Origin of the sequence: Sporosarcina sp. NPDC096371, from assembly GCF_044762865.1 — a bacterium.
In the GTDB taxonomy this organism is placed as follows: Bacteria; Bacillota; Bacilli; order Bacillales_A; family Planococcaceae; genus Sporosarcina.
Genome location: NZ_JBIWFE010000009.1, coordinates 1 through 115,343, shown reverse-complemented (window position 1 = coordinate 115,343; position 115,343 = coordinate 1). Strand labels below are relative to the sequence as shown.

Genomic DNA, 115,343 nt, shown 5'->3' with positions numbered 1-115,343 from the left:
CTTCACTGCAGGCGACTTGATGGCCATCTTATTTGTAGCTGTCATTATCGGCATGGCCATTTCCATGATGAAATTCTCCTCGGATAAACAGACGATGGAATATGGAGCTATGTTGGACAAGATGTTTACTGCACTCAATATCATGTTCTACAAAATTTTGAGTGGTGTATTGTTATACGCACCCATCGGTATCTTCGCTATCAGCGCCACTACATTCGGCAGTCAAGGCGTAGAAACCTTTAAAGCACTGCTGACATTTACTGCGGTTTTCTATTTAGGACTCATCATTCTGTGGGTATTCGTCTATGCCGGATTTTTAAAATTCTCTGGTACGCCCGTTCTCAATTTCTTCAAACAAACAAAAGATGCGTATTCGACTGCTTTCTTTACTTCCAGCAGTATCGCCTCGCTTCCCATTGCAATTGAAGCGGCAAAGAAAGCCGGTGTTTCAGACAAGACGGCAAAATTCGCTCTTCCTTTGGGTGCCGTGTTCAACTCTGACGGGGGCGCACTTCGAATGGGTGTGTCGATTGTCTTTGCTGCCAACATTACAAATCTAAACCTGTCTGTTTCAGATTTTGTCATGATCATTGTAATTGGTACACTCTTATCTATAGGAACATCAGGTGTTCCAGCTGCCGGCTTGGTAACCTTATCAGCCGTACTGACGATGTTTGGATTACCTCTTGAAATTGTTGCATTAATTGCAGGAGTGGATGCCATTATCGGCATGGGGGGAACTGCCTCCAATGTTGTCGGGGATATTGTCGGTGCCGTAGTAGTAGATCGTACAGAAGAAAAGAAACCTGCCTAGAGCATACATTAATAGAGAACGTAAGCGCAATCAAATAACGCATATCCAAACGCGGCATCTCCTTGGTACGATCAATGTATCAATTTTAGGAGGTGCTGTTTCATTCATGTCTCAAAAAAATTAAGGATTGTCCCGGTCACACTCCAACCTGATAGCAAAGATGGATTCACACATGCCCCTCGATTACCTCCGGTATGTGCACAATCAAAACCGGTACCACTGAAATCTTCTTCAGTGATGACTATAAACAACAAACTAGTTCGCGATCGCATTCCAGAGATCATCGAAAAGTCCCACAAAAAATTCACGTCTCGCCTATTAACTGATGTTGATAAAAAACAAAAAGCACTGAACTTTTGAGGTTCGGTGCTTTGAATGTTATATACTATTTATCAAAAAACGAGAAAACTCCGGACACTTTATTATTTCAAATCCGAAAATTCTTGCTCACTTCCATCCGTTTCCAGAAGAAATATTAAGCAGGTATAAGTAAGGGAGCCATTCTGGACTAAGATTTGGCATCCCTATTATATATAAGGGCCTTTTAATTGAGAATAGTTATCACTTGTTGTATATTAGATTAATAACAGATAAATATAAATGAGTAAGGAGAATATATAATGCAAATATACTGGACTAAAATAAATAAGATTATTGAAGAAACGCCGGAGGTTAAAACGTACCTGCTTGAATGTCCAAAAGACTTTACATGGGAAGAAGGTTCCCACACCCACTTCGCACTGGAAGGTTTTAATGTCGGAGATAAACCAAACCGTGGCCTGATTCGTCACATGTCAATCTCCACTTTACCGCACGAAAATTCAATTGGTATCACAACACGCATCAGAGAGCAGTGCTCTGAATTTAAAGCGATTTTAAGAAATCTTGAGATTGGCAATGAAGTTGCAATATTTAAAACTCATTCGAATATACCACTTAAAAGAGAAGGCAAAAATGTTTACCTGCTGTCATCAGGTGTCGGCCTGGCAACTTTCAGACCGCTTGTACTCGATTATTTCGAACGTGCTGACAACGTCAGTCAAATTCATTCCCTGAACATCGACTCTTCAAAAGATTTCTTATTCACTAATATTTTCGAATCCGCACCTGACAAGAAGTTCACATCACAGTTCGTCGATAATCGTAAAGACTATTATGAAGAAGTGAAGAATCTTGCTACAGACAAGGATGGACTCTTCTATGTTGTCGGCAGCGATGAGTTCCTCGTGCAGAACATTAAAGTACTGCGTGAGCAGGGCATCAAGCCGGAACAGTTTATGCTCGACAAGCGTGAACGGACACTGCCTGAGTTTTTATCATTTGATTTGTCAATTTAAGCGAGACAATATTTTTTCTTGGTAAATACTAAATAGATGTTCCATTACCGGTGCGATTATTTAAGTTTAAGATCATAAGCCTAATTACTCGTTCAAGATAAGGCGGGGTTAGGCTTTTTTCTCTTTCAAAATCCTTAACGTTGTAAATTTGCACATTCTTGACGTTATCCCATTGGTAAAAAACATGACAGAAGTGGTACATTCTTATGGCTGTAATCAATATAGCCCTCTTTTTCAATTATGTAACTTTCCGCTCCACTCTAGAGAACATATACTCTCAACCATATTCTATCATAGACTAGATTGTTTATATCAATAAATCGAAACAATTTTTCAATTAGCCCGATTATTAAAACCCAGCATCCATTTCTGAATACCGGGGCCTTAAACTATTCTTATATCTCTCTTCCACCAACCATCAACTCCGCCTGCCTCACCACCGTATCCATGGCTAACTTCTTCAAATCAGGTGGATAGCCATACTTCTTCAGCAATCTCCGAACAGTAATCCTCATCTTAGCTCGCGCGGAATCATGCAAATTCCAGTCTATGTTCATATACTCTTTAATCGCTTTCGTGAGCTCATGCGCGATCACTTTCAAGATGTCGTAACCTATCCTTTAACCGCCTTGCTAACATTAATCTTCTTCCCTTTAATCGTAGTTTCTTTCATCGCTTGCAAAACCAATAAACCCTTTCCATTCAGCATCTCAATATAAGTCAAACTATCCTCTATGGTAATCATACCAATATCATCTGCTGTAACTCCAGGAATTTTCGCTATCGTTCCAACAAAATCTACAGCTCGAAGCTTCTTCTTTTTTCCACCGTTGAAATGGAGCTTCATCATATTATTGTTCTTGACTCCCCGACGACCAGCTAGTTTTTCCTCGAAAGCATTTTTTCCAACAGCTATTTTCTGCTGCGCTGGTGCTTCCCGTACAGGTATTTCAAAGCCGATGTATATTTCAATTGTTGTAAGGAGCTTGCTGTCAGCAGGCGTTGCAAACGTAATCGCCTTTCCTTTTTTACCCGCACGACCGGTTCTGCCTGTTCGGTGGACATAGCTCTCCTTTTCCGTTGGAACGTCATAGTTGATGACAAGTGAAATATGCTCTACATCGATTCCCCTTGCCGCCACATCGGTTGCAACGAGATAACGAAAATTACCCATTTTGAAGCCATCCATAACCGCAAATCGAACTTCTTGTGCAATTCCACCGTGGATTTTCTCGCAAGAATAGTTGGATTTTTCCAACTCTGCAAACACAGTGTCAACTTGTCTTTTAGTTCTGCAGAAGATGATACAGATATCAGGGTTTTCACTAACAGTAACATTTTTCAGCAATGCCATTTTCCCTGCTTCTTTCACTTTAATCACGCTATGTTCAATCGCACTCGTAGTGACTTCCGTAGAAGCAATTTGGATAGTTTCGGGATTCTCCATATATTTACGGCAAAGATTTTCAACAGTTGTAGGCCATGTAGCGGAAAAGACCATCGTTACTCGAGTGGAAGGAAGTTTTTCAATAATCGCTTCTACTAGGGTAGCAAAACCCATGCTAAGCATTTCATCTGCTTCATCTATAATCAAATACTTTATGTCATCTACAATGACTGTTTCTTTGTCAATATGATCCCTCACACGACCGGGTGTACCGACAACAATATGCGTTTTCCTTTCCAATTCTTCCTGTTGTTGTGCAAAAGATTCTTTGCCGTAAACCGCCATGGTTTTAATTCCTTTAACTCGCCCGATAGCTGCTACATCGTCTCGCACTTGAACAGCAAGCTCCCGAGTAGGTGTCAGAATCAATGCTTGGGGATTGTCCCCCTCCCAATCAATCATTTCGCAAAGAGGGATACCAAATGCCGCCGTCTTGCCACTGCCTGTCTGAGATTTCACTATGAGATCCTGTTTATCTAAGGCACGTGGTATGACTTCACTTTGAACCTCCGTCGGCGTTTTATATTTCAATAAAGCAAGGGCTCTTGTTATTTCACTGCTTAACTGATAGTCTTCAAAACTTCTTTCATTCATGTAATTAACCTCATTTTTTATTAGATGATGTTGATTTTTCTATACCAATAAGTATAGCCTATCCAGTGACCTTGCACCCGTGAGAACAGCACTTTTAATTCATCCCCCAGCAAAAGGTGCCGCAGCAACCCGGGCAGCTTTCGCGCAATCAATCGCTACAACGAGTGCCACGAGAAGTGGTTCCATTTCATTATCCGCAATTTTCAACTGGTAGCAATCGCCCCATTTGAACCACTTTTTGCTGACAGTGCCAATCAATTTTCTGTTTTGGTACTCTTGGAAATCCATATCCCTCAAGTTCCCCCGTACTTCAATCCTCGCCGCGTCGATTGTATAACGTGCTTTCAAAAACGTAAGTTCCCTTTTAATCGTCATCTTTTTTTGGCCATGCACGTCCACGAAGAAAGTTGGTAGGAAACTAAATACTTTTTGCCTAATCATCGCTACTTCCTGCCTAGCTGTATTCGTAATGGAAAACGTCTTCGGTATTTTCATGAAGCTCCCTTCCACAAAATACACTTTGTTCTCTAGCTCATCCTTCACTGAAAACTTGCCGCTCAGGCTCAATGCCTTTTGCTTGATATACAGCTGCCTCATGCGAATCCCTCCCGTACTAGAAAGCCCGTTATCTCTACAACGAAATGGATGATAAAACGTTTCACTTTCTTCTAAGTGGACAACATGATGATATTTCTTTTTTTGATGCTGGGAATGAAGACCATTATATAAAGGGGCATTTTGTTCTAAAAAATTATGCCATTTTAATTACATCGAAAGATTTACGGGAGTTGACTACTGATACTTTAAGTGATGGATGGATGTTTAGAAAAGTGTATATTCTTTTGAAAAGTTAAGAATAATCTAAACGTGATCAAAAGAAAAACAAATAAACTCTACGGAGCGTTTGTTGCTGCAAATCATATAAACCTCTAAGATGAAAATAGAGCGGGAGGAGACAATCATGGATAATCGTAAAGTTGGAGAGTTAATTTATAATTTCCGAAAAGAAAAAGGGCTGACACAGAAACAATTAGCTGATCAAATGAACATTTCTGATCGTACGATTTCAAAATGGGAGCGTGGATATGGCTGCCCAGATGTCACGCTATTACCTAGCTTATCTACCCTATTGGGCATAAATATAGAAAATATTTTAGATGGCGAAATATCGTCGAATGAATTGATAGGAGGAAATATGAAGAAATCGCATTATTTTGTTTGTCCGTCATGTAATAATATTGGATTAGCAACCGGAGACATAACTGTATCGTGCTGTGGGAGAAAGTTAGCACTATTAGAAGCAAAGAAAGCAACAGAGGAAAACAAGTTATCCATTACAGAAATTGATCATGAATGGTTTGTATCAAGCGACCATCCGATGACAAAAGAGCATTATATATCTTTTATTGCTGTCGCTACAGGTGATCAAGTTCAGATTATTAAACAGTATCCTGAGTGGGGATTACAAACACGTATCCCGAAACGTAAGCATAGCAAACTGCTATGGTTTGATACTCAATTTGGTTTATATTATCAGATTTTATGATAATTTGTTATATAAAAATACACAAGTGATGGCTTAAATGTTTATAGCCAATAACCGTCCCCCACTTTGTTCATAATCTTAATCCAAACTCTTTGCTCAATCTGCTTATCACCATTTTGGGGGATATGAATTCATTACAACTACTAAAAAAAGAGGCTATTTTCCTACTTTACAAATAGCCTCCTTTTTCTATTTCCCCTCTAAACTTTCCCGTGGAAATAAAGATACAGGCTGTCCTTTGACAGCCTTCCCCCAGCAAAGTGATTGTTTAATTTGTAGTGCCTTGTTCAAAATAAAGTCTGAATAATAATAGAATCAGGCACCTTTCTTGCTCGCTAATCATATAAAAAGTGCCTAGCATCCATACCAATCAAAATTGGTGGATGCTAGGCACTTTTCTCTTTACGTTCAATGATGATAAATGGTCCGGTAAATAGCGTGGCACTATAACCTTCAGTCTAATTTTAAAGCTCTTCCTGCTCTTCCCCATTCAAAACCAATTTAAACTGAACATCAGCTTTTAAAGAATCCGACACAGAACAGTATTTCTCTTTTCCAAGGCGAATAGCCCTCCAAATTTTCTTACTATCGATGTCACCCTCGATGATAAATGTCACCTCAATAGCGATAAAGCCTTTAGGGGGTTCTTCTTTTCTCGTTCCGTCCGTTACAATTTCAATCTTGCTGATCTTTTCCAGATGAGGTCTTAAGATCATCGTCACATCGATGCCAATGCAACCTGCCACGGCGCCGAGTAGCATTTCGGTAGGCGTAGCCCCTTTCCCTAAACCTCCGTACAATTCCGTTGCATCCATATTAATGTCATATCCTGAATCGCCGACTGCTGTAAAAGCACGTCCGCCTGTCCATGTAGTCATAACTTTCATATCTATCCACCCTTTCTTAGTAGTTTAAATTAGTTCCGGGTCCGACCGGAATACCGAGTACATACCAAATGATAAAGAAGATTGTCCAACTAATGAGAATGATAATGGAATAGGGCAGCATAAGCGAGATGACTGTCCCCACGCCGTTTTCCTTCCCATAGCGCTGCGCAAATGCTACCACAAGTGGAAAGAACGGCATCAAGGGTGAAATAATATTCGTCGCAGAATCACCAACCCGATAAGCCACTTGAGTCACTTCTGGCGCAATGCCCATCTGCATGAACATCGGCACAAAAACAGGAGCCATAATCGCCCACTTCGCCGAATCCGCGGCGATAAATAAGTTAATAATCGTCGTAATAAAAATCAACGCGACAAGCAACGGTGCGCCATCAAGATTGATGGACTGTAAAAAGTCCGCGCCTTTCACCGCAATGATTGTCCCTAAATTTGTATAATTGAATAACGCCACAAATTGTGCGGCAAAAAAGATCAATACGATGAATCCGGACATCGTTTCCAATGAGGATGTCATTAAATTGGCGATATCTTTATCATTCTTGACCGACTTTGTCACGAATCCATAGACGACACCTGGCACTAAAAAGACCAGCATCATGATGAAAATAATACTGCTCATAAATGGCGACTTGATAATGCTTCCACCCTCGCCTCTCAAGATCCCGTTTTCCGGAAGGATAAGAAGAGCAATTGCGATAACAGTAATGAGGATAGAAAGATTCGCCCAAAACAGTCCTTTTTTCTCCAGGGCAGAAATCTTGTTTTGCTGTTGCACCGCTCCATCCGGTACGTATGTCCCCAATTTAGGCTCGATTATTTTATCCGTTACAAGCGTTCCGATAATCACAATGAGGAACGTTGACACGAACATAAAAAACCAATTGTCTGTCGGATTGACAACATAACCGATATCCAATATGTGCGCCGCTTCGGTTGTAATCCCGCTTAACAGTGGATCGTTCGTCCCTAAAAACAAATTGGCCGAATACCCTCCCGCAACACCGGCAAATGCAGCAGATAATCCTGCCAACGGGTGCCGTTTAAACCCTAAAAAGATGATGGCGCCGAGTGGTACGAGCACAACATAACCGACTGAGGCGGCGACATTGGACAATACACCCATCAGCACGACGATCGGTGTCACGAATCTCCTAGGCGCTTTTGTCACCGTATTAGTCATTAACGCACTGATATAGCCGCTTTTCTCAGCAACTCCAACCCCAAGCATAGCCACAAGTACTGGCCCTAGTGCCACAAAAGAGGTAAAGTTTCCAACAACATTTGAAAACATATACGCAATGCCTTCGGGAACAAGCAAACTTACCGCTTTGACCGTCAGCATTTCAATTTGTCCTGTTTCATTGTTTACCCCTTCAAAGCTAACGCCTGTCCCCATCACATAAAAAATATGCGATAAGGCAATAACTATGAGAGTGAAAATCATGAAAATTGTAACAGGATGCGGCAATTTGTTTCCTTTTTCTTCAATATAATTCAACATTCGAATCGATTTGGATTTTTTTAAATGACCCATCCGCATCCTCCTTTATGTAAGACGTGGTTACAAGTATACCCGCTTGTCGCATGCGGAAACAAGATTCTAGCCTCGCTTTGAATACCTTCACTAAAACTTATCATCATCGGACGCTGAAATTATAATTTCCCACATAATATACGCCGAACAAAGAGAATTCTTAACGACTGAATTTCAGTTAAATCTCGAAAGAGATGAACCAAACGAACCTCAAAAAGGACATTCCCTTGAGCCATTTACGCTCCATGAGAATGCCCTTTTTCCCGTTTTATTGTCGCCAGAAAACCCGCCTCTAAAGAACAGGCGTTCCTAATATTCACTCTATGTCTAAAACACCCTTCACCCGCTCCACAAACGGCTTCTTATCATAGTGATGATACAACTGTCCCGCCAGCCTCACAGGATCACCAAAGAAAAACCGTTCATACAGCGTTTCACGCGTGCCAAATGCACTCATCGTCAAATCCCATGCCAATCGAAAAATCTTCACTCGGTCCTCTGCGTTGTTAGCTTTAGATTGCAAATATTGATCCAAATCTTTTCGAATATCGGATTGGAATGCATTTTCTGTTGGAATAGCCATCAATCCACTTGCACCGAGCTGTTGGATGATTTCTGTAAAGCGTGGGTAGACACGTGGAAAGGTATGGACAGCGATTTGTAAGGTTCGCTGATCAGGTCGCATCCATCCAGATTCATCTTTTTCGGCTTCCACTTCTGATTTAATCACTAACGCTTTCATCGTTTCCAATGCGACGATAATTTCAGAAGCCTTTTCTTGAACATGCTGGTATGCGCCTATGTTAATCGTATCGATAATGGACTGGACGATGCCTAACACGAATTCCGTTTTGATAATTTGCCTGGAAACTACTTGGTGCAATGTAAAGGGCAGAAATGAGCTACAAGCCATAAAACTGTTGGCGACTGCAATGTTGTCATAATAAAACACGCGCTCCCACGGAACCAAGACATTGTCGAATACAACAATCGAATCCATTTCCTCATAGCGTGAACTTAATGGATAGTTAAAGGTAGAATCTCCGCCGACAAATGATTCCCTGCACACAAATTTGACTCCTTCACTATTGCTAGGAATCGCGAAGGCAAATCCATTTGCGTTATCATTCCCCCCGCCTGTTGACATCACGAGAATTTCATCTGTAATGCCGCCCTGTGTTGCGAGTAGCCGTGCACCTTTAACGATGATACCTGTTTCGTTCCTCTCTACCACTTTGGCAGCGATTGGCTCGCCTTCCTCCTCAAAATAGAATTGAGCCCGATTGACTTGCGGATCGATGAACGTATGTGTCAACGATAAATCATTTTCACGTGCATATTCATAAAACGCTAGTACGTTTTCAGGAAAGCAGTTCTCTTTTCCTTCCAATAAATCAACAGATGATGCCAGCGCCATTAATACGGTGTTCATATAATCCGGACTTCTCCCCATCATGCCATTGTTCAATAGCGCCCATTGTTGAACCATGGTTCTCCTGTTCACTAGATCCCCTATCGTAGTCGGCTGTAAAAAGGACATGCCTACCCGCCTGCCAGTTGTTGGCGACGGGTACGTCATGACGTCTTGTAAGGACAAGTCATGCTGTAAATCGTATAAGGCGGATTGGCTCTTCATAATGCCTTTAAAGGCGAGGTGCTCGGAAATCTTACCTATTACTGGTTGACCATCTACCCAAACATTCGTCTGCATCTCGTCGATTCGATTGATATAATCCCTTCCCGTAATAGCTGGCATATTCAGCCTCCCAACGATTGGTTTGTAGGTAAACTTTACCTACTTATACTATTAGTATTTCTAACCGCATGTGACCGTTTGGGTGCAAAGTAGTCCCTATAAAGTCTCTTTAATCATGATGAATTCATATACAAGTGCACGAAACTTGCCTGTTTCACCCTAGCATTGGATGCATGCCCAAAATATCCCGTAATTTTTACGGACGTGTCATGAATCTGTAATCGAACTAGCGTTGTATTACGATGCCTCGTTGCCTACTATTAGAGTTATAGTCATTGACTCATCAATGATTAATAGAAAAGGTGGCTGAATTACATAATGAAAAAAATAGCATATTCACTAATCATAGCAGGTTCTTTAGCATTCGGAATCACAACTACTAATGCAGAAGCAAGCACACATACTGTCCAAAACGGAGAGTCGTTATGGGACATTTCAAAATCAACCAATGTATCCATAACTAATCTTAAAAAATGGAATGACTTAAAGTCAGATACCATCTATCCAAAACAAGTCTTACAAACATCGACAAAGACTAGTAATTCGACAAGTGCAAACAAATCCACTGCTAAGCCATCAACGGCTTCTAAAAGCATTGTTAATCAGGCGATGAAGCTGACAGGGATACCTTATGTATTTGGTGGGACTACAATTAACGGATTTGACTGTAGCGGATTCGTCCAATATGCTTTCAAAAAATCTGGTAAAAACATCTCACGCACCACGCTTAGCCAATTTGCACAATCGAAGAAAGTAACCTCTCCCCAGCCTGGTGATTTGGTGTTTTTCCAAAATACATATCGTAAAGGTATTTCACACGTTGGCATTTACATTGGCGACAATAAATTCGTCCATGCTGGTGGCAAGAAATCACAAGTCACAAGCTTAAGTAACAGTTATTGGAAATCAAAATTTCATAGTTTTAAACGACTGTAAACAGAATCCCTCCCCCTTCATGATTGAATGGGGGAGGGATTCTCTTTTGGCCAAATATAGGGTACATACTACCTATTTTCCTTCCCTTCTCCCCTACACGCACTACTTATGCTATTATTAACAAGGTTCAAAAAAAGAGGTTCGCAAACTCCCTCTCTAAAAAACTAAGGAGCTGTTTATGATGAAAAATGAAAAAGCGGTTGTCGTCTTTAGTGGCGGCCAAGACAGTACGACATGCCTATTTTGGGCATTAAAAAATTTCAGTGAAGTCGCGACGGTGACGTTTGACTATGGTCAACGCCATTCAGCTGAAATTGAATGTGCAAAGGAAATCGCCAAGGAACTTGGGGTTTCATTCAAAGTACTGGATATGAACCTGATTAACCAGTTATCTGCAAACGCCTTAACGCGGGATGACATTGACGTGAAGGAAGTAGAAGGTGAATTGCCGTCAACTTTTGTTCCCGGTAGGAATCATCTATTCCTGTCATTTGCGGCTGTCTATGCAGATGCGATTGGGGCTCGGCACTTAATCACAGGTGTGAGCGAAACGGATTTTAGCGGTTATCCTGATTGCCGTGATAATTTCATCAAGTCACTGAATGTAACATTGAATTTAGCAATGGACGGACGATTTGTCCTCCACACGCCGCTTATGTGGCTCGATAAGTCCGAAGTATGGGCAATGGCCGACGAACTGGATGTGCTCGATTTCGTCCAAGAGAAAACCCTTACTTGCTACAACGGTGTTCCGAGCTCAGGTTGCGGGGACTGCCCTGCCTGTGTGTTACGGAATGAAGGGCTCACTGCTTACTTATCTAGAAAGTCAGTAGGTGCTACTAAATGATGCAGCAATTTTACCCGTCTGTGCAGCATGCCTATCGATTTGAATTAAACAAAGACATGCATTTTTCAGCAGCGCATTTCATTCCGAATGAAGAAGCCGGGAAATGCCAGGTGATGCATGGTCATACGTACCATATTAATATAACCATCGGAGGAAATGAGTTGGATGCACTCGGTTTTCTAATCGATTTCAAACAACTAAAAAACCTCATTCACGATAAATATGATCACTCCGTATTGAATGATCATCCAGAATTCAAGAATGTCTTTCCGACGACTGAACGATTGGCGGAACAGATTGGGACATCGATTCATCAGGTCCTTCAAATGCGTGACAATAAACCGGTCTGCCTTCAAGTCATTGTTCGAGAAACACCGACAAGTTACGTCGTCTATCGGCCAGAACAGGAGGAGATCCTATGAAAATCCCTGTGATGGAAATATTCGGTCCTACGATTCAAGGGGAAGGCATGGTCATTGGGCAAAAAACGATGTTTGTCCGGACAGCCGGTTGCGATTATTCTTGTTCGTGGTGCGATTCTAGTTTTACATGGGACGGTTCGGGACACAGTACTTCGAAACAACCAAGTGAAATTATAGAGGAACTTCTGTCAATCGGCGGGAAATCCTTTTCCCATGTAACGATATCAGGCGGGAATCCCGCCCTTCATAAAGGCATTGGCGAACTCGTCGACCTGTGCCATGCAAAAGGTTGGAAAGTCGCCGTTGAAACGCAAGCTTCTTTCTGGCAAGACTGGTTATTAAATATAGATGATATCACGCTGTCCCCGAAACCACCGAGCTCTGGTATGACTACAGATTTCGGCAAACTGGATACGTTTATGGACAAGTTAACAGATGCAAACGCCAGCCTGAAAATCGTCATTTTTGACGAAGTAGATTTCAAGTTTGCCGAAGAGATTCATCTTCGCTATCCGTCATTCCCTTTCTTTTTACAGAACGGGAACGATGATACGTCAACGACCGATGACGCAGTTCTTGTGTCGGCCTTACTGAAACGGTATGAGTGGCTGATTGATCTAGCAGTGCGCTCGCCAATCATGAATGATGCCAAAGTGCTGCCTCAGCTACACGCCCTTGTATGGGGGAATAAACGCGGGGTTTAATTAAACAAGTAGAAGGAACCAGGCACTGAAACGGTCTAGAATCGTTTCGGTGCCTGGTACTTTTCATTTATAGGGAACATTGTATATCCACTCACTTACGCCACGATGTATTTGCTCCCTGCTCTGCCACAGTCACCGCCCCCTTATGCCAATGAAACCTTTTCATACAGATAAGTTTGAACAATTCCAGTATGTATTCTCACCTAATAGCGCATAATGGAGAGCGTTAACCTCGATTGACTAGTTTGTTTTACGGAATTTCAAAAGGAGGATTTTTAGTATATGTATGATGTTGTTATTATCGGTGGTGGTCCGTGTGGTCTTTCGACGGGTCTAGCTCTACAAGAAAAAGGACTTTCTTATGTAATTATTGAAAAAGAGGCGATTGTCAATTCCATTGTCAACTGTCCGTTTCAGATGACTTTCTATAGTACTTCCGATCGTTTGGAGATCGGTAACATTCCTTTCCTGACACAAGATGCACGTCCTACTCGAACAGAGTTATTAAAATATTATCGACTTGTAACTGAAAGGCAAGAAATTAATATTAAGTGCTATCAAAAAGTAACAACTATATCGAAAAACGCCGAATCATTTACCGTCCACGCGGAAGATCGGCATCAAAATAGTATTTCTTACGAAGCGAAAATGATTGTACTTGCAACCGGCATTTTCGACACACCGAGACAGCTAGATGTTAGTGGAGAAAATCTTACGAAGGTTTCGCATTATTATAAAGAAGGTCATCACTATTACGGCCAACATGTTACAGTTGTAGGCGGCAAAAACTCAGCGATTGAGGCTGCCATCGACCTTTATCGTAATGGAGCACATGTTACGCTTGTGCACCGAGGTGAGACAGTCTTAGAAGGCATTAAACCATCCTTGCTCCTCGATATGCGTAATCTTCTCAAAAAAGGGCAGATTGATTTCTACCCCAATTCCAGTATTGCTTCTATCGAAGAAACAACGATTAGCATCCAATCTCCAAATGGCTTGTTTACGATTCAAAATGACTATGTCCTTTCCCTGATCGGGTACCAACCGAATACTTCAATGCTTCAGAGCATTGGAATCCAAATAGATGCAAGCACTTTAGTTCCGTTCTTTGATCCAGAAAGCTTTGAATCCAATGTCAAAAACGTCTTTCTTTCAGGAGTTGTAACAGGCGGAATTACCAATCGTGTTTACATTGAAGACGGGCGATTTCACGGCTTGAAAATCGCAGAGGAGATTGCAAGCCGACTAGCGTTAGTTGCCAATAACAACAGCCCTTCCGTTTGAAACCAACTAGAAAAAGGCCCTTAACCGATTTTTTCGATTAAGGGCCTACTTTTGTGATGGCCTGCTCACTACATTTAACTATCAGAGAAAATGGAAAAATAACTACTTCCAGAAATCATTCCTCAATTAATGGTGTTTTTTTAATCAAATTGGAACCGTCACCATAATCCTTAATCGGACCTCCGGAACCACTGCCAGCACCTGTTCCATTATAGGTGATAGATCCTCCGCCTGTTCCAATAAATGAATCGGCGATAACCGATCCCTTGATTTTACCACCATTGGCTAAAGTGAATTTAGCATTTGGCACCAGAAAAAGTTGAGTATTTACACTAGCTCCCCCGTCTACTGTAACTTCAGTTCCTCCTGAAAAAATATTCCCATGAAATCCTCCGCCAGCACCTATTTTAATAGTTGCACTTTCAGCATAGAGGGATCCAAAAACCTTTTGATCCCCACCTAAATTAATAAGGTTCGAACCTTTTTGATAAACTTGCAACTTATCTACATTTCGAGTATTGCTGTTGATTGTACTTCCAGATCCCATCGTTATATTATTTTTCACATATATCGTAAGCTTTCCTGTACCGTTTATTTTAATATGGCCATTTGTGACATTTAGATGATCTACAACAATTTCTTTATCAGAATCACCCACATCGATTGTTAGTGTATTATTTTCATTTAGATAAATCTCCTTAAACGCCAAATTGTTGCTCATATTCATTATATATCCATTTGTAATATAGTTTCCTATTAATAATTTTCCTTTTTTTACTAAATCAGTCTTATTTCCATTATTATTCGTAATTACCTGATCCACAGGTATCGTATAGCTTGGATAGCTCGGAAACAAGGGTAATTCTATAAAATTTTCAACTCCCCGAACGACCTCACCAGTAATACTCGCACCCCCACTGATTTTCAAATCACTTGGATTAGTAGACTTCATATAAGCATTCCCATGTATTGTTATGCCTTCCTCTAATCGTATCGTTTTATTAACATACAAAGCCGCGTTCCCAAACACCCCAGGCCCCTCAACCACACTCGGCTCTAAAGATACAGTGAGTTCCTGTTTAACTGTACGTGTTTTATTCCCTATCGTTCCTATAGATTCAATTTCATATATAACTGGGTCTGCTCTTTTTTGTGTCACGGTTATCGAGGCAACGGGCACATTACCTAAGTTTGCTTCAAATGTTGGGCTAGTTGGTGCTAAATTTACTTTCGCTCTAACTCTCGAATAGAATTCCCCTACAAAATCATATTTCTGCTGTTCTTTTGTCGTCAATTTATCATATGTATTTTTAACTTCTTCAAATGCTTCTGACACATCTTCATTGATATCATAAGCTGTCTCAACTACACCCGCCTCCGCAATATAAAATACCGCCTGATCATCCCGCTCCCCCGCAGATATCCTCACAGAATTCGACGTAATCATCATGATACTTAATCCAAGGACAGATAAAACAACAAGTACCATTAATACACCAAGGAGGGTGAATCCCCTATCGTTGGCATGATGGTGATTTTTCACATCAATCACCCTTTCTGAGTATTATTTTAGTTTCCACTTTCTCGCCGGTTTCACTGATGATTTTGAGGTTTACTTGGCTACCTGTCCGCTTAGCCTCAAACTTGCTAATATCTTTCACTACAATCGTTTTATCTTTATTCTCTATCCATTTCTCTGCACGGTTGTATTTGTACTCAATACGATCAGTCAATTTGATATGATCGCCCTTCTCATCAACATTTACGATGCCCCGCTCATCTGCTTTCCGAATCTCCTTCGTAATCACTTTCGCCGCGTACGTCACATCAGATAAATGCCTAGATTTTTCTGATTGACTGTTATATTGTTTCTGACCAAATACATGTACATTCGAAATAAGCAGTAGAATAATGGAGCCGATGATGATGACTGCGAGTACTTCCACTAATGTGAGCCCTTTTTCATTCCTCAGATACTTTTTCATTATGACTCAGGCCTCCACACTACTACATTCTCCATCTGAGCTTGCAGCTTATCGTCGGGTATACCACGTACTTCTACTAGTACACGATCCATACTTTTCTCTTTGTTTTTTAATTTAATTTTCAATAAGATCTCGGGATTGTACACCTTTGTAAAGACCGTCCAATCATTTTCATCTGGTTTCTCTATATACCCTAAAGCTATAATCTCTTTTATCTTTGCACTCTCTTTAATCGAAGTACTTAACGCATAGAGATTTTCCATCTCTTTCTGCGCAATATATGTCGCATCAATCACATGTTCAGACGCCTTATGTACTTTCGCCGATTGCAGAAACATCATTAAAAAGGTTGTTAGTAAAAGAGTTAAAATAACGATAGAGGCTAGTACTTCTACCAGCGATAACCCACTTTCTTTTCCATCTTGTTCCACTCCAAATCCCCCCGCATCCATCACTCTTTAAACCTATGTATGTAATAAAACACAAAAATCCATATACTCGTATAAACCTATACTACCACAATTAGCGATTTGTAATCAAAAAATCATGACCATCGTCATGATTACTTAAACCTATAAATTTATCATTTCAAACACAACAAAACCCAATTGCATTCCTCTGCAATTGGGTTTTGTCGTTTTGTATTAGATTTCTTTCAATTCTTGCATACGACGTTCAACCGCCGCGTACTTTTCAAGATAGTCCTTTTCTTTGGCGCGTTCTTCTGCAACGACTGCCTCAGGTGCTTTTGACATAAAGCGTTCGTTGGAAAGTTTACCTTGAACACGTTTCACTTCACCTTGCCATTTAGCAAGTTCTTTTGTTAGGCGGGCAATTTCCTCGTCAATGTTCAGCAAACCTTCAAGTGGCAAGAACAATTCCGCCCCTGTCACAACCGCTGACATCGATTTTCCTGGTGCCGAAATCCCATTGCCGAGTGTTAACGTCTCAGGGTTACAGAACCGTTCGATGTAGCTACGATTCGCTTCCAAGACTGCAACTGTTGCATCTTCTTTTGCGGAAATATAAAGTGGTACTTTTTTGCTCATTGGTGTATTCACTTCTGCACGGATCGTTCGAACCGCACGAATGATATCCATCAATAATTTCATATCTGTCGCACGAGATTTATCTGTAAGAGTCGCATCTGCAACCGGCCAAGCCGCCACTGTAATGGACTCCCCTTCGTGGGGCAAGTTCTGCCAGATCTCTTCTGTGATGAACGGCATGAATGGGTGTAGCAAACGCATTGTATTATCGAGAACGTAAGCGAGAACAGAGCGTGTCATTTTCTTCGCTGTTTCATCTTCCCCATACAACGGCAGTTTCGCCATTTCAATATACCAGTCACAGAAATCATCCCAGATGAAGTTATACAAAGCACGGCCAACTTCACCAAACTCGTAGCGGTCCGCTAACTTCGTTACTTGCTCGATCGTTTCATTCAAACGCGTTAAAATCCACGCATCTGCAGCTGATTTTTCACCTGATAGATCAATTTCTTCATACGTCATGCCATCCATATTCATTAACGCAAAGCGTGACGCATTCCAGATTTTATTGGCAAAGTTCCAGATGGATTCCACTTTCTCTGTTGAGTAGCGAAGATCCTGCCCTGGTGATGAACCGGTAGATAGGAAGTAGCGAAGTGCATCTGCACCGTATTTGTCGATGACGTCCATTGGGTCAATCCCATTACCAAGCGATTTGGACATTTTACGGCCGTCTTCTGCACGTACCAGTCCGTGAATCAATACATCTTTAAATGGACGCTCATTTGTAAATTCGAGACCTTGGAAAATCATGCGTGACACCCAGAAGAATATGATGTCATAGCCTGTTACAAGAGCATCTGTTGGGTAATAGCGTTTGAATTCCGCGTTGTCCACATCCGGCCAACCCATCGTCGAGAACGGCCATAGGGCAGATGAGAACCACGTATCCAGTACGTCATTGTCCTGCGTCCAGTTTTCAATGTCAGCAGGTGCTTCTTGGCCAACATACACTTCGCCTGTTTCGTTATGATACCAAGCTGGAATGCGGTGGCCCCACCATAGTTGACGAGAGATACACCAGTCATGAACGTTTTCCATCCATTGCAAGTACGTATGCTCAAAACGGTCAGGGACGAAATTGACTTTGTCTTCGGTTTGTTGAAGCTTGATGGCTTCAGCTGATAGTGGCTCCATTCTTACGAACCATTGTGTCGATAAATACGGTTCAACAACAGCACCGCTTCGCTCCGAGTGGCCGACAGAGTGAAGGTGATCTTCGATTTCGAATAACACTCCCATGTCCTGTAGGTCTTTCACAATTGCTTTACGGCATTCGAAACGATCCATACCTTCATACTTGCCTGCAAGCTTATTCATAGAACCATCTTCGTTCATAACGAGAACACGCTGAAGATTGTGACGGTTACCGATTTCAAAGTCGTTTGGATCATGGGCTGGTGTGATTTTCACTGCGCCACTTCCGAATTCCATGTCGACATAATCATCTGCCACGATTGGAATTTCTCGGCCGACGATTGGCAATTTCACCGTTTTCCCAATCAAGTGCTTATAGCGCTCATCTTCAGGGTGAACTGCAACTGCTGTATCACCAAGCATTGTTTCTGGGCGTGTTGTTGCAATTTCGATAGTACCCGTGCCATCTGTTAGTGGATAGCGCATATGATAGAAGGCACCCTGCACGTCTTTGTGAATAACTTCGATATCAGAAATGGCTGTCTTCGTTGCCGGATCCCAGTTGATGATATATTCACCGCGGTAGATGAGATCTTTTTCATACAGTTTAACGAATACTTCCTGTACGGCTTTCGATAGACCTTTATCCAATGTGAAACGTTCGCGAGAATAATCCAATCCAAGGCCAAGTTTGCCCCATTGTGCACGGATATGATCAGCATATTCTTCTTTCCATTTCCAGGTTTCTTCTACAAACTTTTCACGACCAAGGTCATAGCGTGTCTTGCCTTCTTCACGTAGTTTCGCTTCAACACGTGCCTGCGTTGCAATACCCGCATGGTCCATTCCTGGCAGCCACAATGCGTCATAGCCTTGCATACGCTTCATGCGCGTCATGATATCTTGTAATGTCGTATCCCATGCATGCCCAAGGTGAAGTTTCCCTGTCACGTTTGGTGGTGGAATAACAATGGTATAAGGCTCTTTATCACTTTCAGGTTGCGCTTCGAAAAATTTCCCTTTTAGCCACCATTCATAGCGACCTGATTCAATGGACTGCGGATCATATTTTGTCGGCATCGACAAGTTTTCATTTGACATACTAGTTCCTCCTCAATTTTTGAATACTATGAAATGTGTAGGGCACCACTTAGGGCTGGCGCCTAAAACTGGACACAAAAAAACTCCTATCGCCTTAAAGGACGAAGGAGCTGTTCGCGGTACCACCTTTATTCGTGCACAACAAAAAACTGTGCACCTCACACTTCGATAACGGCTTCAAACCGGTTTCTACTACTAAAGGATGTTTTCGAAACGAAAACAACTTATTCACAGAAACTGCTCATGGGTGACATTCGGTCAATCGATTACAGGGCCTCTCACCACCGGCTCCCTCTCTTGAGTAATCATATTCACTTACTATCCCAATCATCGCATCCATATATAGTTGCCACTATTGTATCGGAATAGTAGGTCGCCCGTCAAGTAAATTACGAAAGGATTGTGTGATGAAAAAATGTTATAATCCCTATCTACTGCCCCCTTGGCTTCGGAGATGCAGATTTTATTGTAAAGGGATCATTATTCCCATTTGTATTTTCCAACTACTACGGCTATTATTAGTGCCGACAACTGGTGATTTCCTGCTATTTTGCCTGCTGTGCGGGTTAGCTTTCGTGTTTTATAAAAACATCATTTGAACGGAATGACGTTGTGGAAATCCCATCTTCTAGCCCTGCAATGAATGCCAGCGCTTCGTCCATATCTTCATTTGGAGTGCTGGTATACGTTGCAACTACATTCGTATCTGGCACAGCCACTGCAATCACTTCTTCAGCTTCATAGATTTCATACGCATCTGCTGAAGCTGTAGCTGTAGCTACTTCTGTTGCTTCTGCCACTTCCTCTAACTCTTCTGCCAACACAATCGTTGCTGGTTCCTCTACTTCTTCTACCAACACGACAATTGCTGGTTCCTCTACTAGAGCAACTAGTTCTTCTTGAGCAACCGCATTTTCGTACGAGCACTCGACATCCCATACAACACTAAATGAGCCTTGTCCGTCCGATTCAACTGCTGTGGCCGCTGTGACAACCTCTAGCGGGCTGGCAACTTCTGATGGCAAATCGATATGAAGTGGCACTGCGTACTCAAAATACCCCGCCATTCCTTGTAATTCCACATCGTCAATCAGAATCGCTGAATCTAAAAATTCATCTGCTCTCTGCCCTTCATCAAACACCACATTTGCTGCGATATGATAAATACCTGTCAACCGCACTGCATCTTCTGTCCGTTCTTCTGTATATATCGGTGTCACTTGTAGCAATTCCGCCCCCGCCGGCACGCCCGCTTCTACCGGGAAAATAAAATCCTCTTGCATCGTCCACTGCTTTTTCTCCATTATCGTTCCCTCCTTATTCCTTCACAAACAATTGTATGCACAGTCCAGCTGTGATAGAAGGACAAATTAATACGAACGCAAAAATCCTCCAATCAAATAATTGATTGGAGGACGTTTTAGTAGTTAAAAGCTTGGGGTGCCAATCACCCTCGAAGTTTTGCAAACACTGTATGGAACGCTTCGACCGTTTTCGCTATATGCTCTTCCGTATGCGCAGTTGAAAGGAACATACCTTCAAACTGTGAAGGTGGTAAGAAGATGCCTTCTTCCGCCATCAAGCGGTAGTATTCTGCAAACATATTAAGATCGGATGTTTTCGCTTTATCGTAATCCGTTACTTTGTCATTCGTGAAGAAGAATCCAATCATCGAGCCCGCGCGATTCACGGTATGTGGAATGTCATACTTCTCTGCTGCCGCACGGAAACCGGCTTCAAGCTGATCGCCAAGTTTCATGAAATGATCATATGATGCAGGCGTTAACTTTTTCAACGTTTCAATCCCTGCCGTCATAGCAAGCGGATTCCCAGACAGCGTTCCTGCCTGATATACCGTGCCCGCAGGTGCGATATTTTCCATAATTTCACGCTTACCACCATATGCGCCAACTGGTAGTCCGCCGCCAATCACTTTGCCGAGGCAAGTTAAATCAGGCGTCACACCGAAATGACCTTGTGCACACTGATAACCAACGCGGAAGCCCGTCATTACTTCATCAAAAATCAACAGGGTGCCGTTGTTCTCTGTCAGCTCACGTAGGCCTTCCAGGAAACCAGGTTCCGGAGGGACAACCCCCATGTTGCCTGCTACTGGTTCAACAATAACAGCCGCTAAGTCTTCACCGAATTCGTTGAACACTGCTTGGACGCTTTCTAAGTCATTGTAGGCAACTGTAATCGTGTTTTTCGCAACCGATTCAGGTACACCCGGACTATCAGGAAGACCAAGTGTCGCAACGCCAGAACCCGCTTTAATGAGTAGCGAGTCACCGTGTCCATGGTAGCAACCTTCGAATTTCAAGATTTTATCGCGTCCCGTAAAGCCACGTGCTAAACGTAGCGCACTCATCGTTGCTTCAGTTCCTGATGAAACCATGCGCACCATCTCAATGGATGGTACACGGTCAATGACAAGTTTCGCCAAGTCATTTTCCGCTACAGTTGGTGCACCAAAGCTTGTGCCGGTTTCTGCGACGCGCTTGATACCTGCAACGACGTCTGGATCTGAATGACCGAGAATCAGGGGTCCCCATGATAGTACGTAGTCAATGTATTCATTGCCATCGATATCTTTAATGATGGCACCTTTTCCACTTTCCATGAAAATCGGGTCCATATTGACGGACTTGAAAGCACGAACTGGAGAGTTCACCCCACCCGGTAACAAATCTACCGCTTCTGCAAATGCTTGTTTAGATAACTCATAATTTCTACCCATTTAGTTCTCCTCCAACCAGCGCGCCGCGTCTTTGGCATGGTACGTCATAATCAGATCTGCACCTGCACGCTTCATACTTGTCAACGTTTCAAGAACAACCTTTTTTTCGTCAATCCAATCGTTTTGAGCAGCCGCCTTGACCATCGCGTATTCACCGCTCACGTTATAAGCCACAATCGGTAATACAAAATTATTTTTCACATCACGAATGATGTCCAGATAAGACAACGCCGGTTTGACGATTAAGAAATCTGCGCCTTCATCCACATCAGATTCTGCTTCGCGCATGGCTTCCATACGATTGGCAGGATCCATTTGATAGGTTTTGCGATCCCCAAACTGTGGAGCAGAACCCGCTGCTTCACGGAATGGACCGTAATAAGCAGAAGCATACTTCACCGCATAAGACATAATCGGAATATCGATAAATCCAGCTGCATCAAGCGCTTGGCGGATAGCAATTACAAATCCGTCCATCATATTTGACGGTGCAATAATATCAGCACCCGCTTGCGCCTGGCTTACTGCTGTACGCGCCAATAAGTCTAGTGATGGATCATTTAAAACTTTGTCGCCTTCTACAACGCCACAATGTCCATGATCGGTATACTCACATAAGCATGTATCGGCAATGACAATCAGTTCCGGATGACGCTCTTTCACAAAGCGAATCCCTTGCTGAACGATACCATGATCATGATAAGCGCCTGTACCAGTCGCATCTTTATCTTCAGGAACGCCGAACAAAATAACCGACGGAATCCCAAGTGCAACGACTTCATCGATTTCAATCGCCAGTTGATCCAACGAAAATTGAAAAACACCTGGCATTGAAGACACTGGATTTTTCACATTTTCCCCTTCAACAACAAATAGCGGATAGATGAAATCTTCTTTCCGTAATACCGTTTCTCTCACCATTGCGCGTAATGTAGTCGAATTGCGTAAGCGTCTGTTACGCTTGAAATGTAAGTTTTCCAAAGTTACCCTTCCTTTCGCCCCGCCAATTTCTCGACGAGATCCATCAATGTGTATGTATCCGGCTTAACATGAACGGTTGCGCCAACTTCCAACAGCGCTTTTTCCGTCACATGGCCGATTGCGGCAATCGTATAACCATCCCAACCGATCTGTGAAGCCACTTCTTCGGCAAACACCCTGACCGCAGAAGGACTTGCGAACAACACATTCAGTTGCTTGTCCTGTTGCAATAAATCGACGAGTGAGCCGATTGAATCACTAACTTGTTCCGTTTTATAAACCGTCCATTCATCCACCTCAAAAGGTAGTTCCTCTTTGATGGTAACACCTGCAATGGATCCCCGCAGGAATAGGATACGTCGAATATCCATTTCACTCGGCCTGAATTCAGTAACGAATACATCGGCACTAAACACCGTGGGGATAAAATCAACGGTAAAGCCAAGCTTTTCAAGCGCCTCTGCAGTTCGTGTACCCACTGCTGCTATTTTTGAAGGGATAGATGCTGACGAAACATCGTGACGGGCTAACTTTGCCCCAAATGCAGCCACTGCGCTTTGACTCGTAAAAATGAGCCAGTCATATGTCGGACAGGCATTCAATCGTAGCTCATCCATCGGTTCCACCAACTCAGCCACTTGAATAAGTGGCAATGAAACCGGCATACCTCCGTACTGTTTTACCCGTTCAAAGACGTCTTGTGACTTTGGTGTTCCCGTAAAAATGACCGTCTCCCCTTGCAATGGTTGACCGTTATGCATCCATTTCCGCCTTCACTTTCTCAATCACTTCAGAAGCCCCTTGTGCCCGCAAAATCTTCGCGACTTCCTTGCCCGCTTCAACAGGATCTGCACTGACGAAGGACTGTTTAAAGATTTGTGTTGCATCCGGAGAAGCAATGAAGCCAGTCAATTCAAGATTCGTACCGTCAAACTCTGCAAAACCTGCGATTGGAACTTGGCAAGAACCGTCCATTTCTGACAGGAATGTACGCTCTGCTTCAACTTCTTTCCAAGTTTTATCGTCGGATATCTTCGCAAGTTCAGCCAGTAACTCCTGATCGTCTGCGCGACATTCAATCGCCAAAGCACCTTGCCCAACTGCCGGAATACAATCTTCAACAGACATCAATTCCGTTGCAACATCATCATTCCACCCGAGTCGTTTCATACCAGCGGCCGCAAGAAGAATGGCATCATATTCACCATCATGCAATTTTTTCAAGCGTGTATCGATATTTCCGCGAATCCATTTGATTTCAAGATCCGGGCGAAGAAGTAACAACTGAGAACTACGGCGTAAACTAGACGTCCCCACAACAGCCCCCACTGGTAAATCCATAAACTTCACATGACCGTTCGAAATGAAGGCATCACGTGCATCTTCACGCGGTGGAATACAGCCTATCACAAGGCCCTCAGGAAGGACTGCCGGCATATCTTTCATACTGTGAACAGCGAAATCGATTTCTTTATTGTAAAGCGCTTGTTCAATCTCTTTAACGAACAGCCCTTTCCCGCCAACTTTCGAAAGCATGACATCTAGAATCTGGTCACCCTTCGTCACAATTTCCTTTACTTCAAATTCAAACGGCGCACCCGCAGCTTTCATTTGGTCAATAAACCAGTTCGTTTGTGTTAATGCCAGCTTACTTCTTCTTGAACCTACAATGATTTTTCTCATAAACTTTCCATCCAACCTTTCGTATTGACTGCTGTTCCGCTTTTCTTGTTGTCTAGCTTCAGGCACCAGCCGCTCGAGTCGCTTAGGCCTACAGGATGTAGGTCATGCAGTCGTTGCCACAGGAAGTGGCGACTTTAGACTGCCTTCCACTTTGGTGATAAAGGCAAAGGACGCCTTTATCTTCAAGTCCTCCAGCAGGGAAGGATTGAACTCTATCCTTCCTACTTTTCGCGTCTAGCAGGTGCCTTCCGCTTTTCTTATTAAATCCAGAAATGGAATGCGGACAACTTACTTGCAAGGAAAAAATTAATAATGACAAAAAGAAATGCGAATATATTTGCCCATGCAAAGTCGTTTCCTGTCAGCTTGCCACTCCGCTGCAAAAATAATACAAGTCCGTAGATCGCAAGAAGGAAAAACGAACCAATAATTTTCATATCAAAAAACGACCATACATCCAGTGCAACTTGTGCCCATTGCACACCAAGAATTAGACTCACAAGTAACAATGGGATACCCGTGTAAATGGACGCTATCATACCAGTCGACGTTTGATAAAGTGACGGCAGCCTATTAAATTGCTTGGACCACTTCTTTTTCTTCAAAATCTTGTAAACCAGTAGATAGAGAATCGCAAAAACAAAGGACATCGAAAATGCCGCGTAGGACAAAATCGCAAATGTGATATGTATAAATAGCAACTCTGAAACAAGTGATTCTCCAATCGGCGACTGTGCGATTTGCATAGGAGCAAATGTATGAATCGTCATGAAACAAAAGCCAATGACATTTAAGAAAAACACCACATGATCTATTTTGTAAAAAAGATGTAGGATAATCGATAACGTAATGAGCAACCACGCGTAAAAGTAAATGCCCTCAAACAACGATAGGATCGGAAATCTTTTCGCCTCAATCATAAACGACACTAGAAAAATCGTCTGTAAAACGTAGACGACAGATAACACCCAAAATGCACTTCGATGTGCAATTGCATCTTTATTCAAATAATCTATAAAATAAAAGACGAGGCTCACGGCATATAAAATGACCATCACTTCATGCAGCCTCGCCATCGTCATATCAGCCATATTTTCTCTGCCTTTCTAATCAAAAAAGCATTTCGGCACCCATTATACATATTGAGATGCAGAAATGCTCTTTCAGACCTTCATTCAAAATGATACATCCGGTTGTACAGCAATATTATTTCGCGCTTTAGCAGTTAAACGCTCTTTTGCCTGCTTTTCCAGCATTTCTTTTTCTTTTAGAACTTCTTCGTCAATCCCAAAAATTTGTTGGAATAATGCCAATTTCTCAGTGGATTTCTTATCCATGACTAATTCTTTAGCCTGTAAAATAGGATCTTTTAGTAATTGATTGACGATTGATTTTGTATGTTTACTCAATAATTTCTTTTCACGGTCTGTTAAATTTGGCATCTTATTTTCGATGCTGGCCATTGTTTCGGTTTGAATACGGTTTGCCTTTTGACGTAGTGCCGAAATAACTGGAACAACGCCAAGGGTCGCTACCCATTCGTTGAATACAACAATTTCCTGCTCAATCATCAGACCAATTTCTTCAGCCGCATTTTTTCTTTCCGCAAGGTTCGCTTCGACAATCCCTTGCAAATCATCGATGTCGTATAAGAAAACGTTCGGTAAATCGCCGATGCGCGGATCTAAGTCACGCGGTACTGCAATATCAACCATGAAAATCGGTTTCCCTTTACGTAGCCGCACTGCGAACTGCATAAGTTCGTAGTCGATGACAAAATCCGTCGCACCTGTTGAGCTAATCAGAACATCAGCTTCAAGAAGCGCACATTGTAATTCTTTCATCGATTTTGCTTCCCCACCGAATTTCTCAGCGAGCTCTTCTGCTTTGGACAATGTTCGGTTAATGACCGTCATTTTTCCCGCGCCACTGCCATATAGGTTTTTAGCAGCTAGTTCACCCATTTTTCCGGCTCCGAGGATTGCAATATGTTTACGGTCCAATGAACCAAATATTTTTTTCCCAAGTTCGACAGCCGCGTACGATACCGATACGGCGTTTTCACCAATTGCCGTTTCCGTATGTGCTTTTTTCGCAAATGTGATGGCTTGTTTAAAGAGTTCGTTGTAAACAGTCCCCGTCGTTCCAATTTCTTGACCTTTCAAGAAGCTGTCACGCACTTGACCTAGAATTTGTGTTTCACCGAGCACCATAGAATCAATACCTGCTGACACGCGTAGTAAATGTTCGATGGCCCCATCGCTTTCATGAACAATCAAATGCGATGAAAAAGATTCCAGTGGTAAATCGAACCACTCCGCCAAAAAATTCTTTACATAGTAGCGCCCTGTGTGCAGCTGATCCACAACCGCGTAAATTTCCGTCCGATTACATGTCGAAATAATGATGTTTTCTAATATGCTTTTTTGTTGTTGCAATGTTTGCATTGCTTGTGGCAGTTCCGCTTCAACAAAAGACAATTTCTCCCTTATTTCGACAGGCGCCGTCCGGTGATTAACACCAACCATGATTGTATACACCAGGTGTTCACACCTTTCACGTTCTATTTCACGCTTATAGTATAACATACGACAATATTTTCTTCTCAATAATTTGTGAACAACGTATGACTATGAACGGTTCAAAGAAGTTATTTATAATGATTATAATCTAATATTAGTTGGTATCCAATAATAATGCAATTGAAATGAACTCGAGAAACTGGATCGGATCCATTTGCCGCAAAAAAAGCCTAAACCCACATGGTCGTTCGAAAAACTTCCAGAAAAAAATCCGAAGATGAACAATCATCTACCGGATTTTCATAAGTAAGCAGGCTTACCTTAGTGTAGTGCCTAGGCACACAGCAAAGAAGGATGAACTACATCCCTCCTACTTGTCGCGTCTAGCAGGCGCCCTGCGCTTCTCTTCATTACATTCTGCTTTCGATTTCTCTCCACGCTTCATCCATACCAATTCCCTTTTCAGATGAAAACATAATAAGGGAGTCGAAGCTTCTCATCTGAAGCGTATCTCGCACAATTTTCAGGTGCTTATCCCATTTACCCTTTGGAATCTTGTCGGCTTTTGTCGCAACGATAATGGCAGGGATATTATAATTCACCAGAAAATCGTACATTGCACAGTCATCCTTACTTGGCGGATGACGTAAATCGACAATCTGAATAACCGCACGAAGATGTTCGCGTTCCACCATGTATTGTTGGATAAATTTCCCCCATGTTTCACGAGATGACTTCGACACTTTTGCGTAGCCATATCCTGGAACATCGACGAAAAATAGTTGCTCTTCGATTTTATAAAAATTCAGCGTTTGTGTCTTTCCAGGCTTGGAAGACGTACGTGCTAAACTTTTCCGACCAATCATTTTATTGATAAACGACGATTTCCCGACATTTGATCGGCCTGCAAGCGCAAACTCTGGGTATCCTTCTTTCGGATATTGTTCTGGCCTCACGGCACTCATAATCATTTCAACGTTATGGACTTTCATTTTGAAGACTCCTCCAATGCAATTTCGAGGACTTCTTCTGCGTCTGAAACGAGTTTAAAGGTCAACTCTTTCCGAACACTTTCTGGAATATCTTCGATGTCGCGCTCATTATCGCTTGGCAAGATAATAGTCGTCAAGCCTGCACGATGAGCACTTAATGTTTTCTCTTTCACGCCGCCAATTGGTAATACTCGACCGCGTAGTGTTATTTCACCCGTCATTCCCACTTCTCGTCGCACAGCACGATTCGTCAATGCAGATACAAGTGCAGTAGCAATCGTTACGCCTGCTGATGGGCCATCTTTAGGAATCGCACCTTCTGGCACGTGGATATGAATATCATACGATTCATGGAAGTCTGGGTCAATCCCAAATTCCTCCGTTTTCGAACGAACATACGATAATGCTGTCTGTGCGGATTCTTTCATGACGTCTCCGAGTTTCCCTGTCAAGATTAGTTTCCCCTTTCCAGGAGATAACGAAACTTCAATTTGCAGTGTATCGCCACCGACTTGCGTGTAGGCAAGTCCCGTCGCAACACCAATCTGATTAACCGTTTCCGCTTGACCGTAGCGCACTTTCTTTTTACCGATTAATGACTCCAGCGTTTTCGGACTCACTGTCATAGTTTTCTTCTCACCCGTGACAATCTGTTTCGCTGCTTTACGGCAAATCCTCGCGATTTCACGCTCTAAACCGCGCACACCAGCTTCTCGCGTGTAATATCGAACGATATCTAAAATAGCTGGATCACTAATACGCACTTGTGACTTCGTCAAACCATGTTCTTTCAATTGTTTCGGAACTAGATGATTTTTCGCAATCAAACACTTCTCAATTTCCGTATAACCGGCAATTGATATAATTTCCATACGATCCCGAAGTGGTCCTGGAATCGCACTTAAATCATTTGCAGTCGCAATAAATAACACGTTCGATAAATCATAAGGCTCTTCAATATAATGATCACTAAATGTGCTATTCTGTTCAGGGTCTAGCACTTCAAGCATCGCGGATGATGGATCTCCACGGAAGTCGTTTGACATCTTGTCAATTTCATCGAGAAGGAACACTGGATTCGTTTTCCCCGCTTTTTTCATTCCTTGAATAATTCGACCAGGCATTGCCCCTACATACGTCCGTCTATGTCCACGTATTTCGGACTCATCACGCACGCCACCAAGCGATATACGCACAAACTTCCTGCCCAACGATTCCGCGATTGACCGAGCTAGGGACGTTTTCCCAACCCCCGGAGGACCACCCAAACATAAAATCGGTCCACGCAATGAGTTGGTCAATTGGCGAACGGCTAAATATTCAAGAATCCGTTCTTTGACTGTTTCAAGCCCATCATGATCACGATTTAAAATCTTTTCAGAACGACTAATATCAAGCTGGTCTTTTGACGCATCTGACCACGGCAACGCAACCAACCAATCAATGTAATTTCTGATAATACCACTTTCAGCTGCTGCTGACGGTATTTTTTCATACCTGTCAAGTTCGCGGAGGGCCGCTTCCTTGACTCCTTCCGGCATGTTAGCCTCTTCAATTCGTTCGGTTAGCTCTGCAACTTCCAAACCTTTGCCGTCTTTATCGCCAAGTTCCGTCTGGATAGCTTTCATCTGCTCGCGCAAATAAAATTCTTTTTGCGTTCTTTCCATCGCTTCTTTGACGCGTTCATTAATTTTCCGCTCAAGTTGCAGTACTTCTTGCTCATTGTAAAGCCTTGTAATAAGCCATTCCATTCGTTCATTCACATTCGTTAGTTCAAGAATTTCCTGCTTTGCAGCGATTTTGAGCGGCAAATGTGAAGCAACCATATCGGCAAATCTTCCCGGTTCCATAATTGCAGCGACCGAATCATAGGTTTCTTTCGTTACCTTTTTCGAAACTTTGGAATACTTTTTGAAGTATGTAAGCAGTGTTCTCATAAGTGCTTCCGATTCCGCATCTCTTTCTTCATCATCCGGATAACTTATTACCTCAACAACCGGATAAAGATCGGCCTCTTCGTAATTCAACCACTCCGCACGCTCAATTCCTTCGATTAACACACGATACGTGCCATTCGGTAACTGCGTCAACGATTTTACTAACGCTAGCGTACCGATTTCGTGTAAATCCTCCGCTTCAGGGTTTTCCATACTCATATCCCGCTGTGTGGCTAGGAAAATGAGATTATCTTGTGCAATTGCATGTTCGATCGCAAATACAGAGCGTTCTCTTCCCACATCAATATGCAAAATCAAAGATGGGTAGACAAGTAGCCCGCGTAATGGCAGTACAGGTATGTTTTTTTTGTTGTTTACTGACATGCGGAAGTCACCTCCATGAATTATGTATAGCATCTTTATTCCACTACTGAATGACGTATAATAGTGGAGAATTTCTGTTGGAACTAGTGTATGTGGAAAAAAAAGCTGACGACCGATGAGCGCATATGCACGCGCGTCGTCGGAGCCAGCTCAACTTTCAGGCGTTACGCCGAATTTCTTTCGTTATCCATGTCGACGGAAGAACCATCTGCCGTTAAGAGAGTCGGTGTTGATTCTCCTATTACGGATCCTTTTGTAATGATACATTCTGTCACTTCATCGAGTGAAGGCAGTTCGTACATCACATCTAACATAATATTTTCGATAATGGAACGTAAACCACGAGCCCCAGTTTTTCGCTTAATCGCCTCTTTAGCAATTTCCATTAATGCATCATCTTCAAAACGAAGCGCAACATCATCCAATTCAAACATTTTTTGATATTGCTTAACAATTGCGTTTTTAGGAATCGTCAAGATTTGATAAAGCGTCTCTTCACTTAACTGTTCCAACGTCGCAACAACCGGTAATCGGCCAATAAACTCTGGAATCAAGCCGAAGCGTTGAAGATCCTCTGGGATCAATTGAGAAAGCAAAGTTTGGTCTTCACTTAGTACTTTCTTCTCTGAACCAAAACCAATCACTTTTTGCCCAATACGACGTTTGATAATATCTTCAATTCCGTCGAATGCTCCCCCTACGATAAAGAGGACATTCGTCGTATCGATTTGGATAAATTCTTGGTGCGGATGCTTACGTCCGCCTTGTGGAGGCACGCTTGCAACAGTTCCTTCAAGAATTTTAAGAAGTGCCTGTTGGACACCTTCACCCGATACATCACGTGTAATGGACGCATTTTCGGATTTACGAGCGACTTTATCGATTTCATCGATATAGATAATTCCTTTTTCCGCACGTTCCACATCATAGTCGGCTGCTTGAATCAGTTTCAACAAAATGTTTTCAACGTCTTCACCGACATATCCTGCTTCCGTCAAAGATGTAGCATCTGCAATCGCAAATGGCACGTCAAGGATTCTTGCAAGCGTTTGAGCAAGCAATGTTTTCCCGCTTCCAGTAGGTCCAATTAGAACGATATTCGATTTCGACAGCTCAACATCATCAATCTTACTGTTGGAATTGACACGCTTATAATGGTTATAGACAGCAACTGCCAAAGATTTTTTCGCACGATCCTGCCCAATTAAATAATCATTGAGTATACTTTGTATTTCTTTCGGTTTTGGAACGTCTTTCAATTCGAAACCTTCTTCGAGTCCGACTTCCTCTTCAACGATTTCCGCACAAAGTTCAACGCATTCATCACAAATATAGACGCCTTGCCCAGCGACTAACTTTCGAACCTGCTCTTGGGATTTCCCGCAAAAAGAACAGTTAAAGTTATCTTTTTCATCGTTAAATTTGAACATTATGCTCACCCCTATTCAAGTGACAATCTTACAAGATTCCTCAATTTTAATCAACTATTTAGAATCTGCCCCTATTAAGTAAGCGTATTCTTTCTTTTTTTTAAGAAAAACAAGGTACGGTCTTCCGTACCTTGTCCATATTCCATAATATTATTCAGTGATCTTTGCGTTTTCAACAAGAAGTTCCACTGTTTTGTTGAAACGAAGGTCGTTTTCAAGAACTTTCGTGCCACCAAGTGTTTTCTTGATTTGCTCAATTTCCATACCGAATTGTTCAGACATTTTCACTAGTTCAGCGTTAATGTCTTCTTCTGCAACTTCGATATTTTCAGCAAGACCGATTGCTTCAAGTACCAATGAAACGCGTACGCGGTTTAATGCATCGTCTTTCATTTGTCCACGAAGTGTTTCTTCAGTTTGACCTGAGAATTGGAAGTAAAGCTCCAAGTTCATACCTTGCATTTGAAGGCGTTGAGCGAATTCATCCATCATGCGATCTGTTTCAGATTGAATCATCACTTCAGGAATTTCGATTTCTGCGTTTCTTGCAGCCGCTTCAACAAGATCGTCGCGAAGTGCTGTTTCAGAAGCAGTTTTCTTCTCTTCTAACGTTTTTTCTTTCAACTTCGTACGCAAAGCATCAAGGCTCTCAACTTCTTCGTCGATTTCTTTCGCCAATTCGTCATCAAGTGCTGGAATTTCTTTTGTTTTAATTTCATGAACTTTTACTTTGAATACTGCTGGTTGACCCGCAAGTTCTGCCGCATGGTATTCTTCAGGGAAAGTCAATTCAACGTCTTTTTCTTCGCCTGTTTTCATACCAACCATTTGCTCTTCGAAGCCTGGGATGAATGAGTTAGAACCAATTTCAAGCTCATACTGCTCAGCTTTGCCGCCTTCGAATGCTTCGCCATTAGCAAAACCTTCGAAATCAAGCTTCACTGTGTCGCCGTTTTCAATAGCGCCATCTTCTTTGATAACCAATTCAGCGAATGCTTTTTGGCTATCTTTCAATTGCTCTTCGATTTCTTCGTCTGTTACAGCTGTTTCTTGACGAGTCACTTCAAGACCTTTATAGTCTCCTAGTTTCACTTCAGGCTTCAATGTAACGACTGCTTTGAAAATAAGCGTTTTGCCTTTTTCCATTTGCTCGATATCAATTTCAGGACGGTCGATTGGTTCAACGTCCGCTTCTTCAATCGCTTTTGAATAAGCTTCTGGTAGGATGAAATCAAGAGCGTCATTGTAAAGTGATTCTACACCGTACATTTTTTCGAACATCGCACGTGGCATTTTACCTTTACGGAATCCCGGTGCTTGTACTTGTTTCACAACTTTTTTAAACGCTTTGTCAATACCAGCTGTTACTTCTTCAGCAGGAACCTCTACTGTTAGCGTTCCTGTATTACCTTCGTGTTTTTCCCATTTAACTGACATAATTAAATACCTCCAAATCATTTTGGCCAATATGTTTTCGAACTTGTATACTCATTGACAACCATTACAGTATATCATAGTCTTTGCATCTTTCAACAGATTTAATTTCACTTAGCAGTCGCCTGCCAACCTAAAAAAAGTAGGCAGTAGAATGCAGAAATTACAGGCCATTTCTGGATGCAAATACGCCGGTGAACCCTTTACTAAAAATCCCAATCGCTATCAACTTGTCGGATCAGTCGGTTAAGTTCTGTCTCGGGTACTGGTTGGCCCGAAAACAAGCCTTCTATGTAGTTGACGTAGGCAGTTGCGACTTCAACAGCTGAGTGCTGCTGCCAACCAAACGGAAATACAGTGATGGCAAACTTTTCGATTAAGCCGTGCGCCATCTCCAATCTTGATGGATCCTTCAGCAACAACCGGTCAATCTCCACAAGCACATCTCCCGTTAAATCATCTCGTCCAGGTAGCGTCATGCCACCTGGTATAACTTCTTGCTTCCAACCAAACTTCCGTACAGTCACTTCTTCCATATATCCCGCTTGATGAAGGAGCGTTAACGTAAACGTAATCACAAGCGGTGCTACATCGTCCCGCTCCGCAATTTCCACGAGAAGAGGAGTTATTGTTGTCAAATCCATTCCTTCTAGAGAAGCCAATGCATACTGTTGTTGCGCTGTATCCATTTGATTGAATTCTTCCATTGTAAAGGGATTCGCCGGAACAACCTGTTCTTCTTGTACATAGCGATTGGACAAACGTCCATTTAATTCTCGTAAATAATTAAATTTTTTCAGCATATCCTGCGGTACGATTCCCTCATCGATGAGGGCTTCAATCGTCATTTCGACTTCCTCATATTCCTGCAATTGAATGCTAATTGTTAAGTACAATTCCATCGCATCGATATAATCAGTAGCCCCGCTATGCAAAAGCCTTGCCGCAATTTCTTTTGCGCGCTCAAACTCTTTCGTTTCATAAAGGGCGACAGCGTATGGACCTAGAAATTCCGGATAATCAGGCTCATAAAGAATGGCTTGGTCAAACACCTCGACAGCTCGTTCGAAATTCGATTGTTCAACAGCAACGAATCCTTGTTCAATCAGTTTTTCATATGTACCTGGGAAGACAATCAGGTTTTCCATTTTCCGAATCCTGCCGTATTTCCTACGCACAACGCTCACCTTCTTTCATCATTTCCACTATAGCATAGCGATTTCCATTTTGAAATTGATTGTCGGTTGGATTGGATAAAAAAAACGCCACTCGTTGGTCCGAGGGCGTTGATTTTTCACGACTGGGCTATTCCTTGCTCTTTCATCACTTCATCTACTTTAGCCATCAATTCAGCTTCATCCACGCCATCCGCAATGATGGTAATGTCTGAACCAACTGAAATCCCAAGTGCCATAACACCCATAATAGACTTCATGTTAATGGACTTTTCTCCATAAACCAATTTCACATCTGCTGTAAATGGCGAGACCGCCGCAACCAACAGGGAAGACGGACGTGCATGTAGTCCCTCATCCGTTGTCACTTTGTAGTTTTTCTGAATCACTCTAACATCTCTCCTTTTCATGAAAAATCAATTTCACATGCATCCCCTACTTAATTTAAGGAAGGGATGAATACTAAATCAATTTAAAATCTAATACGGTTAGCATATGTAGCAATCATTCTTTCGTTATATGCCGTACTGCCATCTAAATTACTACTTTTAAAAATAGGAGGTTCTTGTCCATTTTCAATCATCAACTCAATGACATGGCTAAACGTAGCATGTAGCAACATATTTCCGATAATACTGGAGGCCGGGGCATAGGCTAGCTCTCCAGACTGTAATAATCCATCTCCCAGTGGGACATGCGTATCCAGTACAGCATCTACAGCATCCTCAAGTCGTTTACCAGATGGATGCTTGGAAGGCTGCGAAGAGGCATTGTAATGCAAGGACTGGATTGAAACCGTATAAGCACCGTGTTTTCTTGCAATATCCGCCACATCGATTGGCACTGGATTGCGCCCGGAAGTTGAAATAACAATCACCGTATCATCCGGACGAAAATCAAGTTGGTTCTCAAAAGTCTGCATAAATGTAGGATCTTTTTCATTGGCAGAAGCTTTCGTAGCCCCCACATGAAGCATCAGTGGTTCAATGTAGATGGGTTGCACAGGCGCTAAACCACCCGCACGAAAATAGGACTCTTCTGCGATTAAATGCGAATGGCCACAGCCAAACAACTGAATAATTCCACCGCGTGAAAGACGTTGCGCAATTTCAACCGCTACTTTTTCTATGGAGACCTGTTCTTCGTGAGAAACTTCCTTCATCAACGATTCAATGGCCGTAAAATATGGATTCAACCTACTACCTCCTAATTTCACTGATGAATTTATAGCGATCCGCCCGATACATGCTTCGCACAATTTCAAATGGCATCCCATTCGTCAAATAGCTCATACGCTCAATCAATAGCACAGCAGAAGGTACACTGATTTGAAGTAACTCCGCATCCTCTTTTTTGACAAGCGTAGCCTCCATACTCTGCGTGGCATGACTAATGGCCAGTTGATGGTTTTCAATAAAGGAGTACACCGAACCTTCCACCGCATCCAAATTCAACTCTGGAACAATTTTCACTGGAAGATAGGAACGTTCAATTGCCATTGGCTTGTCATCCGCATGTCGAATGCGCTTTACTACAAAAACTTCTTCCCCTTCAGCCAACTGTAATGCTTGGGCAATATCAAGCTCGGCTACCACCTTTTTAAAACGAACTAATTTCGTGCTAGGTTCCATACCGCGCGACAGCATGTCTTCCGTAAAGCTCGTCAATCCGCTTAGGGGCTGTTCCACTTTCGGTGAAGCTACAAATGTCCCGCGCCCTTTTTCACGATACAGCAGTCCCTCTGTCACAAGATTTGTGATGGATTGACGCACAGTCATGCGACTCACATCAAACAACTCCGTTAACTCACGTTCCGATGGAATGGCCATACCCACTTCAAATTCACCTTGCACAATGCGCCGTTTCAGATGCTCTTCGATTTGGACATACATCGGAACTGGGGACTGTTTATCTAGCAATCCATTCACTGCCCTTCTGTTTGAACCAGTGCGTACGCATCCTGATCAACAATCAGCGTAACATCCTTGTGATTCCATAAGAACGATGCAGGGAAATCTTTACTTATTTCCTTACTCAACAGTTTTTTCACAGCGTCTGCTTTCCCTTTTCCAGTCGCCAGTAAAATGATTTTCTTGCTCTTCAAGATTGATTTAATGCCTGTTGTAATCGCATGTGTGGGAACCTCATCAATTGAAGGGAAGAAACGTGCGTTGTCTTCTCGCGTTGAAGCAACAAGTTCAACGACATGCGTCAAGGTCTCTGGATCTGTTCCTGGTTCATTGAAAGCAATATGGCCATTCGAACCAATCCCTAATATTTGTATATCAATCGGCCCTAGGCGATCAATAATTTCTTCATAACGGATACATTCCTCTTCTGCCGATGGAGCTACACCGTTTGGAACATACGTATTGTCGATTGAAATATCAATGTGGTCAAATAAATTTTCAGCCATAAATCTGTGATAACTTTCCGAATGATCATTCGCCAAACCGATATATTCATCAAGGTTAATCGTACAAACCTCTTTATAAGATACGCCGCGTGCTGTCACGCCTTCTATTAAATTTTTATATAAACCAATAGGCGTTGAACCCGTTGCCAGTCCAAGTACCGATTGACCGTTCTCAAGAATTTGTGCCTCCACCATTTGTGCTGCTTGTTCACTCGCCGCTTCATAATTATCAAATACCAATACTTTCATCATTTTTCCTCCTCGTATAAGTGATGTTCCTCCTACAATTCCTCATCTGGACAGCGTAGTCCTCACCGATAGTTGTAAGATCTGCATCTTCGCTCGACTCGATTCTCCCATTAGGTCAAGGTCGAGTTGGTTTGCAGCAATTATGGACATCATGGCAACCAGTACAGCCGCTTCATTAATTTTACCACTTTCTACAAAAAGTTCGCCATAAAAAACTGCATTTTTTTCATCAGTAATTTATTTTTTTGAGAATATAACCGTTTTCCCCACAAGTTTCCTACATGATGAAAAACTCAAAAAAGAACCAAGGAGATTTCAGCTTATTATTTGTCACCTACATGTTAGTCTCACTATAAACTTCTACGGTATAGTTGTCTATACCAATATAGGTGGACCCATTGGATTTCATCACCATATAAACGAAGCGAAAACCCCTTCCTCTAGAGGGGCTCTCGCCTTGTTATTCTTTCCTAAGAATAATAGAGGTTCCTATCTATTAGGATTTTCACCAGTTCTTAATCAAATAATCGGCAGACCCCTTAAGCGTCTTTTGCGCCTGTACAGAAATCAAGTTGTTTTTTAGTTGTTGATCAAGCAACGTTTTAAAGCCGTTCATATGTTTAACGACTTTATCGCCCGCCCCTTGCTTTTCAAAACGTTCTACAGCAGTCAAATGTACTTGTAAAGCGCGAACGGTACCTTCGTTAACAATCTCACCTTGTTCCGCGGAATACTCCACAAGCTTCTTGATTTCCGCTATGCTTATCCCTTGATCCGAAGAATCCCCTACTTGGATACCTGAGACATCATTAGGTGCTCCAAAATCGGCGATTTCAGCGTTATTTCCATAGCCCGCTAATAGTCCATTGACGGTATTACCAGCCATAATCGGACCATAGTCACCGAACTGTACATTGGTAGAAATCTGAGTGTTGTCAGCCAGTGTAAGGCCACCGCTGAACGCGTTTCCTGCTAACGTGACATCACTAGTTGTCCCAGAGACTACAGACCAACCATTGACAGTTGTTCCGAACACTTGGACTGCACGCGCATTATCAGCTACCAAGCTTCCTTCAATTGTACTATTTGAAACGGCTACTGAAGCACCGTTGCTCACTTTGATATCACCAATGATTTTAGCGCCTTCCAGACAAGTCACACCTTCAGTAATCACTAGATCGCCTGTATGTGTATCTGAGATCGTATCCGTGCACACCAAGGATTTCCCAGGTAGCACTGTCGCTTGGAACTGCTCCGCATTACCGATGTTTCCAGTAGCATCAATCGCGCGGTGTTCTACAGTGTGCGTACCAAAACCAGGGATGAACGCCCCGCCCGGATCACCATCCGTGTAAGACTGTTCGAAAGTTGCCTTCGACAAACCGCCTGTGCCAAGGTTACCGTAAGTCAGTGCTTTCACATCAGTACCTGAGTGTGAAAAATTGAACGGCGTACCTTGTGGCGCATCTGGGAAACCAAAGTAATTGAACCAGCCGTCCCCATTTAACCGTAGTTCTCCCACGACGAACCCAGGCTGGTCATCTTTTGGATCAAGCGCCATGTCAAACTCGTCAAAGTACACATTATGTTCAACTGCACCTGGCAATGTAGTAAGTGGCTCGGACAATGTACGTGCAGCCGTTGGAAGAGCATTATCCACTGTCCAACTGACCACATCCGCTTCACCACTCGAATTAGCTGGATCAGTCACTTTCGCACTAAGCTGAGAAGCACCCTCCGGTAAATCTAATTCTCCTAAATTGAGGTAGCGGCTGTTATGCGTATCCGCAACTACTTTGCCGTTAAGCTCCCATGTCACATCCAACACCCGATTCGTCGGATTGGTTGTTTGGACAAAAGCCACCTCATTGAATGCTAAACTGCGTCCTGTGTAAGAGTGATTCGTGAATTCCACATTCACTTCAGTCTCCGGCAGAGGCTGTCCGACAGTCCACTCACGAGTCTGGGTCATTCGAGGTCCTTCTAAGTAATTCGTATCACGTACGAAATCTGTCTGATCCCGTACTGTCACCTTCACAGTATCGCCAACCTTGACATCTAAGTCTGCAAGTTGGAGGTTCCGACTATTATGTGTATCCGCTATTTCCTTGCCATTCACTTCCCAAGTGACGTCCAATACATGGAATCTTGGGAACGTCGTTTCAACCCATACGACATCCTTAGGACCTACTTCGCCCTCAGGTGTTGACGTTACTGGCATCTGACTAGCATTGCGCAATCCTGTGATTCGCTGCGTCATATGCTCCTTTCCAACTTGGTCAAAATAGAAGCCGGTATGTCGCATCATGGAGTGCGAGCTAGGGCGCCAAACGTTTGAACTTTTGTATGCTCCACTCTCGTGGCCATCAGCATCAGCAGCCCGGATAATACCGCCTGACTCACTCTCTTCACCTAACCAGCGCCACCACTTGGTCGCATTCGCAACCATCTCTTCCGAAGTCAAGCGGGTGTGATGGAATGAGCCTGGCTCACTGTTCGCATTGGGACCACCTGGAACCCCACGATCATAATACGCATACTCGTCCGCAAGGTTTCCTAGGGAATGTCCTAACTCATGCAACGAAACCAACGGACCTTGTGGGCTACCACCAGTCGTCGTCGCATCGACACCACCTATACCGCCATAAGTTGTTGTATTACCAATCGCAAGCGTCTGAATGTTTTGCGCTTTCGGCGAAATTCCCAAAAGCGGTGCCACATAATTCGTAATAATATTTGTACGGGCTTGCGCTCCACCAGCCCCGAACGTGACGCCACGCGCTAATGGATCTGAAGGACAAGCATTCGCATATTGCAAATTAAATACAGTGTCGCGTCGAACATTTCCATCATTAGGGTCACAACTGATACCAGAGTCTTTTGACGGCGTTTCAACCATATAGACGTTAAAATAATTGCGATAGCTTCGGAATGGTTCAACGCTCCACTGAACGTTTTGATTCCGATCCACATCCTCGCGGAATTTCTCCATTTCCTCTTCCCTGTATCCATCCCCAAGGATAATCAAGTTCAAGCGTTCCTCTGGCGGACCAGTAACTTGAAGCGGAACAATATTTACGTCCCCAACCTTGACACTTTCCCCCGCAGTCATAGATGCCTGTAACAACTGCGCATTTCGTAAATCATCCCCAGAAACGACTCGATAGGTACTCCCCGTTACCTCTTTCGACAGGACCGAAGCCTGCGAATCGGCGGCAGATACCCCTTGTGGTGCTGCGTAAACTGTTGATGAAAGAACCATTAGAGATGCTGCTGCGGTAATTAAAGAACTTTTAATCACTTTCAAATCATTACCCCCCTCAAATTGTTTTGTTTCACTTACTTAAAAAAACGCTTACAATTCCTCCCCTTTATATGTAACCAGTAAATAATAGAGAGGTACCTAGTAGAAAATTTTGCTAATTGTATACCTTTCCACTAGACTTATTTAATATATCAGATAATTCTTAAGAATCTTGTCATTTATTGTCGATTCAGTTGATTTATGATAAATTGGTGAAAAAGAACTATTATTTAATTTCAATAATTCGATTTTATTCCAACTCATTTTTGGTTAATCGACATTTTTTTAAACGTAGAACACTTTCAGTCTGTTCCATCAAAAAAAAGCGAGAACTCCTTAATCTACTAAGGACTCTCGCTCTTTTATTCTTTTCTAGAAATTGAAGAAGTTTAATACAATGGTCAATTTCAACCTAGTCTTTATCGCCATTTCTTAATCAAATAATCAGTAGATCCCTGTAGGGTCTTATGTGCTTGTACAGAAATCAAGTTGTTTTTTAGCTGTTGGTCTAGCAACACTTTAAAGCCGTTCATGTGCTTGACGACTTTATCGCCCGCCCCTTGCTTTTCAAAACGTTCTACCGCAGTCAAATGTACTTGTAAAGCACGAACGGTACTTTCGTTAACAATCCCACCTTGTTTCGCGGAATACTCAACAAGTGTCTCGATATCCGCTGCGCTTGTCCCTTGATCCGAAGAATCCCCTACTTGGATGCCTGAGACATCATTAGGTGCACCAAAGTCAGCAATCTCAGCGTTATTTCCATAGCTCGCTAGTAGTCCACTAACAATATTCCCAGCCATAATTGGCCCATAGTCACCGAACTGTACATTGGTAGAAATCTGAGTGTTGTCAGCCAGTGTAAGGCCACCGCTGAATGCGTTTCCTGCTAACGTCACGTCAGTAGTAGTCCCTGAGATAACAGACCAGCCATTGACAGTCGACCCGAATACTTGGACTGCACGTGCATTATCAGTTACCAAGCTACCTTCGATTGTACTATTGGAAACCGCTACTGAAGCACCGTTACTCACTGTGATATCACCGATAATTTGAGCACTATCCAGACAAGTCACACCTTCAGTGATGACTAGATCACCCATATGTTTATCCGTAACCGTATCCGTGCACACCAGGGATTCTCCGGGAAGTACTGTCGCTTGGAACTCCTCCGCATTTCCGATGTTACCAGTAGCATCAATCGCACGGTGTTCTACAGTGTGCGTACCAAAACCTGGGATAAATGCCCCGCCCGGATCACCATCCGTGTAAGACTGTTCAAAAGTCGCCTTCGACAACCCCCCTGTTCCAAGGTTTCCGTAAGTCAACTCTTTCACATCAGTACCTGAATGCGAAAAATTGAACGGCGTACCTTTCGGCGCATCAGGGAAGCCAAAGTAATTGAACCATCCGTCCCCATTTAACCGTAGTTCTCCCACGACAAATCCAGGCTGGTCATCTTTTGGCTCAAGTGCCATGTCAAACTCATCAAAGTACACGTTATGTTCAACTTTTCCTGGCAATGTAGTAAGAGACTCGGACAATGTCCGCGCAGCCGTTGGAAGGACATTATCCACAGTCCAACTGACCACATCCGCTTCACCGTCTGGATTAGCTGGATCAGTTACCTTCGCACTGAGTTTAGAAGAACCCTCCGGCAAATCAAATCCACCTAAATCAAGGTAGCGATTGTTGTGCGTATCCGCCACCACTTCGCCGTTAAGCTCCCATGTTACATCCAACACTCTATTCGTCGGATTGGTCGTTTGGACAAAAGCCACTTCATTGAATGCTAAACTCCGTCCTGTGTAGGAGTGATTCGTGAATTCCACGTTTACTTCATTCTCCGGTAGAGGCTGTCCGACGGTCCACTCCCGAGTCTGAGTCATACGAGGACCATCCAAGAAACTCGTGTCACGCACGAAATCTGTCTGATCCCGTACTGTCACCTTCACAGTATCGCCAGCCTTGACTTTTAAATCGGCAAGTTGAAGGTTTTGTGAATTATGCGTATCCGCTACTTCCTTGCCATTCACTTCCCACGTCACGTCCAATACGTGAAATCTTGGGGACATCGTTTCGACCCATACGACATCCTCTGGACCAATTTCCCCCACAGGTGTAGACGTGAGTGGCATCTTGCTAGCATTACGCATCCCCGTGATCCGTTGCGTCATATGCTCCTTACCAACTTGGTCAAAGTAGAAGCCTGTATGTCGCATCATAGAGTGCGCGCTAGGACGCCAAACGTTGGAACTTTTGAGGCTCCCACTCTCGTGACCATCGGCATCAGCTGCTCGGATAATGCCGCCAGACTCACTCTCCTCACCTAACCAGCGCCACCACTTGCTTGCACTGCTAATCATCTCTTCAGAAGTCATCTGCGTGTGATGAAACGAACTAGGTTCGCTATCAGGATGGGCACCACCAGGGATTCCACGATTATTATACGCATACTCATCCCTAAGGCTTCCGAGCGAATGTCCTAACTCATGCAAAGAAACGAGTGGACCTTGGGGACTTCCACCTGTAGTTGTCGCATCACCACCACCGATTCCACCATATGTCGTCGTATTCCCTAGCGCCAGCGTCTGAATGTTTTGCGCCGTCGCCGAGATACCAAGTAGCGGTGCTACGTAATTTGTAATAATATTATTACGGGCTTGAGCACCACCAGCCCCGTATGTGACGCCGCGTGCTAATGCATCTGCTGGGCAGCTACCCGCGTACTGCAGGTTAAAAACGGTTTCGCGTCGAACATTTCCATCATTGGGATCACAGCTAATACCCGAATCCTTTGACGGTGTCTCAACCATGTAGACATTAAAATAATTGCGATAGCTTCGGAATGGTTCAACGCTCCACTGAACATTTTGGTTCCTGTCCACATCTTCACGGAATTTGTCCATTTCCTCTTCCGTATAGCCGTCCCCTAGGATAATCAAGTTCAATCGCTCTGCTGGCGGACCCGTTACTTGAAGCGGAACAATGTTTACATCCCCAACCTTTAGGCTTTCCCCTGTAGCCATAGATGCCTGCAGCAACTGTGCATTACGTAAGTCATCACCAGAAACGACTCGATAGGTATTCGCCGTTACTTCTTTCGACAAGACGGAATCCTGCGAATCGTCAGCAGATACCCCTTGTGGTGCTACATATACTGTCGAAGACAAGACCATAAGAGATGCAGCAGCGGTAATTAAAGAACTTTTGATCACTTTCAAATCATTACCCCCTCAAATTGTTTGTTTCACTCACTCACTCACTCAGGAAAACGCTTACAATTCCTCCCCTTCATATGTAACTAGTAAATAATAGAGAGGTGCCTAGTAGAAAATCTAGCTGTTTGCGAACCTTTCCATTAGACGCTCTCAATATATCAGATAATTCTTAAAAATATCGTCGTTTACTGTCGATTAAATACATTTGTGATGAAACAGCCAAAAAGAACTACTATTCAGTTTTAATTTTCCATTCTAATATTCATTACTTTTTTTGATAATCGACAATTCCCTCTCCAAAAGATAGATAATTTCACTGCCTAGTGTTTTTTTAATTTATTTCACCTTATTAATTTCTTTGACTATGTCCTTACCTACGGTTTAGGTATTACATTCTCAAGAGCGTCCCACCCTTATAAATTGGGATTCCTACGGTTTAATATGTATAGTAGGAGATCGGACCGAACGTACTTTCACATGTAATAATAAACTTTATTTATCATTTACAGCGTAATGGATTCCTAAATGTGTTTGGCATCAAAAATCTTAAGGTTGCCGATCTGTCCAATGCTGTTCAGATAAATGGACAAAATGCGATGCCGTTATTCAAGAGGTTTCTTCCTCACATGTGGTGGATGATGTTCGAAGACGATGAATGCTAAGAACAAAATATTGAAAACCAGGCCCTCCCAGTTTTGAAAAGAGCTTCTTTTCAAATCACTGACAACAACTGTCTCAAAAAGCATTTTATATAGTTGGCAGCTATGGAATGGCTGTTTAACTTTTCATAGGCACAGCCCTCATAACATAGATTGAAATGATTGAAAAACTTAAAAGGGGCGAAAAGACGATTACTACTTTCGTAACGCAATCGTTGGAGGAAATTCGTTTTTGGTCTAGGATTATGAAAGAGCACGCTTTCTTTTTAAGTTTAGGATTTACTACAGATCAAACGCAACTCATTAAAGAAGCAAAATACTATATTGCTGTATTTGAACAAATTGAAGAACAAGTTAGCGACTACAATGAAATGACGGATCCTGAAGTAATTAGACAACTGAACATCCAAGTGTATCAGGCAGCTGCCTCCATTTGGGCATACAAACGAAAAGTTCTTGGATTAATATTACGCTGTGAAATTGTGTCTAATAATATGCCATTACTTGTTGACCATACGAGCCGAGAAGCAGCTTATTTCGCTAAACGATTAAAGGAATTAAATGAAGGAAAGCTGAAACCATTACCAGAAGCCATTATTAAAGAAAATGTGTTTTTCTTAAAAATAATGGCAGACCATTCAAAGTTTATCGGTCATTTGTTAGATCCTTCTGAAAGAAAACTCGTTGACACAGCTAGAGAATTCAGCAATGATTTTGATCAACTTCTTTTCCAAGCACAAGATTTGGATCATATGCGTCCTCAATCAGAAACAGTACCATTATTAGACCAATTTCTAGACCAAAATCGTGTATCTGTTGTATCGCTACGTGAGTTCAAGAAAACTGCTAGAGATTTAATAGAAGCTTGTAAAATTAAGAGTACCATCCCCGCGCTTCTTGCGGACCACGTATACCGAGAAGCAGATCATTTTCTTCATATTATTGATGCATTCGATGAGCATCTTACTGCATTAAAAGCTTAACAAAGTGACTGTCACAAAAGTCGACAAAATTGACTTTATGACAGTCACTTTTCATTTCACAGAAATAAAAGCAGTAAACAGGAGCCATTAGCTTATTTTGATTTTGCGTTACACACCTTAAAAAAAGAACAAACTTCTGAAAATGATGTAATTTTTGTCCGATTCTTAAGTGTGGACCATAATCTGGGTCCACCCATATCCAACTACACTATTCTCTTTAATTACAAAAAAAAAGCGAGAGCTCTTTTGCTGATAAGGGGTTCTCGCTTTTTTATTCTTTTCTATGAACAATGTGAGATTAATAATAGCTCCAAGGTTTACGCTATTTCCCCTGGGATTACCTCATATCCTGATCGATCAAGCTATATAAATGAACGAACAAGATTAGTTATCAATGATGTTTATGTTGTAATTTACTAGCCACATATTTATTTGGGCAAGGTGGGCGATGAGTTGGGGGCCTGTCATAAGTTGCCCGAACCAAGGATCTTTAAAGGAAGATCCATCTGAATCGATGATGTCTTTGAGTTTTTGTTTTGAGACAAGTTCAAGTAGTGGGGATGTTTTATTATCGAGGATGTTATTCAACTTAGACTTTACCAGTTTCATATAGGCTTGATGATGTGTTTTAGGGTACGGACTTTTTTTCCGATAAAGAATTTCATTAGGTAGTACTCCTTCTAAAGCCTTCCGTAATATCCCTTTTTCTTGACCATTCAGCATTTTCATTTCCCATGGTATGTTCCAGGCATATTCAACTATGCGGTGATCAGCGAATGGAACCCGCACTTCTAAACTTGCTCCCATACTCATGCGATCTTTTCGCTCCAGCAGGGTTGACATAAACCAAATCATATTCAAATATGACATTTCCCGGCGTCGCATTTCTATCTGGGATTCCCCCTCTAAATGAGGCACTTCTCTTATTGTTTCGTTATAACGCTCCCTCACATATCCTCCTAAATCGAGTTTCTTTTGCCAATCTGGAAGCAATAGTTGCTGTCTTTCCGCATGGGAGCGTATCCACGGAAACTCTTTTCCATGCAGTAAATCTTCTTTATAGAACCATGGATATCCCCCGAAGATCTCATCCGCACACTCACCAGACAAAGCAACTGTATAATCTTGTTTCATCTGCTCGCAAAACCATAACAATGATGAGTCTACGTCTGCCATACCCGGTAAATCTCTCATCATTACGGCTTGTTCCAACAGATTTGCGAGCTGATTATTATTGATAATAGCTGAGTGATGAGTAGACCCCAAGTATTGCTGCATTTTCTGTATCCATGGTGCATCTTGATCAGGCTGAAAGGCGCTCGCTTTGAAATATTGATTATTTTGCTCATAATCAATGGAGTACGTGTGAAGGGTACCGCGTCCCTCTTTTTTAAAGAATTCTGAAGCAAATGAACTAATCGCGCTCGAATCAACACCTCCAGATAAGAATGTGCAAACAGGTACATCTGCCACTAACTGGCGCTCAACAGCATCCTTTACAAGTAATTTTACTTGTTCGGTCGTTTCTTCCAACGAATGTTGATGCTTTCTGCTTTCTACATTCCAATAACGCCAAACTTTCATTCCATTTCGATGATAAGTCAGTGCATGGGCTGGACGAAGTTCGTGAATGCCCCGAAAGACACCATTACCCGGAGTACGGGATGGCCCTAAACCAAACACTTCCTGCAAACCTTCTCGGTCCACCTCCGCTTTCACTTTCGGGTGTGCCAGTATTGCTTTTATCTCTGAGCCAAACAAAAGCGAACCATTCTCTTCACGGTAAAATAGTGGTTTGACACCTAGTCGGTCCCTTGCCATAAATAGCTGCTCTCGGTGCTGATCCCAAACAGCAAAAGCAAAAATCCCATTTAGATGCTTTACGCAATCTTCTCTCCACTCGATATAAGCCGTTAGTAGCACTTCCGTATCGGAATATGATTGAAATGAGTACCCCCTCTTCAGTAATTCCTTTCTAATTTCTTCAGTATTATAAAGTTCTCCATTATAAACAATCGTAAAAATTTGATCGTTTTTTTCTATGACCATTGGCTGTACACCTCCGGCAGGATCGACAACTACGAGCCGTCTATGACCAAGTAACAAATGGCGCGAACTCCATACATTCGAAGCATCCGGACCTCGTTTTGCCAATGTATTTGTCATCTTTTCCACAATAAATGCTTGTTGTGTCAGATCTTGATGCCAATCTATCCAACCTGTTATTCCACACATATACGTCTACTCCTTCTATTCTTTTTTCATCCATCTACCTATCCATTAGACCTACATATATTGATCGCGTTCCCATGAGTGTACTTGTATCCTATACCTATCCCATTCAATTTCTTTTGCTTCAATAAATCGTGCCAACAAATGGCTACCAAGTGAGTGAGTAATCACTTCGTCCGCCTTTAAATGTTTCAGTGCCTCAGCTAAAGTATCCGGTAAATCATTAATTCCACACTTTTCGCGATGTTCTTTTGACATCACATAGATATTTTGGTTGATTGTTTCAGGAGGTGTTATCTTATTTTTTATGCCATCTAATCCCGCAGCTAGTAAGACAGACATGGCCAAATATGGATTTGCAGAAGGATCCACACTACGAACTTCTACACGCGTACTCATTCCACGTGATGCAGGGATTCGAATAAGTGCACTTCTGTTTCTTGCTGACCAAGCCACATAGCATGGCGCCTCATACCCAGGAACGAGCCTTTTGTAGGAATTAACCGTTGGATTTGTAATAGCAGTAAAACCCTGTGCATGCTTCAGAATTCCCGCCACAAAATGTCTTGCAGTATCACTTATTTCTAGCGAGCCGTTTGGATCATAAAATGCATTTTGATCTTTTTTGAATAAGCTCAAGTTACAGTGCATGCCAGATCCATTTATTCCAAATAACGGTTTAGGCATAAATGTCGCGTGCAGTCCATGTTTATGGGCAATGGTATTCACGACAAGCTTAAAGGTTTGAATATCGTCACAGGCTCTTAAGGCACTTTGATATTTAAAGTCAATTTCATGCTGGCCAGGTGCTACTTCATGATGGGAAGCCTCGATCTCAAACCCCATTTTTTCGAGTTCCAATACGATATCACGGCGGCAATCCTCCCCTAAGTCAATTGGTGCAAGATCAAAATAACCGCCATGATCATTCAATTCCAGTGAGGGTTCACCCTTGTCATTTAGTTTAAATAAGAAGAATTCAGGTTCCGGTCCAACATTAAAATCAGTAAACCCAAGTTCTTTCATTTCATTCAAAACCCTTTTCAGATTATTGCGAGGGTCACCTTCAAACGGTGTGCCATCTGGATGATAAATATCACAGATGAGACGTGCAACTTTTCCTTTTTCCGCCGTCCACGGTAAAATAATAAATGTATCTACATCCGGGTATAAATACATATCCGATTCTTCTATACGTACAAATCCTTCAATTGAAGAGCCATCAAACATCATTTTGTTATCGAGTGCTTTTGGCAACTGACTGATTGGAATTTCAACATTTTTAATCGTTCCAAATAAGTCTGTAAATTGAAGGCGAATGTACCTTACATTTTGCTCCTTGGTCATTTCTAAAATAGATTGGCTGTTCATATTAATTTCCTCCCTTTTCGTCGTCTTCCTTGATCGTGGAACTGATACTATTGGTGTCTATCATCAATTCACCCTGGCAAATATATGTTGCTTTTCCTCTTTTCCACACGTGGCCATTTTCATCCCATCTTACTGTCAAGTCTCCCACAGGAAGATGAACGGTTATTGGTAGATGTCTATCCAACATATCGTTTAATGTGGCAGCCACTACCGCAGCGCAAGCCCCTGTTCCACAAGCCATCGTAATTCCTGATCCACGTTCCCACACCCGATAATCCATTTCTCGACTGTTTTTCACATGAACAAAGCCGGCGTTTATTCGTTCTGGAAATAAATCCGAATGCTCAATGATGGGCCCTATTTTATCTAACGGTACTTCATTCACATCATCGACAAATATGATCGCATGTGGATTCCCCATCGATACACAAGTCAAGCGATATATGTCCCCTCCAAAAGAATGCGGCTCATTCATCGCTATCGTACATGGATCACCTTGCATCGGTATCCTATTTTTTAGTAATGCAGGCTCTCCCATGTCGACAGTTACGTACTGCACTTGCTTCTCATCGTCGTCCTCCACCTCCACACTCATTACCCCACCCAACGTTTCAATGGTAAAAGGGGATGTTGTAATGTATTTGTGATCAACAAGAAGCTTGGCTACACATCGCAAACCGTTGCCACAATTTTCACCTTCCGATCCATCCTCATTAAAAATTCTCATTCGAAAATCTGCACTATTCGAAGAACATATTAGGATCATGCCGTCAGACCCGATACCGAAGTTGACATTTGAGACTATTTGAGCAAGTTGATGATAGTCTTGATACTCCATTGCAGCATCTAATTGATTAAAAATCACAAAGGAGTTCCCCAATCCATGCATTTTAGTAAACAACATCTTACAGCCCCCCTTAAAAAATGAAATTGGATGTACTTAGCCTTGCTTTGATTTCATCGATTACACGTTCTTCCTCTCTCACGCCTTTCGCTTGAAACGTAACCGAAAATCGCACATAGTTGCCGGCATCATCCCAGGGAACGCTGGATATTAGATGTTCACGCAATAAATATTGGCTAAACTCTTCTGCTGACTGAAATTGCGGCCCGTTTGCTACCGCTTTTGGTATCTTTGTATATAAGAAAAATGATCCTTTCGGCCTTGTAGCCTTAAAGCCGCACTCCTGTAATGCATTTACCAAAAGCTCATGACGACGGGCATACTTCGCTGCAGTCTGCTCTGTAATTTCTGGATGGGAAAGGGCAAATGCCGCCGCTTTTTGTATGGCGATAAATTGACCCGAGTCACTATTGTCCTTCACTGTCATAAACGCTTTAACAAGCTTCGAATTTCCTGCCAGAAAACCAATGCGCCAGCCTGTCATGTTGAATGATTTCGATAAGGAATGAAGTTCAATTCCAACTTCCTTTGCCCCTGGGACTGAAAGAAAGCTTAGTGGCTTTTCATCATCGAAAACAAGAGCAGCATAAGCCGCATCATGCACAACGATTAATTGGTTCTTCTTTGCAAATCGAACTACTTCCTTAAAGAATTCCACATTTGCTACAGCTCCTGTCGGGTTGTTCGGATAATTCAAGTAGAGTAGCTTCGCTTTCTTCAGAATCCTTTCATTCAATGAATCTAGTTTGGGCAGAAAAGAATTTTCCTCCAATAACGGTAGATGGACAACTTCTCCTCCGTAGTATGCTGTGTGAGTGCCTAAAATAGGATAACTGGGCGAAGGCATAAGTGTAATATCGCCAGGATTGATAAAGGCTGCAGGAAACATTGCCAAGGCTGACTTTGCCCCAATCGTATGGGTAATCTCTGTTTCGGGGTCGAGATCACTTACTCCAAATACATATTGCATATAATTTGCGGCAGCTTGCTTAAACTCAATAATCCCATTATCTGCATACATGCGGTTTTCAGGTTTCATCGCTTCTTCCGCCAATCGTTTCACAACTGCTTCATTCGCCATCGCATCAGGCTCACCAACGCCAAGGTCAATCAATTCCATGTGAGGATTTGCTTGCAATGCCTCTTTTTTTACTCTCTTTATTTTTTCGAATTTATAGATTTCCTCTTTCAAGCCAAATTGTGGACCACCTATACGGTCCGCAAACAGCTTCTGTACATAATCCGCTGACATAATCCAATACCTCCCGAACATTCAAGCCATCTTGCTCATGATGTCGTAATTGCATTCCAATCATTTGTGTGCAAATATCTTAACCCTATAATATATATATTTTTAGTCGGATTTCATTGTAATACCGAAGCTTTGATTGAATTAAATTACCTTCAGTGCCAAGCACCATGTTAAACCAATGGATTGCACATACCCTATTTTTGCTGGCGCTATCTTTTGAATTTGCAACTATCCATACTGCTTGAATGCATTTTCTACTCTTATAATATCAATCGTTGAATGAATTTGATTTAGACCCATCGCGTAAACATTTGTACTTTTTGGTAGTTTCGTTAATTTGCAATAAAAAAAGCCAAGCACTAAAGCCCGGCGTGTTTAACGAATATCTGATGGATTTTTACCCGTGTACTTTTTAAATTGTCTACTGAAAAAATGTAAATCGCTGTATCCAAGGACACTCGCAACTTCTGTCACTGTCAACCCTGAGTAATGGAGTAAATGTACCGCTCGCTCAATACGCGAACGAATGATATATGATCTAACCGTATGTCCAGTGATTTCTTTAAACTTCTGAGAAAAATATCTTTGAGAGAGATTGGCACGAGTTGCTAAACCTCCAATAGAATGTTGTTCCCCTGGATGCTGCTGAATATAGTTGGCAACCTCCCTAACCGTTTCTAACAAGCCGTTACTCGTATTCGCCATATGTTCTACTTTTTCGTGTGCTTCTCTCAATAGATGTATCATTATTTGCTTTAAGATGAGCTTTGCCTCTATCTCCATTCCAAATGGTTTCACTAATAACAAGCGAACGTAGCGAGTTAAAAGCGATTCAAAGCTGATCGTATTTTCGACTACCCGATGGGAGGTAGGAACCAATTGCGGGTTTTCAATTAAGTCAAAATGAATATAAGTTAATACTAAGGGGGATTGGGGTATATGCGTGGCTGTTACTACATCGCCAGGTTTAAAAAGAAAACAGTGCCCTTTTCGCACATCATACGACTTTCCGTTTAGTACCAACGTTCCTTCACCGCGCCAAACATATAATAAATCATAATTATCGAACGGTTTATCACGTTTTTTCCATTGCCAGTTTGGCTCACAATGAATAGTGGCAAATACCGGTTTCAAAATAAATTGTTCTGGGTTCAAATCTAACATGCAACACCCCCTATTTTACAGCAAATTCCCAAGTATACTCGTCTACCTTCTGTCTACAATTATTCCTATGTAAGCATATTAGATAAAACTCGCTAAAATTCCTATCTATTGAAGATCAAATATGGTTCTACATTGCAATATTAAATGTTAAAAAATATGAAAACCTCTTTAAACCACAATCTAATGTGAAAAGAGGCAGAGGAAAAATGAGTCTGAATAATAGCGTAGCCGTGTAGACTTTGGGTTGTGTTCGTTTCCAACCGTTATTGGGTTCTACATCAAATATTTGGGTGACATGTTCTACACGTAAAGGATGTTCCGACCCCTCAATTGCTAAAGCAATCCTTGTGTAGATCCTCTTATGTTAATCGGTTGTATAATTGTTCACTAGATGAATTTAACCCTTGAATCTGTACCTTCACACCTTTTTGCTCAAGCCTCTGTTTCACTTTCACGATAGCACCGACCGCGGATTCATCCCACAGCTGACTATTTTCAAAATTAATGACAATTTCATCTTCTGAAACGTTGGCAAAAGACTGTATAAATTTCGTAGTTGATGCAAAAAACAAAGGACCTTTCACCTTATATCCAGCCTTATCATGTGTGACTGTCACACGAGAGATTTTTGCAACAAAAAATAGCGCACTTAATATAACACCACTCACAACACCTATCGCTAAATTATGTGTATATAAGATAATCGCAACTGTAATGAGCATAACAAGTGATTCCGATTTAGGCGCTTGTTTCAGAAACTTAAACGAACCCCAATTAAAGGTTGTCATACTAACCATAATCATCACCCCGACAAGAACGGGCATCGGAATTTTAATGACAACATCACCTAAAACGATAATTAAAAACATTAGAAATACACCCGCGGTCAAAGTCGATAAGCGTCCTCTTCCACCGGATTTAATATTGATGATGGATTGACCGATCAAAGCACAACCTGCCATCCCGCCGAAAAAACCAGTGATAAAATTGGCGATTCCTTGTCCACGTGCTTCTTTATTTTTATTACTCGACGTATCAGTCATCTCATCTAAAACTTGAGATGTCAGTAATGATTCCAATAAGCCGACAATCGATAAAGCCAAAGAATAAGGTAGAATAATTTTTAACGTTTCAAAATTTAGTGGAATATCTGGAAGGTAAAATACCGGTAATGAATTTGGCATCGTCCCCAAATCACCTATCGTCTGTAACTTCACACCACTGAGGAGCGCAATACCCGTCATCACGACAATCGCAATAAGAGGCGCGGGAATAGCTGTTACAAATCTCGGAATCGCGTACACTAAAATTAATGTAACAATCGCAAATACATAAGTCATACTGTTCGCCCCAAGTAAATAAGGCATCTGCGTAATAAAAATCATAATGCCAAGAGCATTCACAAATCCAAGCATGACGGAGTTTGGGATGAAGCGCATTAAATTCGCAACACCAAGTCCTCCGAGTATTAATTGAATAATTCCTGTTAATATTGTGGCTGCTAGTACATACTGTAGGCCATGATTCGCCATTAAACTAACGAGAACTAAAGCCATCGCACCTGTCGCAGCTGAAATTAAACCAGGTCGCCCACCTACAAACGAAGTAATGACAGCAATTGTAAACGAAGCATATAGCGCGACACGTGGGTCTACACCCACAATGAACGCAAAAGCCAGTGCTTCAGGAATGAGTGCCAGCCCTACAACAATACCTGCTAAAATATCGGCACGCACATTTCCAAACCACTGTTGTTTTAATGTATACATAGTGTTCCCCTCTCTTGATGACTAAAATTACAAAGAAGCTTATACGAATGTTAGAATGTTAATATGGTACCATTTTCAATCCCATAAGTGAATAGTTTTGGGAAGTAAGGAGCGTAAAAATGAAATACGGATATATCCGTCCGATTGTCTCGGATCAACAATGCACCCATCAATTACATGAACTTCTCATTGATATATTATTTAAAGAGACACATGGACTTGCCAAGAAAAGAACGGAACTTGAACACTTATTAATGACTGTCCAAAAAAAGGACGAACTGTTCGTCCAAAATATTGTAGTATTAGCTGATTCCCTACAGCAGCTTTTAGATATTCTTCGACTAGCGGAACGAGATCAAATCACAATTCACTTTGTCGATGAACAATTAACCAACCAATCGATACAAAAAGCTTCACTACTGCAAAGTGCTACTTTTTTTGCGGATTTACAATCAAAATTTCTAAGCCAGTCTTCTACATTTACGCTTCAAGCTGCTAAACAGCAGGGCAAATCGATTGGTCGTCCACGAAAACCAGATGATAATTTACAGCTGGCTTTTACAATGTATGACAGTAAGAATTATACGTTATATGACATTAAAGAAGCGACTGGAATTAGCAAGTCTACTTTATATCGTTATTTGGATGACCGCTCTATATCGCTATCTGAGGAGAAAGAGTAGTGGAATTATAAAGTAAAGGCATCTTATAATATCAGGTGTTTATTGACTTGATTAATTTGGATGGAATAAGAATCTATTGGCTAAACAGAGGCTATTAATTTCTTTAGCCTTATCCCTAGTAATTTTAGTAGCAGGATTTATGTTGTATATTTTTTCATGTAAAAAAAGAATTAGCTAAAACAAAACAGACCGTCTTAGAATATTTAATAAAGGATATTTTCAAACTGAGATCAAAGAAATTAGATCTCAGTATAGTTGGCAAGATGATAAAGAAATGCTTATATGGCCTTTGTAACTTTTGTAGATGAACCAATTAATGAATATGTATATCTATATAATGAAAAAGAAGGCATTAGAGAAAGAGGTAAACAACCAAGACAGTGATACATGCAATTCATTAAAGTTTATATAATTCTTTAATAACTTCTCAAAAAGCCACTATAAATGCTGTTAACACAACATCTATAGCGGCTTATCAAATTTTTCAAATCATAAAAATACTGTTAGGGCAAAATCATCTATATATCGATGAAAAAGATCACTTAAGAGAGTATACAGATAGGAACTTAGTGTAAAAAGTGAGAATAATCAAAATTACAAAACAAACATTTTTTCGTAAAAAGGCAGGTATAAAGAGGATCACTGCAATGAAAAACACGAGTGGTGCACAAATATCATATGATATTAAAATCATTCCAAGTAGATAAATAACTCCGGCGAGGATATGATTTATACTCGCTTGTGTGTTTTTCTTGTCTTCTAAAACTGTCAAGTTAAATAAGGTATTGAGACTAAAGCCAAGATATGCAACCTATAACGCTAATTTATTCGATGCGAAAGTTGAGTTACTAATTATCTGTTACGCAACGAAATCCAATGTTTCCTGATGAACTATCAGGAGTGTTTGATGTCCGCGCCGCAACTCGATAGCGATTACAATACGAGTCGTGACATAAATAGGAACCCCCTCGCATCACCCGATTGGAACCTTCATTTGGACCTTTAGGGTTTTCTCTGCCCCCCCGTTTGTGGATACTCTTTGTAAACCAATCTGAGCACCATTCCCACACGTTTCCAGAAACATTGTACAATCCATATCCATTTTCCGGAAAGGATTGGGCTGGCGCGGTTCCAAGATATCCATCTTCCCCATCATTTGTATAAGGGAACTTCCCTTGCCAAATATTACAGTAATGAACACCCTCAGGTATAAGCTCATCACCCCAGGGATATCTTTTTTGGTGTAAACCACCCCTAGCCGCAAATTCCCATTCCGCTTCTGTTGGAAGACGTTTATCAGCCCATTGACAATAAGCCTCGGCGTCGTTCCATGAAACATGAACAACAGGGTGATCCATCCTATCCGCGATATCTGAATCAGATCCCTCTGGCTGGTTCCAATAAGCACCTTCAACTACGCACCACCATGGTGTCGCTTGAACTCTTTGTTGCACTTTCTTAGACGTTTGTTTGGATAATAGCTGATAGAAAACAAATGACCATCCATACTTTTCCGCATCTGTCTTATATCCTGTTGCTTCAATAAACAGTGAAAAATCCTTGTTTGTTACAGTAGTAATATCCATATAAAATGAATCTACTTTTACTTTTCGAATTGGACCTTCACCATCAGCTGGGAATCCATCCCTTTCATTTGTACCCATTGAAAATTCATTTCCAAGAATGTAAACCATTTTATCTAATGATTTTGGGGCTCTTTTACTAGTAATGAATTCATTATTACTTATTAGACCTTCTTGTTGCATGTCTTGTCTACTTACTCCACAGCAACTTTTTTGTTGTGCGTGACTCATCCTTTCCCCTCCACTAATAATAATGTACTTTGACTATTAATGTTTCCTTATTTACTTTCATAGTAAAAAAAGTGGGTAATTTCATTCCCTACTGGATAAATCCCACAAAATCAGTCATTCCCGTGTTATGGAACCTTTTGTTTTTTTTAACAATCCATAGATTTCTAGTTATATTTATTCCAGAAATGCTTACTTCCCGTAAAAAACCTTGCTCCAATTCCCTAGCCACAGTTAATTTTGGTAGTATGCTGATTCCAAGGCCTGCCTCAACAGCGCTTTTTATTGCCTGCGTACTCCCAATCTCCATATAGCTTTCGATTTTCCTCAAGACCCCATGCTCATTTAATACGTTTTCTACGATAAGACGTGTCCCTGAAATGGATTCACGCCAGATCATCCTCTCATTTTCCAATTCTTCAATATTGATTTCCTTCCTATTTTTCCACGGATGGTCAAACGGACAAACAAGTATTAATTCGTCCTCAGCAAACTTCTCTACAATAAAAGCTTCGTTTTCAACCAGTCCTTCAACCAAGGCCAAATCAATCAAGTCGTTTGATAAGTCTTCCAAAACACGGGGCGTATTTTTAATTGTTAATGTCACTTTCACTTCAGGTTTTCGTTTTTTAAATCTCCCTAACAAGCTTGGCAATAAATACTCGCCGATGGTCAAAGATGCACCTACTGTGAGGTGTATATTGGACTCGCCTGTTACTTGCTGAATGACTTCTTTTGAATGGTTGAAGTCATTTACAATTGCTTTTGCAAAGTGATATAAAATTCTTCCAGTTTCGGTTACTTTCAATTTCCCTTCCGCACGGTCAAATAACAAGGTACCATAAAAGTCTTCTAATTGATGAATTTTTCTTGTTATAGCAGGCTGAGAAACGAAGCTTAACCTCGCTACCTGGCTTATACTTCCCTCATCCACTACTAAACAAAATATCTTGAGATTTTCTATGTTCAAGAATACGACCTCCTTGAATTTTCTCACACCTTAATTATAAGTCTACTAGGTATACTATTTTGTAATACCCGATACTTTTGTTGCATTTTACCTCTCCCCATTTATTTGCTAACGTAGGAGGTAGGATACTTATAGAACCGTAAGGACATAAACGTTAGAACAAAGTGAAAGAGGGACAAACAATGAAAGAATGGAAAGTTCTGTTTCAACTATTTTGGACTTTTTTTAAAATTAGTCCTATCACGTTTGGTGGCGGATTTGCGATGATGCCTTTAATTGAAAAAGAAGTGGTAGAGAAAAGAAAATGGTTAAAAAGTGAAGATATTACCGATGTGTTCGCTTTATCCCAATCCATACCCGGAGCCGTTGCGATTAACTCCGCCACCTTTATCGGTCAGCGAATAGGAGGGGTAAAGGGAGCCATTGCGGCAATGATTGGCGTTTCATTACCTACTTTTTTAATTGTTCTAGTCCTAGGTGTTTTATATGTTTTCGTACAGGATAATCCAAAGATAGAAGCAGCTTTTATATCAATTAGAGCTTCCATAGTGGCACTCATCGCGTACGCGGCAATCAAAATTGCCAAGACGGCCATTGTTGACAAATCAACATTTGGCATAATGATAGCAGGGATTCCTTCCCTATTCTTCATTCACCCTATCATTGCCATAGTAGCAGGTGCTTTGACGGGAATGATGACTATCTTTATTAAAATGAAATTAAGTTACAAAGTTGAAAAGGACAGGAAAGTAGAAAAGAAAGATGTAAATGAGCACGAATACTATATGGGCGCAGGAATATAGGCTACATGAAAAATGAACAGTATTTCCCTGAAATTGACCGGTCAATCTTGAAGTGTAGACGGTGAAACTTTAGATAGAAAACGAGGTGAAAATTATGGTACTGTGGGAGTTGTTTAGCACATTCATTATCATTGGCTTCGTATCATTTGGTGGGGGATATGCTATGATTTCTATAATTGAAGCCGAAGTTTCCCAACACGGGTGGATGACGACACAACAATTTGCCGACGTCATCGCTATTGCCGGGATGTCCCCTGGTCCAATCGCTATGAATAGTGCCGTTCTTGTTGGATATTCGACAGCTGGCGTTATAGGTGCAATTATATCTGCTCTTGGAATTTTACTTCCAGGCATTATACTCGTAATCGTTGTAGGGACCTTCTTTATCAAATTGCATCATTATCTAGTTGTACAATCGATATTTTATGGGTTAAGACCTATTGTCACTAGTTTAGTCATCTATGCCGCTATCAGTTTTGCCCTGTCAAATAACTTGATTAGCCTAGTAATCTCATGGAAAACAGTAAGCTTATTACTCATCTTTGTATTATCATTAATCGCACTTTTGAAATTACGCTGGAATCCCGCCTACGTTATTATACTTTCTGGATTAGTGGGTGTTGTGCTCTATTCGTAAAATATGAGCACTTTTTGAAAGAGAATTAACTTATGTAAAAAAGGGAATAAGGTTGTTACCCTACCCTATGCCCTTTTCGAGTTTTTCTTCTCTAACAATGTTACTTTAAATACAGTTAATCCAATTCACATAACGCCATTGGTGACAATTACCCATTTTTACAGATCCATATACTCCCTAATAAACTTTTCAAGAACATTCGAAGCGATTCTATCAATAATTCCTAGCTCACCTCATCAGCCAATATAGTAACAATAATCACAGGCAAGATTACATGCTTCTGAAACGGTGTTCCACATGACAGCTATCTGACCTTGCTTCTCGGATGTTAAACAGGCTTGAACCATTCGTTTTAGCTACTTTTTGATAAAAAATTATGATCAAAGACCTGATGAAAGGTATCTTTACGCATGTGAAATTCTTGGCATTGGCATCTGTTCCTTATGCAGCTCTGCCCATGCATACTTTATCAGCAGTTCCACTTTAAGCGCTTGATAATCAGGGTGATTCCAAAGATTACTTAATTCCTTCGGGTCCTTTTGTAAATCAAACAATTCCCCATATTTCTGCTGGTAGTAGACCGTTATTTTGTACCGCTCATCCACATATGTTTTTTGATGAATCGTGGTAGGTTCGTGTCGAAATTCACAAAGAATATGATCCCTTACATTTGCTTGGTTACCACACCATACCTCTTTCTGATTTTCTCCAGACATAACAGCGGGTATTGAGATGCCGGCAAATGAAAGAAAAGTTGGAGCCAAATCAACGAGTGACTGCATGGCTTGCGATTGTTTCTGGGCTGGAATATGACCGGGATACCTAACGATAAAAGGAATTTTAATTAGATCTTCATAATGAAATCCACCTTTATATTGCAGGCCGTGCTGACCGAAGAAATGACCATGGTCAGTCGTAAACAGAACAAGCGTATTTCCGGCTAATCCCAGCTCTTCAAGCCTCTCTAGAATATCACCAATATACTTGTCCATGAAACTAATCATCCCATAATAATTCGCGGCAAGTTTTTTGCGATCATCCTCGGGTAAAAGATGTGAATGGTAGCCATGAATCCCAAAGCCTGTTTCTATCAGGTTGGAAAAGTCGGGATTTATTTCTTGTGTTTTTTGAAAATGCGGCGGATTTTGCAGATGCTCCCCTGGCACCATTTCCGGAATAGTCAGTTGATCTGGATCATACATGGAAGCCCATGGTTCAGGTGTTAAATAAGGCGGGTGGGGGTCCGGAAAGCTGGCCCAAAGGAAGAAATTCTCTTCCTGCGCTTGATATTGATCTAGTAATTCATTCGTCTTTTCGGCGATAAATGTATTGTAATGATACTCCTCCGGGATATCCCAGCGATACTTAATAGCAGGATCCATCGTTCCGGTTGGAGACATAAAATATTGTTTCCAATCGCTGTATCCTTTTTCCTCGAGCCAAGCTACATAATGCTGGCCAACTAAATATTCATTGGTGTGGTTACGCAGTAATTCAACTTTTTCAAATCCATAAAACGGATGATTGTAAGATTTCCAGAACTCGATATCCTGGAGCAGCGGCAGCGATTCAAGTGACGGATATTCCTCTGTTGTCATCGTTGGTTGAAAATGCGCTTTTCCGACTAATGCTGTTCGATAATTATTATTCCTGAACACATCACCAACTGTTACCTTATCTTCGCTAAGCTTCGTTCCTAACGTCCATGCGCCATGCTGACTAGGGTACGTACCTGTAATAATGGATGATCTTGTTGGAGTACATGTGGGATTGGGACAATAGGCGCGCTGAAAAGTCGTTCCTTCTCTCACCAGACGATCAAGATTAGGTGTTGAAATTTCCGAATTAAAAGCACCTATTGTATCAAAATGCTGCTGATCACTGGTGATTAATAAAATGTTTGGCTTTTTCATTTGAATTCACCTCTGTGGGTTAACTATTTTTAGCGCATAAAAAGAGGGAACTTTCCAATTATTCCGGTCAGTCCCCTCCATTAACTATTTTAGCTATCTAGCGAGCCAACCTCCGTCAACCGCTAGTATATGACCGTTCATATAGTCTGAAGCTTTGCTTGCTAAAAAAACGACCGTTCCCATTAAATCAGACGGATCCGCCCAGCGTCCGGCCGGAATACGCGATAGAATTTCAGCGTTACGCTTTTCATCTGCGCGAATTTGCGCTGTATTGTCGGTGGAGATATATCCTGGAGCAATCGCATTAATTTGGACATTATGTTCCGCTAATTCATTAGCAAATGCCTTTGTCAGGCCGGCAACAGCATGCTTACTGGCCGTGTACGCCGGAACAAACTTGCCACCCTGGAACGAAAGCATGGAGGCAATATTAATAATTTTACCGGATTTTTGTTCAACCATTACTTTGGCAGCTTCCTGGCTTAATAAATATAGCGAATTAAGGTTAACTTCCATGACCGTATCCCAGTCTTCTTCCTTATACTCTACTAATGGTGAGCGAAGGATTGTACCTGCATTGTTTACCAAAACGTCAATGTTCCCATACACCTCAACGCATTTAGCGACTACTTGTTTTGCTTCCTCGCGATTACCTAAATCCGCTTGAAAGCTTTCTACCCTACGACCCGTTTCTGCAATTAATTGTTTAGTTTCCTCGCAATCCCCGCTTCTAGAAACTACAAAAATGTCGGCACCCGCCTTGGCAAGAGCAACCGCATATGCCTGGCCTAAACCTTTATTAGCTCCTGTTACGATAGCTATTTTCTCATCAAGACTAAAATAATTCAGTGAAAATGAAAGTAGATTTGTATTCATTTTCTTCAATACCTCCCTATTAATCACACTAGTGCAAGTGAACAAACCGCTTCAGCATCATGGGGCTTTGCTAACCGGGGCTCTGCTTTTATTAGCGTAAATCTTCCATTTTCACGTGATCCATATCACTGTAGGTGATATTTTCTCCACACATTCCCCAAATAAAAGTGTAGTTACTTGTTGCAGTTCCTGTATGAATAGACCAGCTTGGAGAAATCGTTGCCTGCTCATTTTTCATCACTAGATGTCTTGTTTCATCTGGTTTGCCCATGAAGTGGAATACACGCGTTTCTGGTTCCATATCAAAGTATAAATATACTTCCATTCGACGCTCGTGCGTATGGCAAGGCATTGTATTCCAGACGCTTCCTGGAGAAAGCATCGTTAAGCCCATTTGTAGCTGACAGCTCTCACAAACATTAGGATGCACATATTGATAGATTTTTCGTTCATTCAATGTTTCAGGTGATCCCATCTGTAGCGGAGTGATATTCTTTATATCAATTTTGACAGTTGGGTACGTATGGTGCGCCGGCGCAGAGTTGATATAGAATTTAGCCGGATTGTTCGCATCCTTTGAACGGAATAGTACTTCCTTAGTTCCTTTCCCAACGTAAAGACCATCTCGTTGCTGCATATCATATACTGTGCCGTCCAAAACAACCGAACCTTCACCGCCAATATTAATAATTCCCAACTCTCGTCGTTCTAGGAAATATTCAACGCCTAGTTCTTTATCAAGCCTAATCGTTAATTCCTGATCAGCAGGGGTTACTCCGCCGAAAATCATCCGATCAACATGTGTATATGTTAAGTGAACATGACCAAGCTCAAACACAGTCTCAATTAGAAATTCCTTTCTTAATTCGGTTGTTGTATATTTTTTCATATCCTCCGGGTGGTTTGCATAACGTGTTTCCATAATTCAATCTCTCCCTTTAAATTAATATAAATCCATAGACCTTAACGATTAATCATTCCCGATTCATTCTTTGCAAACTGCATAACTTCTTCACTTGAAAAACTGCTGCAGTCTCCTTGAATCGTATGTTTTAATGCTGACGCAGCTGTAGCAAAAGAAATGATTTGTTGCGCAGGGAATCCTTCCAGGATGCCCCACAAAATTCCTGCTGCATACGAATCACCTCCTCCAATACGTTCAACAATCGGTTCCAGATGATAGACCTTTGATTGATAAAGTTTATCGCTTGTAAATAAATTTCCTTGTAGTCTATTGCTAGAAGCTGATAATACAGTCCGAAAAGTAGAGCTCATGTATTGGATATCCGGATATTTCTCCAGAATTCTCATGTAGTAAAATAGTAATCTTTCCTCTTGAGATAATGACCCTTCCGCCGGTTCTATTCCAAGTAAATGAACTGCATCTAATTCTCCGCAAAAGCAAATATCTATATACGGCATTAACGGTTTAATGGCTGCAGCCGCTTCCTGTTGGCTCCAAAGCTTGGAGCGATAATTAAAATCAAAGCTGACCAAAACGTCCATTTCCTTGGCTTTTTTAAATATCTGGAGAACTAATTCCTTTAAAGCGGGCGACAGGGCTAGCGTAATCCCCGTAATATGAATTAGTGATACTCCCTGTAAGATCCTTTCAATCTCAACCTCATCAGCCTCTAACTGTGAAAAACTAGAATAACCGCGGTCATAGATGACTTGGCTACCCCTTTCACCTGCACCTTCTTCCACGTAATAAGATCCGAGCCGTTCACCTCCCTTTAACAGGAAATCAGTATGAACCCCGTGGGATTTAAGATGCCGCTCCACTGCACTTCCTAACGAATTCGCTGGAATTTTACTGACAAAATAGGCTTGGTAGCCAAAGTGAGATAAGGATACTGCTACATTCGCCTCAGCGCCGCCATAATGGACAGAAAGCTGATTCGCCTGCCGAAGCAGCATGCCAGTCGCTGTTGATAAACGCAGCATGATTTCTCCAAGCGTGACCACTTTTTTCATCTTAATCCCTCACGAGCAGCTTTGACTTTTTGAACATACTGCCTGGCATTTCCCGTAATTTTTTCGTATTCTCCTGTTTTGGCAGGTGCGATTAAGTTCCCACCTATCCCAACAGCAACACAGCCATTTTTAATCCACTGCTCAATATTATCCAGGTTCACGCCGCCAGTCGGCATAATATTCACCTGTGGCAGCGGTGCTTTTACTGCCTTTACAAACTCCGGACCAAAAGTGTCGCCAGGGAACAACTTAATAATATCGACCCCATGTCCTAATGCGTGCTTCATTTCAGTAATCGTCATGCAGCCTGGCATATAGGGGACTTGGTATAAATTACAAACCCTTGCCGTCTGTTCATCGAAACTTGGGCTTACTATAAACTTGGCGCCGGCTAAAATGGCGATTCTGGCTGTGGTATCATCGAGAACCGTTCCCGCGCCAATGACCACTTCCTGTTGATCTGCAAAATGGGCATCTAATTCCTTTATGACTGCTTCTGCATCCCGGATTGTAAAGGTAATTTCAATGATCGATATTCCGCCTTTGACACAGGCTTCCGCAATCAATATGGCCTCTTCTTTGGTGTCAGCCCTGACAACTGCAACAACTCCAGATTCAGTCACTCTATTTAATACTTTCAGCTTTTCCATAACAGCTTTCCTCCTTTCAAAAAATGAACACACAAACTTAGTTATAAAATGACTTCTTTCTGTCCATTTTTACTAATGGTAAGCCTATGATAGAAATACTCATCGTTATGTTTATATAATCTTTCACCTTTATAGGTTTCATTGGCGACAAAATAAATGTCATATTCAGAGGAACTCGCATTAAGGTGAAAACTTAGAAAAAACTCCTCCAACGGAGATTGCTCCGACCCACATTGTTCAATCTTATTCAGCATAACCTCTAACGGTTTTCCCGAAAAAATACTAAAACGAATCCCATGATGAGCAAATTCTTTTTCATCTACTAATGTTGTACGATTGATTAACTTATTGTATTGAGTAGATGAAAGGTTTACTTTGCTGTATGTATCCTCCATATCACTAAAGTATGCATACGTAACATTTCTTTTGGCTGTTAACTTCCAGCAGTCTTTTTGTTTGCCAACAGTTATATCGGGATTTAATTGAAATAATCTTTTCATTGTATGTTTTCCTTGCGCGTCGACATCATCTATCACAATGACAATGCTTTCCTCTTTCAAGATAATTACAGTTCGCTGAACCAGATAGGTAGAGTAATAGAAAGCACTTTCCATTACGATATATTTGCTAGTTTCTTTTATTTTGCTTCCAGCCTTTTTCCCTATATGGTGAAACGTCCAGGAATCATTGATCGACGTGGACGGAAGCTCATCAACAACAACCGTACTATGGCTATGAACAGATCTTAGATAGCTTCGCAATGGTCCTTTTTGATAGGTAAACCTGCCAGAATCACACAAAACCCTTTCCCCATTAAGAAATATGTTAAGATGCCCTAGACTTGCATGTCCGTGCCCGCTACCATGCCAACCATTCCATAAACTAACGAAATCATTCTCCGTCTTGTAGACAAAATTTCCGCTTGCATCCCCGATAAATAGCTCTGGTAAATCCCCCTGACAAAATGCTGGCAGCTTTTTATATACCGCTTCAACATTGACATAATCGCTGTCATGCTGGGGAACTAAATAGCCATTTGGGTAAATCATATAATTAGCAGCGACTGCAGTCTTTTTAATGACACTGTTTAAGTCTACCGGCAAAGTAATCCCTAAGACTTGGGCTTCTTTATAAATTTCAACTAACGCAAATAGCACTTCAAAGTGATACAAAGGAGATTGCTCCCAATGAACACCATCTGTGAAAAACTGTATTTCGCATTGACGTTTCAATTCATCCCAAGCCCATTCAATTATTTCTTTAGGGACCAAATCCTCACATATCATAACTGTCTGCAGAATACCGGAAATCTGCAAAGCGCCCCAATTACTTAATGTGTATCGCTCAAGATAATGATCTTTCAGAAAAATGATTTGATCTCTTAAGGAGGACAAAATAGTTTCTAACTCATGATCCAGTAATAATTCATGGAGAAGTATCATACCCTTCATCCAACTTGCACATCTAATTCCCATGTCAATCGTCCGCCATGATGTGTGTATTTTTCCGTCAGTAAATGGATTATGTTCAATCCAATCAAATACCAGACGCTTCCAACAATCTACATACTTTTGGTCCTGTGAGTCAGCGTAGGCTTCAGCCAGGTCAAGAAGATACTCCTGTCTGTTAAGCATAAAAATCCATTCCTCATCTGCATTCATCGCATAATTCCAATCTATTTTCTTAAAGGAATAGGGAATATAGCATGCCTCCATATCCAAAGGCCTCTTGAATACAAAAATATTTGAGCATAATAGATTTGCATTTAAATACACTGCCTGCTGAACATCTTCGTTATAAAAGGAACGTTGAGGGGTGGATACATAACCATTTAAACAAGTTGCCAAATTTGCCCTAACTTTCGTTATCTCCATACTAACACCTCAAATCTTTCCTCTTTCAACTGCTAGGTTGACCATCAAGTCTTTACACTCAGAAAGCGCTTGTTCAATGATCATTGGAGCATCCAAGCTGGCGACCTCTTGAAATTGAAACTTCATCGCTAATTCCGTAATGACGCTTAGCGGCATACCAGAAATAAGAAAGTGTTCCAGTGATGTTGATTCTAAAATGATTCGAGCTGCTATTTGATGGGGGGCTCCCCCCGTTAAATCAGCAAACACAAGCACCTTAGCATAGTCTTGTAAAAGATTTGTGAATTCTTCCTCAAATTGAACATGTGTCATTCCATCAACTAATTCTAGAACAGATATATTCGGATTTTCTCCCATTAAATAGTGAAGTGCAGATTGTACACCCGAGGGAAATTTTCCATGGCCGATAAGTAATAGTTGATACATAACCGTCTCTCCCTTCTTAGGACCTAACGGCTGGTGTACGTAATTTCCCTAGACTCACCTCTGCTGTTTGTTCACTTGTATAAGTCTCATTCACTCGCTGAAACCCCCTGCTTACTAGCGCGTTAATCAGAAAAGCTGCCATACTAAAGCTCAAAAGGGTAGCTCCTGGAAAATAGAAGCATAGAAGAATGGTCGCAGCCAAAATTAAGAGTGATAAAATGGTATAATGTAGGTTTGCAACTGATAACAGAAAAGCATTCTTAATTGCACCTTTCCAGGAAACTCGATAATGAGCCATGACAGGAAAAATCATAATGGTAACAAACAAGTAAACAATGGTTAAAAGAAAGAAGAATGAAAATAACACATACTTTAAATTGGAATTTAGCTGGTTGGTGATGATAAAATCGCCCAACAATAAACTAGTAAATACAAGCCAGACTATTCCGATGAAAAAACCTTGTTTAAAGCTTTCCTTTAAAAATCGAATGTAAGCTGAAAGGACTTGAATATCGCCTTGTGTTTTCCACTCCCTTAAAACAGCAAACATGGCTGTTGTCGCAGGAAAAATAGTTACGATTGGAATACACATCAATAGCCAAATTGTATTTAATAGAAATATATTCTTCAAAAATTCCATTGTTTTATAAAGTGTGTTATCCATTATTTTCACCTCAATACTTTCCATCATTTACTTGAATGACTTTTCCTCTTTACCAATACATTTTCCAATCCTTCGTTAGTCTGATTAGCGCTTCAAAATAGTAATAGTCGCCCCAGATACAGCTTTCATCTACTCCTCGACCACCGCCTTTGTAATAGACCGCATGCTTTAGAATTCCATTCGCGGGTGATTCAATATCTGTTGTATAGTCGTTGTATAAAGACTCAATCATCTTAAGAGCTGCATTTTCATAAATTCTCTTTTCAGGGTCAGTTACCGGCAGATATTTAGTCAGTTCTAGTAGCCCGCAAACCGTGATGGCTGCCGCGGAACTATCACGTTCTTCGCCACCTTCTGTAAAAATTAAATCCCAATAACAAATTTCGTCTTCAGGAAGCCTATTTAAATAATAGTTGGTCAATTTCTTTGTAAGTTCGATTAAACTCCCATTATTCGTATAATGAAAACTTAACGGGAAGCCATAAATACCCCAAGCCTGCCCGCGTGCCCAACAAGAATCATCAGAATACCCTTGGCGTGTGTTCCCATACAATGGTTCTCCTGTCTCCGGGTCCATGTAATATGTATGGTAAGTAGATGCATCCGGCCTGACAATATATTTAGCGGCTTGCGATATGTGAATCTCAGCAATTTCTTTATAGATCTGTTTTCCAGTCACTTCAGATGCCCAATAAAGTAAAGGAAGGTTCAGATTACAATCAATAATCATTCTCCCACGTTCTTTCGGGTCATCTAAATTCCCCCACGCCTGGATAATTCCTGCTTTATCGTAATACCTAGTAATCAATAAATCTGCTGCCTTCAAAGCAATTTCCTTAGCCTCTTCATTTCCTGTTAATTTATAGGCACTAACACAGGATAAGCTATACAAAAACCCTAAATCATGGTGGTCTACTTCAATCCGATTTTCTAATCTTTCTTTAAAACTTTGGATCTGCTTTTCCGCAACTTTACGATATTTTTCGTCACCTGTGTATTCATAGGCAAGCCATAGCATACCCGTCCAAAAGCTTGTGGTCCATTCGACATTTTGAATCGGCTTATAGACGAGATTTTCACTATTTGAATCGGGAAACAGATCCGTAAATAAGTCTAAGCTTTGGTCGATTTTAGCCAATACATGCTGAATAGCTTTTTCCACAAATGCCTGGTCAACGGCAGGGGGTTTCTCAAACCGCTCTATATTTTTTATATTCTCTGTTATTACATTTTCTACACATACTGTCATACCAAATCACCTCAGCCTTTTATAATAAGAACGGGTCTTTCATCTTCTCAATCCATGAACGCAACTTCCGATCCAACACATCTGCTATTGGATGATTTGGCGTAAATTCAATCCTTTCTGGATCAAGCTGGAACTTATCCTTTGCTAAGTCGTAGAGTAAACGAATACTTTCATCATCAGGGGCATAGCCATGATGAATTACATACATAAATTGTTGCGTCCTAATGGCCCTCCAGCCAAATGCCCTGTTATCAATTCCTGCATCCTTAAAAACCTCGATGACTTCCTTGCGCCCGGGATATGCGGAAATATACGCTTCTTCCGGCCCTCCACTCTTCTCCTCGATAATATAGTCTGACAAATCTATCCCCTCAACTGTGTTGGGAATATCGAGCTGAAGCATACGAAGCAGTGTCGGCATAATATCGACCGAATTTAACAAGAGATCTGTCCGTCTAGGTGCAATCACCTTTGGCCAGCGGATACAAAATGGTACACCAATAGATTCTTCATACCAGACATGCTTCGCCATCAATCCATGTGATCCCATCATTTCTCCATGATCTGACGTAAGAACTACTACCGTATTCTCCTCTAACTGGTTTTCTTTTAGGAATTGAAGAATGCGTCCAAATTGATCATCAATCCCAGTAATCGCAGCAAAATAATTTAGTTGTTTCTCTTTTAGTTCTTTCACACCGTCTTCAACTGGTTCACCGGTATGAACTTTGAAATGTGTTTGGGTTACATTTTCCCTAAGCGTTATGTGGTCCAGTTTGTAAAGCTGCTTATATTTATCAGGTACTTGATCAAACGGGCTATGCGGCGGATTCCATGAAACAAATAGGGCAAAAGGTTCGCCGCTATCGTGATCTCTCATAAAGTCTATGGCTTTGTCGGTTTCATGCTTCACTGACCATGTATTGACTTTTATCTTTTTAGGACTGTCCTGCCAATAATGAGGGGATAAATGCTCATCCCATGCACCGTAGGAATACCAGTACTGAAACCCGTGTCTTTTAGGGCCAGACGGTGTAAAGGCATCCCACCCGTTTGCACCTGATTGTGGTTGATCCGTCACATTTAATTCTGGCAAGTCAAGATGCCATTTCCCGATATATCCTGTGTCATAACCTGCCTCCGCAAGAACGTCACTGATACAGATTTCATCCGGACTTAACATGACGTCGACGCCTATTTTACAATTTGTATAAACCCCAGTACTCATCGGATAGCGGCCCGTCAACAAGGAGGCTCGGTGAGGCGAGCATAACGGAGAGCAAGTAACAGCATTTGAAAATACAACACTCTCTTCGGCAAACGCATCAATATTTGGGGTCAGAACCTCGTCTTCACCTTCATAACCTACTGCCTGACGACGCCATTGATCGGCAAATAGATAAATTAGATTTGGCTGCTTAGGACTCTCCACTTTTTCTCTCTCCCTTTACTTTATTCCAGTGTTCGCGACTCCCTTGATAAAATGATCTTGGGCTAAGAAGTATACGATGATGGTCGGCACAATTGCAGAAACGGCTGCTGCCATTAATAGAGAGTATTCCGTGTTATACTCCGTAATAAAATGCTGAATACCAAGTTGTAGTGTATATAAGCTATCTGATGTTAAGTAAATTAGAGGTCCTAAGAAATCATTCCATGCGTGCATAAATGAAAAAATCACAAGTGTGGCAATTGCCGGTTTGGATAACGGCAAGACAATTCTCCAATAAATTCCGAACTCACTTAGTCCATCAATTCTTGCAGCCTCTAGCAGCTCATCAGGGATCGATAAGAAAAACTGGCGGAACAAGAAAACACCAAACGGATTAAATGTTCCAAGGATAATTAATGCCCAATGAGTATTCACTAATCCAAGTTTATTCATCAGCATAAATTGCGGAATCATCATAACCTGATACGGTATCATCATCGTCGCAATATATATGAAGAACAAGCGATTTCTTTCTGGAAACTTAATTTTGGCAAACGCGTAACCAGCAAGAGAACTATTAATAACAACTAAAATAGTAGTGATAACAGCTATTTTCAATGTATTAAGATAATAGAGACCAAATGGAACAGTGGTCCAAACCTTGGTATAGTTATCCCAATGGAACGTTTCCGGAATCCATTTTATCGGGAATCCGAATATTTCCGTTTCTGCTTTCAATGAAGCTGAAAGCATCCACACAAATGGCAAAACCATCGTCAGCGAAACGAGGATAATTACAAGATACTTTACTATTTTGCCACCTGATATTTTTCGTTTTTTCACATGAGGTGTATAAACTGACACTTCAGTAACAGCATTCATTACTTTCACTCCTCTCTCGTCTCATTAATCACTTACCCATTTTCTTTGCCCCACAAATTGGAGTATGGAGATGATTAAAATAACAAGGAATAAGACATAAGCCATTGCGGAGGCATACCCATATTCAAATTGCTTAAATGCTGTATTATAAATATCGTATACTAATACATGCGTCGATCTTCCTGGTCCTCCCCCTGTTAACACATAAATCAAATCAAATACTTTAAAAGAATTGATGACACCGATAATCGTTGTAAAGAACAATACTGGGGATAACATGGGTAATGTTATATGAAAGAATTTTGAAACCTTCCCTGCCCCGTCAAGTTCAGCAGCCTCGTAAAGGTAATCCGGAATATTTTGCAGTCCTGCTAAAAATAAAATCATATAATACCCAATTGAGTGCCAGATATATACGATAGATACAGATATTAGTGCCCAACTTGGAGAAGATAGCCAGCCGGGGGGATTTTCTATCCCAAGCCTTAGCAGAGTTCCATTAATGGGACCTAGTGAGGGATTGAAAATTAATTGCCATACGGCTGCAACTGCAATGGTCGCAGTAACATAAGGTAAAAAAACAGCAGTCCTAAAAACTTTCACAAAGCGAATCCCTTGATTTAAAGCCACGGCAATTAATACCGAAATAAATAGAGTAACTGGGACCGAAATCAACATAAATAAAATACTATTTACAAACGAGATTTTAAAATTAGAATCACCAAGCAGCTGCTTATAATTGGAAAATCCAATGAAATCTATTTTTCCAAAGCCATTCCATGATGTGAAGCTCATAACGAAAGATGCTATAACAGGAATAAGGATAAACAATAGGAAACCAATAATATTTGGAAGTAGAAAAGAATAACCAATAAGTCGATTTCGTCTAATCGTCTTTGACTTTACCTTTTTGCTCGGTATCATTATGTTCAGTCCTTTCTATTAAAAAGTAAGGCACTGCGGTAGTAATCTTAGAGCAGTGCCACACTTCTTAAGCTGGCTAGTTACCGTACTTACTTGCCCATTCACCTTCTACACGTTTTGTAATTTCTTTAATTGCGTCATCTACAGAGTTTTGACCAATTAAGGCTAGTTCTCCCTCTTGCTTAAAGATTTGCTCGATAACAATATTTTTCACTCCAGGCAACATTGGATATTCAGGATACTCCTTTGTTTCCAAGAAGTAGTGGAGATTTTCTGGTTGTTGCGTACCATCACCTAGATAAGCATTCTTTACATCCTCGTCCATAAACCCAGTTAAATACCCTTCTGAGGCAAGTAGCTCTGCTCCTTTTTTACCTGTCATATACTGTAAGAATTCGAAAGCTTCTTTTGAATGCTTTGTGTTTTTGTTCATCATAATCGATACGGGTAACGCTAGTGATGTATTCTTTTCTACGCCTTCCGGATGTGGAATTGGAACAACATCCCAGTCAAAATTCATAGTTCCTTCTGCTTCCCCTTGACGAAGCTGCGCAACATGCCAATCACCAATAATGTTCATGGCAATATTCCCCTTTTGGAATGCCGCATTATAATGGGCACCCGTACTTACTTGTTCTGACCATTTCATAATCGAACCATCATTTTCAAGGTCTAGCCTTACTTGCAAAGCATCCTTAAATGGTGATAGATCTTTATCAATAACAGATGCCCCTTTTTGTACAGCACCCATGTACCAAGTTGATGGCCATTGTTGTAAATATGCTCCGTACACTTTGTCATTTCCGCTGCCGCTTGTCATTTTCTTCGCTAACTCGCGGAATTGTTCCCACGTCATATCATCGCTTGGATAGTCAGTACCTTTTTCATCAAACAATGTCTTATTGTAATAGAGCATCCAATTTGATTTACGATATGGAAGGCTCATGACTTCTCCATCTGATTTAAACGTGTCAAACATCGTTCCATATCCTGTAACGTCCATCCCAGTTTCTTTAATGTAATCATCCAGCGGAGCAAGGATACCCGTGTCGATCATATTATCCATTTGTCCGGTAAATAAGTCATAGCCATCGCCGCCTGAAAGCTGCATCCGAATCTTTTCATAATATTGCTGCTGCGGAAAAGTTTCAAAGGTGATTTCTACATTTGGGTGTTCCTTTTTAAAATCTTCATATCCTTTTTTGAAAACTTCTTCGTCAGCCGGGAAAACCGCCATTTTCAAATTAATTTTCTCATCGGCGCCTTTTTCCTCTGAACTTTTACTTCCTTCTGCTCCTGTACCGCCTTTTTCCGTTCCGTCATTTGAACAACCAAACACGACTAACATACATAAAGTTAAAATTGCGAGCAAATTAATTTTCTTTTTCATACCTTCACCCCTTAATATTATGAATATTTTGTTATATACTCATTGTAAGTGCTTTCATTTTTTAAAATAAGGTGAATGTTTTTTACCCCTATTGAAACTGGAGTGACAATTATGATTTTCCTTTGCCTCATTTTTATGGTCATTTTAATCCTATTTATCTGTAAAAACCTTAGCAGCAGATCCATTTTCTTTCTTTGCACACTAACCATCGGATGGATTTTGGCGTATGTTTCTTTCACCCTCTATCTTGCAAAATTTAATTATTACTATAGTGTTGTAAATCAATTTATCGATTTTAATCCAGGAACCTGGAATAATCTTGTTCTTCAAAACTTTGATGCTAATACATTAATCCGATTATTTAATCTGGGCTTGGTCCTTTTTTATGTTTCTTTTTTAAGTTTTAGCATCTCGTTTGTAAGTAGGAATATGGTCACAATAAAACGAAGGTATATTTATGTCCTGTTAGGTATACTTGGGATTGTCCAGTTTCTGCTCTATGACCCTAGCATTAATCTTTTCCTTCAGGATATTGCCTTCGAAGCCAACATCTCGCATCAATACGAGAAATATATCAAGATTTCAGAACTAATTTTCACGGGATTCAATTTCACCTGCATCATTACCAGCTTTGCTTTATTTATCTATTATTTCATCCGTTATTACAGTCTTAAATCGATTCGGGATCAAACGCTTTATATTCTTATTAGTCTAATCCCGATTACTTTTGTACATCTTTTCATATTTTACTGGGCACCGTTTGTTTTTGTTAGGACAACTTTTAGCAAAGACTTTATTAATTACATTCAGCCGCCTATCAATTTATATACAGGAAAATATCGTATTTTTCCCATCATTGCGGTTTTGGCGATTATCACCATGCTCTTTAATATTTACAAATACAAAACCATTACCGCCCGTCATTCAAATTTAAACATTATTACAAAGAAAAAAATTGATACGGCTTCTTTAGGAATTCGCGCATTTACCCACGCCATTAAAAACCATCTGCTCGCGATCCGTTCTGAAGCCGAGTATTTACAAGAGAAGTTTGCAATGGATGAAGATGCCCTCTATAGCTTAAAACTAATCACAGATTCCTGTGAACAATCTTTTCAAAGTATTGATGAGGCAAATAATAAATTGAAACAAATTACACTGAATATAAAATCCACACCGCTATACATCCCAATTGAAAAAGCAATTGAGCGGATTCATTCAAGCTGTATAAACGTATATTTTGAAAAACCAATTGATGATATCGCTGTTTATATAGATGAAGATCATATTTCCGAAGCATTATATAACATTCTTAAGAATTCTATTGAAGCCCTTGAACCAGCTGGAGGAAGTATTTGGATAGAACTGCACCATATCAATCGGTGGGGAACGGTGACCATTAAAGATAATGGCCCCGGCATTAATACTGAAAATTTAGATGAAATTTTCACCCCTTTCTTTTCCACAAAGCCAAGTATTACAAATTGGGGAATTGGCCTATCTTTTTGTCATAAGGTGGTTTCGGCTCACAGAGGAAAAATTGAGGTAACGAGCGAACAAGGGAAATTCACTCAGTTTACTATTCTATTACCGCTTGTTAAGAAGGAATAAGAAGTCCCCCATATTCTCTTAGGAAGGAAGCGAAACTATTGGAAAAGATTCGAATTGTAATTGCAGATGATATGGAGGCGCACCGCAGGCGACTGGAGCGAATTATTCACAGTGACAAAAACCTAGAGCTGGCAGGATCCGCCAAGAGCGGGTATGAAGCAATAGCCTTTGCTGCTATCAAGAAACCCAGTATTGTTTTAATGGATATTGAAATGGAAAGTCAACTGGCGGGAATTAAAGCTGCGGCAGAAATTAATAAGATTTCTCCAACAACGAAAATCATCATGTTGACAATCCATCAAGATGATAATATTGTGTTTGCCGCCTTTCAAACCGGGATCGTTGATTATTTAATTAAGTCTGCTCCAAAAGAAGAAATCCTGGAGGCGATTTATTCTGCCACCAACAATCAATCCCCAATCCGTCCAATTATCGCAGAAAAGATTCGACAAGAATTTGCGCGCATTAAGTCATCAGAAGATAACTTAACACAGTCTTTTAAAGTGATTTCCAGTTTGACACAATCCGAACTTGAAGTTCTGAAACTGCTTTGCAATGGTTTAAAACGGAAGGAAATAGCGGATATTCGTACCGTGGAAATTGAAACAATCAAAAAACAAATTAATAGCTTGTTGAAGAAGTTTGATAAATCAAGTACAAAGGAAATCGTCAAAAAAGTAAACGAACTAAAACTTTTTGATATGATCAAAGACATTTCCTAAGTTAGAACTATTTATATAGGGCATGTAAAAACCGTTAGCGGGCTTTCTTATTGACGACGAACACTATATTTCACTACTTGTGACATCATATTCCAAATTATTTGCGGCTGATTTTTGACAGATTTACCAATAACCGAAAAGTACCCTGCAGCTTTTTGATAAGCTGTAGGGTACTTTTATGTAATTAGATACTAAATCTGTTTGTAAAGTAATCGGTGATTATCTTCCGATAGCCTTTTATTATGGGTAAGGTACTTCTCCATAAATATCCTCAAATTCCGTTTTTAGTTTCTCAGTAAAATAATACCAATATATGTAACCCCCCTAGTATGAGACACCCGGGTAAGAGCTTTGCACCAGTAACTTTGCAGAAATGATCCATATGCAAATTATGGTCATTGATTGTATGCTTCCTAAATCCACTCACCTTCATTTACCTTATTACCGTTTCTAGTGCCTGCCCAATAAGCATAAAGCTATCTTTTTTATTTTCTGACGGCTCACTTTTCAAAACTAAATCTTTCAACTCGAGTTGAATATCAAAGACCCCCGTTCTTTTAGACAACAAAAAAACCTCCTAATTTAATAATTAGAAGGTCTTCGGTTAAAATTAGTATTACGTCTAAAATGAGTGTGAAATGGCAATGTTCGAATCTTGACCGTTTCACTTACTCACTCTTTTACTAATCCAGATGGTGTGATTATGCATTCGGATCAAGGAAGAGTTTACATGTCCTATGCGTGTCAGGCCTACTTTAAGCATAACGATCTTGTCAGCAGAGTGTTGAGTGCCAGGTTCTAAAATAATTCAGAATTCAACGTAAAATAGGCACCCTTCACTAATTTTTAAACTAACAGTCATTTCCACTTCTTAATGCTATCCAATCTCCTCATTTCCCTTTACTTTTCACTTGATTTTCAAACTTCCTTGAAAAGCTTGATCTTCAATTTCTATTACAGGTTCGCCCTCTTGCGTTTCACCTTTCCAGATGAGGATCGATAGCCGTGCGGACGATTTAGAGATGTTGTTCATTGTCAAGCGAACGCTATACACATTACCGTTTTTATCGAGCGCTTTTGTTTCGATTTCAGCATGGTTTTCAGTTAAATTAAGCACGACCGCTTCCTTCAATTCCAAAAGAAGTCCTTGAGGAGTAACATTAATGCCGGCATTCCCAACTAATTTGTTGTCCTCTCTCGTTGTCCATTCGCTATTAATATGCAACTTTTTCCCAAGCGCAGAGTTCTTTGGAAGATCCACATAACCTTTCGCTCGGACAGTAATGCCTGATTCAATAGGAATAGAGTTATCGCTAGTCATTTGTAGTTTAGCTGTAAATGTTTTACCTCTCGCTTGATTAACATCTATTTCCAATACCGTAGACTGATTTAATTGTTCTATTTTGATATTTTCATCAGCTTTCAATACATGAAACGTTTTACCTTCAATTTCAACTTTAATAAAGCCCTCGTTTTTCATCGTTGGGTCTGATACTGCAATCTCAAGCACTCCGTCTTTCTCCTGCATCGTAACCGAGGCTTTTTGATACACCGTTAGAGGTCCGACAGTTTGCTCCTTATCATTCCAGAAATTAGCCCCAATGATATTTTCCTTCACGTTGTGAACAGCTTGAACAGCCGAATCATTACGTAAAACTTTAATATCGGGATCATTAGCGTACTCTTCAGTTTGTTTCTGGCTTCTACCTGGAAGAAGGACATATGAATACGTGTCATTTCCAGGCTTTATTCCATGGTCAAACCACATGGTTGCATAGGATCTCTTTATTGGGTCTGCCGGTTCACCATAATTAATATCCTTCCAAGAACCAGTACGTTCTTCTACTTTAACTGTCAGTGTTTTTCCTTCTGGGAAGTAATAGCCAATATCAGCGCCTTGAACATTACCTTCAAGAAAAGCCCAATGGGCATTAAACGAATGATCCTGCGTACTACCTAAATCAGGAGTTTTACCATCAATGATGAGTTTGTTGGAACCATCATTGCGGATCTTTCGATTTTCTACAATCGTTTCTACCTTCCGATCTTCATTGCTACTAATCCCAGAGCCAAGTGCAACAATTTCATTATCAAACATAAACCAGGACTTTTTTGCAATCAGTGAACTGTTCCAGGCTTTATAAGACATACCCGTTGTTCCAAAGCGATTATTCAGTGTTGAACCTCCCACCCATGACTCTGGTGAAGTATGCTCGCCGCTTCCATCCGCTCTTTTCATCGTATCTACTGTTGTTCCAGGCATCCTGTAAGGGTCAACAGTCGGCCAAAAATGATCACTGTATTGACCTAAATCTGCATTGTACAAATACGTCATGCCTTCGCCTGTATACCAACCTTTGCGGTTTTCATTGTTCATATCTTCATAGTTTTGAATTCGGTTAGAATACATGCTGATTCCATATGCATAGCCCGGCTTTCTATGGACAACGCGGTCCATCGCTGCAAAATTTTTATGGAAATCAAGGTCTCCCCGTGGTGTTACTTCTTGATTATCCAATAACTGTTTAGCCATGACCATGTCACGGAAGTTTCCTGTATTCTCGAAATAATTTAAGAACGTATCTTCTTGTAGCCAGTATTTAGCCATTTTTTGATATTTTTCCGCATATGGTTCCGGTGCAAATTGTGCCATACGAATCACACTTTTAATGATTGTATGACCTGCAGTATGATCCTGAAGGAAACTACGAGAAATCGCCCTTCCTCTCACCATATCCATTAAAGCGCCTTTATACATAAATGGCTCATAAGCATTTTCAATCCACTCATACACATTATTTACTTTAGGATCAGTCACATCCCAAGTGGAATCGCTTAATAATTCTAGTAACTCCGTCAATCCTTCGATTAGTACTATCCCGTATGATCCGTTATAGGCAATATTTTCGTGCTGCACGAAGGAGCCATCTTGATAAAAACCGTCTCCTTCCGTGACATTTTCAAAGGTTTGACTCAGCGCATCACGTGCAGCTGCAATTTTAGCTGCATCCTTCACAACGACCCCGCGCACTCCCACTACCTTACTAACATCAATACGGTTCGCCCCTAAAGCTTCTCGATACTTTTCTGGGGTAGTTGCTCCAGATTTCGTTGGATCAGGCTGAAAATGATCCACAACTTTCAAATAGCGATGTACTGTTTCCTTATCCATATAGTCATATAATAAGACCATAAGATTGTTCAATTCATTAGGCACACCAATTTCCCAGTGCCACCAATTGCTGTACTGTACAATATTTTCGTTATACTGGTTTTCATATAACCACTCAAGCCCCCCTAAAATATCTTGTAGCAATTGTGGATTCCTATAAAGGGATGAATGTTCATTTGCAAAAGCCTGTGACATTGTGTTTAGATTGCGATAGTTTTGTCTGATGTCCGCAGAATCATCTTTACTGGCAGAGTCACCCCAGAGGAATGAACGGTCCTCATTCTTGACCATACCTCTCCAAATTCCTTCTGCTGCTTTTGTTTTATTTTCGATTACTTGATTCATGCGCTCAATGGACTTATCAAAATAATCAAGACCTGTAATCTGGTTTTCCCATTTTTTACGGAGCTGATCATATTCGTCCAGATTTACAGTTTTAACAGTAATCTGACTCTCACTTTTCAGCATTCCATCTTTCGTCTCGACTGTAATGACGGCTGTTCCCGCAGACTTTGCCTCTACAATGCCTTTTTGAATGGAAGCTACTGCCTCATTTGAAGAACGCCAAATCAATTTTTCGGCATCCGCGTTTTTAGGAACAATACTTGTTTTGAGCAAACGAACTTGGCCAGATTCTAATTCGAGTTCTTTTGGATTCAAATCCAGCCATTCGACAGCAGGCCCTTCTACTTCATCATTCTTGATAACTTTTACAAGAATGCTAGCGGATAATCCATTATCTGTAGAAGCCATAATTACAGTTTCACCAGTAGAATTTCCAGTCACAATTCCGTTTTCCACGGTAGCGACTGTTTCATCCGTAGAAAACCACGAAATTTTTGAACTAGCATCAATTGGATCCATTTTTACATTCAATACAGATGTTTCTTGTTCTTTAAGGATCAATTCACTTTGTTCAATAGACATCGATTGTGCGGGATTGATTAATTCCAATGAAACATCGTCAAACATGACTGTACCTGTACCTGTTTCAAAGAAAAGCTGAACTCTAATACTATCCGCATTAAGAGGAACTTTCACATCCATTTTGATTTGCGACCAATCATGAGTGCCTGTCAGCCGATTGGAATATAGCAGGTCAAGTTGATGATTCCCCTCATACAATACAATTCTCATCCGTGCACCTTGGCCACTCACTATGTTTTCTGTTTTCAGCCAAGTGCTTAGCTGATACGACTTTCCACCTTTAACAGGCACATCCTGCGAAACTGCCGCCCTACCATTTTCCGCAGAAGAAATTTTCAATCCGTAATTGCCTGTGTAACTTGCACCCTCTGAAATGGACACAACCGGATTTCCCGTTGGTTTCCAGACACTCCAGTTCTTAGCTCCTATTTGATCCCAGCCATCTTTTGCAATACCAGTTTCTTCAAATCCAGGATTGAGTAATTGCTTCAATTCATTAGCCTGAACAAGTGCCATATTTGCCGTCATGGCAATCAATAATGAAAAAATGATAAAAATAGATAGTCCCTTTTTCCCCAACTGCTTCACATTCATTCGTTTCTCTCCTTTATTCCTTGATTTCAATATGGTGCTTAAAGCGTCAAGAAGTAAACTTGGATGATTGACACGATGGTTGGAACAGCGGTAGCTATTGCTAGGTTTTAGGGAGAAATAGTATCCGCACTTTCTTTTTTGAGCAACCCTTAGAACCTATCTATTCCCACCAAACTATAAAAAAATTCATGATTCACAGGCAATTGACGTCACTATCCCCCCTTTAAAAAAGTTACTTTCTTTAATCATTGTAAGCGGTTTCACTAATTTGAATAAGTGGAAAGAATTATACCCCCATAGAACATATAAATTGAATTTTCATTTAGGACTTCTTATTTTATACTTTCAATCCCTTTATACTATTTAGCCTAATGTGAATGACTCGCATTAGGCTAAATAGTATAAAGGGGCGGGAAATTCACAGTACCAAAGTTGCCATTTTAAAGTATACGTGGCGTTTACTTTGATGTCTGCAGCATGTGTAAGGGGGATTAAATGCTTTTATCGGTAATAGGGGTATAAAATATGCCCCTTTCTATTTTTTATTCTTCGTGGAGGAATTTCTATGGAAAACATTCGAATATTATTCGGAGACGATATGAAAGGCCACAGTAGGCGACTTGAAAGAATTATTGGTAGTGTTGAAAACCAAGAGTTGATTGCGTCCGCCAAAAGTGGATATGAAGCAGTTGACTTTGCTACCTTCAAAAAGCCAGAAATTGTATTGATGGATTTAAAAAACGAGTGCCAGGTTCTAAATTAATTCAGAATTCAATGAGAACCTGGCACCATTAACTAATCCCACACCCCATAAGGAAGTAGTTTCGAGAAGTTAGAAAAAGGATATATTCGTCCGGCAGTCTTGAATCAACAATGCTTCAGCGATACAAAGGACTCAGAGGTATTCAAAAAAACATGAAAAAAGCGCGGGAACTCCTCCCGCGCTTCTCGACGTTGCTGTCCTTTGATTGATTAACATCATCTCAAAATTTCGTCAATTCCCTGCAACCATATCTTGTTTGAGGCTGGATTAGATTTCATTGGTACGTTGATAACCAGTTATTATAAAATGACTGGCTGCTTACTTACATACTCATTGACTTTTTTCGCTACATCTTGCCCTTCTTTAATGGCCCAAACGATAAGACTTTGACCTTTTCTCGCATCTCCTGCAGTAAATACGCCATCTACATTTGTTGCATAATCTTTTGTTGTTGCTGCAATTTTATTGTTTACAATGTTCACGCCAAATTGGTTTGGCAATGAAAGCTCTGCTCCTTCAAATCCAATTGCAACAAACACAAATTGTGCAGGCCAAATTTTTTCTGTACCAGGTATTTCTTTAAAATAATGAAATCCATCTTCCGCAAGTATCTTTTCCATTTGAATTGTATGGAGCTCTTTTAAATTGCCTTTCTCATCTGCGACAATTTTCTTTGTTTGGATTAAGTATTCACGAGGATCTTTACCATATTTAGCTTCGGCTTCCTCATAAGCATATTCCAATTTGTATATTTTCGGATCGGTTGGCCACAAATTATCTTCCGCTCTTGTATTTGGTAGCTGTGGATGTGTTCCGAACTGGACAACCGATTTACAGTTTTGACGAATTGCAGTTGCCACACAATCTGCCCCCGTATCTCCTCCACCAATTATGATGACATCTTTCCCTTTTGTATTGATAAATTGCCCGTCAGCAAAATTAGAATCTAGCAAACTTTTGGTAGTAAAAGTTAAGAAATCCATTGCAAGATGAACACCATCTGAATCGCTACCTTCCATACGAAGTTCACGGTGTTTCTGTGCGCCGATACATAAAATAATCGCATCAAACTCATCTTTTAATTGATCTGCAGAAATATCTTTACCAATTTCCGTATTTAACACAAACTCAATCCCTTCTTGCTGAAGTAATTGAATTCGACGTTCGACTACATCTTTTTCTAGTTTCATATTTGGAATGCCGTACATGAGCAGTCCACCAGCACGGTCCGCACGTTCAAATACAGTTACAGAGTGACCCGCTTGATTTAACTCATCTGCGCTTGCAAGTCCAGCAGGTCCAGAGCCGACTATAGCGATTTTTTTCCCTGTGCGCTCTACTGGAATTCTAGGAACTATCCAGCCATTTTCAAATCCTTTATCGATAATAGTCCGCTCAATATTTTTAATCGATACTGCTGGATCTGAAATGGCAAGTGTACAAGACCCTTCGCAAGGAGCTGGACAAACCCGACCAGTAAATTCCGGAAAATTATTTGTCAGCGATAATCTTTCTAGTGCTTCCTGCCACTTTCCTTTATACACTAAATCATTCCACTCAGGGATTAAGTTATTAATTGGACAGCCGGCAGTCGCACCTCGTATTTCAGTCCCCATATGGCAAAAAGGAGTCCCACAATCCATACATCTTGCACCTTGTGTTTGAAGTGCTTCATCTGTTAACTTCGAGGCATACTCAGCCCAATTTTTAATACGTTTGAGAGGGGCTTCCTCCTTTCCTTTTTCTCGTTTAAAATCCATAAATCCAGTAGGTTTACCCATTTACTATTCCCCCTCTCTTACTTTTTCACAATCGTGAGTGGCTTTATTTCTTTGTTCACGGAAGATGCTAAAAATGCTTGTATTGCAGCTGCATCATCCGTTAAACCATCCCGCTTAAAGTCAGCGATTTTGTCGAGCATTTTCTTATAATCAGTTGGCACGACTTTTACAAATCTTTGAACATTCTCCTCCCATTTATCTAGTATGTTCATAGCTTTCGTGCTTTTCGTGTAATAATAATGATCCATAATTAATCGGCGAATCGCATGTTTTTCTTCTGATAATTCAATTCGTTCAAATCCAATCATTGCTGTGTTACATTTTTGTTGAAATCCGTCCAAGTCATCAACAAGTACATACGCAATACCGCCAGACATTCCTGCTCCGAAATTTTTCCCAACATCCCCTAATATGACAGCACGCCCTCCTGTCATATATTCACAGCCATGATCCCCAATGCCTTCCACGACAACATCTACACCACTATTTCGAACTGCAAAGCGCTCCCCAGCACGTCCATTTATAAATGCAGTTCCACTTGTTGCACCATAAAGCGCAACATTTCCAGCAATAACATTTTCTTCAGCAACACCATGAATAGGTGCAGTGACAATCAGTTTTCCACCAGATAATCCTTTGCCAAAATAATCATTTACATCTCCTGTTACATACATAGACATCCCTTTTGGTATAAACGCACCAAAACTTTGCCCGGCAGCTCCTGTAAATCGAAGTGTGATCGAATCGTCGGCTAATCCTCTAGCACCATATTGTTTGGAAATTTCGCTTCCAATAATCGTGCCTACAACACGGTCCGTGTTTGCAATTGGATAATTCAATTCCACTTTGGATTCACTTAGAATAGCATGTTCTACTTTTGGTAATAATTCACGTAAGTCAAATGATTGTTCTATTTTATGATTTTGCGGAATTTTAAACGTACGTGCTCCCTCTGGCTGATAAAGCAATGCCGTTAAATCCAATTGTTTTGCTTTCCAGTGTTCTTTTGCACGATCACTAACTTCTAGCACATCCGCACGTCCTACCATTTCTTCTACTGTTCTGAATCCAAGTAACGCCATATACTCACGAACTTCTTCCGCTACGAATCTCATAAAATTCACAACATAATCAGCACTTCCTGTGAATTTATCGCGAAGTTCCGGATTTTGAGTCGCAATTCCAACTGGGCAAGTGTCTAAATGACACGCACGCATCATAATACAGCCTAAAACGATTAATGGAGCTGTTGCAAATCCATACTCCTCAGCCCCAAGTAAGGCAGCCATTACAACGTCTTTACCAGTCATCAATTTTCCGTCTGTTTCCAGTCTTACTCTATCACGTAAACCGTTTAATATTAATGTTTGATGCGCTTCTGCGAGTCCTAGCTCCCAAGGAAGTCCCGTATGTTTAATGCTTGTTTTAGGAGATGCTCCCGTTCCACCGTCATATCCACTTATGACAATCACATCTGCTGCACCTTTTGCCACCCCAGCAGCAATTGTTCCAACACCCGATTTCGCCACTAGTTTCACACTAATACGAGCAGTTCTATTCGCATTTTTTAAGTCATGAATTAACTGCGCCATATCTTCAATCGAATAAATATCATGATGTGGAGGTGGAGATATTAATTCAACTCCAGTTGTCGATCCACGAACATCGGCTACCCATGGGTATACTTTATTACCTGGTAACTGACCGCCTTCGCCAGGTTTCGCACCTTGCGCCATTTTGATTTGCAGTTCATCTGCTTGCACTAAATAATGACTTTTCACTCCAAATCGACCAGATGCGATTTGTTTAATGGCACTTCTTCGGTTATCTCCATTGGCATCTAGTTCATAACGGATAGGATGTTCTCCACCTTCCCCACTATTACTTTTACCCCCTAGGCGATTCATCGCAATAGCAAGTGTTTCATGAGCTTCTTTGCTTAATGAACCAAACGACATCGCTCCCGTTTTAAATCGTTTGACAATGGAATCTACAGACTCGACTTCTTCCAGTGGAATACGTTTAACATCTTTTTTAAATGTCAATAAATTACGCAAAAATCCAATACGCTCTTCATTTGCCAGTTCTGCATATTGTCTATATAAACCGTAATCCCCTTTTCGAGTAGCCCACTGAAGTGTGTGGATCGTTTTTGGATTAAATGCATGATGTTCACCAGTACTTCTCCACTGGAAATCGCTACCTGAATCTAAAGAAGCCCCAATGGAATCTATAGCTGCTTGATGTCTTTTATTCGCTTCTACCACGATCGTTTCTAGATTAATACCACCTAATTGAGAAACAGTTCCTGTAAAATAACGTTCAATCACTTCTTTACTAATCCCTACCGCTTCAAAAATTTGAGCTCCGCGATAACTTTGAACAGTTGAAATCCCCATTTTCGACATTACTTTCACTACACCATCTGCAACACCTTTGCTATATTTCGCAACCGCTACTGCATAGCTACTATCGATATGCCCATCTTCTATTGCTTCTGCAATCGTTGCATAAGCAAGATAAGGATTAATCGCATCTACCCCGAATCCAATCAGAGCAGCAAATTGATGCACTTCTCTTGCTTCACCGGATTGCACAATAATACTTACCTTCGTTCGATTTCCTGTGCGAAGTAAATGTTGATGGAGACTACTTGCAGCTAGTAGGACTGGAATTGTAGATTGCTTTACATCCAACAGTCGGTCGGAAAGTATGAGTAAAGCTATTCCTTGTGCTATATATTCATCCGCTTGTTTAGAAACATGGTATAAATCGACCTCTAAATTTCCAGACATATTTAATTCTATAGTCGCACTTTGGAATTTTTTTGATTTCATTTCGTTTAGTTGGCTAAACTGGCTATTCGTTAAAATAGGTGTGTCTAAAATGATTCGTTCGCTATTAGATGGATTTGGATGCAGTAAATCTCCTTCTGCACCAAGTAGCGTCATTGTAGAAGTCACAATATGCTCACGAATTGAATCTATTGGTGGATTTGTTACTTGTGCAAAGAGCTGTTTAAAATAATTAAATAACGATTGTGGTCGATCTGATAAAACGGCTAGTGGTGTATCATTCCCCATTGATCCAATTGGGTCCTTGCCATCTAATGCAATTGGAATCATGTATTTTTGAATATCTTCATATGTGTAGCCAAATGCTTTTTGTTTGAACAACAAGTCATCTATTTGCTCTGGTTCTTCCATTTCAGATGTAATAGTTACTAAATTTTCGTCTAACCATTGTTGGTAAGGTAATGCATTTGCCATATCTGATTTAATTTCTTCGTCTGAAATAATACGACCTTGTTCTAAATCAACAAGTAGCATTCTTCCAGGGTTTAAACGTTCTTTGTATAAAATATTTTCTTCTTCTACATCTACTACCCCTACTTCAGAAGAGAAAATAATATAATCATCTTTTGTCACATAGTACCGAGCTGGTCGTAAACCATTGCGATCTAAAATTGCTCCAATTTGTTTCCCATCTGTAAATGAAATAGCTGTTGGTCCATCCCATGGCTCCATTAAACTGCTGTGATAAGAATAGAAAGCCTTTTTCTCCTCAGTTATATGAGGGTTTTCTGTCCAAGGTTCTGGTATTAACATCATGGCTGTGTGAGCTGGTTTTCTACCCGCAAGCACAAAAAATTCAAATGCATTATCTAACATGGATGAGTCGCTCCCATTTGTATCAATGATCGGCAAAAGTTTTGGAAGATCCTCCGCAAATGCTTCTGATACAAATTGTTGTTCCCGTGCTTTCATCCAGTTAATATTTCCACGTAAAGTATTTATTTCGCCGTTATGAACAATATATCTGTTTGGATGTGCTCTTTCCCAACTCGGAAATGTATTGGTACTATAGCGAGAATGTACTAATGAAAAGGCAGATGTAAATAGTTCATCTTGAAGTTCCACGTAGAAAAAATCCACTTCTTTGGGAGTAAGTAATCCTTTATAGACGATTGTCTGACTTGATAGACTTGCACAATAGAATTTTTTATCCTGTTGTAGTGCCCAGTGCTCCACTTGTTTTCGAATGACATACAATTTACGTTCAAATGCAAGTGAATCAGATGTGTTTATTGCTCTGATGAAAACTTGACGAACGACTGGTACTGATTCTTTTGCTTTTTCGCTTAGAACACCAGTGTTAATTGGAACTGTTCTCCACCCAATGAGTTCTTGCCCTTCCGCAATAATCATGTCATTTATTTTTTCTTCAATGCCCGCACGTTCTTCATTATTGTCTGTAAAAAATAGCATTCCTACGCCATAAGCCCCTTTTTTCGGCAAATCCCATTCATTACATACAACACGAAAAAAAACATCTGGTATCTGCACCATCAGTCCCGCACCATCACCCGTTTGACCATCGCTTCCACGACCCGCACGGTGGTCAAGTCGACATAACATTTCTAATCCTTTTTTTACGATATCATGTGTCGCATTTCCTTTTATATGTGCATATAAACCTATCCCACATGCGTCATGTTCAAACGTTGGATCATACATGCCCTGTGCTTTCGGTAATTGATGAAATGTCATATGAACCCCTCCATTTTCCATAAAAAGCCACTCGGTAATAGTATATGTTTTCAAACTAATGCGAACAATATATAATTTGGATATAAATGATCTGTTTTTGAGATAGATTAGGAGGGAACGATGGAAATACGCCAGTTGAAGTACTTTATCGAAGTAGCAGAACGTGAACATATTTCAGAAGCAGCTGCTCATTTGCATGTAGCCCAATCAGCTGTAAGTAGACAAATTGCAAATTTAGAAGATGAACTTGGAGTAGAATTATTTGAACGTGTTGGTAGAAATGTGAAGTTAACACCAATTGGTAAGATTTTTTTAGAACATAGCATTTCTGCTTTTCAAGCAATCGATTATGCAAAAAAACAAATAGACGAATATTTAGATCCGGATAAAGGGACTATCAAAATTGGATTCCCTACTAGTTTAGCTGGTCACTTATTACCTACTATCATTTCAGCGTTTAAAAAAGAATATCCAAATGTAGCGTTTCATTTACGTCAAGGGTCATATAACTATTTGATCGAAGCTGTGAAAAAAAGGGAGCTAAACCTTGCCTTTTTAGGACCACTTCCTCGAGAAGATGACTCGATCAACACTTCAATATTATTTACTGAAAAATTTTCTGTACTTTTACCTTCGAATCACCCTTTTGCAAAACGCGAAAAGCTACAACTTATTGATTTAAGAAACGATGATTTCATATTATTCCCAGAAGGATATGCACTAAAAAAAATCGCAGTAGAAGCTTGTAATACCGTTGGATTCACACCGAAAACTTCATCAGAAGGAGAAGATATGGATGCCATCAAAGGGTTAGTAGCAGCAGGAATTGGTGTAACTCTTTTACCCGAAAGCTCTTTTTACGATTCTACACCTCGATTTACAGTTAAAATACCAATAGAAACACCAATCATTCGAAGAACCGTTGGAATCATTAGCCCTGCAAATCGAGAGCTTTCGCCATCTGAAAAGGTATTCCATCAATTCGTCACCCGCTTCTTCTCTACGCTTGGTCAGTACCAGTAAATATTATTAATAATCGGAGAAATCAAAATTAATTATGATTTTTACCCCATCCAGAGTAGATATGGTCTTTTTTGAAACTATATGACAATAGTCCAATCTAGATTGGCAAATCGGGCAGTTTGAAAACTCATGTTTGTTGTATTTTTTTCAACAGCAACTTAACGATTTTCGTCCGTATTTTCTCACCATCATTAATGTATTTATTATTTATATTTCACCATAAACTTGATGAGGTTGCGATGTAAGAGCCGTTTAAGAAAAAGATATTAATGTTAAGCTGGATGGATGTACTCCTCTTTACTCAATATTTTTTCAAGTGCCAACACCAATGAAACTCAAGCTCAATTCGTATTCTGGGCGCAATCACGACTAAACGCGATTGAATACTTGTGCATAGCCATAGTTTTCTAATTCGTATCAAACATTTTTTCATTATGCTTCTAGGAATAACAAAAAACACTGAAAATCCGTCAATTTATAATCGATGGATTTTTAGTGTTTTTTAGTAGTATCTGTCGTGAAAAGGACCAAGTACTCATTAAACCCTGAGTATTTTTATAATCCGTTACCGTTTTTTAGTTCTTTTAATCGTAAAACGAGATTTTCGAGCCATTCCTTTGTATGCTTTGCCCGACTTAGTGAATGGTCTCCTATATATTTAAAACCCAAATATTGATCAGAACGCTCATCTATTTGCGGTTTAAAACTTAAATACCTTTCCCATGTTAAGCGATTCTTTTCAAGCTTTCTTTCTATAATTGAAATCACTTTTTCAATCTCAACATGCTTAATATTGACGAGTGCAATATACATATCGGAAATTTCAGTCCCGTTTTCAAACGAATTATATATTTGTATTTTCAACTCTTCTCGCCCTTGTTCGGTGATTTGAAAAACATGCTTGTCTGGACGGTTTTCTTCCCTAATCGTTTCAACTGGTATGATATGCCCTTTAGCAGCTAACTTTTCGAAATGATAATAGAGCTTGTTTTCATTTAAGCCTGTAAATTGATCTATTGGAACCGGTTCAGACAATCTTTTTTTCAACATATAGGGATAGCTGTTTTCTTCTGCTAATACTCCTAAAATATAAACTTGAATCGACATGTTAAAACTCTCCTTCAGTCGTCACTTGCCTTTAGTTTATCAAATTTAAGCAATACTTTCAGTAGTCACGGGTACCTTTTTATGAAATACGCTAACAATCCCTATATTAATAATCAGTGCAACTAGACCAACTAACAACAAACTAAGATGTGATCCTAATGCATCGCCACCACCGTACATAATAGCAAAGTCCGCTTGCACTGAATAATACATTGGTGAAATATGACTTAACCATTGGTATGGTGCATACATCATTTCACGTGTCATCGCTGCACCGTTCGCAATTGTTTGCATAAGTAAGAATGGTATATTTAAAATCATACCTGCTTCACCAACTAGTAACATGAATATAGAAGTGAATTGGAAGCTTACGTAATAATTAAGTGCATGATGTCCCCATAACGTGAAGAATGTTTTAACACCATGTCCATCTACAAAATACGCAATACCAAGACCAACGACTGTTGCAACAACTCCAATCAGAAGTGCAGTCAGCTGCATGTAAATGAATAGCTTGGTTTTACTTGCCTTACCACGACTTGCTCTAAATGCACCGACTAATTGCATCGCCCCAATCATTGCACCTACATAACCCGCCATCGTTAGGAACATCGGAGCCATTGCGTTATGCATGCCTAGTGGGATTTCATTAATCTTTACTACGTTCTCCGTAACTTGGTTTTGCATAGCTGTAGCCATAGCTGCTGCTTGTTCTTCTGGTACATTTAAGTTCATTAACACACCAGTTGCATATTCCTCAGAAAATTGCTTATTTAAAGTTGTACTAATTTCAGAAACGACCGAATCCATTGTTGACGTCACAACAGTTGGGCCCGCTTCATTAATTGTAAAATCAATACTTGATGACGCTTCACCGTTCATAACATCTTCAGAAAATGTTTCTGGGATATGAATCACGAGCTTTAGAACATTTTCATCTAATTGTTTTAACGCTTGTTTATTTGTTAAATCGGTTGCAATTTCTTCGAAAGGAAGATTTCCCTCTAATTGTTCCGCAATAGAAGCACCAACTTTGCCTGCGTCGTCATTAATAATCGCAATTGGTAATTGGTTTATATTGTTGGGAATAGCAGTATACCCCGGCATAAATGAAACGAGCATCGCAATTTGATAAAATATCCCCATGAAGATTGCTCCACGAGCACCCTTCGTCTTTAAAAAATTCTTGAATTTCATAATAACCACCTTAAGCTTTATTTTTACCACTTTAATTAAAGTACTTTTATTATTATACATTATTTTGATAGTGAATAAGAAATTGATTGTGACAAAATAGAGTCAATCCAACATTGCATAGCAAAAAAAGCAAAAATGGTGCCATGTTCTGAAACAATTTGAATTGTTTCAGAACATGGCACCCTACACTTATTTTTTAGTTTTAATAACTTATCCTTGAATTCTCTTGCTTGCGAGTCTAGTTGATGTTGCTTATTTTTTAACAAGCTCTTTAAGAAATTTTTTATATGCTTCTATACTGTCATAATTTATCGTATTAAAACTCCCGCCAATAACCAGCAAACCAAAATTATTGAAATACTTTAGAAAAAGAACCCTTGCATAATATGAATTGTGTTATGCGAGGGTTCTTCAAATTTCATTTTTCTCAGTAAGTACTCATCAATACGCTAAACTAAATAACCCTTTTATATGTGCCAAACAACGCACGTTGCCGGCTTCCTTCATCAATGGGGCTGGCATACCTTTAAGGGATGTACCGTTAGCCCCAATAGAAGCAACACCATCTCTACGGCCAAGACTTGCACGTTGTTCCAAAGTTTGTAGGGCTAAATGCTTCCATGTATTTCACACTAACTCGCGAAAGAAATAATTAAACATTAAACTATCTGTTTGATTTATCTTGGATTTGGGCGTATATTGTTCAATGGAAAACCGAGCAGAGGTTTTAATCCATTATACTTCAACAATAATTTGGTTATATTGCTGCTGTAAGGTTCGGTTTAATTTAAATAATATAGCAAAGGGGAATAGCAAATGACAGCACAGAATAATTCAACAAACCCTGCAGAAGAAATAGTGAATGTACCTTCAAATCAAGAAAAACTAGACATTCTTGATCAACTATTAAAACCTGAAGTGCAAAAATCATTAACTGCCTTAGTAGAGCAATTGCCAAAACTAACTGAGCTTCTCAACATTTTGAATAAATCATATGATTTTGCTCAATCTGTTGCAACCGATGATGTATTAATAAATGATACATTGGGTTTCATTAAAGAAATAGGCGAACCGGTAAAGGACTCTGTAAAAAGTATTGCAGCCACAATGATCGAAGCCAAAGACCTTGCCGAGGATAGAACCGAAGTGATTGGTCTTTTTGGTCTTCTAAAAATGATGAAAGATCCACAGGCACAAAAGCTTTTCCGTTTTGTGAATTCATATCTACAAGTAGCAGCTGAACGTGACAACAGAAGATAATTCTTCTACTCCAAGATGATAATGAAGGGGATAACAAAATGTCAAAACGCATTGTAATTTTAGGCGCAGGATATGGCGGTCTTCTAACTGCTCTCACTGTACGCAACTATCTATCAAGTGATGACGCTACAATCACTGTTATCAATCAATATCCAACACACCAGATTATTACTGAATTGCATCGACTTGCAGGTGGGACAATCTCTGAAAAGGCCGTTTCGATGCCTTTAGAAAAGCTTTTCAAAGGAAAAGAAATCGACCTAAAAATAGCAAAAGTCGAATCTTTCTCAGTCGATAATAAAGAGGTTAAGGTTTCTGATGGTTCAACATTAAAATATGATGCACTTGTAGTGGCATTAGGTAGTAAAACGGCTTACTTTGGTATACCAGGGCTTGAAGAAAACAGCATGGTGTTAAAATCAGTGGATGACGCCAATAAACTCTACAATCATATGGTAGGGAAAATCAGTGAATACGCAAAATCAAAAAATGAAGCCGATGCAACCATTGTAATCGGTGGTGGTGGTTTAACCGGTATCGAATTAGTCGGGGAAATTATTGACCATATGCCAAAAATCGCAAAAGGTTTTGGTGTCGATCCAAAAGAATTGAAAATCAAACTTGTTGAAGCCGGTCCAAAAGTATTACCCGTATTACCAGATCATTTAATCGAACGCGCAACTGCAAGCCTAAAAGCACGTGGGGTAGAATTCTTAATGGGTCTACCAGTAACAAATGTGAGTGGTAATGAAATATCGTTGAAAGATGGCCGTACAATTGTAGCAAATACGTTTGTATGGACGGGCGGTGTCACAGGTAATCCATTGGTTGGTGAATCGGAGCTTGCAGTAGATCGTGGCCGTGCAACTGTTAATGAGTTTCTTCAATCAAGCTCACATCCAGATGTATTTGTTGTAGGTGACAGTGCTGTTGCCTTTCCTTCTGAAGGTGGGCGTCCATACGCACCTACTGCACAAAATGCTTGGCAAATGGGTGAGCTTGTAGGATATAACTTATATGCTTATTTACAAGGAAAAACTTTTGAAGCCTTTGATCCAACAAACTCCGGTACATTGGCAAGCCTTGGTCGTAAAGACGGTGTGGCTTCAATCGGAGCTAACGGTACATCACTCAAAGGTTTACCAGCTTCATTAATGAAGGAAGCAAGTAATGTACGTTATTTAGCACATATCAATGGGTTATTTAGTTTAGCATATTAATGAGATAGATTGGTCATGTGGTGATGTTTGGGTTTTAATAAGGCGACTGGCAGCACGCAATACTTTTACCCACCCCAATGATAGTACTGATTTTACAAACCTTTCTACATCAAAGCTATACCCAGTTGGATCGAGCACACACAATTCACACGCATCTTTCAAACAGAAACCCATATTGAGGAAATCTGAGAGAGTAGATGAAAATCCCTGTGTTCTGACTTTTCGTTATTTAAATTCTAATTTATAATTATTTCATGAATTGGTAATAAAATAACAAATAATACTGATGATTTTTATATTTCATTGGTGCGTTCAATTTAATTATGATATACAAATTTTCGTGTAAACAAATAGGTAGATCCCAAAAAAAAGGAGTGTTTTTCATGGTAGGAATTATGGAAGGAAAAGCAGGATTAGTCACAGCATCGGGTTCAGGTATCGGTAGAGCATCTGCAGTTGCATTAGCAAAAGCAGGGGCAAAGGTAATGATTTCTGACGTAAGCGAACAAGCGGGACTAGAAACTGTACAAATCATCAAAGATAACGGCGGCGAAGCAGCCTTTTTCAAATGTGATGTAAGTAATGAGGAGCAAGTAATCGCACTTGTAAATAAAACAGTTGAAACATTTGGCAAGCTAGACTTTGCGCATAACAATGCGGGTATTAACAAAGGTCTTAAACCAATTGGAGAAATGGATTCTAAAGATTGGGATATTACACTAAAAGTAAATCTGTATGGTACTTTTTACTGCATTAAGCACCAAGTCAACGCAATGCTGAAAACTGGCGGCGGTGCAATTGTCAATACGGCATCAGGTGCTGGTATTGAAGGTTCACCAAACATGGCTCCATATACGGCATCTAAACATGCAATCGCTGGTTTAACTAAATCAGTTGCATTGGAATATGGGCAAAAAGGCATCACCATTAATTCTATTGCTCCAGGTGCAACTGTTACCCCTGCAATTGAAAGTTGGTCAAAAACAAACCCAGAACAATACAAAGGAGTACTCGCAACACTTCCAGCTGGAAAAATGTCTACAGCAGAAGATCAAGCAAATGCTGTTGTATTTCTATGCTCAGACCTTGCAAAATCAATTAGCGGTGTAACACTTGCAGTTGATGGCGGTTATACTGCAGGTAAAATGCAACAATAATTTCCGCAGATTTTAAACGTTTCTATATAAAGATTGGATCAGGCATGAAGCTTGATCCATTTTTTTTTTGCACTAAGGGGTTAATTGCTCGTTGACTTCGATTATTATCGATTTCTAAGCCGCCATCCTGTAAAAACATCGTTAGACGTGGCCACTGGTTTCGGCAATACTTGATGGCTTGTCCCAGACCACTTTTTAGGTGTGACCCGCGAACTTTGCTTTTGTAGCCATGTTGAAAAACATCCAGCACAGGCTGACTACGTTCAAGCCTCACTTCTTGGCGTTTATCTAGACTGGCATCCTTTAATTTTCGCTCGATGGCGAATAATTGATTTCAGAATTGGAGTCCTTCTTCCGCGGCGCAAGGTGTTTCTTTATTCCTTGCTTCTGTGGGTAGCTCAGTGAGTGCTTCGTCAAATTGTCTGCGCGCATGTGCCCACCTCCCTACCAGTTTCACCTTCGGTATATCATTGTCCCCCTGATAAGCCATCCGTTTATATTGGCTATTTGTATACTTGATATAGATACAATAATTTTATAAACAATCCCGTTAATCCACTTAAAAAAATAGTCCCCATCTTCCGTATCCTAGTGTAGGTCAAATTGTCTTTTGATTAATTACCCGATACGGTTTGTATAGCAAGTCCCACAGCTTCTTGGAATATCTTTGAGGCTTCCTGTCTTTATGCCTTTTCAGTTTTATATACCTTTTCCCGCGCTTTGTCATACTCAATCATAGCCTTGTCTATCTTTTTCTGTAGTTTTTCATCAGGATCACTTTCTTTCTTTAATTCCCTGGACTCCTCATTTTTATGACTCGCCTTTTCCTTGTATTTCTGCAAGTGACTATGATAATCTTCGTTGATGTCCTTTATTTTCTCGCTAGCAATGAATTCAAAGTAGAGCTGATTGTATGCCGCGATCAGTGCTTTGTTTTGCTGGTACACTTCATTACGATTAAAATTGTAAGCGTCTTGTTTATTTTCTGATACAATCGCTATCCTTAATTTCCTAATGGTTCTTACGCAATTTTAGTGAATTTAACTAGGCTTATGGAAGTCAATCATCGAGTATTTTTTGAATATTATTACCCACCTAATAGTTCTATGCACGCTCGTACATCCGCACATGATTCGTTTGATCAATTTAATCGATTAAATTGATCAAACGAATCATGTATTAACTTACTATTAAATGAAAACAAATTTGTCGAATGAAGATACTTTTATTTTCTTGTTACATTGCTGTAACATAAGGAAGTTATGATATGAATGGAAGAAGGATGCAGGATGCAGGATTAATTAACGAAAAAATAAATGGTGTTCAATTAGAAGGAGAGACAAAATGAAAATAGTAAAAGTAGCATTGATGGCAAGTATTTTGCTGGTGGCTTTGATTTACTTCGCACCCATTAAAGAGATTGCTATTCCAATAGAGAAGAAAAAAGAAATTCAAACGATTGTAGATGAAACAAGCCATGGGAAAGTACAAGTAGATTGGCGAAACGTAGCCGCGATCGCGCTTACTGAATATCGACTAAGTTCTATATCTAAAAATGAAATTAAAATCATTACAGAACGTTTTATAGAAAAGAGGGAAAATGACTATGTATTAAAAGACATGCAACAAGTGACCAAGGATATGAAATACAATCAAAAGCAATTAAAGCGTGTTAGCTCGTACCTGAAGCAATTAGCTAGTGAAGGGGACGTAGCAGCGAAAAACAATAAAAATAGTATGCAACGAAATTTTATCGAGAGTATTGAAGATTCAGCAATCAAAAATTATAAATCGTACAAAATCTTGCCATCTATTACAATCGCACAAGCTATACTGGAATCGGATTGGGGAAGGTCACAATTATCAACTCAATATCATAATCTTTTTGGTATCAAAGGATATAATTGGAACGGGAAAACAGCGAATTTAAGTACAAATGAATTTTATAATAAAACTATCAAAGATGATTTCAGGATTTATGAACATATATATGAATCCGTAGAAGATCATGGTTTATTCTTATCGGAAAATCCTCGTTATAGAAAGCATGGATTGTTCTCTTCCAATACATATATGGAGCAAGCTAAGGCTTTACAAGAAGCTGGGTACAGTACTATAGAAAATGAAAATGGCGAGAGAATATATAGTAAGCAATTAATAGAATTAATTCAGCAGTATCAACTACAGTTAATCGATAGTCATGTTCAGCTTAAATATGCATGATTTCTTCTTTGTATAGAATCGGTGTCTTTGAAATTACCCCTATAGGTAAACCATTTAAAAGTCTTTTTTTGATTGAATGACTGATTTGAATGTAAAAAAAGATAGGTAGCATACGTTTTACTCTACATGTAATCTGGTAACAGAAACAAACATATAGTACATCCTTTCAAAAATAATTTAACGTTAGATGATAAGTTAGACAACCTTAATAAGCGTATGCGGTATACCATTGACCGGCTTGAGGGATTGATATTTGCGGCGAATGGTCTCATAAATGGTTTGAATAATAGTAGTGCAACCAAGGCGTTGGTTTGCACTACTATTTTTTATGTATAGGTTAGGTAAAGAATGTCATGATTTACGAATTAGAATTAAACAAATCGTTATGGGTTTTCAGAACTTGGACCGCTACCAGAATAGTAGCCGACATGGAATTCGAAATGAAGATGTGATCCTGTAGAGCGCCCTATGCTCCCCATATTGGCTATTGATTGCCCTGCGGCTATTTCTGCTCCACTACTACACCAATACTTGATAAATGAGCGTAGACAGTTGTATAGGCTTGGTTACCGACAACATGTGTAATCATGATCATATTACCGTATGAATCATGCGCCTCTATACGTGAGACAACTCCGCCCCCTGCCGCAACAATAGGCGTTCCTACACTATCGGCATAATCTAAGCCACTGTGCTGCTTGTCCTTCTCTGTAAAGGGGTCTAGCGCTACCAAACGCACAATAACCATCTATCAGTCACTTTGATGATGGTTATTAAAGTTTTGTCATTTCGGAATCGTCATCACGTCTCAAAAAAGTCAATGGAGTTCAATTCAGAACAGACAAGCAACGTCTTCGTATCACTTTTTTTGTGTAGAAAATGTGTAGAAACTTTTATACACAAAAAAAGGAAAAAAGCCTCAAACCCTTAGTACTAAAGGATTTGAGGCTTTTTTCAGTTGGTTCAAACTTATTCTTTCTGAACCTTGATATGTCCCAGGAGGGATTCCAATATCCAGTTAAAGCATTGCTATCACTGATTTTATGCCTTAGTTGTGTAGAAAATGTGTAGTGAAAAAACAATTAAATATTTTTTCACATCTTTGTAAACCGCTTAAATCAATCAGCAGCTTTTATAATCACTGGCGGATAGTCATCCTTTCTCCACTCTAAATTCAATAGTATCCTGTAGTACGGCCATTTTCGTCAATAAAAGGAAGAATGCCAACGAAAATCGTATGCAACATAGCCCCTCTTACAACCGGATGTAATTGACTAACTTCCACATTATCCCAATCACTAGTTGCTGCTTCTTTTCATGAATAAGTTATGACGCTGGGGGTGTATGCTTTGCCCCTCAAAGGAACACCTGTTAATCATGGTACACACCCGCATATTCATCCCTATCCTCTTTAATTAAGACACCTAGTGAAATGGCATGAGGGTCACTCAAGTAGTTCAAATACAATTCAGCTAACAAATACATCCCCGAATTCCAGTAATGGAGTTCGGGGATGTATTTTGGTTGCTCATTTAATCTACACTTCCCAGTAATTCCACAAGTATTTTTGCCGCATGTGCACGAGTTGTTGGATTGAACTTACCATTAGATCCAGTTGCCAAGTCTAGTTCGTAAAGCATCGAGATGGCATCGACTGTTTCTTTGTTATAGCTTCCAAAATCCGTGTAGGGTGCTTTGGATGCAGTGTATTTCATTCCAGTTTTGTAATCATACACGCGTTGGAACATCAGCTCAATTTGGGCACGTGTAATTTTATTGGAAGGCTTGAAATTTCCGTCGCTCCCTTTGATCATTCCATGTTTATGAGCAACTGCGATTTCAGCCTTCGTTTCGTCGGTTTGTAAATCGATTGCGCGGACGATGATCGAAACAGCATGTGCATGTGTTTATGAATCATTCGGTTTGAATGTGCCGTCAGGATAGCCTATCAAGATTCCCAATGCGGCGACTTGTTGGATGTAATGGTCTGTATAATAAAGACACTATTTGTACTCCCAAAAACAAACACGTCTTAATGCTTGGTCTAATTGAATAAAGCCAATTCATTTTATAATTGTTTTCATCACCAAATGAATATAGAATATACTTTTGTAGCCCTATAATTTGCGGATGAAGTAGGAACTTATTTAATCAATAAAAAATTTTATTTGGAGGTATATTATGAATTACAAAATAATTAACAAACAAGTATTTGAACAAGCACAGCTACGTTCGGTTTCAGACGTACCGTTCACCCAAGAAGAACTTCAAATCGGTATGAAGATAGCAGTCTCTAAGGAGGATAATACCCTTTCACTGTATTTAGTGGATGTAAACGGTCAGAAGAAATTCGATGTCCGTTGGGATGATTCATCCGAGCATTTCAACGGCTGGCATTCCGCTTGGGAAAATTTCTCTTGGTGCCTAAATATAGTTAGTAATTAACATGTTAATTTTTAGTTAATTCGGGTTGTTACTGACAAAGTATTTAATTTTCGAGTATCAGCGTCTTAATTGCGTCAGTATGAACAAAGTATCGAGAAAGAAAGACGGATATTAATCATAATTGGCGTAACTTGAATAATAACCAAATTTAACTAATTTCTAAAATCCCGCCCACTTGGGGGTTACATTTTGACTGAAGATTTTTATTGTGATGAAGGATTAAGCGGAAGTTTTTAATTTTCACTTTACCTTATTCTACGTTCTTCTTACACAAACCTGCACCTTTAGTTGAAGAAGAAAAGGGTGCTTAACTCATTTTTGAAGTAAAGCACCCGTTAGTTTAAGTGAGATGTTTCACAATACTTTTTTCATGGATATACACTTCAAATTTTTATCGTTTCTGCGGAATCGTCATTTCTTCCCACGAATAATTTGGTATAGTTGCAATCCATAAAGTATCTCCCGTGATATCCACATCCTGAACGATGAAATCAACCGCATCAAACACTTTTTCAGGTTTTTTTTCATCTTTCGTGTTGATGGAGTAAATAGCTTCACCTCTATGTGTATATCCGAATAATTCCTCTCCTTTTTTAATAAATTTAACTACCTCTTCCTCAACTTTAATGTTTCTCCAAATTCCCTCTTGAAGATCTTGGGTCCAAATTCCACTTTTCGTGGTAATGAATAGCCTATTCTTAATCACTTTCATATCCCAAGGTTCATCATTACTTTTCGGCATGGTTATCTCGTTCCACTCATCAGTTGTTTTTTGCAAAATCTTCCTTTTTTCTGTGAGTCCTATCAAGTCACCATTATCCGATATTTGAACCGCATAAAATGGTTTAGGAACGGTAGCTTGTGACCAACTCTCCCCGTGATTGGTCGTATAGTAAACCTTTCCATTTGATAGCACAGCAATATGGTTGTTGATGGAATAGTCGACGATTTCAATCGTGTGGTCTAACGAAAGGATTTTCGTTCCTTTACTTTTTGGTGTAATACCTGCCCATAATTCTTTTTCCGTGGCTGCATATAATTGATCATTCCCATCAAACCACGCGTGTGTTACATAGCTATTAGCTTGGAGTTCTGTCCATGTTTCGCCACCGTTATGTCTCCATTCAATAAAAGGTTGCCTGGTTGTACTAAATTGTGTTGGCTTTTTGTCTCCCCATACCACTAAATTGTTGTTTTTAGCGACAACCCCCATAATCGCCATCCCTTTTTTGGTTAGGTTATCGGTACCATTTCGTTTGGATAGTAATCCTCCACCGTATGGTAATTTATGAATGGCACTGACCACATCTCCGTTTTGGGCATTGAATGAAATTCGAGCAAAACGGTTATCTCGATCATTTCCTACCACGTCTAGAATGGGTGTACCATCGATACTATCAAGTGTAAAATGATATCCTGTTGCCCAGTCTTTCCCTTGTTTTAGTCCGTATTTATCCTTTGCTAGTTGGAGAACATCAGGGCTATCCAACTTAATCTCATCGTAGGGTATTGTTGGATCCGGAGATTGCTTACCCGGTCTAAAAAAGGTGATTTTCTTTTCTGAGATACCAATTATTACATAATCATCTGAACCTGGAACGTTAAAGAACATAGTCCATATAAAGCGTTTCCCTGTTTCTCCTCTCGAGCCTCCCTTCGTTTCATCTACACTGGTTACTTTTGTAAGCGTTGCGTTTATATTCCATTCTTTTGCTCGTTGCATTCCAATGTCAATCGCTTCTTTTAGCGTAACTTCACCATCTGAAGCGATTCCTTCACGACCAATTAAATTTACAAGAACTAAAAAAATGACTAACAAACATGAGATTTTTTTTAAGAAACTCAAAATTACCACCATCCTATGCTTAATGGGCCTGTTTAGGATGGAGTAAATACTACGTTATATACCCTCTTAGATCCAATATAAAAAACAAAATACCCTTTTATTAGAGAATCCTTCTTTAACTTAGCACTATAAGATAAAAGAGTCGTCTAAGAAGCCACATGATCTTAAACTAAACCAGCTATTAGGATGTCAATATTTTTCTCTAAAATACTTATTAACCCTATGTTATACTATTTTAAGCATGCCAAACAGCCCTCCAAAAACCTTTATGGAAGGTTTTCTCTCTTGTGATTAAAACCGTTAATTAAGCTATATCAAGGAAAGATTCTTTTCTGTTTAGTAATGCATAAATCCAATGAAGTAGTTTATTAATACAGGCTACAATCGCTACTTTGGCAGGCTTTCCTTCTGACTTTTTCTTATCATAGAATTCTTTAAGCTTTTTGTTCCTTGAACTTCTTATTCCGCATAATACGGCTAGATACAAGGCATGACGCAATCGGCTTGAACCTCTTTTGGTAATACGATTGGTTGTTGCAGTGAACTTTCCTGATGAATAAACTCTGGGATCTACTCCTGCAAAGGCAACCAGTTTTTTCGGATGACTAAACCGATCGATTTCACCTACTTCGGAGATAATCGTTGCAGCGATTTTTTCTCCTATTCCAGGAATCGATTGGACAATCTTGTAGTCTTCTAGTTCATTTGCCAAGGTCACAATACGATTCTCTAAAATTGAAAGGTGTCCTTGGTACTGAAAAAGCATCTCAATATACATTTGAAGATTGATTAAATGACTTTGATACACGACTTTTTGGAATGGATTTCGCGTTGCGGAATCCATTATTTTTTTTGCCTTTTCTCTTGCCCATCGGGAAGAACGACTAGGACAGAACTCTGCAACACGCACGGCTATTTTACTTTCCCCAGCCGATAAGACGGCTTCTAAAGTCGGAAATTCCTCTAACATCAATAAAGAAACCTTTGAATATAGATCACCAAAAACCTTCCGGTATTCAGGAAATACTTGATCTAAAATAGTATGAAACTGAAGCTTTGCTTCTACATACATGTTCGTAACTATCTCCTGTTGTCTTGAAAGATTTCGAAGATCCAAAAGCTGAAGTCCTCTGTTTTTATGAGGTTCAAAATCTTCTTTGTAATAAAGCACACACAACTGATACGCATCAATTGCGTCCGTTTTTACCTTTCTTAAACTGGACCTCTTAGCCTGATAAGAAATAATAGGGTTAAGCAAGATATATAAAACATCATGTTCCTCCATGTATTGAACAACAGGGGTATGATAATGACCCGTAGATTCTAGAATGACTATAGGCATTTGCCCTGTCATCTCTTCAATCTCTTTTAAGAATCCAATAAAGCGATGTAATTCCTCTCTGGTATGCTTAATCGAAAAGCTCTTTCCAAACGGTTTTGATTTATCTAAGAATCCCTGGACTTGGCTCTCTCCTTTTGCCACATCCTGGCCAACTACTGGATTCATTTTTATTCCTCCTCTAATTTTTACTAGCCAGTACCCCTAACCTTCTTGTAGTGTCATAGCTTCGCTTGTTATACGAGATCCACGTCCCAACCAGCCTCAAACATGTTTCTACAAGTAGGGGGTGGACAGTTTAGTGGACGGAATCACTGCCCCACACACCCGTACGTCCTACCCTGACTACTGGTATATTAAATACTATTAAAAAAAGGTCAACCAGTTATAACTGGTTAACCTTATAATACGAAGTACCCGTTAGTTGAATAAGAACAAGGACGATTACCCAACAATCGCGCCCGATTGTTGGGTAATCGTTCAAGGCATTTTCTCAATCAACTTTACTTTTCATACTTTTTATTTAACTCATCTTTTATATACGATGCCATGTCAATTGGAATTTCAATAACATCTTGGATTAACACTTCCCCCTTTTCAGACGTAACAGGCGTTAAGTGTACAAGCAACGTTTTACCATTATCAAAAGTAACTAAAGTAAAACTGTTTATTTCTGCACTATTAGTTGCAGTGCTTCTCACAGTTTCATACATCTCATTTATACTATCTTCATCGTATCCTTCTTGTACTAAGGATTGAAACTGTGCGTAATTATCTTGAACTGCATATTGTTTCATTAAAGAAGAAGTATTTAATGGACTATATGGCTCCCAAGCCTTATTATCATCCTCACTACATCCAGTTAGGAATATTGTAAGAAACAGCAAATAAATCACACATGATTTATTCATATATACACCCCTTTAGTATTATTCAACTATCCTGACCTTCAAATCTCCCCACAAATTCGATAGTAATTAAACATTCTGGCCCGATTGTTGAACACAAGTTAAACAACACTCTTCAACTAACCTGCTCCGTTAGTTGAACAAGGTTATCGGTCAACAACTAAAAATTTATTATCTTTTATGGTGTAGGTACCAGGTTTCCTTGAAAGCACAACGGTTTTGACCGCATATTTATCATTAGCAAATACTAATAAAAAACGGTCGTCTAGTCTATCAATCCCACCATTATCCCCTTTAAATTTGATGCTCATTGAATCTTCAATCGCTTCATTTGCTGTATAAGGTCCAAATACACTGACTTGAGTCCATTTAAAATTGGTTAACCCTGTTAAATCAATTTGTGTTTCTCCCTTTTCTAAAAGGGAGTCAATTTCTTTAGCTAAACCCGTGTCTTGACTAGTTCGATTTCCTAATAAATTAACAGCTAAACCTATAACGGCAGTAATAAAGACTACATAAACTATCTTTTTCATAAGCCCCTAAGCCCCCCTATCACCTAAATTTTACATACCTTATTTAAAAAGACGCCAGATAGAGAGTGTAAGATTCCAAAAGTTAGATTTGGGGGTCATTTGAAAACCTTGTTGTACTAACCTGCTCCGTTAGTTGAATAACCATTTGTTATCATAGTACCATGATTATCCAATTAGAAGGCTTAAAATCACGAGGGTTTGCTACTACACGTTATGTTCCTACTGTGCGGTACTCACATACTGCGAATTAAAAAAGCCAACAAATAGTATGTTGACTTCAGTAATCCTTATTAAACTATCAACAAAGGATTTGATGTTGGAGAATAAATTTTGAAGACTCTAGTTCTTCCATTCCACACTTGTTATTCCGTTTACTTCTTTAAATCGTTCTTGAGGTGACCATTTTACCACACATTATCCATATAGATTTCTGTTAGAAAATTTATTTACTCGTATTTTTTTAAAACAATTGCCGCATTATGACCTCCGAAACCAAATGAGTTAGATAGCCCTGTATTTATTTTCACTTGGCGAGCTACAGACGGCACATAATCTAGATCACATAATGGATCAGGATTTTCTAAGTTAATTGTTGGAGGAACTATCTGTTCTTTTATGCTCATTGCTAAAGCAATTGCTTCAACTCCACCAGCTGCCCCTAACATATGACCAAGTATAGATTTATTTGCTGTTATTGGAATCTGATAAGCTTGCTTTCCAAAAAGCCGCTTAATAGCCATCGTTTCAGAGATGTCCCCGACTTTTGTACTTGTTGCATGGGCACTAATAACATTAATTTCTTCAGGAGATATATTGGCATTTTTTAAAGCTGATCTCATTGCAAGATATGCCCCTTTACCTTCTGGGTGTGTAGCTACCATATGGTGTGCATCTGAACTTGCACCATATCCTATGACTTCTGCATAAATCTTTGCCTCTCTACGTAAAGCATGAGATAAGGATTCTAAGATTAGAATTCCAGCTCCTTCTGACATGACAAATCCATCTCGATTTTCATCAAATGGACGACTAGCTTTAGTTGGATCATCGTTTCTTGTTGATAATGCTGTAGCATTACCAAAGCTTGCTATTGATAAGTCTGTTATAGCTGCCTCTGTTCCACCCGCAAACATAACGTCAACTTCTCCAGAACGGATTAGTCTAAAAGCTTCTCCGATAGCTGTATTTCCAATTGCACAAGCGGAGACAGGAGACATAGAAGGTCCCATGGCGTTCCATTTGATACTAATTTGTGCAGCAGCAGCATTAGAAATCATAGCAGGTACTAGAGTTGGGCTGACCCTTCTTGGTCCCTTCTGTCTAAGCGCATCAACATTTTCAATTAGGGTTTCAAGTCCCCCAATACCTGAACCTACGTATACGCCTAATCTTTCTTCGTCCATACGTTTGAGATCTAACCCAGAGTCTGACCAAGCTTGTTCGGCTGCAGCCAAAGAAAATTGAGAAAAGCGATCTAAACGTCTTGCTTCATTTTTTCCTAAAATTTCATCTGCATTAAAATTTCGTATGGTACCTGCAATTTTTGCCTTGTGATTAGTAACATCAAATGTATCAATAAGGGATATACCAGACTCCCCTTTAATCAAATTGTTCCAAAATGTTTTGATATTGTTTCCTATCGGAGAAACTACTCCCATACCGGTAATCACAACTCTTTCCATTTTTCATTCCTCCAAATCAATAATATACTTGTATTTTACATCCTATTTATCCTATTACAAGAGATTGTTTATCCTGGTATAATTAATGCTAGGTTAAATTGATATGATGAGGAGTTTTAAAAATGAATGATAAAACTAGGCTTGAAGCATTGTCGACATTCTTAAAAGTTAAGCGTGCCCAAATTAAGCCAGAGTCTATTGGTTTGCCTGCTGGATCCCGGAGAAGGACCCCTGGGTTACGAAGAGAAGAGGTTGCACAATTAGCAGGTGTAAGTACCACTTGGTATACATGGCTAGAGCAAGGAAGAGATATTAAAGTATCTTCAAGCGTACTTGATTGTATTTCTACAGCTTTGCAATTAAACAATGATGAAAGAAACTACTTATATGACCTGGCATTAGAAGTGAAATCAGAAATTACAAATCCAAAAAAAGAACAATTAGAGCTAAGCCCTTCTCTAAAACGGATACTAGCTGAATTAACATATTGTCCGACTATCATTACGGATCGACATTGCCATATTGTGGCTTGGAATCCTGCAGCTGCTCTTATTTTTTTAGATTTTGAACAAATACCGAATGAACAAAGAAATTTGATTAAATTAGTGTTCAGTAGAAAAGAATTAAGATCATTGGCCGCCAATTGGGAACACTTTGCAAAAGGTTTTCTTGCCATTTTCCGTACCTATTATGGATACTATTTAGGTGATGAATGGTACAACCAATTTATTAAAGAAATGAGTCATTCTCATCCAGAATTCCAAGATTTATGGCTAGAAAGTCACGTGAGTAAGGCTCCAGAAATGATAATTGAATTCAGACATGCTAAGGCAGGCAAAATGTTGTTTAATTTAACTTCTCTCCAAGTTCAAGGTGATATGGATTTACGGTGCAGTGTCTATACACCTGTAGAGGAAACAGATACAGAAAATAAATTAAAGCGGTTAATGAAGATGGTTGCCGTTGAAATTTAATAAAGTAATTTCGTTATAGAGCAAGATAATAGAATAGCATATAAATTTAAACGTCTTTATTGTTATATTTATAAGTTGAGTGAAGTAACTTCCGTTAAAAATTATACTACTATATTTTAACCTCGACCTTACTTAGTTCGGGGTTATGCCTGTTTGAGGTATTAAAATTAATTAACTTTATTGTCACTTTACGTGGATTTCTGAGAACTACTTGATTTTTTGAATAAAAAAAATAAGACCGCCGAAATGATGGTCTTATTTAACTAAAGCACCCCGTTAGTTTAATAAGATTACTCTTTAATAACCTTAATTTTGCTTGCAATCTATACTTCAACTATAATCGAAATATAAAATGCAGAAAGGTCGGTAAAAATGAGTATTAATCCTAATGTAGCTGTAGTTGCCTCCCTCATTGGAGAAACCTCGCGGTCTACAATGCTTTCAAGTTTAATGGATGGTCGTTTTCATACTGCTAGTGAACTAGCCTTCATGTCTGCGATAACACCTCAAACAGCTAGCTTTCACCTATCTAAATTAGTAGAAGGCAACCTTATTAATGTTGAAAAACACGGACGGCACCGCTATTATCAGTTAGCCAATAAAGAAGTTGCACACCTTATAGAAACATTTCTCGCAATTTCTCCACTACCTGAAGTACGTTCTTTAAAACAATCTAACCAAGTAAAATTACTACAGGAAGCTAGAACTTGTTATGACCATTTAGCTGGAAAATTAGGAGTTGCTTTAACCGACTCAATGTTGAACGCCAACTACTTAAAAAAAGAAGACAGAGTATTTATTGTTACACCTAAAGGAGAGCAATTCTTTACTGATTTCGGCATCGATTTAACTGAATTAAAGAGAAAACGACGCTCATTTTCTCACGCGTGTTTAGACTGGAGTGAACGTCACTATCATCTCGGCGGTGCTTTAGGAAATGAACTGCTGACACACTTTTTTGAATTGAATTGGATCGTGCATGTTCCATCTATACGTGCTGTAAAAGTTACTGATAGAGGAAGAGAAGGATTTAAACAAATTTTTAATATTAATATGTAGTTAATGGGTCAAATCCCTGTCCTTAGTAGACAAATTAAGTTCGTTTTCTTTTTCTGCCCACTATAGGAAGAGGACCTATTCGCGCTTAACCAGATTATTTATTAATAAAACTTTCTTCACTACTTTTCTCTGCTGAAAATTTCGATTCACTAGATAGATACCCATTATTATAAACAAGCCACCAACTATAAGAGTGGGATATAAAGGCTCTCCTAATAGTAGCCAACCAGACAAGACACCAAAGAATGGAGCTAAAAATAAGAAGGCGCTCGTCTTCCCTGAATCACCTTTTTGTAAAAGATAAAACCATACAGCAAATTGAACAATAGAAGACATTATACTTAGCCATAATAAAATGGACAAGGATTCACCGTTCAAAATGAAAAACGGACTTTCAAGGGTAAAACTCCCAATTAAGAGTAGTAATCCACCAAATAGCATCTGATAAGCGGATAGGACCCATGTATCGAAAATCGCCCCCCACTTTTTAGCTAATAATGTGGCCAGTGCCCAAAACACGGCGGAAAAAATGCCGAAAAGAATACCAATCTTAAATTCAATTTGGGCACCCATTGTTATAATTACCCCTACCAACCCTAAAAGAACACCGATCCATTGATAACGTGTATAACGTATTTGCAGAAAAATGGTGCCAAATACAACAACAAGTAACGGATTCGTGAATGTTAGAATCGAGGATTCACTAGCTGTAATCGTTCGCAAACTCAAGAAAATACAGCCCATAACACCGGCTGTTTGGAAAGCTCCAATGATCAGCATCCTTATCCAATTCTCTTTAGATGCTGGATGTGGCCTCTTTAAAACGATAACGATGACTACCATTATGATTCCCGCAAGTATGAAGCGCAATGCTGCTAGCAGCAATGGGGATGAGTATGGTAAACCCATTTTAACGACAGCAAAAGACGAACCCATTAAAAATGTTGTTAAAAGTATCAACGATGTAAATTTGAAAGTATTCATTTCTTCTCTCCCTACATACTATAATGACCAATCTATGGTTATTATAACTGTAGATTACTTCAGCTAGTATCGAAGTATGGAATGCAATTCGTGAAAAAAAAACTGCCACAACCTCAAAGGTCATGGCAGATCATTCTACTATTTCTCTTCCGGATACCTCGTACTATCAAATCCACGATCCGTCGCATAATCTTCCAGCCTCCAAATACCAACGCCCGCTTTTTCCGACCGTTCTTGCGCTTTTTCAAATGCATCGATATAACGCGTATTTGGTGGATAGACGTAGCCTACGCGTGCCAGTCCTTCCTCCAACAGCTTCTCTTGAACACTCACACCTTCAAATAAATATAAGAGATTAATCGACCATATTTATCAACTCGTCCCCCGATATCGAATTCGATTTCGAGAAACGTATTCACTACACCAGCTGCTCCCCATAATTTAGATACTTGACTTGGGCAGAACGTGCCTCATTTGTTGAAGTTACTACATTTCCCTCTTTTCACCATCCAAATAGTAAAAGTAATAAGAAAAATGATTGTAGATTACATATAAACAAAATAGTAATGCCATTATCAAATTACTTCGAGGATTTTTGCAACATTCCTTACCACCTTCTCTAATAACATTCATTGTGTTTAGCTTTCTCTTCTTAAACTAAACTGCCACTTTAGTTGAACAACAGGGCGCTTAACCTCTTATTGAAGTAAAACTCCTGGTGCTAGTATGGAGTTGAAGAAGGATTTACAAGTAGGGACACCCTACTAATAACTATTTCTCTGATGACTCTTTGTACTTCTTATGCTCTTCCCTAACAAAGACAATAGCCTTTTCAACAGTTAATATATTTTCCTTGTGCCAATTCTCACCCATTTCTCTTACCAAAGGGTGAACCATTCCGATTTTATTACTAAAAATTGAAACATAATCTAGTAATACATATACTACGCCATCTTTTAATCCCAATAACTGCAAATCCTTAACAAGCTTTATATCATCCGCGGTTACAGTACCGTAGCGTTCTTTAATAAAATCAAAAGGTGTTGTAGATTTAACCTGTTTTAAATACCATTCGTCGGGCGTCATTCCAGTTTTAGCTATGAACTGTTGTTCGTTCCATTCCTCTATTGTCATTCCGTGTATTTCTTGAAATCGTTCTTCAGGTGTCGCCCCGTTTATTACTTTACTTTGTACTTTTTTCCTTCTATTTTTATCTATGGTCATTTATTCCCTCCTTAATATTCCCATCTACTCTTCTTCAACTAGCGCGCCTTTAGTTGGACAACGTAAAATTTTTTATCAAATTACCGGTTTAAAAGTAATGAAAAATCATAAAAAGCATTCAAAACATCATCACCTAATGGATGACCGAATATTTTACGTTTCAAGGTTCGCACCCTTCTGCAATAATTTCAATGTTGCAGTCTCCGCCAATAACATCGTATTATTTGCCTAACCAACCATCAAGAAACGCTCTATTTCCCTCTCCAAAATACTCAATAAAGAAGCGAGAAAAGGAGTTACTATCTACATACTTAAATTGGTATTCATTAAAGTAATCAGATAAAAATTGAATTGCTTCTTCTTGTCCTCCATGTTCTCTAAAAAAGTCCCTTAATAAGAGTGGAGTTTTCCCGTACATAGTGGATGTATATCCAGACTCTGTAAATTCATCTAACGCAAGATTTACTCTACCACTCGTACTATTAATTTTTGCCAGATTACTCGCAAATTCATACCCGATTGTATCGTCCTTATACTTATCTGTTAAGAACATCGAGGTAACAAATACTGCTAAACTTTCATCGAGCCATGCATCATGGTATGGATCATTCGAAACCATATTATAAAACCATTGATGTGCCATCTCATGAACAAGCGTGACCTCATAATTATCTTCGCTATTCGAAACTTCTACTACATTCGAATACTCCATATTCCCTCCATTGCCTATCAAATCTAGCTCAGCGTATGGATAATTCCCAATCTTTTTCTCGAAATAGGCAAAGGCAGCCCCTGCAACTTCAAGTTCTTCCTTCAAAATTTCACTTCTGTTAAGTGGAAGTAATAGCCTCATAGTAGTGTCATTAACTTTTAATGATTCACTGGTCCATTCCTTTGGATTTAAGAGTGCCATGTAAAAGTCCTTAATATTTTCTCCTTCAAGTTTCCCTGTCATGGTCGGACTAATTTCTCCATCTTCTACGGAACTAACCACAAGAAATTCTTCTGGAAGACTGTAGTTCACTTTATAACTACCATAACTTGTATGATATGACTCTCCTTTCATATCATAGTCTTCAATATTCCAGCCATTTTGGTAGTGTGCTAACATTGGATACCATTGAGCCAAATAGAAGTTTGCGTCCACTCTAGATAATCGGTTTCCATGTTCAGGTATTTTCATCGTGTAATCAATTTCCACTCGCTTCTTCGCACCTGGCATTAGCTCATTACCCAGTTTAAGTAACAGCTTATTGTTCGATAAATCGTATTGTATTTCTTCTCCTGATACCGTAACTGAAGTAATCGAAACATCCGCTGCGTCCTGTAAAATTTCAGGTTTATATTCCTCAGTGAACGCATTTGGAATAAAATAGAACCCAATATCATTCCAAGTATCTTGAGATTCATTTGTAACATCTATTTCCGCACTTATATGAAATAGTTTATTTTTATCTAATTCCATGTCTATTGAGTAAGTCCCACTTGCACCCGCGGTGATAGCAGTCTCAATTGAAGAATCGTTATTCTCTGCGGAAGGTAACTCCACATTTCCGTCGGACGGTATTGAAACTTCGATCAGTTCCCCTTCAGTTTTTAAGTCCGTTTTCTTCGTAACTTCTTCAGATGTTTCTTTTCCAAAATCGGTTTTTGCAATTACTAACAGCAAAAGAACACCAACAAATAATGCTCCTGCAAAACTAAAGACAACTTTAAATTGTTTTTCAGTTTTTTTAGAATGTATTAGTATGCCTTTAGCCCCTTCAATAGGTTGCATTTTCACCGCAATCCTAGATGGAATCCAACTTCCTAACATCCCTACTATAATTGGAATTAAACAACTTAATAGTGGTAACCATAATTCTGTTAGGGGTATAGGTCCATACATAAAGTAAATGATTATGAATGACAATACCCCACCAACTAATCCTCCAATTAGCCCTATAACTGCCCCCTCAGCTAACACCATTTTCTGAATATAGGAATTCTTCCATCCTAATGCTTTTAATAGAGATATCTCACTTCTACGTTCTTTAATATTTTGCCACATGATTTCCGTAGTGGTGAGTATCGAAATAATTAAAGAAATTGAAACAGCGATATAATGATATATCCCAACTTCCATAGAAACATACTGTCCTAACCAAGAGGTATATAAAACACCATTTAAACGGAAGGTGACAAAGATAAACATCATTAATAATGCAGTTGGTAAGGCTATTGCTAAGATGGAGACTACATTTCTTTGTAGCCTTCCCATAACTGTGTTGAAAACCATTGAAAATAAGCCTTTTGTTTTAATGACTCTTTTCCCAGGTAGATTAGTTTCACCTGCTCTCATCACATGCCAAGGGTGAATTTTATTAATTAAACGAGCAGGAAATAAAGGTCCAATTATATAAATAAGTAAAATAAAAAATGTCAATAAAAGAATCTCTGATATTGATAAAGTATCCGTTTCTTTAAAACTTAGCCCTAATTGAACCACGAAAGTTAATAAGGAAACAATTATACCTATTAACAAAGACTCTAGTAGGAGTAGATTTTTTAATTGCCTTGGTTTCCAGCCTATAGAAAGAAGAACCGCAAACTCTTGTTTTCTTGATAGATATGAAACTAAGTTGGTCGAGAATACATAAATAATTGCTACAAGAATAACACTTATAATTATTCCCGAGTACCCTAGTTTTGTTTCTTTAAAAATATTAATGGAAGCTCCCTTTTTAATCCAAAGTTGTTCCACCCATCCCACTTCTTCATTCTTTCCTACTTTAGGGATATTTATTAATAAAGGTTCTGGCGATGACCCTAACGTAATATCCGTATGCAGCCCTGTTTGTTTTTCAATTTCTTTTGCTACAACTTCTAATTTTTTCTGGCTCTCTTCGCCAATAGTCTTAACATTCTTTACCTTTATTCGAATCGCGGATATGGGCTTATCCCCCAAAATCTCGCTTGCAGCTTCGATGGTTGTAAGCATTGTAGGTGGTTGCATTAAAAATCCATAAATATTCGAATCAGAATTTATTTTTTGAGGTGGATTAATAGGTTGTTTGTCTTTATTTAAAATATGAGTTGCAGTTGGGATACTGTATGTTTCCATTGGTAATTCACTTAAAGGGTCCTTTGAAATGTTCAATTTTGATGGATCGTACAAACCAATTAAATATGGACTTAATCTCGGGTTACTTGCCATGCTTTCATCTGTCAATTGGGGTTTGCGGTAGGTATAGGCATTTCCCATTAACTCATTTGAAACGTCTTTATAAGGAATTACTTGAAGTGCTTTTTCCCACCTTTCTGGAAATGGACTTTCTATTGATTGATAGACAAGTGGTCCTGTTTTTTCACGGAGAACACTACCAAAGCTTAATGTAGATGAATCATCTTTTGTAATTTTTCCTCCTGTTTCCCTATCAATTCCAGTCAAGTTCTCTATTAAAGTTGTATGTATTTCTTCGGAGTTATAAGTATATTCTTTTGTATCTTTTGATGATAACGACTTTAAATATTCTTCTCCTCCATTTTTCGCAATAATGTCTAAGGACTTTTCCATTGACTCGTTGTTAAACGGAATATCTAATCTCTCTAGTTTGAAGTTTAAATTCTGATTTAAGAATGATCTATTAGATAAGAGTATGGGGAATCCGGTATTTTTCACATTTATCTCATTTCCATCTATCCCTTCGAAGCTGAAATCTGTTGAATAGACCATATTACTATCTGAAAAATACTCCTGTCCTTCTAGTGGCAATACGGCATTTTCTAAACCAACTAGTCTTGCTTCCTCAATTGGATCTACACCCGCTAATAAAACGTTTGTAAAACTTGATAGGTTATTTTCAAAAGCAATTATTCCGTATTTTTCACTTAGAGTTGGATCAGGATGTTCATAAATACCCTTTGAAAAATAAAACTCAGACTTGTCTTCTATAGAATCGAATCCTCCAAGATCTTGTGTTACACTCGTCAGTCTATAAATTCCAGGTTCCGAAATGACAAGGTTTTTTAATATAACATTATATCCAGTAAACCCAATCATACTAATAGGAGCTGCTACATCAATATCCGGGATTTGTTTAATTCTGTTGTAATCATCCAAAGAAATCCCACCAGAAATCCCACTTAAATAATTCGGATCAAAAAAATTGTCGTTTTGGGTGATACCTTTAGTACCTTCTGGTCTTACAACAATATGATAAGATGCATCCCATTTCTTCTGTAATGAATCAATTACGGTTCCTTTAGTTGTTTCAGATAATCCGATTAATGTGCTTAGACCCCCGCTGATTAATAAAGCACCAATCATCATCAGTAAAAATCGTTCCTTTTGTCTGATCCATCCTTTGACAATAAATGAAATCATACGGTTCTACCTTCTCGATCTTTTTTTATTGATCCATCTTTCATTTCGATAACACGACTTGCTTTTTCAGCTAATAAGGGGTCATGGGTGACAAAGATTACTCCACATTTTTTCTCTCTGTTTAATTGTTGAAGTAGTTCAAAGATAATATTACCAGTTTCCGTATCTAAGTTCCCTGTCGGTTCATCAGCCAAAATCCAATCAGGTTGAGCAATTAAGGCACGGGCAATTGCAACACGTTGTTGTTGACCACCAGATAATTGAGAAGGGAATGAATTTAACTTATCGGCCAGTCCTACTAAATTTAATAGCTCTATTGCTCTCTCCTTTTTATCAAAGTGAATGGTTCTATTAAATAAAGGAATCAAAACATTTTCTAAAGCAGTTAATGTCGGTAATAAATGAAATTGTTGAAAGACAAAACCAATATTGTTAAATCTAATATCAGCCAAGTCATCTAACCCAAGATTATTAATAAGTTTTTCATCAAAATAAAGCTGACCACTAGTTTGTTGATCTAGAGTTCCTATAATACTAAGCAAGGTAGATTTACCCGAACCCGAAGGACCCATAATAGAAACAAATTCCCCTTTAGTAAACTTAACATTCACATCAGACAGCGCCCTAGTCTCTACTCCATCACCCTTATAATGTTTTGACACATTTTCAACTTTAATATGTTCCATAATAGACAAACCTCCTAGTAGTTCCTCTTCAACTAACCACGCTCTTTAGTTGAAGTAGTAAAGGGTGCTTAACCCCTTTTTGAAGGAAAGCACCCGTTATTTGAAGAAAAAAAAACCCTATTCGCCAAGTTGAATCAAATACCTTTTTTCTTTCCCGTCATACTCAACAATCAAAATATCTCTTCTTTCTTTTGGTGCAAATATCTTTGCACCAACTGGTAATTTATTGGACATCCCTTCAGATATTTCTCCTATTTGTTCATCTTTTATTAATTCTTCCTCTTCAATCCAATCTACACCCGTACTATAAACTTTCCCATCAAATTCAAAGATGTCTGCATCTGGATTTAGTTTAAATGCTTGTTTCTTACTTAAATATCCCCCTTCATTCTGACCAGGACTTCCTATGCAGCCAATCAATATTGAGGTATTAAAAATAATATAAGAACAGTAGATAATAAACGCATAAACAGCCTTCTTTATATAACAGACGTAAATATTTGATAACCTGTTTCATCTTTATTTTTGAACTAAACTCCCTCTATAAACATTAATGTATCAACGGTTTCCATCACTTCTTGATGAATAGAAAATAATTTTTCACTTCATTTATAAACAGTGTT

92 protein-coding genes, 4 pseudogenes, 1 riboswitch and 1 other annotated feature (1 of these 98 running past the window's edge) are annotated in these 115,343 nt (G+C 39.8%); of the genes and pseudogenes, 24 read left to right on the top strand and 72 right to left on the bottom strand.

Features of this window, described 5'->3' with window-relative positions:
- Window positions 1–814, top strand: the 3' portion of a protein-coding gene (locus ACIQ0H_RS19025; RefSeq protein ID WP_403418293.1) for a dicarboxylate/amino acid:cation symporter. It extends 413 nt beyond the left edge of the window; the window shows 814 of its 1,227 coding nt (coding positions 414–1,227); its start codon lies off the left edge, out of view; it ends in the stop codon at window positions 812–814.
- A 620-nt stretch (window positions 815–1,434) separates the two neighbouring features.
- On the top strand, window positions 1,435–2,151 hold the full coding sequence (locus ACIQ0H_RS19020) for a dihydropteridine reductase (protein ID WP_403418291.1): 717 nt from the start codon (window positions 1,435–1,437) through the stop codon (window positions 2,149–2,151).
- Between the two features lie 395 nt (window positions 2,152–2,546).
- Here ACIQ0H_RS19020 and ACIQ0H_RS19015 read toward each other — a convergent pair.
- From ACIQ0H_RS19015 to ACIQ0H_RS19005, 3 genes and pseudogenes are all read right to left on the bottom strand, one after another.
- Window positions 2,547–2,768 (bottom strand): annotated as a pseudogene (locus ACIQ0H_RS19015) (type I restriction enzyme endonuclease domain-containing protein); the annotation flags it as partial.
- Window positions 2,765–4,192: a DEAD/DEAH box helicase gene (locus tag ACIQ0H_RS19010; protein ID WP_403418288.1), complete on the bottom strand. Its 1,428-nt coding sequence runs from the start codon at window positions 4,190–4,192 to the stop codon at window positions 2,765–2,767. The gene ACIQ0H_RS19010 and the pseudogene ACIQ0H_RS19015, both read right to left, overlap by 4 nt.
- A 99-nt stretch (window positions 4,193–4,291) precedes the next feature.
- The gene (locus ACIQ0H_RS19005) at window positions 4,292–4,789 is read right to left on the bottom strand and encodes an LURP-one-related/scramblase family protein (RefSeq protein WP_403418285.1); all 498 of its coding nucleotides are present in this window, start codon (window positions 4,787–4,789) and stop codon (window positions 4,292–4,294) included.
- A gap of 44 nt (window positions 4,790–4,833) precedes the next feature.
- Here ACIQ0H_RS19005 and ACIQ0H_RS19000 point away from each other — a divergent pair, with 44 nt between their 5' ends.
- Both ACIQ0H_RS19000 and ACIQ0H_RS18995 read left to right on the top strand, forming a co-directional pair.
- Window positions 4,834–5,046, top strand: coding sequence for a hypothetical protein (locus ACIQ0H_RS19000; protein ID WP_403418282.1), 213 nt, complete (start codon window positions 4,834–4,836; stop codon window positions 5,044–5,046).
- A gap of 107 nt (window positions 5,047–5,153) precedes the next feature.
- Window positions 5,154–5,738 carry a helix-turn-helix domain-containing protein gene (locus ACIQ0H_RS18995; protein WP_403418279.1) on the top strand — a complete coding sequence of 195 codons (585 nt, stop codon included), beginning with the start codon at window positions 5,154–5,156 and terminating at the stop codon, window positions 5,736–5,738.
- Between the two features lie 464 nt (window positions 5,739–6,202).
- On the opposite strand, the gene ACIQ0H_RS18990 is transcribed toward ACIQ0H_RS18995, so the two are convergent.
- From ACIQ0H_RS18990 to hpaB, 3 genes are all read right to left on the bottom strand, one after another.
- The gene (locus ACIQ0H_RS18990; protein WP_403418276.1) at window positions 6,203–6,625 is read right to left on the bottom strand and encodes an OsmC family protein; all 423 of its coding nucleotides are present in this window, start codon (window positions 6,623–6,625) and stop codon (window positions 6,203–6,205) included.
- A gap of 16 nt (window positions 6,626–6,641) precedes the next feature.
- Window positions 6,642–8,180: an AbgT family transporter gene (locus ACIQ0H_RS18985; RefSeq protein WP_403418274.1), complete on the bottom strand. Its 1,539-nt coding sequence runs from the start codon at window positions 8,178–8,180 to the stop codon at window positions 6,642–6,644.
- A gap of 316 nt (window positions 8,181–8,496) precedes the next feature.
- The gene (hpaB, locus tag ACIQ0H_RS18980) at window positions 8,497–9,936 is read right to left on the bottom strand and encodes a 4-hydroxyphenylacetate 3-monooxygenase, oxygenase component (RefSeq protein ID WP_403418271.1); all 1,440 of its coding nucleotides are present in this window, start codon (window positions 9,934–9,936) and stop codon (window positions 8,497–8,499) included.
- Between the two features lie 318 nt (window positions 9,937–10,254).
- Here hpaB and ACIQ0H_RS18975 point away from each other — a divergent pair, with 318 nt between their 5' ends.
- The 5 genes from ACIQ0H_RS18975 (at window position 10,255) to ACIQ0H_RS18955 (ending at window position 14,129) form a co-directional block, all read left to right on the top strand.
- A complete protein-coding gene (locus ACIQ0H_RS18975) occupies window positions 10,255–10,872 on the top strand; it encodes a C40 family peptidase (protein WP_403418268.1) in 618 nt (205 codons plus the stop codon).
- A gap of 130 nt (window positions 10,873–11,002) precedes the next feature.
- A riboswitch (PreQ1 riboswitch) is annotated at window positions 11,003–11,046 on the top strand.
- 7 nt (window positions 11,047–11,053) lie between these two features.
- Entirely contained in the window at window positions 11,054–11,719 is a 666-nt protein-coding gene (gene queC, locus ACIQ0H_RS18970; protein ID WP_403418265.1) for a 7-cyano-7-deazaguanine synthase QueC, read from the top strand.
- Complete coding sequence (gene queD, locus ACIQ0H_RS18965) at window positions 11,716–12,141, top strand: 6-carboxytetrahydropterin synthase QueD (protein ID WP_403418262.1); 426 nt, start codon at window positions 11,716–11,718, stop codon at window positions 12,139–12,141. The genes queC and queD overlap by 4 nt, the downstream gene beginning before the upstream one ends.
- On the top strand, window positions 12,138–12,845 hold the full coding sequence (gene queE / locus ACIQ0H_RS18960) for a 7-carboxy-7-deazaguanine synthase QueE (RefSeq protein ID WP_403418259.1): 708 nt from the start codon (window positions 12,138–12,140) through the stop codon (window positions 12,843–12,845). Before queD ends, queE begins: the two co-directional genes overlap by 4 nt.
- Before the next feature lie 282 nt (window positions 12,846–13,127).
- Window positions 13,128–14,129, top strand: coding sequence for a YpdA family putative bacillithiol disulfide reductase (locus ACIQ0H_RS18955; RefSeq protein ID WP_403418256.1), 1,002 nt, complete (start codon window positions 13,128–13,130; stop codon window positions 14,127–14,129).
- 115 nt (window positions 14,130–14,244) lie between these two features.
- Here the strand turns inward: ACIQ0H_RS18955 and ACIQ0H_RS18950 are convergent, their stop codons facing one another.
- The 22 genes from ACIQ0H_RS18950 to ACIQ0H_RS18845 all read right to left on the bottom strand — a co-directional run bounded on the left by ACIQ0H_RS18950 (window position 14,245) and on the right by ACIQ0H_RS18845 (window position 43,869).
- Window positions 14,245–15,672: a DUF7305 domain-containing protein gene (locus ACIQ0H_RS18950; RefSeq protein WP_403418254.1), complete on the bottom strand. Its 1,428-nt coding sequence runs from the start codon at window positions 15,670–15,672 to the stop codon at window positions 14,245–14,247.
- A gap of 1 nt (window position 15,673) precedes the next feature.
- Complete coding sequence (locus ACIQ0H_RS18945) at window positions 15,674–16,114, bottom strand: prepilin-type N-terminal cleavage/methylation domain-containing protein (protein ID WP_403418251.1); 441 nt, start codon at window positions 16,112–16,114, stop codon at window positions 15,674–15,676.
- Entirely contained in the window at window positions 16,114–16,545 is a 432-nt protein-coding gene (locus ACIQ0H_RS18940) for a hypothetical protein (RefSeq protein WP_403418248.1), read from the bottom strand. Before ACIQ0H_RS18940 ends, ACIQ0H_RS18945 begins: the two co-directional genes overlap by 1 nt.
- A 213-nt stretch (window positions 16,546–16,758) precedes the next feature.
- Window positions 16,759–19,404 carry a valine--tRNA ligase gene (locus ACIQ0H_RS18935; protein ID WP_403418245.1) on the bottom strand — a complete coding sequence of 882 codons (2,646 nt, stop codon included), beginning with the start codon at window positions 19,402–19,404 and terminating at the stop codon, window positions 16,759–16,761.
- A gap of 94 nt (window positions 19,405–19,498) precedes the next feature.
- Window positions 19,499–19,744, bottom strand: a binding site (T-box leader).
- A gap of 226 nt (window positions 19,745–19,970) precedes the next feature.
- Window positions 19,971–20,708, bottom strand: coding sequence for a hypothetical protein (locus tag ACIQ0H_RS18930; protein ID WP_403418243.1), 738 nt, complete (start codon window positions 20,706–20,708; stop codon window positions 19,971–19,973).
- 143 nt (window positions 20,709–20,851) lie between these two features.
- A complete protein-coding gene (hemL, locus tag ACIQ0H_RS18925) occupies window positions 20,852–22,144 on the bottom strand; it encodes a glutamate-1-semialdehyde 2,1-aminomutase (RefSeq protein ID WP_403418241.1) in 1,293 nt (430 codons plus the stop codon).
- Window positions 22,145–23,125, bottom strand: a complete 981-nt coding sequence (gene hemB / locus ACIQ0H_RS18920; RefSeq protein WP_403418238.1) for a porphobilinogen synthase — start codon at window positions 23,123–23,125, stop codon at window positions 22,145–22,147.
- Between the two features lie 2 nt (window positions 23,126–23,127).
- Window positions 23,128–23,886 carry a uroporphyrinogen-III synthase gene (locus tag ACIQ0H_RS18915; protein WP_403418235.1) on the bottom strand — a complete coding sequence of 253 codons (759 nt, stop codon included), beginning with the start codon at window positions 23,884–23,886 and terminating at the stop codon, window positions 23,128–23,130.
- On the bottom strand, window positions 23,879–24,808 hold the full coding sequence (gene hemC, locus ACIQ0H_RS18910; RefSeq protein WP_403418232.1) for a hydroxymethylbilane synthase: 930 nt from the start codon (window positions 24,806–24,808) through the stop codon (window positions 23,879–23,881). Before hemC ends, ACIQ0H_RS18915 begins: the two co-directional genes overlap by 8 nt.
- A 260-nt stretch (window positions 24,809–25,068) precedes the next feature.
- On the bottom strand, window positions 25,069–25,899 hold the full coding sequence (gene ccsA / locus ACIQ0H_RS18905; protein ID WP_403418229.1) for a cytochrome c biogenesis protein CcsA: 831 nt from the start codon (window positions 25,897–25,899) through the stop codon (window positions 25,069–25,071).
- Window positions 25,900–25,983: 84 nt separating this feature from the next.
- Window positions 25,984–27,348 (bottom strand): glutamyl-tRNA reductase, encoded by a 1,365-nt coding sequence (gene hemA / locus ACIQ0H_RS18900; RefSeq protein WP_403418226.1) that lies wholly within the window; start codon window positions 27,346–27,348, stop codon window positions 25,984–25,986.
- 392 nt (window positions 27,349–27,740) lie between these two features.
- Window positions 27,741–28,322, bottom strand: a complete 582-nt coding sequence (gene yihA / locus ACIQ0H_RS18895; RefSeq protein ID WP_403418224.1) for a ribosome biogenesis GTP-binding protein YihA/YsxC — start codon at window positions 28,320–28,322, stop codon at window positions 27,741–27,743.
- Window positions 28,319–30,643: an endopeptidase La gene (gene lon / locus ACIQ0H_RS18890; RefSeq protein WP_403418222.1), complete on the bottom strand. Its 2,325-nt coding sequence runs from the start codon at window positions 30,641–30,643 to the stop codon at window positions 28,319–28,321. Before lon ends, yihA begins: the two co-directional genes overlap by 4 nt.
- Before the next feature lie 164 nt (window positions 30,644–30,807).
- Window positions 30,808–32,073, bottom strand: a complete 1,266-nt coding sequence (gene clpX / locus ACIQ0H_RS18885; RefSeq protein WP_403418219.1) for an ATP-dependent protease ATP-binding subunit ClpX — start codon at window positions 32,071–32,073, stop codon at window positions 30,808–30,810.
- A 150-nt stretch (window positions 32,074–32,223) separates the two neighbouring features.
- A complete protein-coding gene (gene tig / locus ACIQ0H_RS18880; RefSeq protein ID WP_403418216.1) occupies window positions 32,224–33,510 on the bottom strand; it encodes a trigger factor in 1,287 nt (428 codons plus the stop codon).
- Between the two features lie 203 nt (window positions 33,511–33,713).
- Window positions 33,714–34,685: a tetratricopeptide repeat protein gene (locus ACIQ0H_RS18875; RefSeq protein WP_403418214.1), complete on the bottom strand. Its 972-nt coding sequence runs from the start codon at window positions 34,683–34,685 to the stop codon at window positions 33,714–33,716.
- Window positions 34,686–34,801: 116 nt separating this feature from the next.
- Window positions 34,802–35,071 (bottom strand): HPr family phosphocarrier protein, encoded by a 270-nt coding sequence (locus tag ACIQ0H_RS18870; RefSeq protein ID WP_403418211.1) that lies wholly within the window; start codon window positions 35,069–35,071, stop codon window positions 34,802–34,804.
- A gap of 83 nt (window positions 35,072–35,154) precedes the next feature.
- Entirely contained in the window at window positions 35,155–35,877 is a 723-nt protein-coding gene (locus ACIQ0H_RS18865; protein ID WP_403418209.1) for a sugar isomerase domain-containing protein, read from the bottom strand.
- A 4-nt stretch (window positions 35,878–35,881) separates the two neighbouring features.
- Window positions 35,882–36,601 (bottom strand): GntR family transcriptional regulator, encoded by a 720-nt coding sequence (locus tag ACIQ0H_RS18860; RefSeq protein WP_403418469.1) that lies wholly within the window; start codon window positions 36,599–36,601, stop codon window positions 35,882–35,884.
- 5 nt (window positions 36,602–36,606) lie between these two features.
- Window positions 36,607–37,347, bottom strand: a complete 741-nt coding sequence (nagB, locus tag ACIQ0H_RS18855) for a glucosamine-6-phosphate deaminase (RefSeq protein WP_403418206.1) — start codon at window positions 37,345–37,347, stop codon at window positions 36,607–36,609.
- Window positions 37,348–37,852: 505 nt separating this feature from the next.
- Complete coding sequence (locus ACIQ0H_RS18850; protein WP_403418466.1) at window positions 37,853–40,648, bottom strand: M64 family metallopeptidase; 2,796 nt, start codon at window positions 40,646–40,648, stop codon at window positions 37,853–37,855.
- A 422-nt stretch (window positions 40,649–41,070) separates the two neighbouring features.
- Window positions 41,071–43,869, bottom strand: coding sequence for a M64 family metallopeptidase (locus ACIQ0H_RS18845; protein WP_403418463.1), 2,799 nt, complete (start codon window positions 43,867–43,869; stop codon window positions 41,071–41,073).
- A gap of 820 nt (window positions 43,870–44,689) precedes the next feature.
- Here ACIQ0H_RS18845 and ACIQ0H_RS18840 point away from each other — a divergent pair.
- On the top strand, window positions 44,690–45,514 hold the full coding sequence (locus ACIQ0H_RS18840) for a DUF2935 domain-containing protein (protein ID WP_403418203.1): 825 nt from the start codon (window positions 44,690–44,692) through the stop codon (window positions 45,512–45,514).
- A 384-nt stretch (window positions 45,515–45,898) separates the two neighbouring features.
- Here the strand turns inward: ACIQ0H_RS18840 and asnB are convergent, their stop codons facing one another.
- From asnB to ACIQ0H_RS18810, 6 genes are all read right to left on the bottom strand, one after another.
- Window positions 45,899–47,749: an asparagine synthase (glutamine-hydrolyzing) gene (gene asnB, locus ACIQ0H_RS18835; RefSeq protein WP_403418200.1), complete on the bottom strand. Its 1,851-nt coding sequence runs from the start codon at window positions 47,747–47,749 to the stop codon at window positions 45,899–45,901.
- Window positions 47,750–47,800: 51 nt separating this feature from the next.
- Entirely contained in the window at window positions 47,801–49,117 is a 1,317-nt protein-coding gene (gene glnA / locus ACIQ0H_RS18830; RefSeq protein ID WP_403418197.1) for a type I glutamate--ammonia ligase, read from the bottom strand.
- 1 nt (window position 49,118) lies between these two features.
- Window positions 49,119–50,021 carry a diaminopimelate epimerase gene (dapF, locus tag ACIQ0H_RS18825; RefSeq protein ID WP_403418195.1) on the bottom strand — a complete coding sequence of 301 codons (903 nt, stop codon included), beginning with the start codon at window positions 50,019–50,021 and terminating at the stop codon, window positions 49,119–49,121.
- 13 nt (window positions 50,022–50,034) lie between these two features.
- Entirely contained in the window at window positions 50,035–51,273 is a 1,239-nt protein-coding gene (locus ACIQ0H_RS18820; RefSeq protein ID WP_403418192.1) for an LL-diaminopimelate aminotransferase, read from the bottom strand.
- A gap of 375 nt (window positions 51,274–51,648) precedes the next feature.
- A complete protein-coding gene (locus ACIQ0H_RS18815) occupies window positions 51,649–52,437 on the bottom strand; it encodes a helix-turn-helix domain-containing protein (protein ID WP_403418189.1) in 789 nt (262 codons plus the stop codon).
- Window positions 52,438–52,796: 359 nt separating this feature from the next.
- Window positions 52,797–54,206 (bottom strand): SulP family inorganic anion transporter, encoded by a 1,410-nt coding sequence (locus ACIQ0H_RS18810; protein WP_403418186.1) that lies wholly within the window; start codon window positions 54,204–54,206, stop codon window positions 52,797–52,799.
- 119 nt (window positions 54,207–54,325) lie between these two features.
- On the opposite strand from ACIQ0H_RS18810, the gene ACIQ0H_RS18805 reads away from it, so the two are divergent.
- Window positions 54,326–54,889, top strand: a complete 564-nt coding sequence (locus ACIQ0H_RS18805) for a recombinase family protein (protein ID WP_403418183.1) — start codon at window positions 54,326–54,328, stop codon at window positions 54,887–54,889.
- Between the two features lie 848 nt (window positions 54,890–55,737).
- Here ACIQ0H_RS18805 and ACIQ0H_RS18800 read toward each other — a convergent pair.
- Together ACIQ0H_RS18800 and ACIQ0H_RS18795 are read right to left on the bottom strand one after the other, a co-directional pair.
- On the bottom strand, window positions 55,738–56,703 hold the full coding sequence (locus tag ACIQ0H_RS18800; protein ID WP_403418181.1) for a formylglycine-generating enzyme family protein: 966 nt from the start codon (window positions 56,701–56,703) through the stop codon (window positions 55,738–55,740).
- Between the two features lie 88 nt (window positions 56,704–56,791).
- Window positions 56,792–57,670 carry a LysR substrate-binding domain-containing protein gene (locus tag ACIQ0H_RS18795; protein WP_403418178.1) on the bottom strand — a complete coding sequence of 293 codons (879 nt, stop codon included), beginning with the start codon at window positions 57,668–57,670 and terminating at the stop codon, window positions 56,792–56,794.
- A gap of 182 nt (window positions 57,671–57,852) precedes the next feature.
- On the opposite strand from ACIQ0H_RS18795, the gene ACIQ0H_RS18790 reads away from it, so the two are divergent.
- Both ACIQ0H_RS18790 and ACIQ0H_RS18785 read left to right on the top strand, forming a co-directional pair.
- Entirely contained in the window at window positions 57,853–58,473 is a 621-nt protein-coding gene (locus tag ACIQ0H_RS18790) for a chromate transporter (RefSeq protein ID WP_403418175.1), read from the top strand.
- Window positions 58,474–58,567: 94 nt separating this feature from the next.
- The gene (locus ACIQ0H_RS18785) at window positions 58,568–59,110 is read left to right on the top strand and encodes a chromate transporter (protein WP_403418460.1); all 543 of its coding nucleotides are present in this window, start codon (window positions 58,568–58,570) and stop codon (window positions 59,108–59,110) included.
- Between the two features lie 404 nt (window positions 59,111–59,514).
- On the opposite strand, the gene ACIQ0H_RS18780 is transcribed toward ACIQ0H_RS18785, so the two are convergent.
- The 13 genes from ACIQ0H_RS18780 to ACIQ0H_RS18720 form a co-directional block, all read right to left on the bottom strand.
- Complete coding sequence (locus tag ACIQ0H_RS18780; RefSeq protein ID WP_403418172.1) at window positions 59,515–61,023, bottom strand: sulfatase family protein; 1,509 nt, start codon at window positions 61,021–61,023, stop codon at window positions 59,515–59,517.
- A 93-nt stretch (window positions 61,024–61,116) separates the two neighbouring features.
- Window positions 61,117–61,899 (bottom strand): 2-dehydro-3-deoxy-D-gluconate 5-dehydrogenase KduD, encoded by a 783-nt coding sequence (gene kduD, locus ACIQ0H_RS18775; protein ID WP_403418169.1) that lies wholly within the window; start codon window positions 61,897–61,899, stop codon window positions 61,117–61,119.
- A 91-nt stretch (window positions 61,900–61,990) separates the two neighbouring features.
- Entirely contained in the window at window positions 61,991–62,821 is an 831-nt protein-coding gene (gene kduI, locus ACIQ0H_RS18770) for a 5-dehydro-4-deoxy-D-glucuronate isomerase (protein ID WP_403418166.1), read from the bottom strand.
- Between the two features lie 41 nt (window positions 62,822–62,862).
- Window positions 62,863–63,876, bottom strand: coding sequence for a PfkB family carbohydrate kinase (locus ACIQ0H_RS18765; RefSeq protein ID WP_403418164.1), 1,014 nt, complete (start codon window positions 63,874–63,876; stop codon window positions 62,863–62,865).
- Window positions 63,873–64,526, bottom strand: a complete 654-nt coding sequence (locus tag ACIQ0H_RS18760; RefSeq protein WP_403418161.1) for a bifunctional 4-hydroxy-2-oxoglutarate aldolase/2-dehydro-3-deoxy-phosphogluconate aldolase — start codon at window positions 64,524–64,526, stop codon at window positions 63,873–63,875. The genes ACIQ0H_RS18765 and ACIQ0H_RS18760 overlap by 4 nt, the downstream gene beginning before the upstream one ends.
- Window positions 64,527–64,567: 41 nt before the next feature.
- Entirely contained in the window at window positions 64,568–66,241 is a 1,674-nt protein-coding gene (locus ACIQ0H_RS18755) for a heparinase II/III family protein (RefSeq protein WP_403418159.1), read from the bottom strand.
- A 168-nt stretch (window positions 66,242–66,409) separates the two neighbouring features.
- Window positions 66,410–66,826, bottom strand: coding sequence for a PTS sugar transporter subunit IIA (locus ACIQ0H_RS18750; protein ID WP_403418156.1), 417 nt, complete (start codon window positions 66,824–66,826; stop codon window positions 66,410–66,412).
- A gap of 16 nt (window positions 66,827–66,842) precedes the next feature.
- Window positions 66,843–67,514 carry a YesL family protein gene (locus ACIQ0H_RS18745; protein WP_403418153.1) on the bottom strand — a complete coding sequence of 224 codons (672 nt, stop codon included), beginning with the start codon at window positions 67,512–67,514 and terminating at the stop codon, window positions 66,843–66,845.
- A gap of 25 nt (window positions 67,515–67,539) precedes the next feature.
- Window positions 67,540–68,739, bottom strand: coding sequence for a glycoside hydrolase family 88 protein (locus ACIQ0H_RS18740; protein ID WP_403418151.1), 1,200 nt, complete (start codon window positions 68,737–68,739; stop codon window positions 67,540–67,542).
- 19 nt (window positions 68,740–68,758) lie between these two features.
- Window positions 68,759–70,171, bottom strand: coding sequence for a sulfatase family protein (locus ACIQ0H_RS18735; protein WP_403418148.1), 1,413 nt, complete (start codon window positions 70,169–70,171; stop codon window positions 68,759–68,761).
- A 15-nt stretch (window positions 70,172–70,186) separates the two neighbouring features.
- Window positions 70,187–71,053, bottom strand: a complete 867-nt coding sequence (locus ACIQ0H_RS18730; RefSeq protein ID WP_403418145.1) for a carbohydrate ABC transporter permease — start codon at window positions 71,051–71,053, stop codon at window positions 70,187–70,189.
- A gap of 24 nt (window positions 71,054–71,077) precedes the next feature.
- Entirely contained in the window at window positions 71,078–71,848 is a 771-nt protein-coding gene (locus ACIQ0H_RS18725) for a carbohydrate ABC transporter permease (protein WP_403418143.1), read from the bottom strand.
- Between the two features lie 205 nt (window positions 71,849–72,053).
- Window positions 72,054–73,367, bottom strand: coding sequence for an ABC transporter substrate-binding protein (locus tag ACIQ0H_RS18720; protein WP_403418140.1), 1,314 nt, complete (start codon window positions 73,365–73,367; stop codon window positions 72,054–72,056).
- Between the two features lie 135 nt (window positions 73,368–73,502).
- Between ACIQ0H_RS18720 and ACIQ0H_RS18715 the strand changes: the two genes are divergently transcribed.
- Together ACIQ0H_RS18715 and ACIQ0H_RS18710 are read left to right on the top strand one after the other, a co-directional pair.
- Window positions 73,503–74,978, top strand: a complete 1,476-nt coding sequence (locus tag ACIQ0H_RS18715; RefSeq protein WP_403418137.1) for a sensor histidine kinase — start codon at window positions 73,503–73,505, stop codon at window positions 74,976–74,978.
- Window positions 74,979–75,016: 38 nt separating this feature from the next.
- Window positions 75,017–75,700: a response regulator gene (locus ACIQ0H_RS18710; protein ID WP_403418135.1), complete on the top strand. Its 684-nt coding sequence runs from the start codon at window positions 75,017–75,019 to the stop codon at window positions 75,698–75,700.
- 433 nt (window positions 75,701–76,133) lie between these two features.
- Here ACIQ0H_RS18710 and ACIQ0H_RS18705 read toward each other — a convergent pair whose 3' ends face one another.
- A complete protein-coding gene (locus ACIQ0H_RS18705; protein WP_403418132.1) occupies window positions 76,134–76,265 on the bottom strand; it encodes a hypothetical protein in 132 nt (43 codons plus the stop codon).
- 342 nt (window positions 76,266–76,607) lie between these two features.
- Window positions 76,608–80,393: a polysaccharide lyase family 8 super-sandwich domain-containing protein gene (locus ACIQ0H_RS18700; protein ID WP_403418129.1), complete on the bottom strand. Its 3,786-nt coding sequence runs from the start codon at window positions 80,391–80,393 to the stop codon at window positions 76,608–76,610.
- 565 nt (window positions 80,394–80,958) lie between these two features.
- On the opposite strand from ACIQ0H_RS18700, the gene ACIQ0H_RS18695 reads away from it, so the two are divergent.
- Window positions 80,959–81,156 carry a response regulator gene (locus tag ACIQ0H_RS18695; RefSeq protein WP_403418126.1) on the top strand — a complete coding sequence of 66 codons (198 nt, stop codon included), beginning with the start codon at window positions 80,959–80,961 and terminating at the stop codon, window positions 81,154–81,156.
- Window positions 81,157–81,455: 299 nt separating this feature from the next.
- Here the strand turns inward: ACIQ0H_RS18695 and gltD are convergent, their stop codons facing one another.
- Both gltD and gltB read right to left on the bottom strand, forming a co-directional pair.
- Window positions 81,456–82,937: a glutamate synthase small subunit gene (gene gltD / locus ACIQ0H_RS18690; protein WP_403418124.1), complete on the bottom strand. Its 1,482-nt coding sequence runs from the start codon at window positions 82,935–82,937 to the stop codon at window positions 81,456–81,458.
- A 17-nt stretch (window positions 82,938–82,954) separates the two neighbouring features.
- On the bottom strand, window positions 82,955–87,487 hold the full coding sequence (gene gltB, locus ACIQ0H_RS18685) for a glutamate synthase large subunit (protein WP_403418121.1): 4,533 nt from the start codon (window positions 87,485–87,487) through the stop codon (window positions 82,955–82,957).
- A 120-nt stretch (window positions 87,488–87,607) separates the two neighbouring features.
- Here gltB and gltC point away from each other — a divergent pair, with 120 nt between their 5' ends.
- On the top strand, window positions 87,608–88,510 hold the full coding sequence (gene gltC, locus ACIQ0H_RS18680) for a glutamate biosynthesis transcriptional regulator GltC (RefSeq protein ID WP_403418118.1): 903 nt from the start codon (window positions 87,608–87,610) through the stop codon (window positions 88,508–88,510).
- A gap of 555 nt (window positions 88,511–89,065) precedes the next feature.
- Here the strand turns inward: gltC and ACIQ0H_RS18675 are convergent.
- The 3 genes and pseudogenes from ACIQ0H_RS18675 to ACIQ0H_RS18665 form a co-directional block, all read right to left on the bottom strand.
- Window positions 89,066–89,617, bottom strand: coding sequence for a PadR family transcriptional regulator (locus ACIQ0H_RS18675; protein ID WP_403418115.1), 552 nt, complete (start codon window positions 89,615–89,617; stop codon window positions 89,066–89,068).
- 45 nt (window positions 89,618–89,662) lie between these two features.
- Window positions 89,663–90,814, bottom strand: coding sequence for a YhgE/Pip domain-containing protein (locus ACIQ0H_RS18670; protein WP_403418112.1), 1,152 nt, complete (start codon window positions 90,812–90,814; stop codon window positions 89,663–89,665).
- Between the two features lie 441 nt (window positions 90,815–91,255).
- Window positions 91,256–91,442, bottom strand: a pseudogene (locus ACIQ0H_RS18665) (NAD(P)/FAD-dependent oxidoreductase); the annotation flags it as partial.
- A gap of 188 nt (window positions 91,443–91,630) precedes the next feature.
- Here ACIQ0H_RS18665 and ACIQ0H_RS18660 point away from each other — a divergent pair.
- From ACIQ0H_RS18660 to ACIQ0H_RS18650, 3 genes are all read left to right on the top strand, one after another.
- Window positions 91,631–92,074: a helical membrane plugin domain-containing protein gene (locus ACIQ0H_RS18660; RefSeq protein WP_403418110.1), complete on the top strand. Its 444-nt coding sequence runs from the start codon at window positions 91,631–91,633 to the stop codon at window positions 92,072–92,074.
- A 38-nt stretch (window positions 92,075–92,112) separates the two neighbouring features.
- Window positions 92,113–93,294 (top strand): NAD(P)/FAD-dependent oxidoreductase, encoded by a 1,182-nt coding sequence (locus tag ACIQ0H_RS18655; RefSeq protein WP_403418107.1) that lies wholly within the window; start codon window positions 92,113–92,115, stop codon window positions 93,292–93,294.
- A gap of 383 nt (window positions 93,295–93,677) precedes the next feature.
- The gene (locus tag ACIQ0H_RS18650; RefSeq protein ID WP_403418105.1) at window positions 93,678–94,451 is read left to right on the top strand and encodes an SDR family NAD(P)-dependent oxidoreductase; all 774 of its coding nucleotides are present in this window, start codon (window positions 93,678–93,680) and stop codon (window positions 94,449–94,451) included.
- Window positions 94,452–94,473: 22 nt separating this feature from the next.
- On the opposite strand, the pseudogene ACIQ0H_RS18645 reads toward ACIQ0H_RS18650, so the two are convergent.
- Together ACIQ0H_RS18645 and ACIQ0H_RS18640 are read right to left on the bottom strand one after the other, a co-directional pair.
- Window positions 94,474–94,773, bottom strand: a pseudogene (locus tag ACIQ0H_RS18645) (IS66 family transposase); the annotation flags it as partial.
- Window positions 94,774–95,134: 361 nt separating this feature from the next.
- Window positions 95,135–95,398 (bottom strand): hypothetical protein, encoded by a 264-nt coding sequence (locus ACIQ0H_RS18640; RefSeq protein ID WP_403418102.1) that lies wholly within the window; start codon window positions 95,396–95,398, stop codon window positions 95,135–95,137.
- A gap of 397 nt (window positions 95,399–95,795) precedes the next feature.
- Between ACIQ0H_RS18640 and ACIQ0H_RS18635 the strand changes: the two genes are divergently transcribed.
- Window positions 95,796–96,674: a glucosaminidase domain-containing protein gene (locus ACIQ0H_RS18635; protein WP_403418099.1), complete on the top strand. Its 879-nt coding sequence runs from the start codon at window positions 95,796–95,798 to the stop codon at window positions 96,672–96,674.
- Window positions 96,675–97,057: 383 nt separating this feature from the next.
- Here ACIQ0H_RS18635 and ACIQ0H_RS18630 read toward each other — a convergent pair.
- The 3 genes and pseudogenes from ACIQ0H_RS18630 to ACIQ0H_RS18620 all read right to left on the bottom strand — a co-directional run bounded on the left by ACIQ0H_RS18630 (window position 97,058) and on the right by ACIQ0H_RS18620 (window position 98,653).
- A pseudogene (locus tag ACIQ0H_RS18630) lies at window positions 97,058–97,422 on the bottom strand (M23 family metallopeptidase).
- A gap of 784 nt (window positions 97,423–98,206) precedes the next feature.
- Window positions 98,207–98,512 (bottom strand): S-layer homology domain-containing protein, encoded by a 306-nt coding sequence (locus ACIQ0H_RS18625; RefSeq protein WP_403418457.1) that lies wholly within the window; start codon window positions 98,510–98,512, stop codon window positions 98,207–98,209.
- 69 nt (window positions 98,513–98,581) lie between these two features.
- Window positions 98,582–98,653: an S-layer homology domain-containing protein gene (locus ACIQ0H_RS18620; RefSeq protein WP_403418455.1), complete on the bottom strand. Its 72-nt coding sequence runs from the start codon at window positions 98,651–98,653 to the stop codon at window positions 98,582–98,584.
- 202 nt (window positions 98,654–98,855) lie between these two features.
- Between ACIQ0H_RS18620 and ACIQ0H_RS18615 the strand changes: the two genes are divergently transcribed.
- A complete protein-coding gene (locus tag ACIQ0H_RS18615; protein WP_403418096.1) occupies window positions 98,856–99,119 on the top strand; it encodes a hypothetical protein in 264 nt (87 codons plus the stop codon).
- A 391-nt stretch (window positions 99,120–99,510) separates the two neighbouring features.
- Here ACIQ0H_RS18615 and ACIQ0H_RS18610 read toward each other — a convergent pair whose 3' ends face one another.
- The 5 genes from ACIQ0H_RS18610 to fabF form a co-directional block, all read right to left on the bottom strand.
- The gene (locus ACIQ0H_RS18610; RefSeq protein WP_403418094.1) at window positions 99,511–100,965 is read right to left on the bottom strand and encodes a WD40/YVTN/BNR-like repeat-containing protein; all 1,455 of its coding nucleotides are present in this window, start codon (window positions 100,963–100,965) and stop codon (window positions 99,511–99,513) included.
- Between the two features lie 304 nt (window positions 100,966–101,269).
- Window positions 101,270–102,472, bottom strand: a complete 1,203-nt coding sequence (locus tag ACIQ0H_RS18605) for an IS110 family RNA-guided transposase (protein ID WP_403418091.1) — start codon at window positions 102,470–102,472, stop codon at window positions 101,270–101,272.
- Between the two features lie 335 nt (window positions 102,473–102,807).
- On the bottom strand, window positions 102,808–103,215 hold the full coding sequence (locus ACIQ0H_RS18600; RefSeq protein WP_403418088.1) for a hypothetical protein: 408 nt from the start codon (window positions 103,213–103,215) through the stop codon (window positions 102,808–102,810).
- Between the two features lie 143 nt (window positions 103,216–103,358).
- A complete protein-coding gene (locus ACIQ0H_RS18595; RefSeq protein WP_403418086.1) occupies window positions 103,359–103,745 on the bottom strand; it encodes a hypothetical protein in 387 nt (128 codons plus the stop codon).
- A gap of 446 nt (window positions 103,746–104,191) precedes the next feature.
- Entirely contained in the window at window positions 104,192–105,427 is a 1,236-nt protein-coding gene (gene fabF / locus ACIQ0H_RS18590) for a beta-ketoacyl-ACP synthase II (RefSeq protein WP_403418084.1), read from the bottom strand.
- Window positions 105,428–105,549: 122 nt separating this feature from the next.
- Between fabF and ACIQ0H_RS18585 the strand changes: the two genes are divergently transcribed.
- Together ACIQ0H_RS18585 and ACIQ0H_RS18580 are read left to right on the top strand one after the other, a co-directional pair.
- On the top strand, window positions 105,550–106,401 hold the full coding sequence (locus ACIQ0H_RS18585) for a helix-turn-helix transcriptional regulator (protein WP_403418081.1): 852 nt from the start codon (window positions 105,550–105,552) through the stop codon (window positions 106,399–106,401).
- A gap of 372 nt (window positions 106,402–106,773) precedes the next feature.
- A complete protein-coding gene (locus ACIQ0H_RS18580) occupies window positions 106,774–107,460 on the top strand; it encodes an ArsR/SmtB family transcription factor (RefSeq protein WP_403418078.1) in 687 nt (228 codons plus the stop codon).
- Window positions 107,461–107,535: 75 nt separating this feature from the next.
- Here the strand turns inward: ACIQ0H_RS18580 and ACIQ0H_RS18575 are convergent, their stop codons facing one another.
- From ACIQ0H_RS18575 to ACIQ0H_RS18550, 6 genes are all read right to left on the bottom strand, one after another.
- Complete coding sequence (locus tag ACIQ0H_RS18575; protein WP_403418075.1) at window positions 107,536–108,444, bottom strand: DMT family transporter; 909 nt, start codon at window positions 108,442–108,444, stop codon at window positions 107,536–107,538.
- A gap of 138 nt (window positions 108,445–108,582) precedes the next feature.
- On the bottom strand, window positions 108,583–108,777 hold the full coding sequence (locus ACIQ0H_RS18570; protein ID WP_403418072.1) for a thermonuclease family protein: 195 nt from the start codon (window positions 108,775–108,777) through the stop codon (window positions 108,583–108,585).
- Window positions 108,778–109,215: 438 nt separating this feature from the next.
- Complete coding sequence (locus tag ACIQ0H_RS18565) at window positions 109,216–109,668, bottom strand: replication initiation and membrane attachment family protein (protein ID WP_403418069.1); 453 nt, start codon at window positions 109,666–109,668, stop codon at window positions 109,216–109,218.
- 220 nt (window positions 109,669–109,888) lie between these two features.
- Window positions 109,889–114,034 carry an FtsX-like permease family protein gene (locus tag ACIQ0H_RS18560; RefSeq protein ID WP_403418066.1) on the bottom strand — a complete coding sequence of 1,382 codons (4,146 nt, stop codon included), beginning with the start codon at window positions 114,032–114,034 and terminating at the stop codon, window positions 109,889–109,891.
- Entirely contained in the window at window positions 114,031–114,720 is a 690-nt protein-coding gene (locus tag ACIQ0H_RS18555; RefSeq protein ID WP_403418064.1) for an ABC transporter ATP-binding protein, read from the bottom strand. Before ACIQ0H_RS18555 ends, ACIQ0H_RS18560 begins: the two co-directional genes overlap by 4 nt.
- A gap of 117 nt (window positions 114,721–114,837) precedes the next feature.
- Window positions 114,838–115,140 carry a hypothetical protein gene (locus tag ACIQ0H_RS18550; protein ID WP_403418061.1) on the bottom strand — a complete coding sequence of 101 codons (303 nt, stop codon included), beginning with the start codon at window positions 115,138–115,140 and terminating at the stop codon, window positions 114,838–114,840.
- Window positions 115,141–115,343: the final 203 nt, after the last annotated feature.

Coding starts and splice junctions, on each gene's coding strand:
- clpX (WP_403418219.1), bottom strand. CDS start 32,073: ATGTTCAAATTTAACGATGAAAAAGATAACTTTAACTGTTCTTTTTGC.
- ACIQ0H_RS18585 (WP_403418081.1), top strand. CDS start 105,550: ATGAATGATAAAACTAGGCTTGAAGCATTGTCGACATTCTTAAAAGTT.
- ACIQ0H_RS18840 (WP_403418203.1), top strand. CDS start 44,690: ATGATTGAAAAACTTAAAAGGGGCGAAAAGACGATTACTACTTTCGTA.
- ACIQ0H_RS18565 (WP_403418069.1), bottom strand. CDS start 109,668: ATGACCATAGATAAAAATAGAAGGAAAAAAGTACAAAGTAAAGTAATA.
- ACIQ0H_RS18750 (WP_403418156.1), bottom strand. CDS start 66,826: ATGTATCAACTATTACTTATCGGCCATGGAAAATTTCCCTCGGGTGTA.
- queE (WP_403418259.1), top strand. CDS start 12,138: ATGAAAATCCCTGTGATGGAAATATTCGGTCCTACGATTCAAGGGGAA.
- ACIQ0H_RS18765 (WP_403418164.1), bottom strand. CDS start 63,876: ATGAAAAAAGTGGTCACGCTTGGAGAAATCATGCTGCGTTTATCAACA.
- ACIQ0H_RS18635 (WP_403418099.1), top strand. CDS start 95,796: ATGAAAATAGTAAAAGTAGCATTGATGGCAAGTATTTTGCTGGTGGCT.
- ACIQ0H_RS18800 (WP_403418181.1), bottom strand. CDS start 56,703: ATGAGTCACGCACAACAAAAAAGTTGCTGTGGAGTAAGTAGACAAGAC.
- gltC (WP_403418118.1), top strand. CDS start 87,608: ATGGAAATACGCCAGTTGAAGTACTTTATCGAAGTAGCAGAACGTGAA.
- ACIQ0H_RS18760 (WP_403418161.1), bottom strand. CDS start 64,526: ATGGAAAAGCTGAAAGTATTAAATAGAGTGACTGAATCTGGAGTTGTT.
- ACIQ0H_RS18810 (WP_403418186.1), bottom strand. CDS start 54,206: ATGTATACATTAAAACAACAGTGGTTTGGAAATGTGCGTGCCGATATT.
- tig (WP_403418216.1), bottom strand. CDS start 33,510: ATGTCAGTTAAATGGGAAAAACACGAAGGTAATACAGGAACGCTAACA.
- ACIQ0H_RS19000 (WP_403418282.1), top strand. CDS start 4,834: ATGGATGATAAAACGTTTCACTTTCTTCTAAGTGGACAACATGATGAT.
- ACIQ0H_RS18555 (WP_403418064.1), bottom strand. CDS start 114,720: ATGGAACATATTAAAGTTGAAAATGTGTCAAAACATTATAAGGGTGAT.
- ACIQ0H_RS18935 (WP_403418245.1), bottom strand. CDS start 19,404: ATGTCAAATGAAAACTTGTCGATGCCGACAAAATATGATCCGCAGTCC.
- ACIQ0H_RS18790 (WP_403418175.1), top strand. CDS start 57,853: ATGAAAGAATGGAAAGTTCTGTTTCAACTATTTTGGACTTTTTTTAAA.
- glnA (WP_403418197.1), bottom strand. CDS start 49,117: ATGAACAGCCAATCTATTTTAGAAATGACCAAGGAGCAAAATGTAAGG.
- ACIQ0H_RS18560 (WP_403418066.1), bottom strand. CDS start 114,034: ATGATTTCATTTATTGTCAAAGGATGGATCAGACAAAAGGAACGATTT.
- hemC (WP_403418232.1), bottom strand. CDS start 24,808: ATGAGAAAAATCATTGTAGGTTCAAGAAGAAGTAAGCTGGCATTAACA.
- nagB (WP_403418206.1), bottom strand. CDS start 37,347: ATGAAAGTATTGGTATTTGATAATTATGAAGCGGCGAGTGAACAAGCA.
- ACIQ0H_RS18745 (WP_403418153.1), bottom strand. CDS start 67,514: ATGGAAAGTATTGAGGTGAAAATAATGGATAACACACTTTATAAAACA.
- ACIQ0H_RS18755 (WP_403418159.1), bottom strand. CDS start 66,241: ATGGAGGCATGCTATATTCCCTATTCCTTTAAGAAAATAGATTGGAAT.
- ACIQ0H_RS19005 (WP_403418285.1), bottom strand. CDS start 4,789: ATGAGGCAGCTGTATATCAAGCAAAAGGCATTGAGCCTGAGCGGCAAG.
- ACIQ0H_RS18985 (WP_403418274.1), bottom strand. CDS start 8,180: ATGGGTCATTTAAAAAAATCCAAATCGATTCGAATGTTGAATTATATT.
- ACIQ0H_RS18820 (WP_403418192.1), bottom strand. CDS start 51,273: ATGTCAGCGGATTATGTACAGAAGCTGTTTGCGGACCGTATAGGTGGT.
- ACIQ0H_RS18995 (WP_403418279.1), top strand. CDS start 5,154: ATGGATAATCGTAAAGTTGGAGAGTTAATTTATAATTTCCGAAAAGAA.
- ACIQ0H_RS18660 (WP_403418110.1), top strand. CDS start 91,631: ATGACAGCACAGAATAATTCAACAAACCCTGCAGAAGAAATAGTGAAT.
- yihA (WP_403418224.1), bottom strand. CDS start 28,322: ATGAAAGTCCATAACGTTGAAATGATTATGAGTGCCGTGAGGCCAGAA.
- queC (WP_403418265.1), top strand. CDS start 11,054: ATGAAAAATGAAAAAGCGGTTGTCGTCTTTAGTGGCGGCCAAGACAGT.
- ACIQ0H_RS19020 (WP_403418291.1), top strand. CDS start 1,435: ATGCAAATATACTGGACTAAAATAAATAAGATTATTGAAGAAACGCCG.
- ACIQ0H_RS18930 (WP_403418243.1), bottom strand. CDS start 20,708: ATGGAGAAAAAGCAGTGGACGATGCAAGAGGATTTTATTTTCCCGGTA.
- ACIQ0H_RS18675 (WP_403418115.1), bottom strand. CDS start 89,617: ATGTCGATTCAAGTTTATATTTTAGGAGTATTAGCAGAAGAAAACAGC.
- ACIQ0H_RS18720 (WP_403418140.1), bottom strand. CDS start 73,367: ATGAAAAAGAAAATTAATTTGCTCGCAATTTTAACTTTATGTATGTTA.
- ACIQ0H_RS18655 (WP_403418107.1), top strand. CDS start 92,113: ATGTCAAAACGCATTGTAATTTTAGGCGCAGGATATGGCGGTCTTCTA.
- ACIQ0H_RS18955 (WP_403418256.1), top strand. CDS start 13,128: ATGTATGATGTTGTTATTATCGGTGGTGGTCCGTGTGGTCTTTCGACG.
- kduI (WP_403418166.1), bottom strand. CDS start 62,821: ATGGAAACACGTTATGCAAACCACCCGGAGGATATGAAAAAATATACA.
- ACIQ0H_RS18600 (WP_403418088.1), bottom strand. CDS start 103,215: ATGAATAAATCATGTGTGATTTATTTGCTGTTTCTTACAATATTCCTA.
- ACIQ0H_RS18700 (WP_403418129.1), bottom strand. CDS start 80,393: ATGAATGTGAAGCAGTTGGGGAAAAAGGGACTATCTATTTTTATCATT.
- ACIQ0H_RS18615 (WP_403418096.1), top strand. CDS start 98,856: ATGAATTACAAAATAATTAACAAACAAGTATTTGAACAAGCACAGCTA.
- ACIQ0H_RS18695 (WP_403418126.1), top strand. CDS start 80,959: ATGGAAAACATTCGAATATTATTCGGAGACGATATGAAAGGCCACAGT.
- ACIQ0H_RS18650 (WP_403418105.1), top strand. CDS start 93,678: ATGGTAGGAATTATGGAAGGAAAAGCAGGATTAGTCACAGCATCGGGT.
- hemL (WP_403418241.1), bottom strand. CDS start 22,144: ATGGGTAGAAATTATGAGTTATCTAAACAAGCATTTGCAGAAGCGGTA.
- queD (WP_403418262.1), top strand. CDS start 11,716: ATGATGCAGCAATTTTACCCGTCTGTGCAGCATGCCTATCGATTTGAA.
- ACIQ0H_RS19010 (WP_403418288.1), bottom strand. CDS start 4,192: ATGAATGAAAGAAGTTTTGAAGACTATCAGTTAAGCAGTGAAATAACA.
- ACIQ0H_RS18580 (WP_403418078.1), top strand. CDS start 106,774: ATGAGTATTAATCCTAATGTAGCTGTAGTTGCCTCCCTCATTGGAGAA.
- ACIQ0H_RS18670 (WP_403418112.1), bottom strand. CDS start 90,814: ATGAAATTCAAGAATTTTTTAAAGACGAAGGGTGCTCGTGGAGCAATC.
- lon (WP_403418222.1), bottom strand. CDS start 30,643: ATGTCAGTAAACAACAAAAAAAACATACCTGTACTGCCATTACGCGGG.
- fabF (WP_403418084.1), bottom strand. CDS start 105,427: ATGGAAAGAGTTGTGATTACCGGTATGGGAGTAGTTTCTCCGATAGGA.
- ACIQ0H_RS18715 (WP_403418137.1), top strand. CDS start 73,503: ATGGTCATTTTAATCCTATTTATCTGTAAAAACCTTAGCAGCAGATCC.
- ACIQ0H_RS18915 (WP_403418235.1), bottom strand. CDS start 23,886: ATGCATAACGGTCAACCATTGCAAGGGGAGACGGTCATTTTTACGGGA.
- ACIQ0H_RS18730 (WP_403418145.1), bottom strand. CDS start 71,053: ATGAATGCTGTTACTGAAGTGTCAGTTTATACACCTCATGTGAAAAAA.
- ACIQ0H_RS18725 (WP_403418143.1), bottom strand. CDS start 71,848: ATGAGCTTCACATCATGGAATGGCTTTGGAAAAATAGATTTCATTGGA.
- gltD (WP_403418124.1), bottom strand. CDS start 82,937: ATGGGTAAACCTACTGGATTTATGGATTTTAAACGAGAAAAAGGAAAG.
- ACIQ0H_RS18805 (WP_403418183.1), top strand. CDS start 54,326: ATGAAATACGGATATATCCGTCCGATTGTCTCGGATCAACAATGCACC.
- ACIQ0H_RS18780 (WP_403418172.1), bottom strand. CDS start 61,023: ATGAAAAAGCCAAACATTTTATTAATCACCAGTGATCAGCAGCATTTT.
- ACIQ0H_RS18785 (WP_403418460.1), top strand. CDS start 58,568: ATGGTACTGTGGGAGTTGTTTAGCACATTCATTATCATTGGCTTCGTA.
- dapF (WP_403418195.1), bottom strand. CDS start 50,021: ATGTTGTTTACTAAAATGCATGGATTGGGGAACTCCTTTGTGATTTTT.
- kduD (WP_403418169.1), bottom strand. CDS start 61,899: ATGAATACAAATCTACTTTCATTTTCACTGAATTATTTTAGTCTTGAT.
- ACIQ0H_RS18945 (WP_403418251.1), bottom strand. CDS start 16,114: ATGAAAAAGTATCTGAGGAATGAAAAAGGGCTCACATTAGTGGAAGTA.
- ACIQ0H_RS18975 (WP_403418268.1), top strand. CDS start 10,255: ATGAAAAAAATAGCATATTCACTAATCATAGCAGGTTCTTTAGCATTC.
- ACIQ0H_RS18595 (WP_403418086.1), bottom strand. CDS start 103,745: ATGAAAAAGATAGTTTATGTAGTCTTTATTACTGCCGTTATAGGTTTA.
- gltB (WP_403418121.1), bottom strand. CDS start 87,487: ATGACATTTCATCAATTACCGAAAGCACAGGGCATGTATGATCCAACG.
- asnB (WP_403418200.1), bottom strand. CDS start 47,749: ATGTGTGGAATAACAGGTTGGATAGATTGGCATCAAGATCTGACACAA.
- ACIQ0H_RS18740 (WP_403418151.1), bottom strand. CDS start 68,739: ATGACAGTATGTGTAGAAAATGTAATAACAGAGAATATAAAAAATATA.
- hpaB (WP_403418271.1), bottom strand. CDS start 9,936: ATGCCAGCTATTACGGGAAGGGATTATATCAATCGAATCGACGAGATG.
- ACIQ0H_RS18575 (WP_403418075.1), bottom strand. CDS start 108,444: ATGAATACTTTCAAATTTACATCGTTGATACTTTTAACAACATTTTTA.
- ACIQ0H_RS18815 (WP_403418189.1), bottom strand. CDS start 52,437: ATGTTAGATTTGAACCCAGAACAATTTATTTTGAAACCGGTATTTGCC.
- ccsA (WP_403418229.1), bottom strand. CDS start 25,899: ATGGCTGATATGACGATGGCGAGGCTGCATGAAGTGATGGTCATTTTA.
- ACIQ0H_RS18605 (WP_403418091.1), bottom strand. CDS start 102,472: ATGAATCCAGTAGTTGGCCAGGATGTGGCAAAAGGAGAGAGCCAAGTC.
- ACIQ0H_RS18990 (WP_403418276.1), bottom strand. CDS start 6,625: ATGAAAGTTATGACTACATGGACAGGCGGACGTGCTTTTACAGCAGTC.